Origin of the sequence: Streptomyces sp. NPDC056231, assembly GCF_048270745.1 — a bacterium.
Taxonomy (GTDB): domain Bacteria; phylum Actinomycetota; class Actinomycetes; order Streptomycetales; family Streptomycetaceae; genus Streptomyces.
In genome coordinates, this window is the sequence record NZ_JBLVKW010000009.1 from 1 (window position 1) to 114,116 (window position 114,116).

A 114,116-nucleotide genomic window follows, 5' to 3' on the forward strand; every position below is an offset into this window, starting at 1 on the left:
TTCCGCTTTCCAGTTCTTCGCTTTCGCGTTTCCCTTTCCGGCGAGTCCGACTCTATCAGATCCTTTCGGGCCTGATTCCCAGTCAGCGGGGTTTGCCTTCCCGGCTGTTGGGCCGTTCCGACGAGTGAGACTTTAGCGGAATCCTGGGCCCCGACGCTAATCGGGGTCGCGTTCCTTCGAACACGGATTCCTCATTTCGCAAATGCGCACAGAAAGCTGGGCGACAGATGTCGCTTGCTCGATGTGGTTCCTGCGGAATGGTTGTCCGGGGACCGACCGGGGTCGGCGCTCACGTCGGACAACTCGGAGAACATTACGGTTCCGGGCGGCTCGTGTCAACCTCCGGCTGACCCGGAGTGTGGCGGACGGCCGGGCGGTAGTCCCGGGGGCCGGTGGCCAGGTGGTCGCGGAGTGCCGGCCCATGGTGATCTCGCTGCCGAATCCCGTAGGGCGGGCCACCTCGGTGAGCTGGCGCGGGCCACCGCTGTGTCGCTGCACAGCGGTGGGTTCGCGAAGGTCGTGCCCGGTGCGGAGCTGGTGGCTGCCGCCGGGAAGTGAGGGTCAGCCGTTGCCCGAGGCCAGCTCGCGGCTGCGGTCGCGGGCTGCTTCGAGGGCGGCGATCAGGGCGGCGCGTACGCCGTGGTTCTCCAGCTCCCGGATGGCACTGATGGTGGTGCCGGCCGGGCTGGTGACGGCTTCGCGGAGCTTGACCGGGTGTTCGCCGCTGTCCCGGAGCATCACCGCCGCGCCGATGGCGGCCTGCACGATCAGGTCGTGGGCCTGGGCACGGGGCAGGCCGAGCAGGATGCCCGCATCGGTCATCGCCTCGACGAGGAAGTAGAAGTACGCGGGTCCCGATCCGGACAGCGCGGTCGCGGCGTCCTGCTGGGACTCGGGGACGCGGAGGGTCTTGCCCACGCCGCCGAAGATTGCCTCGGCGGTGGCGAGATGTTCGGCGGTGGCGTGGCTGCCCGCCGAGATGACGGACATGCCCTCGTCGACGAGGACGGGGGTGTTCGGCATGACCCGTACGACCGGAGTCTTCGCGGCGAGGCGGTCCTCGATGAAGGCGGTCGTGATACCGGCGGCGGCGCTGATGACCAGCCGGTCCGGCGTGAGATGGGAGGTGAGTTCGTCGAGGAGGCGGCCCATGTCCTGGGGCTTGACCGCGAGGATGAGAATGTCGGCGCGCTTGGCGGCTTCGGCGTTGGTCACGGACTCGACGCCGTAACGGGTGCGGAGTTCCTCGGCGCGCTCGGAGCGGCGGGCGGTGACGAGCAGGTCGGCAGGGCGCCAGCCCGCCCGGATCATGCCGCTGAGCAGGGCCTCGCCGATCTTGCCGGTGCCGAGGACTGCGACTGTCTGGGTCATGTGGTTCACCCTCCGGACGGTGCGGTGGTACACGGTTCTGGTGCGTCGTCGCCGCCATCCTCGCACCGGCACGTCAGGTGGTGCGGCGGCGGAGGGTGGCTGCGCCGAGGGCGAGGACGAGCAGGGCGCAGCCCGAGACGATCAGGACGTCGCGGACGAAGTCGCCGGTGACCTCGGTGTGGTGGACGACTTCGTTCATGCCGTCGACCGCGTACGACATGGGCAGGACGTTCGAGATCGCTTCGAGGGCGGGTGCCATCCGGTCGCGTGCGATGAACAGTCCGCAGAGCAGGAGCTGCGGGAAGATCACGGCCGGCATGAACTGGACGGCCTGGAATTCGGACGCGGCGAAGGCGGAGACGAAGAGGCCGAGGGCCGTGCCGAGCAGGGCGTCGAGCAGGGCGACGAGGAGCAGCAGCCAGGGGGAGCCGACCACGTCGAGCCCGAGCACCCAGACCGAGAGCGCGGTGGCCAGGAGGGACTGAAGGATCGCGACCGCGCCGAAGGCGAGGGCGTAGCCGGCGATCAGGTCACCCTTGCCGAGCGGCATGGCGAGGAGGCGTTCCAGAGTGCCTGACGTGCGTTCGCGGAGGGTGGCGATCGAGGTCACCAGGAACATCGTGATCAGCGGGAAGATGCCGAGGAGCGAGGCGCCGATGGCATCGAAGGTCTGCGGGCTGCCGTCGAAGACGTACCGGAGCAGCGTGATCATCACGACCGGGATGAGGAGCAGCAGCGCGACGGTGCGGGGGTCATGGGACAGCTGGCGCAGGACGCGGGCGGCGGTGGCGAGCGTGCGGGCGGGGCTGAGGGCCTGGGGTTCCGGCCGGGCGCGGGCGCCGCTGGGGGCCTGCGGGGTGGCGGGGGCCTGCTGCGGCGTGTTGGTCGTGCTCATCGGGCGGTCTCCTGGGATGTGGCGGCCTCGTCGACCATGTGGAGGAAGGCTTCTTCGACGGTGGCGGTCCGGGCGTGGGTGCGCAGTGCCTCGGGGGTGCCGTCGGCGAGGATCTCGCCCTCGCGCATGAGGAGCAGGCGGTGGCAGCGCTCGGCCTCGTCCATGACGTGGGAGGAGACGAGGAGCGTGGTGCCGTTTTCGGCGGCGAGGGTGTGGAAGAGGCTCCACAGGTCGCGGCGGAGCACCGGGTCGAGGCCGACGGTCGGTTCGTCGAGAACGAGGAGCTCGGGGGTGCCGAGCAGGGCGGCGGCGAGGGAGACACGGGTCAGCTGGCCGCCGGAGAGGGTGCCGGCGAGAGCGTCCGCGTGGCTGGTCAGGTCGACATCGGTGAGGGCGCGGGCGACGGCGGCGCGACGGGCGTCCCGGTGTCTGCGGCCCGGCTGAAGGATCGCCGCGAAGTAGTCGAGGTTCTGCCGGACGCTGAGGTCGGTGTAGACCGACGGCGCCTGGGTGACGTAACCGATGCGGGGGCGGAGAGCGGGGTGGCCCGCGGGGTTGCCGAGGACGTCGAGGGTGCCGGTGACCTTGGCCTGGGTGCCGACGACGGCTCGCATCAGGGTGGATTTGCCACAGCCCGAGGGGCCGAGGAGGCCGGTGATCCTGCCGGGTTCGACGGTGAAGTCGAGGCCGCGCAGGACGGTGCGATTGCCTCGTACGACCGTGAGGCCGCGGGCTTCGATGGCGGCACCCGAGTAATTCAGCATGCGGTGAATTTTGATCCTCGCCGCAGCCTCCGTCAAGGGACCGGGGCGGTGCGTGGCCTTCGGCGTGCGGGGGCGCAGGCGGCCGTCGATGCCGGCCGGGCCGGGGCTGATCACCGGGATCGTCGGCGGTCCGGTCCGAGTGCGGCTGGGAACGCTGCGGCTCGGGCCTTGGTTCCGGGCGGTGCCGGTCGCCGCGGTGCACGCGATGCCGGCCGGAGTCGGGCTGGTGCTGGGAGCGGGGCAGATCTTCGTGCTCGCCGGCCTGGCGGCCCCCGGTCCATCGCCGGGACTGGGTGTACGTGATCAGGTCGGCCGAGGCGGTGACGAAGGGAAGGCGGCTGCCGTCTCCGCGCACGATCGGTACGTGCGGGAGCGTGCGGTGCGGTTCCGCCGCCATCCCGGGGCCCGGTTCGACGGCGGTGAGGTGAGGCCCGCGCTCGGACAGGAACCGGGTGGAGATGCCGGTGCCCGCGCCGACGTCGAGGGTGCGGGCGCCGCGCAGGGAGTGGCCGGTGAGCTCTTCGACCGCGGCGAAAAGGGCGGGCGGGCAGCCGGGGCGGGCTGCGGCGTACCGGGTGGCGACACGGTCGAAGGAGAGGGCGTGGGAGCGAGGGGCGGAGGGGTGGTGGGGGCTCTGTGGCGCATGGGGGCCGTCCTGGCCCGGGTGGGGTTACCTGCGGCGGGGCTTCCTGCCCTTGGGCGTCTTGCGGCCTGCCGGGTTTCCGGTCCGGGCCGAGCGGCGCTTCGCGTACTGGGCGACGGCCGCCTCGTACTCCGTGCGCCGCAACTTCTCGCCGGGCGCCTCCAGGACCGAGCGGAGGAAGTACGCGAGCAGCGAGCCGACGAAACCGATCGTCTTCAGGCTGCGCAGGTTGTCCTCGCCGGCCGGCTCGGCGGGGCGGCGGCTGAACCCCTCCCAGGTCTTGCGGAAGGCGATGGCGCTGCAGATGCCGAACATCAGGATGACCAAAATGCCGACGAAGCTGCCGACGTCGGCGATCTCCAGGCCCTGGTAGGCGAAGCGGAGCACGAAGCAGGAGGCGACGGCAGCGGCGAGGGAGCCGAAGGCGACGCCGACGCGGCGGAGCCCGTACCGGCCGTCGTGCTCGACCCAGGTCGTGCCGAAGAAGCGGATGGGTTCGGGCTGCGGGCCGGGGGCGGTGCCGGTGCTCGCGGTGCTGGGCTCGGTGGCGTCGGAGGCTTCGCTTTTCTCGCTCACGAGGTCGATTATCCCCGGGCCGGCGGCGGTACCGGCGGCGCTGCCCCTACGGGGGACGGAGCAGCGCCGCCCGGCATCAGCCGCAGTGCTCCCACGGGCTCGTGTACGTGTACGTACCGACCCCCGCCTCGATCATTCCGCCCCACTTCACGCAGCGGCCGCCCGCGGCAAGGCGTACCGGACCGGCGTACGAGGAGTACGTGCCCTGGTCCTTCGCCTGCCCCTTGCCGTCGCCGTCCACATCGAGCCAGGCGCCGGTCGGCAGCGCAAAACCGCTGGTGGAGGGGGAGTGGAGGGTGACCACACAGTTGGACTTGGTGCTCGCGTTGTAGAGCAGGTAGACGCGGGCGAGCTCGGTGGTGGAGTTACGGAAGGCGTGCGAGTCGATCTGGGTGTAGCCGGATCCGCAGATACCGGCCGGGGTGGCGGCGGTCGCGGTGGTGGCCTCGGCGGACGCCGCGTGGGCAGGGACGGCGCCGAGGGCCGCCAGCGCGGCGATCGCCGAGACGATGACCGCCGAGCGGCGGATGCGGGCGTCGGTACGGACAGGGATGCGCATGCTCCCCCAATCGTGAGAATGCATGATGGGCGTGACTCTGGGCATCTGCCCAGATACGTGAGGTCACTACCCTTCCGTCCCGTCAGGCACACACAGTGGCCCCCGGCGTATGGAGAACGCCGGGGGCCACTGTGTGTGCGGGATCCGGTGGCGTATCAGCCGAGCTTCGAGACGTCGCGCACCGCGCCGCGGTCCGCGCTCGTCGCCATCGCCGCGTACGCCCGCAGCGCCGCCGAGACCTTGCGCTCGCGGTTCTTCGGCGCGTACACGCCGTTCAGCGCCTCACGACGGGTGGTCAGCTCGTCCTCGGGGACGAGGAGCTCGATCGAGCGGTTCGGGATGTCGATCCGGATCCGGTCGCCGTCCTCGACCAGTGCGATCGTGCCGCCCGACGCCGCCTCCGGCGATGCGTGGCCGATCGACAGGCCCGACGTGCCGCCGGAGAAACGGCCGTCGGTGACGAGCGCACAGCTCTTGCCGAGGCCACGGCCCTTCAGGAAGGAGGTGGGGTAGAGCATCTCCTGCATGCCGGGGCCGCCGCGCGGACCCTCGTAACGGATGACGACGACGTCGCCCTCCTTGATCTCCTTGCGGAGGATCTTGTCGACGGCCTCGTCCTGCGACTCGCAGACGACCGCCGGGCCCTCGAAGGTCCAGATCGACTCGTCGACGCCCGCCGTCTTCACGACGCAGCCGTCCTCGGCGAGGTTTCCCTTCAGGACCGCGAGGCCGCCGTCCTTGGAGTACGCGTGCTCCAGGTCGCGGATGCAGCCGCCCGCCGCGTCCAGGTCGAGGGTGTCCCAGCGCTCGGACTGCGAGAAGGCCGTCGCGGAACGCACGCATCCGGGGGCCGCGTGCCACAGCTCGACGGCCTCGGGGGACGGGGAGCCGCCGCGGACGTCCCAGTTCTTCAGCCACTCGCCGAGGGTGGCCGAGTGGACCGAGTGCACGTCCTCGTTGAGCAGGCCGCCGCGGTGCAGCTCACCGAGGATGGCGGGGATGCCGCCGGCCCGGTGGACGTCCTCCATGTAGTACGTGCCACCGGGGGCCACGTTGGGGGCGACCTTGGAGAGGCAGGGGACGCGGCGCGAGACCTCGTTGATGTCGTCGAGGTCGTAGTCCAGCTCGGCCTCCTGCGCGGCGGCGAGCAGGTGCAGGATCGTGTTGGTGGAGCCGCCCATGGCGATGTCCAGCGCCATCGCGTTGTCGAACGCGGCACGGGTGCCGATGGAGCGCGGCAGGACCGTCGCGTCGCCCTGCTCGTAGTAGCGCTTGGTGATCTCGACGACCGTGCGGCCGGCCTCCTCGTACAGCGCCTTGCGGGCGGTGTGCGTGGCGAGGACGGAGCCGTTGCCGGGGAGGGAGAGGCCGAGGACCTCGGTCAGACAGTTCATCGAGTTGGCGGTGAACATGCCGGAACAGCTGCCGCAGGTGGGGCAGGCGTTCTCCTCGATACGGAGGATGTCCTCGTCCGAGACGTTCTCGTTGACGGCGTCACTGATCGCGTTGATGAGGTCGAGCTTGCGGACCGTGCCGTCGACGAGGGTGGCCCGGCCGGCCTCCATCGGGCCGCCGGAGACGAAGACCGTCGGGATGTTGAGGCGCATCGCGGCCATCAGCATGCCGGGGGTGATCTTGTCGCAGTTGGAGATGCAGATCAGCGCGTCCGCGCAGTGCGCCTCGACCATGTACTCGACGGAGTCGGCGATCAGGTCGCGGGACGGGAGGCTGTAGAGCATCCCGGCGTGGCCCATCGCGATGCCGTCGTCGACGGCGATCGTGTTGAACTCGCGGGGGACGGCGCCTGCGGCCTTGACGGCGTCGGAGACGATCCTGCCCACGGGGGCGAGGTGGGTGTGGCCGGGGACGAACTCGGTGAACGAGTTGGCGACCGCGATGATCGGCTTGCCGATGTCCTCGCCGGCTACGCCCGAGGCCCGCATAAGGGCGCGAGCGCCCGCCATGTTGCGGCCGTGAGTGACAGTGCGGGACCTCAGCTGGGGCATCGTCTCTCGCTCCTTCGACAGAAAAGACTGTCTTCGAGCCTACGCCTCGACTCCAAGATCTGGACACCGTGTCCGGAATGCGGGACGGGGTGCTCAGTTGATGGGCGAGGGGTGCTCGATGCGTGGGGGCGCCGTGCGGGGTCCGTTCCTCCTGCCGGCCCCCGTCCTGGAACCGGGGCTCCACTCGGGCCCACGGTTCTCGAACGCCGGACGGACCGAAAGGTCACCCGGGGCGGTCAGGTCTCCGTCAAGTAACGCTGGAGCGTCGGTGCGACCATGGCGATGATCTTCTCGGGGTCCGCCGAAGCCAGCGGCTCCGCCCGGATCACGTACCGCAGCATCACGATCCCGAGCATGTGCGACGCGGCCAGTTCCGCACGGAACGTCGCGTCCGGTACGTCCAGCGCCTCCGCGATCCGCTCCAGCAGCCGTCGCAGGACGAAGCCGCGCAGGACCTTCGCCGCCCCTTCGTGCGTCAGGGCAGAGCGCATGATCGCCAGCAGGGGGGCTCTGGACGCCGGGTTCTCCCACACGCCGATGAAGTAGCGGGCCAGCCGCTCCCCCAGGCCGTCCGTAGCCCCGCCCAGGACGGACGGGATCACCAGGGCGGGTTCGAAGGAGACCTCGATCGCCGCCGCGAACACCTCGTCCTTCGTGCCGAAGTAGTGGTGGACCAGTGCGGCGTCGACGCCGGCCGCCCTGGCGATGCCCCGGATCGACGTCTTGTCGTAGCCGCGTTCGGCGAATTCGGTACGGGCCGCTTCCAGGATGCGTTCGCGGGCGCCGGGGCCGGTGTCTGCCGTCGTACGGGCGGGGCGGCCTCGGCGCTTCGGGCGCTCGGGAGGTGTGTGCGCCGTGCCCTCCCCGCCGGTGTTCCCGCCCTTCCTGCCGGGGCTCATGGGCGCGGGACCTGCGCCGACGAGGACGCCAGGTGGAGCCGGGTGAAGGCGAGTGCTTCCGCCAGGTCGGCTTCACGCTCGGCTGCGGACATGGCGCGGCGGGTGTTGACCTCGATGACGACATGGCCGTCGAAGCCCGTACGCGCCAGGCGCTCCAGCAGTTCCGCGCAGGGCTGGTCTCCGCGGCCGGGCACCAGGTGCTCGTCCTTGTTGGAGCCCTTGCCGTCGGCGAGGTGGATGTGGGCGAGCCGGTCGCCCATCCGGTCGACCATGGCCATGCCGTCGGTGCGGGCGGTCGCGGTGTGCGAGAGGTCCACGGTGAAGTGGCGGTAGTCGTTGTTGGTGACGTCCCAGTCGGGGGCGTACGCGAGCATCTCGCGGTCCCGGTACCGCCACGGGTACATGTTCTCGACGGCGAAGCGCACATCCGTCTCGTCAGCCATCCGCCAGATGCCGGTGATGAAGTCGCGCGCGTACTGACGCTGCCAGCGGAACGGCGGATGGACGACGACGGTCGTCGCTCCGAGCTTCTCCGCGGCCGCCCGGGCCCGCTGGAGCTTCACCCAGGGATCGGTGGACCAGACCCGCTGGGTGATCAGCAGACAGGGCGCGTGAACGGCGAGGATCGGCACCTGGTGGTAGTCCGAGAGACGTCGCAGCGCCTCGATGTCCTGGCTGACGGGATCGGTCCAGACCATGAGCTCGACACCGTCGTAGCCCAGACGTGCGGCAATCTCGAAGGCCGTCGCCGTCGACTCCGGATAGACGGAAGCCGTCGACAGGGCGACCTTCGCATCCGGGATGCGCACCGCTGGTTCTGCCACGCAGACAGCGTACGGGGCAGGTGCGCGCGCCACCGAGGCGTCGGGGCGGAAAGTGAGAAGGGCCATGACTCCGCTCCCGGCGTTCCGCGCTCCCCCGTCGCCCCGGCCCTCCGGCGGAACGCGCGGTCAGTTCAGGGCGGCGGACGCGGCCGTCGGGAGGTGGTCCAGGCGGCGCAGGATCACTCCCTCGCGCAGCGCCCACGGGCAGATCTCCAGCTCTTCCACACCGAAGAGATCCATCGCCCCCTCGGCGACCATCGCCCCGGCGAGCAGCTGCGCGGCCCGCCCCTCGGAGACACCGGACAGCCGGCCGCGCTGGTCGGCTGTCATGGCCGCCAGCTTGGGCACCCATTCCTCCAGGGCCTTCCGGGTGAGGGCGCGCTGCACGTAGAGGCCCTCGGCGGAGCGCGCGGCACCCGCGATCCTGGCGAGCTGCCTGAACGTCTTGGAGGTCGCCACGACGTGGTCGGGGCGGCCGAAGCGGCTGAACTCGCCGACCGTACGGGCGATGCTGGCCCGCACGTGGCGGCGCAGCACCTTCACCTCCGTCGGGTCCGGCGGGTCGTGCAGCAGCCAGCCGGCGGTGAGGCGCCCGGCCCCGAGCGGCAGCGACACGGCGGCGTCGGGCTCCTCGTCGATGCCGTACGCGATCTCCAGCGAGCCGCCACCGATGTCGAGGACCAGCAGTTTCCCCGCCGACCAGCCGAACCAGCGGCGGGCCGCGAGGAAGGTGAGCCGGGCCTCCTCCTCGCCACTGAGGACGGCGAGATCGACGCCCGTCTCCTCCCGTACCCGGGTCAGCACACGGTCGGCGTTGCTCGCTTCCCGCACCGCGGAGGTGGCGAACGGCAGCACGTCCTCGCAGCCCTTGTCCTCGGCGGCCTGCAGCGCATCGGCGATCGTCGACACGAGCCGGTCCACGCCCTGGGGGCCGATCGCTCCGTCCGCATCGAGAAGTTCGGCCAGGCGCAGCTCCGCCTTGTGCGAGTGCGCGGGCAGCGGGCGGGCGCCTGGATGTGCGTCCACCACCAGCAGATGAACCGTGTTCGACCCCACGTCGAGGACTCCGAGTCTCATACGCGGAACGCTACTGCTCCTGCGGACTTACCCTTGGCCCGTGGCAAAGACGAAAAAGGCGAAGCCGGGCAAAGTCACGAAGAATCAGAGAACGAAGCAGGAGATGCAGCAGCCGGAAAAGACCGGGCCTGACCGGTCCGAAGACGAGAAGGGGATCGATTTCGCACGCGCCTGGGTCGAGTTCCCCGATCCTGCGGACGACGAGCAGATCTTCCGCTGCGACCTGACCTGGCTGACTTCCAGGTGGACCTGCATCTTCGGCAGTGGCTGCCAGGGCATCCAGGCGGGCCGCGCGGACGACGGATGCTGCACGCTGGGTGCGCACTTCTCCGACGAGGACGACGAGAAACGGGTGGCGGACCACGTCTCCCGGCTGACGCCGGAACTGTGGCAGTTCCACGACGTCGGTACAGAGACGGGCTGGGTCGAGGTCGACGACGACGGCGAACGCCAGACGCGCCGCTGGAAGGGGTCCTGCATCTTCCAGAACCGGCCCGGATTCGCGGCCGGAGCCGGGTGCTCGCTGCACATCCTGGCGCTGCGCGAGGGCAGGGAGCCCCTGGAGACCAAGCCGGACGTGTGCTGGCAGCTGCCGATCCGGCGGACGTACGAATGGATCGACCGCCCCGACGACACGCGCGTGCTCCAGGTCTCGATCGGCGAGTACGACCGCCGGGGCTGGGGTCCGGGCGGTCACGATCTGCACTGGTGGTGCACGTCGGCGACCTCGGCGCACGGGGCCGGGGAGCCGGTCTACGTCTCGTACCGGCCCGAGCTCACCGAGCTGATGGGCAAGGAGGCGTACGAGCGGCTGGTCGAGCTGTGCGAGGAGCGGTTGTCCTCGCTGCTGCCGATGGCGCCGCATCCGGCGGATCCGGTATAGCCCGCCAAGGCCCCGGGGCCCGGTGGCCCGCTGGGCTGAGGGCCGACGGGCCGAGGCCGGCTTTCAGCCCGTCGGCGCCGGGTCGGACGGGCTCGTCCCTGGGTCGGACGGGCTGGGCGAGTTCGACGGGTCCGGCGACGGTGACTGAGTCGGGCCCGTCGGCGAGGGCGTGGGCTCCGTCGGGTCCGGCGACGGGGCAGTCGGTGACGGGTCCGTCGGCGACGGTGTGGGCTCCGTCGGGTCCGGCGACGGGGCAGTGGGACCGGGTGAGGACGGCGGCGGGACGGACGGGCCGCCGGACGACGTCGCTCCGTACCCGCTGATCGCCACCGCCGAGCCCGATGGGGCAAAGCCGATACGGGCACCCCAGACACCCGCCGGTTCTCTCCTATGGTCGACCAGGACGCGGATCGTGACGCTCTCACCTGCGGCAAGGGTGCCGGAGGACCTGCTGAGGCGCAGCCAGGGCGCATCCGCCCGCGCCGACCAGGCCACGGGCGCGCCGCCCGAGGCGGTCAGCGTGATCAGCGTCGCGCCGCCGGAGGAACGGGCCGTGACCCGGATCCTGCCAGGGCCGTGCCGTCCCGCCGCCAAGCTGATGACCTCGGCGGAGACATCCGGTGTACGGCTGCCGTCCTTGAAGCGGGCGTCGGGCTCGGGGCTGGCGTTGCCCGCATTCTCGTAGCGTTCGTGCGGGTCGTCGTCGAGACCGCGCCGGTCGTCCGTCCCGGCTGCGGTGACCGGCGCTCCGTCGTGCCCCTCGCCGGTCAGCGACGCCCCCCGATAGGCGGACCACAGGGCAATCACGGGGGCGGCGACAACCGTCGCCACCACCGTCGTCGTCACGACCCTCGCTCGGAGCCGGTCCCGGCGCGCGGCGTGGTCCTTGGGGTCCATCGGGAAGCCCGCCCGGTCGAAGCGCGGGCTGCCGGACCGATTCCTCTGGGCATGCATCATCGCAACGTATGCGGACGGCCGCGGCGCCTCCACGATCGGCAGCGCGGCCGCAGGGGTCAAGGCACCGCCCGGCCAGGGGCCCTCGGCGCCCGCCCGTTCGGCGGCGCGACGGCAGCGGGGGCAGTCGTCGACGTGACGGACGAGTTCGCGGCGCAGGGCAGCGGAGAGCAGCACCCGGTGGTCGCCGGTGAGGCGGGCGACGGTGGGGCAGTTGCCGGTCTCGACGACGGCGAGGGCGGCGCGGGTGCGTTCCACCTCGCAGGCCGCGGCGGCGAGGATCTCGTGGGCGGTCGCGGGTTCGAGGCCGAGGACGGCGGCCACGGCGCTCGGGGCGAGGCGGTGGCGTACGGCCAGTTCGAGCGCTTCGCGTTGTTCGGGGGTGGTACCGGCCGCTTCGGGCCAGGCGAGCTGCGCGAGTTCGCGGCGGTGCGCTTCGGCGGCCGGGGCGGAATCGGGGGCCGGAGCGGTGGCGGTCGTGACGCCCGCCCCGCCGGCGGCCGGGGGTGGGGTGACCGCCGGGAGCGCACGGTTCTCCGGACGCGCCCCCCTGGGGGACTTCCCGCCCGACTGCTTCCCCGGCTGCTGGCGATGCGCCTGACGACCCCGTTTCTGCTCGGCGAGCTTGCGCAGGCACGTCCACCTGGCCAGCGCGTACAGCCAGGTTTTACGTTCCTCCTCACCCGCGGGGCACCGCCCGTCCTGCCGTTCCGCGATGGCGAGCACAGTCCCGAGCGCCTCGACGGCGCCGTCGTGGTCGCAGAGCACGGAGAGGCAGTAGGTGAACAGGCCGTCGAGATGCGGCTCGTAATGGGCGGGCGGTCTCCGCGGCGACGAGTGGGGCGCACGGTGCTGCGTCCGGTGTGCGCCGGTGGTGGATGTGGAGGTCTCCGGCCTGCTGCTCGTCACCTGGCGACCGTAGGCAGGGCACGGCACGTTCTTGGCGTCTCTTGCCCACTATTAACCCTTACGGGTGAACGTATCGCTCAAAATGGGACAGGAGCCCCGGATTCCGCCGGAGCCCCCTCTCCGTTCCCTGTCACCGCGACCGCCCGGGCACCCGCGCCGGGCTGTGCTGTCAGTCCTCACCTATACGGTGGCGCCATGGCTGCCCGTACTAAATCCGCGAAGGACCGGCCGTCCTATCGCTGCACCGAATGCGGCTGGACCACCGCCAAGTGGCTCGGCCGCTGCCCCGAATGCCAGGCATGGGGGACGGTCGAGGAATTCGGCGGCGCCCCTGCCGTACGGACGACGGCGGCCGGCCGCGTGAGCACGGCCGCTCTCCCCATCGGCCAGGTCGACAGCCGGCAGGCCACCGCCCGGTCGACCGGTGTCGACGAGCTGGACCGGGTGCTCGGCGGCGGGCTGGTCCCCGGCGCTGTGGTGCTGGTCGCGGGCGAGCCGGGCGTGGGCAAGTCGACTCTCCTGCTGGACGTGGCAGCCAAGGCAGCCAGTGACGAGCACCGCACCCTCTATGTCACCGCGGAGGAGTCCGCGAGCCAGGTGCGGCTGCGTGCCGACCGGATCCGCGCGATCAACGACCACCTGTACCTCGCGGCCGAGACCGACCTCTCCGCGGTCCTCGGCCATCTGGACGCGGTCAAGCCGTCCCTGCTCATCCTCGACTCCGTACAGACCGTGGCCTCGCCCGAGATCGACGGTGCGCCCGGCGGCATGGCGCAGGTCCGGGAGGTTGCCGGAGCGCTCATCCGCGCCTCCAAGGATCGCGGCATGTCCACGCTGCTGGTCGGCCACGTCACCAAGGACGGCGCGATCGCCGGACCGCGGCTGCTGGAGCATCTCGTCGACGTGGTGCTGTCCTTCGAGGGCGACCGCCATGCGCGCCTTCGGCTGGTCCGCGGCGTGAAGAACCGGTACGGCGCGACGGACGAGGTCGGCTGTTTCGAACTGCACGACGAGGGCATCACCGGCCTCGCCGACCCGTCCGGGCTCTTCCTCACCCGGCGCGACGAACCCGTACCCGGCACCTGTCTCACAGTCACTCTGGAGGGACGTCGTCCGCTCGTCGCCGAAGTGCAGGCGCTGACGGTCGATTCGCAGATCCCGTCGCCCCGGCGCACCACCTCCGGGCTCGAGACGTCCCGGGTCTCGATGATGCTGGCCGTTCTGGAGCAGCGCGGCCGGATCAGCGCGCTCGGAAAGCGGGACATCTACAGCGCGACGGTCGGCGGTGTGAAGCTCTCCGAGCCCGCCGCCGACCTCGCGGTCGCACTGGCGCTGGCGAGTGCGGCAAGCGACACACCACTGCCCAAGAACCTGGTGGCGATCGGCGAAGTGGGCCTCGCGGGCGAGGTCAGACGCGTGACCGGGGTGCAGCGCAGACTGGCCGAGGCACACCGGCTGGGCTTCACCCACGCACTGGTTCCGACCGACCCGGGCAAAGTCCCGGCCGGTATGAAGGTCACGGAAGTCGCCAACATGGGCGACGCGCTGAGAGTACTCCCGCGCCGGTCTCGTACGGAGGCCCCACGGGAGGACAACGCGCGCCGGTAGACTTTGCCCTGGTCTCGCCCGTCCGTACGAACGGTATGAGGGACGTAAGGGCACCGCAAACCTGTAACCGGAGGAGTGCAGTGGCAGCCAACGACCGGGCAGCATCGCCCGGAAAGTCCGGCCAAGGCACCGGTAACGAGGCGCTGATGCGCGCCTCGCTGAGCGCCGTCGCACCCGGAACGGCCTTGCGGGACGGCCTGGAGCGCATTCTCCGCGGCAACACCGGCGGGCTGATCGTGCTGGGCATGGACAAGACCGTCGAGTCCATGTGCACCGGCGGCTTCGTGCTGGATGTCGAGTTCACCGCGACGCGACTGCGCGAGCTGGCCAAGCTCGACGGGGCGCTGATCCTCGACAAGGACATGAGCAAGATCCTCCGGGCCGGCGTGCAGCTGGTCCCGGACGCCTCCATCCCCACCGAGGAGACCGGCACCCGCCACCGCACGGCGGACCGGGTCTCCAAGCAGTGCAACTTCCCTGTCGTCTCGGTCTCGCAGTCGATGCGTCTGATCGCGCTGTACGTGGACGGGGAGCGCCGGGTCCTGGAGGAGTCCGCCGCGATCCTCTCGCGCGCCAATCAGGCCCTCGCCACGCTGGAGCGGTACAAGCTCCGGCTCGACGAGGTGGCGGGCACGCTCTCCGCGCTGGAGATCGAGGACCTGGTGACGGTCCGCGATGTGACGGCCGTCGCACAGCGGCTGGAGATGGTGCGCCGAATCGCGACCGAGATCGCCGAGTACGTGGTGGAGCTGGGCACCGACGGCAGGCTTCTCTCGCTCCAGCTCGACGAGTTGATCGCGGGCGTCGAGCCGGAGCGCGAGCTGGTCGTGCGCGACTATGTGCCGGAGCCGACCGCGAAGCGGTCCCGTACAGTCGCGGAGGCGCTGACCGAGCTGGACGCGCTCACTCACACCGAATTGCTCGAACTCCCCGTCGTGGCACGGGCTCTGGGGTACAGCGGCTCACCCGAGACCCTGGACTCGGCGGTCTCGCCGCGCGGCTTCCGGCTGCTGGCGAAGGTGCCGCGGCTGCCCGGGGCGATCATCGACCGGCTCGTGGAGCACTTCGGAGGACTGCAGAAGCTGCTCGCTGCGAGCGTGGACGATCTCCAGACGGTGGACGGGGTCGGCGAGGCGCGGGCGCGAAGCGTGCGCGAAGGGCTCTCGCGGCTGGCCGAGTCGTCGATTCTTGAGCGGTACGTGTAGGGGGCGGGTCTCACGTCGGCTCGGGGCCCGGTCGGTCGACCGGGCCCCGACGTGTGCGTGGGACCGTGTTCACGTCCTGCTCAGCACGTCGGCGCCTGGCGGGCCGGTCGTCGGCGGGCCGATCCTGCGCGAGCCAGTCTTTCCTGTCGGCCGTTCACGTCGGCGCCTCGCGGACTCGCCCTTCTCGTACCGGCCCGTCGTGCACCGGTACTTCACACATGGGCCTTGCGTGTCAGTCCTTCGCGAGCACGAACGACGCGCGCTGCACGGGCTCGCCGGATGCCTTCGCCTCGACGAGGTACGTACCCGGACCCACGGATCCCGCGGTCGGCGTCGCGCACTGCGGAGTGCTCTTCTGCCTGTCCCACTCCACGGTGTGAACGATGGTCGCGCCCGCCGGGACCTCCAGCAGCACACTGCCCGCGTTGCGCGGGCAGTCCTTGGAGGACCACACCTCGGCGTCGTCACCACCGGCCTCGGTGATGGTGAGCACGGCGCTCTTCGGTCCGAAGTCGGCCTTGCAGGCGTTGGACGAAGTGTTCTTGGCGATCAACTGGAACTTCGGCTTCTCGCCGGGGCCGTACCTGAGCCCGGTGCGCAGGGTCAACTGCAGTGCGGAAGCGGTGCAGTCGGGGATCGAGGAGCCGGCCGGGACCTGCCGGCCCTCGGTTCCTCCGCCGGACACGCTGCCGGATCCCGATCCGGTGCCGGGGTCGCCGTTGCTGCCGTCGCCCGTGCCGCCCGTGGTGTCCTCGGAGCCCGCGTCGGTACCGCCGCTGCCGTCGCCGCCGTCGTCGGTGGTACCCGACTCGTCGCGCCCGCGCGGCTGTTGGCTGTAGGCCGGTCCGGAACTGGCAGGTCCAGGACCGATGGAGTGCGCGGGACCGGACCCGTTGGGCCGGGAATCGTCCTTGTTCCCCTTGCTCCCACCGGAGGTGACGGCCCATACGATCAGCAGCGCGAGCAGCGCAACCAGCGTCGCCGCTACAGCCCTCCGTCGCCAGTAGATGGTGGAGGGAAGCGGCCCGATCGGATTGCGCAGAGATCCCACGGCGCAAACTGTACGAGAGATCCGCGCCAACTCCCGCCCCTACCCGCCGCTCCCACCCTCAAGTTTTGCGGATCATCATCATGGGGTGGCTGGATTTCGACCCCAACTCTCGTCAAGTACAGCCGTTGACGACCGCGCAGCGTGACGACCAGGCGCCTTTACCTACGGTCAGTCACATAAAGAGTTCGACCGCTGAGGCCGCGTACAGGGACATCACCGACTTCGCGCACGGCGCGCCACCCTGGGCGCGGGCATCTCGCCGAAATACGGACGGACCGCGGGCTGCTGGTCTTCGGCGTCCGGTTCGTCGCGAGCTGGTGGCAGGCACGCGGAGGGCATGCGGCAGTCCTGGCCCGCTCGGTGCTTGCGCCCCTCTCACGACGGCGGTCCGCCGTGTGGTCAGTGAGGTGATCAAGACGGTCGTGGACGAGAAGCGCCCCTGTCGTGCGGTCGTCGGCGCGGCAGCCTCGTCGGCGCTCTCTGCCCGCCGACGGGCGACTGGTCGTTCCCGGGGCCTCACGCGGCCGGAGCCGGCGCCGCCGCTGTCGCACTGGCGTGCGCCCGGCCTGGTTCATCGTGCCGATGACGCTGCTGATGGCGCTCTCCCGTGTCTTTGCCGGGGTGCACTGTCCGCACGAGGTCGCGGCGGAGCTGCTGACGGGCGGATCCGTGGCGCCGCCGGTGACCGTCCTGCTGTCCCGTCCGACGCGCTCACTCGCCCGGACGGTGCGGGACAGCCGGGCATCCCTCGCGGTCAGGCATATCCGGCCCGGGGACGGGCGGCCAGGCCCGGTGCCGCACAGCACAGGCCGCTGATCGGACCGGAGCCTGAGCGGAAGCCCGGGCGGCAGTCCGGGCGAAGGCGCTGACCGGATCTCATCGTGGGGGCAGACGGGTGGCGCTATCACCCCAAGGGCCCTCAAGCGGGGCGACACCACCGTGCCCATGACCATCGTCTGCCCTTCCGTGTCAGGATCGACATGCGATGACTGCCATGACTGCGACACAGACGCCCCCCACATCCCTCCACGCTCCCGTGATCGGGTGGTTCGACCAGCACGCCCGCGATCTGCCCTGGCGCCGCCCCGAGGCGGGCGCCTGGGGTGTGATGGTGAGCGAGTTCATGCTGCAGCAGACCCCCGTCAACCGGGTCATCCCGGTGTACGAACAGTGGCTGGCCCGCTGGCCGCGCCCCGCCGACCTGGCCGCCGAGCCGCCCGGTGAAGCGGTCCGCGCGTGGGGCCGGCTCGGCTACCCGCGGCGTGCGCTGCGGTTGCACGGCGCCGCGCAGGCAATAACGGAACGGCACGGCGGCGACGTACCGAGCGAGCACAGCCAGTTGCTCGCACTGCCCGGGATTGGTGAGTACACAGCGGCGGCCGTGGCCTCGTTCGCGTACGGGCAGCGGCATCCCGTGCTCGACACGAACGTCCGCCGGGTGTTCGCCCGGGCCGCGACCGGCATTCAGTACCCGCCGAACGCGACCACCGCCGCCGAGCGGAAGCTCGCCCGCGCGCTCCTCCCCGACGAGGACGAACGCGCGGCCCGCTGGGCGGCAGCCACGATGGAACTCGGCGCGCTCGTCTGCACCGCCAAGAACGAGGACTGCACGCAATGCCCGATCGCGACGCAGTGCGCCTGGCGGCTGGCCGGGAAACCCGCGCACGAGGGTCCTCCGCGCCGCGGTCAGACCTACGCAGGTACGGACCGGCAGGTACGCGGACGGTTGCTCGCCGTTCTGCGTGAGGCGGTGACCCCGGTGTCGCAGGCGGCACTGGACACCGTGTGGGACGAGCCGGTGCAACGGGCACGGGCGCTGGACGGCCTGGTCGCCGACGGCCTGGTCGAGCCGCTCCCGGGCGGCCAGTACCGACTTCCGCAGAGCTAGGGCGTGTTTCGAAAGTAGCGTCGTCCGCCCGTAGGGCGGGCCGTGACGACCGGAACAAGGCCTCCCGGGAGGGGCCACCAGTGCCGTGACCGGCGGATCAGGGCCGCGACGCCCGGCACGGCCCTGATCCGCCGGACACCCTCTGGGAGCAGAGCAGGAAGGTCTTCCCCTCCGCTGTTACACAACCGATGGGCAGCCGTGCGTCGGCGTATGGCTGCTCCGCACAACGCCGTGACAACCGCTCCGTAACGTCTCCGACGGTCAGCCACGCACCAGTGGCCGGCAGAGGACAAACGGGGATCGACGGGGACGGAGGCGGTTGGAATGGCGCAGGGCGAGGTGCTCGAATTCGAAGAGTACGTACGCACCCGGCAGGACGCACTGCTGCGCAGTGCGCGCCGCCTGGTCCCCGACCCGGTGGACGCTCAGGACCTGCTGCAGACCGCCCTGGCCCGTACCTTCGGCCGCTGGGACGGCATCGCCGACAAGTCCCTGGCCGATGCCTACCTGCGCCGCGTCATGATCAACACCCGTACGGAGTGGTGGCGGGCCCGCAAGCTGGAAGAGGTGCCCACCGAGCAGCTGCCCGACGCCAGCATCGAGGACGGAGCCGAGCAGCGCGCCGACCGTGCTCTCCTGATGGACGTCCTGGGTGTGCTGGCTCCCAAGCAGCGCAGCGTCGTCGTGCTGCGACACTGGGAGCAGATGAGCACGGAGGAGACGGCCGCGGCGCTCGGTATGTCGGCCGGTACGGTGAAGAGCACGCTGCACCGTGCGCTGGCTCGGCTGCGCCAGGAACTGGAGAGCCGCGAGGCCATGAGCAGGGAAGCCAGGATCCGTGAGGCCCAGGGCCACACGGCGGGCGACCGGGCTCCTGGCACCGGCGCCGCGCAGCGTGCGCGGGCAGGGGCGCAGCTCCGTGGACAGGCGGACCGGCGTCATGACGAACGGGGGCGGGAGCGGTGCGCGGCCTGACAGGCAGCGGTGTACACGGGGACGGCAGAAGCGGTACCACCGGCGGGGACACGGCGACAGGCGGAAGCGGGGCGGCCCGCAGCGGTGGTCGCCGGCGGACCCGGTGGGCTGCGAGCAGCGCGGCACTGGTCGGGCTCGCCGTTCTGGCGCTGCTCACCGTCAGCTGTTCCACCGGTGGTACGGGAACCCGTGACGAGGGCCCGGCAGGCTCCCAGTCGGCCGCCCAGGTCACGGCTTCGGCCACCGCGCCGTCCGCGGCAAAGACCACCCCGCGGGTCGATCCCGTCCAGCTGGTCAAGCGGGACTCCCGGGTGAGCGAGCGGGTCAAGGCGGACCTGAAGCCCTGCACAGGCCACGAGTACCCGGTCGACTCCTCGTACGGCAGGCTGACGGGCGGCTCCGCGCCGGACGTCGTGGTGAATGTGATGACCTGCGGCGACGCGGTGGGTGTCGGCACCTACGTGTACCACCGGCAGAGCAACGGCACGTACAAGAACATCTTCACCACCGAGCAGCCCGCGGTCTACGGCACCATCGACCGGGGCGAGCTGGTCGTGACGACGCAGGTGTACGAGAAGAAGGACGCGGTCGCGTACCCGTCGGGCGAGGAAGTGGTCACGTACCGCTGGGCCGGCAACCGGTTCGCCGAGCACGACCGGGTGCACAACGACTTCAACAGAGCCGTCGGCAACGGAGAAGGGGATTTTCCGGAGCCCACGGAACCGACGAAGAACTGAGAGCAGTCGATGGCCGAGACCCACGTCCTGTTCGTCGAGGACGACGATGTCATCCGCGAGGCCACCCAGCTGGCGCTGGAGCGTGATGGTTTCGCGGTCACCGCGATGCCCGACGGCATCTCCGGTCTGGCGGCGTTCCGGGCCGACCGGCCCGACATCGCCCTGCTCGACGTGATGGTGCCGGGCCTGGACGGGGTCAGTCTGTGCCGTCGTATTCGCGACGAGTCGACCGTGCCCGTGATCATGCTGTCCGCGCGCGCCGATTCGATCGACGTGGTGCTCGGCCTGGAGGCCGGCGCCGACGACTACGTCACCAAGCCGTTCGACGGCGCTGTTCTGGTCGCCAGGATCCGAGCCGTGCTGCGCCGCTTCGGCCACGCGTCGGGCGGACAGCAGGGCGGCGCGGAGGCGGAGTCGAAGCCCGTCGGCGGGGTGCTGGTCTTCGGCGACCTGGAGATCGACACCGAGGGCATGGAGGTACGCAGGGGCGGCGTGCCCGTGGCGCTGACTCCGACCGAGATGCGGCTGCTGCTGGAGTTCTCCTCCGCGCCCGGCACAGTGCTCTCGCGCGACAAGCTGCTCGAACGGGTCTGGGACTACGGCTGGGGAGGAGACACCCGGGTCGTGGATGTCCATGTGCAGCGGCTGCGTACCAAGATCGGGCAGGACCGGATCGACACGGTCCGCGGCTTCGGCTACAAACTCAAGCCATGAAGCGGCTGGCACTGCGGACGGGGGTCCGCTGGAAGATCAGTGTCGCGATCGCCGCAGTGGGCGCGCTCATCGCCGTGGCGCTGAGCCTCGTCGTCCACAACGCCGCCCGCGTCTCGATGCTGGAGAACGCCCGTGAGGTCCAGCTGGAGCGGCTGACATACGCGCAGCTGCTGTATGAGGCGACGAAGACGAAGAAGGCCGATCCCAAGTTCGGCGCCAAGCTCAACGACCCGACGATGCCGCAAAGCCTGCGGGCGGAGACCCGTAAGAACCGGCGCGCCACGCATGTCGACGAGTACGGGAACGGGGTGCCCGATGTGTGGGCCGCCGTGCCGCTGGCCAATGGCGACGTGCTGTCCCTGCACACCCGCTTCGCGAGCCGTTCCGCCACGATCATGAGCGATCTCGACCGGGCTTTGATCATCGGCTCCGTCTCGGTGGTGTTCGGTGGCTGTGCGTTGGGCGTGCTGATCGGCGGGCAGCTGTCACGCAGACTGCGCAAGGCGGCGGCCGCAGCCGGCAAGGTCGCGCAGGGCCAGACGGAGGTACGGGTCCGGGAGGCCATCGGCGGGGTCATCCGGGACGAGACCGACGAGCTGGCCCGCGCGGTGGATGCCCTGACGGACGCGCTGAACGAACGGATCGAGGCGGAGCGCCGGGTCACCGCGGACATCGCGCACGAACTGCGCACCCCCGTGACCGGGCTGCTGACCGCCGCCGAGCTGCTGCCGCCGGGCCGCCCCACCGAGCTCGTACGGGACAGGGCGCAGGCGATGCGCACGCTCGTCGAGGACGTACTGGAGGTGGCCAGGCTGGACAGTGCCTCGGAGCGCGCCGAGCTGCAGGAGATCGCACTCGGCGAGTTCGTCAGCCGCCGGATCGCGCTGCTGGGCCCCGATGTGCGGGTCCACGTGGTGCACGAGTCGTGGGTCAACACCGATCCGCGCCGGCTGGAACGCATCCTCGGCAATCTGCTGGGGAACGCCGCGAAGCACGGCTCCACTCCGGTGGAGGTCACGGTCGAGGGACGGGTGGTGCGCATCCGCGATCACGGGCCCGGATTCCCGGAGGCGCTGCTGCGCGAGGGCCCGAGCCGGTTCCGTACCGGAAGCAGCGACCGCTCCGGGCACGGGCACGGCCTGGGGCTGACGATCGCGGCCGGTCAGGCCCGGGTGCTCGGCGCCCGGCTGACGTTCCGCAACGCGGCGCCACAGGGCGCGGCGGAGGGGACCGGCGGGGCGATCGCCGTGCTGTGGCTGCCGGAGCACGCGCCGACGAACACCGGCAGCTTCCCGATCGTGCACCTCGCCGAACAGCGCAAGCCCGAGAGCTCGCAGGCGGTCGCGCCGTCGGACGGCAGCTGATCCGGCCGGGCAGCGGCGAAGGGGCCCTGGGGCGCGCGGTCCGCGCGCCCCAGGGCCCCTGGTCACTGTCGGGTCAGACGCTCTCGCTCTGCTTGGCGTCGGCCACCGGCTCCGGTGCCTCCACGCCGCTCTCGGCGGTGGGCTCGGGCTTTGCCTCTGGGCCCGCCCCCCGCAGCGGTACCTCCTTGACGAACACCGCCGCCACCAGCGCGATCAGACCGACCGATGCGCCGACCAGGAAGGCAATGTGGGTTCCGGACGACACCGCGAACTGGTACGCCTCACGCACCGCGTCCGGCAGCTTCGCCAGGCTCGCCGCATCCAGCTGCGCGGACTTCGAGGTGGCTGCTCCGCCGCCGCGGGCCACCATCTCGTCCTGCACTCGTCCGGTGAACAGCGCACCCATGATCGCGACGCCGAAGGAGCTTCCGAGCGTACGGAAGAGGGTGGTCGCGGAGGAGGCGACGCCCATGTCCTTCAGCTCGACGCTGTTCTGCGCGACGAGCATCGTGATCTGCATCAGGAAGCCCATGCCCGCGCCGAGGACCGCCATGTAGACGCCGGAGGTGAAGCGGGTAGTGCCGGTGTTCATCTGCGAGAGCAGGAACAGGCCGGCCACCATCAGGATGGAGCCGACGATGGGGAAGATCTTGTACTTGCCGCTGCTGGTGGTGACCCGTCCGGCGATCAGCGAGACGACCATCATCGACAGCAGCATCGGCAGGAGCAGCAGACCGGAGTTGGTCGCGGACGCACCCTGGACGGACTGCTGGAACAGCGGCAGGAAGAGGACCGCTCCGAACATCACGAAGCCGGACATGAAACCGACGACCGACATCAGTGTGAAGTTGCGGTTCTGGAAGATGTGCAGCGGAATGATCGGTTCTGCGGCCTTGGTCTCGACGAAGAGGAAGCCGACGAGCGAGACGACACCGATCGCGATGAGCTCCATGATCACGGCGGAGCCCCAGGCGTATTCCGAACCGCCCCAGGTGGTGACCAGCACGATCGCGGTGATGCCGAGGGTCAGCAGCCCGGCGCCGAGGTAGTCGACCTTCGCCCGGGTGCGCTTCCTGTTCGGCAGGTGCAGTACGGCGGTGACCATGGCGAGAGCGACGGCGCCCAACGGCAGGTTGATGTAGAAGCTCCAGCGCCAGCCGAGGTGGTCGGTGATGGTGCCGCCGACGAGCGGCCCGCCGATCATGGCAATCGCCATCACACCGGCCATCATTCCCTGGTACTTGCCGCGCTCGCGAGGCGGCACCAAGTCGCCGATGATGGCCATGACACCGACCATCAGGCCGCCCGCACCGAGCCCCTGGACCGCGCGGAAGCCGATCAGCTGGCCCATGTCCTGGGCCATGCCGCTCAGTACGGAGCCGATCAGGAAGAGCACGATGGACGTGAGGAAGATGCCCTTGCGTCCGTACATGTCGCCGAGCTTGCCCCAGATCGGGGTCGAGGCCGCGGTGGCCAGGGTGTACGCGGTGACGACCCAGGACAGATGCTCCAGGCCGCCGAGGTCACCGACGATGGTCGGCATGGCGGTGCCGACGATCAGGTTGTCGAGCATGGCCAGCAGCATGGTGATCATCAGGGCGAGCATCACCACCCGGACGCTGCGCTGCTGCGGTTCGGGTGCGGCGGGCGGTTCGTCGGCAGTCTTCTCGGCTGCTCGGCCGCCCGGCTTCCCGCCCGCCGCCTTCTTCAGGTCCGACATCTTCCCAACTCCCCTGATCCCCTGTTAGCCGGACCCTTACTTGCCGCCCGGCTAGTTGACTACACTAGGGAAAGTAGACCCGCAACTAGCCGGGCGTCAAGCAAGTTTTTTTGGGGAGCGCACCATGGGCAGCACGCCGCAGCCACGCCGGGGCAATACGCGCCAGCGTATCCAGGACGTCGCCCTGGAGCTCTTCGCCGAGCAGGGCTACGAGAAGACCTCACTGCGCGAGATCTCCGAGAAGCTGGACGTCACCAAGGCGGCGCTGTACTACCACTTCAAGACCAAGGAAGACATCCTCATCAGCATCTTCGAGGACCTCAACCGGCCCGTCGAGGAGCTGATCGCCTGGGGCAAGGAACAGCCGCGCACCCTGGAGACGAAGAAGGAGATCCTGGTCCGCTACAGCGACGCACTGGCCGCGGCGGCACCACTCTTCCGGTTCATGCAGGAGAACCAGGCGACCATACGGGATCTCAGCATCGGAGAGACCATCAAGGGGCGCGTCGTGACCCTCGTCGACCTGATCAAGGAACCCGACGCGCCGCTGACCGACCAGGTGCGCTGCTTCACCGCACTCTTCGCACTGCATGCGGGCATGTTCGCCCTCAAGGACTTCGACGGCGACCCCGAGGACAAGCGCAAAGCCGTCCTCGAAGTCGCCTTCGATCTCATCACCCAAGCCCACAGCCGCCCGGGCCACGCGGGCTAGGTCGTGTTTCGAACGTCCCGCCCGCCGGGCGCGAACGGGATCCGGGCCGTGGTGCGGTCGTCAGGTCGGGTCAGACCGTGACGCCCTGCTGGTGCAGGAACGAGACCGGATTGATCGCCGAACCGTAGTTGGCGGTTTGACGGATCTCGAAGTGCAGGTGCGGGCCGCTGGAGTTACCGGTGTTGCCCGAGAGGGCGATCTTCTCGCCCGTGCCCACGGTCTGGCCTATGCGCACGTCGATCCGCGACAGGTGCGCGTACTGCGAGTACGTGCCATTGCCGTGCTTGATCACGATGGCGTTGCCGTATGCGGGACCGTCACCGCCGCCGTTCGGGCCGGCCTTCACGACCGTGCCGGAGTGCGCGGCCTCGACCGTGGTCCCGACCGGGACGGCGAAGTCCTGGCCGGAGTGCTTGTGAGCCCAGCGGCTGCCGTCGGTGCCGAAGGAGGCGCTCAGCGTGTAGTGGCGGACCGGCTTCGTCCAGGAGGCCGCCTTGCCGGCGGCCTCCTTGGCGGAGCTGCGTGCGGCCTGCTCCGCCGCAGCGGCCTTCTTGACCGCCGCCTTGGCCTGCGCGGCCGCCTGCACGGCGACCGAGTCGGCCGCCGTGTTGCCGATCAGGCTCGCGGTGCCGGGGGCGCTCGCCGGGGCGGCCGCGAACGCAGCGCCCGCACCGAGAACCATCGACGTCCCCAGGCCGGCTGCCACTACGGCGCCACGGACACGGGACACGGACGGGCGGCGGGAGTGCTGGAACGTAACGCGCTTCGACATAAGCGGGGATCCTCCGGATGCGAGTGAGCCCGGCTCGTCCGCCGGGCTGGCCATCCCTTGGTAACCCGCCACCCCACTTGCACCCAAACACCCTATCTACGAAGAAAAGCCGTATTCGCACCCCAAGGAACTCGTTGCCACGGGCCCCGGATCCTCAACACACAACTCGGCCGAATCTCCTCGGCCGAACAGGTTTAACCCCAGCTCCAAACCGCCCGAAACGGACATGCTGCAGCGTTTCGGGCCTCCCCCTCCGCCGCACCGAAGGTCCCGTTCCACCGCGGGGCGAAGGCCCCTTCCGTGATCACGACCCCGTCTCCTATGCCTCATAGGAGGGGGCCGAGGGGGTGTGCGCCTTGTCACTGCCGACGGGGCCGAAGACCGCCCGATTCGGGACATTCGACATGCGACCTGACTGCGCTGTCACGGTAGGCGCTCAGCTCCCGGGGCGGGGAGAGCGATGACCAGCGACCGCACTGACCCGGCCCGGGTGGTGGAGGCGGGCGCCGACGCGTCCCGTGCGACGGGCCGCAGCCACTCCGGCGGCCGGCCACCGTGGCCGCCGTGAACACCCCGCCCTGGTCAACGGACTGCTGGATGGGGACCCGGGCTCATCGCGCGCACCTGGCGGCACGGCGAAGGGGCTGCCCCGGAACCGTACGAAACGGTCCTGGGGCAGCCCCTTCGGATGCTCAGACGCTCAGCGCGCCCTTACGCGTCCTTCGTCAGGTTCGGGCCGGCGCCGCCTGCCGCCTGCTCGATCGGCGGGACGTCGGGCAGTGCCGACTTCTCCTCGCCGCGGAAGGTGAACTTCTTCTCCTCGCCCTCGCCCTCGGTGCCGACGACCACGATGTGACCGGGGCGCAGCTCACCGAAGAGGATCTTCTCGGAGAGGACGTCCTCGATCTCGCGCTGGATCGTCCGGCGTAGCGGCCGGGCGCCCATCACGGGGTCGTAGCCCTTCTTCGCCAGGAGCGACTTGGCTTCCGAGCTGAGCTCGATGCCCATGTCGCGGTCCTTCAGGCGCTCGTCCACCTTGGCGATCATGAGGTCGACGATCTGGATGATGTCTTCCTCGGTGAGCTGGTGGAAGACGACCGTGTCGTCGACACGGTTGAGGAACTCCGGACGGAAGTGCTGCTTGAGCTCTTCGTTGACCTTGTTCTTCATCCGCTCGTAGCCGGTCTTGACGTCGCCCTGGGCGGCGAAGCCCAGGTTGAAGCCCTTGGAGATGTCCCGGGTCCCGAGGTTGGTCGTCATGATGATGACCGTGTTCTTGAAGTCCACGACCCGGCCCTGGGAGTCGGTCAGGCGACCGTCTTCCAGAATCTGGAGCAGGGAATTGAAGATATCGGGGTGGGCCTTCTCGACCTCGTCGAAGAGGACGACGGAGAACGGCTTGCGGCGCACCTTCTCGGTGAGCTGGCCGCCCTCTTCGTAACCCACGTAACCGGGGGGAGAACCGAAGAGGCGGGAAACCGTGTGCTTCTCGCTGAACTCCGACATGTCGAGGGAGATCAGCGCGTCCTCGTCGCCGAAGAGGAATTCGGCGAGCGTCTTGGAGAGCTCGGTCTTACCGACACCGGACGGGCCGGCGAAGATGAACGAGCCACCGGGGCGCTTCGGGTCCTTCAGACCGGCTCGCGTACGGCGGATCGCCTGCGAGAGGGCCTTGATGGCGTCCTTCTGGCCGATGACGCGCTTGTGGAGCTCGTCCTCCATGCGCAGCAGTCGGGAGGACTCCTCCTCCGTCAGCTTGAAGACCGGGATGCCGGTGGCGGTGGCCAGGACTTCGGCGATGAGCTCGCCGTCGACCTCGGCGACGACGTCCATGTCGCCGGCCTTCCACTCCTTCTCCCGCTTGGCCTTCGCCGCCAGCAGCTGCTTCTCCTTGTCGCGGAGGGACGCTGCCTTCTCGAAGTCCTGGGAGTCGATGGCCGACTCCTTGTCGCGGCGGACACCCGCGATCTTCTCGTCGAACTCGCGGAGGTCCGGCGGCGCGGTCATCCGGCGGATACGCATCCGGGAACCGGCCTCGTCGATCAGGTCGATCGCCTTGTCCGGCAGGAAGCGGTCCGAGATGTAGCGGTCGGCCAGCGTCGCGGCCTGGACCAGCGCCTCGTCCGTGATGGAGACGCGGTGGTGGGCCTCGTAGCGGTCGCGCAGACCCTTGAGGATCTCGATGGTGTGCGGCAGCGACGGCTCCGCGACCTGGATGGGCTGGAAGCGGCGCTCGAGAGCGGCGTCCTTCTCCAGGTGCTTGCGGTACTCGTCGAGCGTCGTCGCACCGATCGTCTGGAGCTCACCTCGCGCCAGCATGGGCTTGAGGATGCTGGCGGCGTCGATCGCGCCCTCGGCGGCGCCCGCACCCACAAGGGTGTGGAGCTCGTCGATGAACAGGATGATGTCGCCGCGGGTGCGGATCTCCTTGAGGACCTTCTTCAGGCGCTCCTCGAAGTCACCGCGGTAGCGGGAACCGGCGACCAGCGCGCCGAGGTCGAGGGTGTAGAGGTGCTTGTCCTTGAGGGTCTCGGGCACCTCGCCCTTGACGATGGCCTGCGCCAGGCCCTCGACGACCGCCGTCTTGCCGACGCCGGGCTCGCCGATGAGGACCGGGTTGTTCTTGGTACGGCGGGAGAGCACCTGCATGACCCGCTCGATCTCCTTCTCGCGCCCGATGACCGGGTCGAGCTTGGATTCGCGAGCAGCCTGGGTGAGGTTCCGGCCGAACTGGTCGAGCACCAGGGACGTGGAGGGCGTGCCCTCCGCGGGGCCGCCTGCGGTGGCCGCCTCCTTGCCTCCCGAGTACCCGGAGAGCAGCTGGATGACCTGCTGCCGCACCCGGTTCAGGTCGGCGCCCAGCTTCACGAGGACCTGGGCGGCGACGCCCTCGCCCTCGCGGATCAGGCCGAGCAGGATGTGCTCCGTGCCGATGTAATTGTGGCCAAGCTGAAGAGCCTCGCGGAGCGACAGCTCCAGGACCTTCTTGGCTCGGGGAGTGAAGGGGATGTGCCCGGACGGGGCCTGCTGGCCCTGACCGATGATCTCCTCCACCTGCTGGCGGACCGCCTCGAGCGAAATCCCGAGGCTCTCCAGGGCCTTAGCGGCGACACCCTCACCCTCGTGGATAAGGCCCAGGAGGATGTGCTCGGTGCCGATGTAGTTGTGGTTGAGCATCCGGGCTTCTTCCTGAGCCAGGACGACAACCCGCCGCGCGCGGTCGGTGAACCTCTCGAACATCGTTAATCGCTCCTCAGAGCGGTCAGGCAGTAAAGGGGTCGGTCCCCTCCCTGTCCTTCCGCAGCTTAGTCCCGCAAGCGGGGACCGCTCATTCCAACTGCCGACACCCGTCCTTGGCCTCCTGCCCCGAACGCCGACAACTGCTCCAACCCGATGGTGCGAGACGATGTTCCCGCAGGCCAAGCAGATACCCCTATCGCCAGTACGCCGATGGCGAACGTGAGACGTGCCGAGCCGCGTGTCGCCCCTCCCCACTAGGGATGTTCTTACCCGCAATTACAGACAGTCCATGCGGCGCGCGCCGGTTCCCTCCGCTACGGGCGAACATTCTTGCGCCCGGAAATGCGCTCGTACGCTCCCATCCACCCCCATCATGGACACGCTGTGCACACGTTTGCCGACCCTGCGTAACCCTTGGGGCCGCTCGGCAGTTCTTCGGGCATGGCCCTCACCGTCCCATCCCCACGCGCAGCACTCACCGACGAGCGCAATGGTGACTGTGCGTGGTGGTACGAGCACGAACTCGGCTGGCCGACGGAAGGGACCGCTCCGGTGCAGTTGCCGACCGGGCTGCGGTTCGACGTCCTGGAACTGCCTGCGGCCGCGGGGTACGCGGCGCTGCGGCGATTGAGGCACACCGGGCCCGTGGCACTGACAGGGCGGACCATGGGGGTGCTGGTGGCCGCAGGGAGCGCCGACGAGCTGCCGGGGCTGCTCGACTGGCTGGAGTGGGGCGGAGTCTCCCTCGCACTGACCGCCATCGGTACGGGCGGGCGAATCATTGCACCGACGCCGCCGGGCTGGGCTCCTCGCTCGCCGGGGGCCGCCGCATGGCTGCGGCCCCCCGAGCTGCGGCACGAGGGGAAGCCGGAGCTCCCGGCCCTCGCCGGCCTCGGGAGCAGGGGTGGGGGTGCTCCCGATCTCGTACGGCTCGTGGACGCGGTGGCAACGGAATGCCACCGGGCCCGGTTGGCGCATGCCCGGAAGGGGCGGACGACAACGGTGCAACCGGCAGCGGAGCTGTCGGCAAAGGAACTGTCGACGGATCGGTCAGCAGTTCAGCCGTTGGCCTTCTCGTAAGCCTCGCGGATCTCTGCCGGAACACGACCACGGTCATTCACATTGTGACCGTTCTCGCGCGCCCACTTACGGATCTCGGCGGTGTCCTTGTTGCCACCGGTAACGGCGCGACCCTTGCCACGACCCGCCGCTGCACGGCCGCCGGTACGCCGGCCACCCTTGGTGTACGGCTCAAGAAGACCACGGAGCTTGTCCGCGTTGGTCGTGGTGAGGTCGATCTCGTACGTCTTGCCATCCAGAGCGAACGTCACTGTCTCGTCCGCCTCGCCGCCGTCGAGGTCATCGACAAGAAGGACCTGAACCTTCTGTGCCACCGGATTTCCTTTCATCGAAAATGCAGTACGCGGAAAGGAAACCGCTTTTCCCCGGAAAACACAAACCCCTGGGAGAGGTTCAGGAGCGCAAGAACACGGGAAACATGCGCGATTCGGACATAGGGTTCCGGCGCCTTCCGACGGTCACAGGTGCAGAAGCATCCGACTGTTACCCAAGGTGTTCGGCTTCACCCGTTCGAGACCGAGGAACTCTGCTACGCCCTCGTCATAGGAACGCAGCAGCTCGCTGTAGACATCTGTGTCGACCGGCGTCTCTCCGATCTCCACGAAGCCGTGCTTGGCGAAGAAGTCGACTTCGAAGGTGAGACAGAAAACCCGGCGCACCCCCAGCCAGCGGGCGGTCTGCAACAGCTTGTCGAGTACTTGATGTCCCACTCCGGCGCCCTTGATGCTGTGATCAACCGCGAGAGTACGTACTTCCGCAAGGTCTTCCCACATCACATGGAGTGCGCCGCAGCCGATGACGCGGGCGTCCCCGTCGCGTTCCGCGATCCAGAACTCCTGGATGTCCTCGTAAAGCGTCACCGTCGCTTTGTCGAGCAGGATGCCTTCGCGCACGTACCCGTCAAGGAGACGGCGGACCGAGGGAACATCGCCCGTCCGGGCACGCCGGACGGTGATGGCCGCGTTCATAACCGACGGTTCGGTACGGAAATCGGTATGCGGAAGCTCTGAGGACATGCCCCGACGCTATCGCCCGGACTCCGTGTCCGCGCCATCGGCCGGGCGATCGTCGGCCTCCGTCAGCTCCGGCGATACGATCCGCATCGCGTCACTGAGTGCTTCCCGCTGCTCGGCGGACATCATGCCGAAGAAGGCGACAAGAGCGGCGGCGGGGTTGTCGCTGTGGGACCAGGCTTCGTTCATCAGTGCGGCCGAGTAGGCGGCGCGGGTGGAGACCGCCGTATATCGATATGCGCGGCCTTCGACTTCCCTGCGCACCCAGCCCTTCTGATGGAGATTGTCCATTACCGTCATGACGGTCGTGTACGCGATGGACCGTTCCTTCTGAAGGTCCTCAAGGACTTCCCGGACGGTGACCGGACGGTTCCATTGCCAGACCCGTGTCATCACGGCGTCTTCCAGCTCTCCCAATTGGCGAGGCACAGCGTCACCTTAGTGCTAGATGTCTGGAATGGCCGGTTATTCGGGCAACAAAAGGGCGTGCGGCTCCCGATGAGCCGCACGCCCTTCATGCGGTGCGCGAGGTGCGGTACGCGCCGTACCGGTCAGACGCCTTCGGCCCGCGGCGCCTGCTGCGCCGCCTCGGCGCCACTGACCGCCGAGTCCACGACCGCGTCCTCCTTGGCCTTGTTCGGGCCGCCCTGGCTCTTGACGATCGTCACGACGAGGCCGATGAAGAAGGCGGCCATCACCACGGGGGGCACGAGCGCGGATACGTAGTCCATGGGATCCAGAGTAGCGATCCCGGTACGGACCTCCGCGCGACCCCTCCGCCGTCCGGCGTGGCTACCCCGCGGCGCGCTGCTGCGGGGGCGGGGCAGGCCGGCGGCGGGGCGGGAAGACTTCCGAGGGCTTCGGGGCGGGGCGTTCGGACGGCGGCACGGGGCGGGCCGGGGGCGCCGGGGCCTTCGGCTTTTCGGGTTCCGTGGTCGCGGCCCGGCCGCCGGGGAGGGCGAGCAGGCGGCTGCGTGGGGCGGGTGCTGTCGCGGGTGCGGCGCGTCCGGCGAGACGGGCCCGCACCGACCGCTCGGCGAGCACGTGGCAGCGCTCCAGGAGCGCTGCGGCAACCGGTCTGCCCCGTTGGGTGCGCAGGGCGGCCAGATCCTCCGGGCGGGGGTCGTATCCGGCGGCCAGGGCATCCTGGAGCAGCTCCAGGTAGTTGGTGACCGAGCCTGGGAGGGCGTCGCGGTAGCGGACGAGGTCGGCGAGGAGGAACGCGCGCAGCCGTCCCGCCTCCCCGGCTGCCTCGTCCAGGGAACTCGCGAGCCGCAGGCAGTCCTGGACGTCCTCGTCGGGCAGGGGCGTGGGGCGGAGGGCGTTGGCGAGGGCGCGTCGGAGCACACGCAGCTCGTCCGCGCTGAACGCCATACCGCCGCGTGATCCGTAAGGCGTGGGCATAACGCGACAATACGTGCTAAATGGACAAAATCCGTTTAGCTGGGCGACGGCGGCGCGGCGGCGGCCTCCGCGCCGCCGCGCCGTTCCCGCAGGTACCCGGCGCGTGCCCTACATCCGGGCGATGTTGCGCTCGTACACCAGTCGCAGCCCGATGAGCGTGAGCCAGGGCTCGTGCTCGTCGATGACGGAGGACTCCCCCAACACCATCGGAGCAAGGCCGCCGGTCGCGATGACGGTGACGTCGTCCGGGTCGGCCGCCAGCTCCTTCTTCATGCGCTCGACGACGCCGTCGACCTGGCCCGCGAAGCCGTACACGATCCCCGCCTGCATGGCCTCGACCGTGTTCTTGCCGATCACGCTGCGCGGCCGGGCCAGCTCGATCTTGCGGAGCTGGGCGCCCTTCACGCCGAGCGCCTCGACCGAGATCTCGATGCCGGGGGCGATGACCCCGCCCGCGTACTCGCCCCGGGCGGAGACCGCGTCGAAGGTGGTCGCCGTGCCGAAGTCGACGACGATCGCCGGGCCGCCGTAGAGGTCGACGGCCGCGACCGCGTTGATGATGCGGTCCGCGCCGACCTCCTTCGGGTTGTCCATCAGGATCGGGACGCCCGTCTTGATGCCCGGCTCGACGAGCACGGCGGGCACGTCGCCGTAGTAGCGGCGGGTGACCTCGCGCAGCTCGTGCAGGACGGCCGGGACCGTGGAGCAGATCGCGATGCCCTCGATGCCGTCGCCCAGCTCCTCACCGAGCAGCGGGTGCATGCCCATCAGGCCGTTGAGCAGCACCGCGAGCTCGTCCGCGGTGCGGCGGGCGTCGGTGGAGATCCGCCAGTGCTCGACGATCTCCTCACCGTCGAACAGGCCCAGGACGGTGTGGGTGTTACCGACGTCGATGGTGAGCAGCATCAGACGCCGGCCCCGTCGGTGTCGCGGAAGTCCAGGCCGATGTCGAGGATCGGCGAGGAGTGGGTGAGCGCGCCCACAGCCAGGTAGTCGACGCCTGTGGCGGCGTAGGCACTGGCGGTGTCGAGGGTGAGCCGGCCGGAGGACTCCAGGACCGCGCGGCCGCCGACGAGCGCGACGGCCTCCTCGGTCCGGGACGGGGTGAAGTTGTCCAGCAGGATCAGGTCGGCTCCCGCCTCCAGGACCTCGCGGACCTGGTCCAGGGTGTCGACCTCGACCTCGATCGGCACGTCCGGGAACTCGTCCCGCACCCGCTTGAACGCCTCGGCGACGCCACCCGCCGCGATGACGTGGTTGTCCTTGACCAGCGCGGCATCGGAGAGCGACATCCGGTGGTTGACGCCGCCGCCGCAGCGCACCGCGTACTTCTCCAGGGCACGCAGACCCGGGGTGGTCTTGCGGGTGTCGCGGACCTTCGTCTTCGTGCCTTCGAGCACATCGGCCCAGGCGCGGGTCGCGGTCGCGATGCCCGAGAGCCTGCAGAGCAGGTTGAGCGCGCTGCGCTCGCCGGTGAGCAGGTCACGGGTGCGGGTGGTGACGGTCAGCAGCTTCTGGCCGGGGGCGACGCGGTCGCCGTCCTCGACATGGCGCTCGACCTCGAACTCAGCCGTGCAGACGATGGAGAGGACGGCCTCGGCGACGCGCAGACCTGCGATGACACCGGCCTCGCGGGCGGTGAAGTCACCGACGGCCATGGCCTCCTCGGAGACCGTGGCGACGGTTGTGACGTCCACACCGCCGTCGAGGTCCTCCTCGATGGCGACGTGCGCGATGTCCTCGACCTGGACCGGGTCGAGGCCCGCGTCGGCGAGCAGCTGGGCGAGGTCGGGGTCGAGACCGCACTCCAGGGGGTCCAGCTCATAGCCTTCCTCCCCGCCGCAGCCGCAGGCGTCCCCGCAGCCGCCCGCGGCCGGTGCGGGCGCGCCGATCTGGATCAGCGGTACGTCCACGGGTGTGGGGCGCGGATTCTCTTCGGGCGTGCTCACGGTTACGGCTCCTTGGGGGTGGGGTGGTTCGTGGGTGCTGTTGCGCAGTCTGGTGCCCCCGTCGCGCGTACGGGCGGGAATGCCTCGGACTCCGTACGGGCCAGGACCGGCTGCCGGTCGGGGGTGAGCCGGACGACGAGGTGGCGGCGCCAGGTCTCGTCGTCGCGCTCGGGCCGGTCCTCGCGCCAGTGGCAGCCGCGGGTCTCCTCGCGCTCCCGGGCGGCAGCGACCAGGACGCGCGAGACGAGGAGGAGGTTGGTGGCCTCCCATGCCTCGACGCCGGGCACGGCGACCTTGGGCTCGGCCGCCTCGGCGTCGACGGCGGCGCTGCGGTGCAGGGCCTCCAGCTCGTCGGCGGCCGTGGCGAGGCTGGCTGCGGAACGGAGGACTCCGGCGCCCTGGGTCATGATTCGCTGGATCTGCGGCCGCACCTCGGGGGCAAGGAGCGGGGAGGGGGCGGGAAGTCCGGCAGCCGGCGTTTCGGAGGCCGGTGCCTGCGCGGTGCGCGGACCGTTCGCGACGATGTCCGCAGCGATGCGCTCGGCGAAGACCAGCCCTTCCAGGAGCGAGTTGGACGCCAGCCGGTTCGCGCCGTGCACGCCCGTGCAGGCGACCTCTCCGCACGCGTACAGGCCCGGGACCGTCGTCCGGCCGCGCAGGTCGGTGCGGATGCCGCCGGAGGCGTAGTGTGCGGCGGGCGCCACCGGGACGGGTTCGGTGATCGGGTCGATGCCGTTGGCGCGGCAGGCCGCCAGGATCGTGGGGAACCGCTGCTCCCACATCTCGGCGCCGAAGTGGCGGGCGTCGAGATACATGTGGTCCGCGCCGTGCAGCTGCATCTGGCGGGTGATGGCCTTGGCGACGATGTCGCGGGGTGCCAGCTCCGCCAGTTCGTGCTGTCCGACCATGAACCGCGTACCGGACGCGTCGACGAGATGGGCGCCCTCGCCCCGTACCGCTTCCGATACGAGGGGCTGCTGGCCCTCGGAGTCCGCGCCGAGGAAGAGGACCGTCGGGTGGAACTGGACGAACTCGAGGTCGGAGACCTCCGCACCGGCCCGCAGGGCGAGCGCGACACCGTCGCCGGTGGAGACCGGCGGGTTGGTGGTGGCGGAGAAGACCTGGCCCATGCCGCCGGTGGCAAGGACCACCGCGGGGGCGTGGACCGCGCCGACGCCGTCGTGCTGGCCCTCGCCCATGACGTGCAGGGTGACGCCCGCGGTACGCCCTTCGGCGTCCGTCAGCAGGTCCAGCACCAGGGCGTTCTCCACGGTGTGGAGGGCGGCGGAGCGGACCGCCTCGACCAGGGTGCGGGAGATCTCTGCGCCCGTCGCGTCCCCGCCCGCGTGGGCGATACGGCGGCGGTGGTGGCCGCCCTCGCGGGTGAGCGCGATGTCGCCGGTGTCGGTGGTGTCGAAGTGCGCGCCGGTCTCGATCAGGCGGCGTACGGCGTTGGGGCCCTCGGTGACCAGGGTCCGCACCGCGGACTCGTCGCACAGGCCCGCGCCCGCGACCAGAGTGTCGGCCAGGTGCTGTTCGGGGGTGTCGCCCTCGCCGAGCGCCGCAGCGATGCCGCCCTGCGCCCAGCGGGTGGAGCCGTCGTCGAGGCGGGCCTTGGTGACGACGACGGTGGCGAGGCCCGCGGCCGCGCAGCGCAGCGCGGTGGTGAGGCCGGCGACGCCGGAGCCGACCACCACGACATCCGCGTCGATGGCCCAGCCGGGGGCGGGGGCGGTCAGCCGTATTCCGGTCACGTGTCGGCTCCGAAGGTCAGCGGGATGTTGTCGATGAGCCGGGTGGCACCCACCCGTGCGGCAACGGCGAGGATCGCGTCACCGGTTGTCCGGTCATCGGGGATCTCGGTGAAGTCGGCCGGGTCCACGAGCGCCAGATAGTCCAGTGCGAGCGGGGGCTGCGCGGCGGCCGCGTCGTCGAGGATCGTGCGTGCGGCTGCGCGTACCGCCGCGGGTCCGTCGTCCGGCCGGGCCCAGGCCACCGCCTGGGTGTCGGCGGCCGCGCGGACCTCGCCGAGGCGGGTGAGCGCGGCGGCCCGGCCCGTCGTCGCCGTAGTGGTCTGGGCGCGGGCGTGCAGCGCCTGCTGGGCGGCCAGCCGGTCCCGGGCGGCGAACAGGGCCCGGGAAAGAGCGAGGGCGGTGCGGCGCTCCTCGGCGTCGAGGAAACGGTTGCGGCTGGAGAGCGCGAGGCCGTCGGGCTCGCGGACCGTCTCCACCCCGACGATCTCCACCGGAAAGTTCAGATCGCGCACCATGCGGCGGATCAGCGCCAGCTGCTGGGCGTCCTTCTGTCCGAAGTACGCCGCATCGGGGCGGGTGAGGTGCAGCATCTTGGCGACGACGGTCAGCATCCCGTCGAAGTGCCCGGGGCGGGACGCACCTTCCAGACGCTCGCCCATCGGGCCCGCGGCGATCCTGACCTGCGGTTCGCCACCGGGGTAGACCTCGTCGACGGACGGGGCGAAGACGGCGTCGGCACCGGCCGCGCCCGCGACGGCGAGATCGGCGTCGAGGGTACGGGGGTAGCGGTCGAGGTCCGCCGCCTCACCGAACTGCAGCGGGTTGACGAACACGGTGACGACGACCTGGCCGTCCGGGCCCGCGGCGGTGCGTGCGGCACGGATCAGGGTGGCGTGGCCCTCGTGCAGGGCGCCCATCGTCATGACGAGGGCCCGCGGCCCCGTGCGTGCGCCGAACGCGTCGAGTTCGGCCGCCGTACGCAGCAGCATGGTCGCTCCGGTCGTGTTCATCGGGTCCTTCCCGGTCCTGTGCTGCCCGCGCCGCCCGCACCGGTCCCGCCGTCGGACAGGACGCCGAGCAGGTCCTCTGCCAGTTCCGGCTTGAGCAGGCCGTGCGCGAGCGCCCGGTCGGCGGTGGCACGGGCCATGGCAAGGTAACCGGCCACGGTCTGCGGGGCGTGCCTGCGCAGCTCGCCGATGTGTGCGGCGACCGTGCCTGCGTCACCGCGGGCCACCGGGCCGGTCAGCGCGTTGTCACCGGAGCGCAGCGCGTTGTCGAGTGCGGCGCCGAGGAGCGGGCCGAGCATCCGGTCGGGGGCCGCGACCCCTGCCGTGCGCAGCAGCTCCATCGACTGGGCGACCAGGGTGACCAGGTGGTTCGCGCCGAGGGCGAGCGCCGCGTGGTAGAGCGGACGGGACTCCTCCGCGATCCATTCCGGTTCGCCGCCCATCTCGATGACCAAAGCCTCGGCAGCGAGCCGCAGCTCCTCGGGGGCGGTGACTCCGAAGGAGCAGCCGGCCAGCCGCTGTACGTCGACAGCGGTGCCGGTGAACGTCATCGCCGGGTGCAGGGCGAGCGGCAGGGCGCCGGCCCGCAGTGCGGGGTCCAGGACCCCGGTCCCGTAGCGCCCCGACGTGTGGACGATCAGCTGTCCCGGGCGGACCGCGCCCGTCTCGGCGAGGCCCTCGACCAAGCCGGGCAGGGCGTCGTCGGGGACGGTCAGCAGCACCAGCTCGGCGCGGGCGAGCACCTCTGCGGGCTGCACAAGGGGGACGTCGGGCAGAAGCGAGGCGGCGCGGCGCACGGACGCGTCGGAGACACCCGAGACGGCGACCGGGCGGTGCCCGGCGAGCTGCAGGGATGCAGCGAGGGCGGGGCCGACGCGGCCCGCGCCCACGACGCCGACGGTGAGTCGGGCGGGGCGGTCCCTCGCGTCGAGGGGCTCCCTGGGTGTTGTTGCGTTCACGCGGCGATGGCCTTCCGTTCCAGTCCGCGGGGGGTACCGGACGATTTCTTTGCATGCTACGCCAGCGTTTCGTCCGGGCTCCCGGCCGTCCACAGGCTGTGGACGAACACATGGACCGACGACGGGGCAGGGACCGCGAAAAGGTGTGGCGGGGGCGGCGCTCTGCGTGATGATCGTCCCATGGCAGACACGGATGAGCAGGTGCAGGTACACGACGAGGCACGGGGCGGCTCCCCGGGCGACGAACAGGCGGAGCGCCTTCGCCGGATCGGCGCCTGGCGCCGGGCAGAGCGGGTCCTGGCGCGGCCGCAGGTCGACCGCACCCTCGGAGAACAGCTGGCCGACCTCGCCGCACACGCCGCGTCCGTCTCCGACCCGGACCAGCCCGTGGACATCTACGGCGACGGCGTCGTCGCCCAGCTGGAGACGCGGATCGCCGGGCTACTGGGCATGGAGTCGGCGGCGTTCTTCCCGACCGGGACGATGGCACAGCAGGTAGCCCTGCGCTGCTGGGCGGGGCGCACCGGCAATCCGACCGTGGCGCTGCACCCGCTCGCCCACCCCGAGGTGCACGAGGGCGGCGCGCTGGGGATGGTGAGCGGGCTGCGTACCGTCCACCCGACGTCCGCGCCGCGGCTGCCGACCGCGGAGGAGATCCGCGACTTCGCCGAACCGTTCGGCACGCTCATGCTGGAGCTGCCGCTGCGCGACGCCGGTTTCGTCCTGCCGGAGTGGGAGGAGCTGGAGGCCGTCGTGGCGGCCGCGCGCGAACGTGATGCGGTGGTGCACATAGACGGCGCGAGGCTGTGGGAGTGCGCCCCCCGGTTCGGGCGCGGGCTGCCGGAGATCGCGGCGCTGGCGGACAGCGTGTACGTGTCGTTCTACAAGAGCCTCGGCGGGCTGTCGGGGGCGGCGCTCGCCGGTCCCGAGTCCCTGATCGAGGAAGCGCGCACCTGGCGCCACCGGTACGGCGGGCAGCTCTTCCAGCAGTTCCCGGCGGCGCTGGCCGCGCTGATCGGCCTGGAACGGGAGCTGCCGAAGCTGGCTTCGTACGTGGCACAGGCGAAGGTGGTGGCCGGGGCGCTGACCGAGGGGTTCGCGGAGTCCGCGGTTCCGTGGTTCCGGGTGCATCCGGAGCCGCCTCACACGCAGCAGTTCCAGGTGTGGCTGCCGTACCCGGCGGATGTCCTGACGGAGGCGGCAGTGCGGCAGGCGGAGGAGACGGGCGTGGCGCTCTTCCGCCGGTGGCACCCGGCCGCCGCGGGGCCGCCCGGGATCTCGTACACGGAGGTCACGGTGGCGGAGGCGGGGCTGGAGTGGACGAAACAGGACGTACGGGAAGCGGTGGGGGAGTTCGTGCGGCGACTGGCTTAGACCGACCGGCACATGGGAGGCGGGTGTCCGGGGGGCCTTTCCGTCGTCGGCCGCCGGACGGGCCGGCCGGTGGCGCCGAGGTCACCGCCCCGGTCAGCGGGCGCCCCGGTCTTCCGGGCACCCGTTCCGTCCTCACACGCCGGACGGGCCGGAAGTGCCGGGGCCGACGCGCCGGGCGGGGCTGCCGGACCGGCCGACGGTGCCCGGCAGGCGGCGGGTGAGGCGTTCTCGGAGGGCCGCTCTCCAGCGGCGGTACGCCGGGCGGCCTTCGACCACCGCTTCGAAGCGGCGGGCGTCGCGGGCCTGCCGCACGACCTCCCAGTCGTGCCGGCCAGGCAGTGGGGGCGGCGCTTCCCCGCGCTGAGCTGCGCGGTAGCTGTCGATCATGTGTTGCTGCATCGCGTCCATGACCTCAGCCTGGGGCCGCCCCGGCGGGTCCGGCCCGCCGATTGACGACCACCGTCAAATGGCGCGTGACGCTCTCGCCGCACCCCGCACTATGGAGGGGTGAGCGTGAACATCGACATCGCTGGACTGCCGCCGGAACGCATCGTCTTCGAGACCTCGCCCCTCGCCGAACTGGGGCTCGCGCTGCATGCGCTCTCCGAGCCGGGGCACCACCCCGGCCTGCACGGCTGGGCGACGGCGACCGGCAGTGCGCTGGAGCCGGACCTGGCCGACCGGCTGCACGAGGCCGAGTTCCTGTGGCGGAACACGTTCTCGGACGTCTTCATGCCGTTCGCCGGGGTCCGCGGCGGTGACGGCAGGACCGGGGCGACGCTCGCCGAGGACCTCGACATCCTCGACCGGCTGGACGACGAGCGGTTCGTCGCCTCCGCCCTGGAGTTCACCTGCGCCAGCCTGTACGGGATCGGCGCCCCCTCCCCGCTCAGCGACCCGGGCATGCGCGCCCGCGCCCTGGACATGGCGGCGGCGCGCGGTCCGCGGCAGGTGGAGTTCACCCAGCAGTTGCTGGCGGACCCGGCCCCCGTGCGCCGCTGGGTCCGGCGCCTCTTCGAGGACTGCGACGAGGCGTTCTTCGCGGACACCTGGCGCCGGGTCCAGGTCCAGCTGGTCGCCGACGCCCGGCACAAGACGGATCTGCTGCGCCGCAAGGGCGCCGGCGAGGCGCTGGGCGCGGTGTCCGCAGCACTCTCGCTCGATGAGAGCGGCAGCCGGATCAGCGTCGACAAGATGACCGAGGGCTCGACCACCGCGACCGACCCGTCCATCGGCGCCGGGCTGACCCTCATACCGTCCAGCTTCGGCTGGCCGCATCTGATGGTGCTGCACGCACCCGGCTGGCGCCCGGTGATCCACTACCCGGTGCACCGCCCGGAGCTGCCGTCCCCCGCCTCGGTCGAGCTCCTGCAGCTGCGGATGGAGGCGCTGGCCCACCCCATGCGGATGCGCCTGTGCCGCAACCTCGCCCGTTCCCCGTACACCACCGGTGAACTCGCCGACTCGCACAGCATCACGGCGCCCGAGGTCTCCCGGCATCTTTCGGTACTGAAGAAGGCCGGCCTGGTCACCACGCGACGCCGCGGCCGCTACGTGCTGCATCAGCTGGACCTGACTGTGGTGGCCCGGCTCGGCAGCGACTTCCTGGAGGGTGTGCTGCGGTGAGCGGCACCCGGGCACCGTGGGCCCGGTCCAGTCGCCGGTGCCTGAGCCCGGACGGTCCCGCGGAGGGACCGCGATGCCGGTCAGCCCGCCCCGCCCCCGCCGGCCCGCACCAGCCCCGTCTCGTACGCGAGGACGACGACCTGCACCCGGTCGCGCAGGTTCAGCTTGGTGAGGATGCGGCCGACGTGCGTCTTCACCGTCGCCTCGGACAGCACCAGGCGTGCCGCGATCTCGCCGTTCGACAGCCCCTGCGCCACCAGCAGCATCACCTCGCGCTCGCGGTCGGTGAGTTTGCCGATGTCCTTGTGCTGCGGTTCGCTGCCGCTGCTCGGCAGCAGGGGCGAGAAGCGGTCGAGCAGTCGCCGCGTGGTGGACGGGGCGACGACCGCGTCTCCGCTGTGCACCGAACGGATCGCGGCGAGCAGCTCGCCCGGCGGCACGTCCTTGAGCATGAAGCCGCTGGCCCCCGCCTTCAGTCCGGAGAAGGCGTACTCGTCGAGGTCGAAGGTGGTCAGGATGAGCACCTTGGGCGCATCCGGCCTGCCGCAGATGCGTCGGGTCGCCTCGACGCCGTCCAGCTTCGGCATGCGGACGTCCATCAGCACCACGTCCACGGCGGTGGAACGAAGGTTCTCGATCGCCTCCGCGCCGTCGCCGGCCTCGGCGACGACCTCCATGTCCGGCTGGGCTGCGAGCACCATCCGGAAGCCGGTGCGCAGCAGCACCTGGTCGTCGACGAGCATCACGCGGATCGCCATGAGGGTTCTTGTCTCCTGTTCCTGTCCGGCAAGAGTCAGCCGGCTAGTGGGCGGGCTTGAGCGGCAGCAGCGCGCTGATCCGGAAACCGCCGCCGGGGCGCGGCCCGGCGTCGAGCGTGCCGCCGACCATGCCGACCCGCTCGCGCATGCCGATCATCCCGTGGCCCGCGCCGTCGGCGCCGCCGTCCTCGTACAGTTCGTGCGCGGCGCCCCGGCCGTCGTCCTCGACCAGCAGCCCGAGCCCGTCGTCGAAGTAGACCAGCCGCACACTCGCACCGGCATCCGGGCCCCCGTGCTTGCGGGTGTTGGTCAGGGCCTCCTGCACGATGCGGTACGCGGTCAGCTCGACCCCGCTGGGGAGCGGGCGCGGAGTGCCCTCGATCTTGAAGTCCACTGCCAGGCCGGTCTGCCTGACCTGCTCGATCAGTTCCTCGATCTGCTCGACGTCGGGCTGCGGGACGTACTCCCCGCTCTCCCGGGCGTCGCCGGTCCGCAACACACCGAGCAGCCGGCGCATCTCGGCGAGGGCCTGCCTGCCGGTGCTGGAGATCGTCTCCAGGGCCTGCCGGGCCTGGTCGGGCGCCGCGTCCATCACGTACGCCGCACCGTCGGCCTGCACCACCATGACGGAGACGTTGTGTGCGACGACATCGTGCAGTTCGCGGGCGATACGGGCCCGCTCGGCGGCCACCGCGACCTTCGACTGCGCCTCGCGCTCCCGCTCCAGCCGGGCAGCGCGCTCCTCCAGCTGGTCGAAGTACGCCCGCCGGGTCCGCATCGAGTCGCCGAGCACCCAGGCGAGCACGAACGGCACCGTCATGACGACGACGACGAAGACCTCCTGCGCCCAGCTGCCCCGCATCTCGTTCGGCCAGCGCAGCTCTGAGATACCGGCCGCGCAGAGACTGCAGACCAGCGCGAGCCGGGACGCCCAGCGCTCACCGACCGTGGCCACGGTGAAGGTGATCACCAGCATGGCGAAGTTCGCGACGCTCGGTCTGACACCGAACGCCAGCTGCGCGACGCCCATCGTGACGGCGAGCAGCAGCATCTTCTCCGGTGCCCTGCGGCGCAGCGCGACGACCAGGCAGAGGCCGATGATGACCGGCACGGCGGGGAGCCGCTGCGATCCGCGGCTCGAGTCGGCCACCACGGACAGGCCGGAGAGACCGAGGAGGACGACAGCCCAGAAGATGTCGACGCCCGTCGGGTGTCTGCGGATGAAGTCGTAGAGGCGCTGCACGTGACCCAGCGTAGGGAAGGCCGACAGGTGACTGGGTCAGCCGAAGGGCCGATCCAGTTCCCGGGACCATACTCCCCAGGGTGGAGACTTGGCTCCGTGACGGATGAGTGGCGTGGGTGGCAGGAGGCGGCACAGGCCGCTTTGTACGGGGACGGGGGGTTCTACCGCAGCCCCGAGGGGCCTGCCGGGCATTTCCGTACCTCCGTACATGCCTCCCCGCTGTTCGCCGCCGCCGTGGCCAGGCTGCTGGCCGGGACGGCGCGGGAGCTGGGAACGGACCGGGTCGATCTGGTCGATCTCGGGGCCGGGCGGGGCGAGCTGCTGACGGGGGTGCTGGCGGCGCTGCCGGGCATCGCCCCGGCGGGGCTCGCGGTACGGGCGTACGCGGTGGAGATCGCCGCCCGGCCGCCGGGTCTCGACCCCCGGATCGAGTGGTGCGCCGAGCCGCCGCAGGGGGTGCGGGGGCTGCTGTTCGCCAACGAGTGGCTGGACAACGTGCCGACGCCGGTCGCGGAGACCGACGCGTTCGGCGTCGACCGGTATGTGCTTGTCCGGACGGTGGACGGCACGGAACGGCTGGGCGCACCGGTGACCGGAGCGGACGCCGAGTGGCTGCGCCGCTGGTGGCCGTCGGCCGGTCCCGGCAGCCGCGCGGAGATCGGGCGGCCGCGCGACGAGGCGTGGGCACGGGCGGTCGCCACCTTGTCCGAAGGGCTCGCGGTGGCGGTCGACTACGCCCACGTGCGGGAGGCGCGGCCGCCGTTCGGCACGCTGACCGGTTTCCGGGCCGGGCGCGAGGTGCGGCCGGTACCGGACGGCAGCTGCGACCTGACCTCGCATGTGGCGCTGGACGCGTGCGCGGCGGCGGGTGCGAGAGGCGGGACCCAGCCGCAGGTGGTGGATCAGCGGGAGGCGCTGCGTGGGCTGGGGGTCAGCGGGGAGCGGCCTTCGCTCGCACTCGCCTCGGCCGACCCGGCGGCGTATGTGCGGGCGCTGGCGTCGGCGGGCGAGGCTGCCGAGCTGACAGCACAGGGCGGGCTGGGCGATTTCGGGTGGCTGATGCAACGGGTCGGGGCGAGCCTGTCGGCCCCCTCCGGCGTCTGACGAGCAGGCTCCGCGGCAGCGGCCCGGAGGCAACGCGGCCGGGGCGCCGGGCGGACGGGCCGGAAAGCCCGGGGCCCGGAGCGCGCTGTGCGGCACGCAGGGAATACTGGCGGTATGACGGAGACGACGGTCGGCATCGGTGGCGCGGCGGAGAGCACCGACATGGTGCTCAACATCGGGCCGCAGCACCCCTCGACACATGGCGTGCTCCGTCTGCGGATCGTTCTCGACGGCGAGCGGATCCAGCACGCCGAGCCGGTCATCGGCTATATGCACCGCGGTGCGGAGAAGCTCTTCGAGGCGCGCGACTACCGGCAGATCGTGATGCTCGCCAACCGTCACGACTGGCTGTCGGCCTTCTCCAACGAACTGGGTGTGGTGATGGCTGTCGAGCGGATGCTCGGCATGGAGGTCCCGGAGCGCGCGGTCTGGACGCGGACGCTGCTCGCCGAGCTGAACCGGGTGCTGAACCACCTGATGTTCCTCGGCTCGTACCCGCTCGAGCTGGGCGGCATCACCCCGGTGTTCTACGCCTTCCGGGAACGCGAGGAGCTCCAGGCCGTGATGGAGGAGGTCTCCGGCGGCCGGATGCACTACATGTTCAACCGGGTCGGCGGTCTCAAGGAGGACCTTCCGGCGGGCTGGCTCGGCCGCGCCCGGGACGCCGTCGCTTCGGTCCGCTCACGGATGGACGTGTACGACCGGCTGGTGCTCGGCAACGAGATCTTCCGGGGCCGTACCCGCGGTGTCGGTGTGCTGTCCGCCGAGACCGTGCACGCGTACGGGGTGTCCGGGCCGATCGCCCGCGCCTCCGGGGTCGACTTCGATCTGCGGCGCGACGAACCGTATCTGGCGTACGGGGAGCTGCAGGACACCCTCGAGGTCGTCACCCGCACCGAGGGCGACTGCCTGGCCCGGTTCGAGTGCCTGCTGGAGCAGACCCACAACTCGCTGGACCTGGCAGACGCATGCCTGGACCGGATGGCCGGGCTGGCGCCCGGTCCGATCAACCAGCGGCTGCCCAAGGTGCTGAAGGCCCCCGAGGGCCACACCTACGCCTGGACCGAGAACCCGCTCGGGATCAACGGGTACTACCTGGTGTCCAAGGGCGAGAAGACCCCGTACCGGCTGAAGCTCCGCTCCGCCTCGTACAACAACATCCAGGCACTCACCGAGCTGCTGCCGGGCACGCTGGTCGCCGACATGGTCGCGATCCTGGGCTCGCTGTTCTTCGTCGTCGGCGACATCGACAAGTAGCTCCGCCGACGACCGGCGGCAGGACAGGGCCTACGAGATCGCGCTGCGCAGCTCCACGACGTCCAGTTGCTCCGTCTCGTCGTGCGCGGTCAGGTCGATGACCTTGCCGACGGCGCGGTTCTGCGCCGTCCCCGTGCGGTGCGCTGCCAGCGCCTCCTCCCCGACCACGTCCGCGAGGTCCTCGTTCTGCACGGACTCGATCGCGGCGCGCGCCTTCTGCGTACCGAAGAAGTCGAAGCTGCCCTGCGGCACCGGTTGACGGCGGGACGCAGCGTGCGGAATGACCGCACTGGCTGCCGGGACGGCGCGCTGCGCGGGGAGCGCGGCGGACGGGCGGGCCGGAGACAGGGCGGCCGACGGGCGGCGGTGCTGCTCGGCAACGGCCGCCGCGTGCTTCCCCTTGCGCTCCTCCGCCTCCGGGGCGCGCGCCGCGAGATCGCGCTTCCTGGCCTGCTCGGCGGTGCGGCGGGCCTCCTGGAGCGCGGCGTTGCGCGTGAGGTCCTGCAGGGCCTGGGCGGCGCACGCATACGCGGCAGGTGTCGGCGTGGAGCGGGCGGTGGGCAGTTCCCTGGGCGAAGCGGCCGCTTCGAGCGCGAGCTGCCTGCGTCCCTCCAGCGCGCTGGCCCGCTCGGTCTCGGCGTTGGCGTAACGGCGCAGCAGTGCGGCGTGCTCGCCGCGCAGACCGGCGAGCTCCACACGCTTGCGCCGCAGCTTCGTCTCCAGCCGGACGCGCAGGGCCCGCGACTCCTCCAGGTCGGCCTCGAGCTCCGCGATGCGCTCCTCGGTCTTCCATTCGTCGTTTGCGCGGGCACGCATCAGTTCCGCGACGCGACGGCCGGCCTCCCGGTCCCAGGAGCGCATCAGGTACGCACCGGTGACGGCGGCGGCCGCAGCGACGGCGACCAGCCCGCGCAGGACCAGGGGCTCGGCGAGGAGCCAGGCGCCCGCAGCACAGACAACCGACGCTCCGGCGACGACCGAAGGCGGAAGGATTCTGTGCAGAGGTGGCGAATGGCGATGACGTCCACGTGGCATGGCCTGAAATTTACCGTGTGTACGGGGCGCTTGGGAGGCCGCCCGGCAATCTGTTCCACGGCGGTTACCTGACGGGTTACCAGGCGGCCCCCGAAGCAGTCCCTTCCTACTTCTTGATCAGCCCTTTCGACTGCAGATAGTCCTTGGCCACATCGGCCGGCTTGGCACGCTCGGCGTCGACCTTGCGGTTCAGTTCCGCGAGGTCCTCGGTGGTGAGGGTCTTGGTGAGCTTGCCGAGCGCATCGGCAATGTCCTGCGCTCCGGCGTCCTTGGCATTGAGAACCGGAATGACGTTGTCCGCATTCTGGAGCTTCTTGTCGTCCTCCAGGAACACCAGGTCGAAGCTGTCCAGCACCGCGTCCGTGGTGGTCGTGAGGACCAGCTGGTCCTTGCCGTCCTTGACGGCCTGCTTGGACTGCGGGGTGCCGACTCCCTTGGGGTCGATACCGGTGACATCAATGCCGTACGTCTTCTTCAGACCCGGTGCGCAGAAGGGCCGCACCTCGCACTCGTCACCCGCCGCGATCTTCACCTTCAGCTTGGACGCACCCAGATCCGAAAGGGACTTGAGCTTGTTCTTGTCGGCGAATTCCTTGGTCACCGCGAACGCGTTCTGGTCGACTGCCTCACCGTACGGGAGCACCTTCAGTCCGCGCGGGACCGCGAGCTTCTCCAGCGCGGCGGTGGTGGCCGCCGCGTCACCGGAGGCGACCGGATTCTTCTCGGCCGTCTTCGCGCCGTTCGCCTTGGCGTTGAGGAATTCGGCGATCGTCGCGGCGTATTCGGGTACGACGTCGATCTCGCCCTTCTCCAGGGACGGCTCGTACAGTTCCCGGTTCTGCACCGTGGTGACCGAGGTGCTGTATCCGGTGTCGGCGAGGATCTGTGCGTACAGTTCGGCAAGCACCTTGGACTCGGTGAAGGCCGCGGCGCCGACGACGAGCGAGCCCTTCTTCCCCGAGTCACCGGACGCGGCGGAACCACCCTTGTCCTTCTCCAGGCTGTCGCCGCCGCAGGCGGCGAGCGAGCCGGCCAGCGCGACCATGCCGATGACCGCGCCCGCTATGCGCGAGGTCTTGCTCATGATGTTCTCCGTCCACAGCAACAGGGCTGATTACGAGTCGTGTCGGGCAAATCGGATGGGTCAGGCGGTCCGGCGGCGGAGCGGCGACAGGGCTCGGTCCAGCCCCACCAGCACGGCCTCCACCGCCAGGGCGAGCACAGCGACGAGCAGCGCTCCGGCAACCACCTGCGGTGTGTTGTACGTGTTGAAGCCGGCGGTGATGATGCGGCCGAGCCCGCCCTGACCGACCATGGCGGCGATCGTCGCCGTGGCGATCACCTGGACCGCAGCCGAGCGCAGACCGGTCATGATCATCGGGTAGGCGAGCGGGAGCTCGACCCGTACGAAGAGCTGGCCGCCCGACATCCCCATGCCGCGCGCCGCCTCGGCCACCGACCGGTCCACCTCCGTCATCCCGACATAGGCGTTGGTCAGCAGCGGCGGCACGGCGAACAGGACCAGCGCACTGATCGTCGGCACATAACCGGCGTTGCGCAGTGGCGACACCATGAAGAGGGCCAGCACCGCGAAGACCGGTATCGCCCGCCCCGCATTGGAGAGGTTCACGGCCAGTGCGCCGCCCTTCCCGATGTGCCCCAGGTACAGAGCGACCGGCAGAGCGATCGCGCAGGCCAGCGCGAGCGACACCCCGCTGACGTACAGATGCTCGCCGAGCCGGTGCCCCGCCCCGCTCTCCCCCGACCAGTTGGCGCCGGTGGTGAGCCAGGTCCAGGCCTCGCCGAGTACTCCCATGGGTCAGACCGCCTTCACCTTGGCGACCGCACCCACGGCGTCGCGCGTCGTGCGTATGCGGGTCCAGGGCGTCAGCAGCCGTTGCACCCCGAGCAGCAGCAGGTCCGCGACCACCGCGAGCAGCACGCAGAGCACCGAAGCGGTGAGCACCTGTGCCTTGAAGAAGCTCGGCAGGGCGTCCTCGATGAGGTTGCCGAGGCCGCCTCTGCCGACGATCGAGCCGACCGTGGTCAGCGCGATGGTGGAGACGGTTGCGATCCGGACCCCGGCCATCACCGCGGGCAGGGCGAGCGGGAGTTCGACCTCCCACAGGAGTCGGCCCGGCCCGTATCCCATGCCCTTCGCGGCGTCCTTCGCCTCCTGCGGCACGGCTTCCAGCCCGGCCAGGATGTTCCGTACGAGAATGGTCAGCGAGTACAGCACCAGACCGGTGACGACCAGCGCGGCCGAGAGCCCGAACAGCGGCAGCAGCAGCGAGAACATCGCCAGCGACGGCACGGTGTAGAGCACCGTCGTCAGTCCGAGCACCGGTCCCGCGATACGCCGGCTGCGGCGCGCGAGCAGCGCCAGCGGAAATGCCACCAGGAGTCCGATCACCACCGAGACAGCGGTGAGCCAGATGTGCTGAACGGTCGCATCGGTCAACTCCTGGCCACGGGAACGGAGATACTCACCGCAGATCCAGTCGTTCGTCACCAGGCAGTTCTGTCCGGCCACCCGTCCCCCACCTCCCGTTCGCCGGTCCGTACCGATGTCTGGCGACCCTATCCCCGACCACTGACAATCGCCGAGGCCGTTGTATTCCAGCAACATGTCCTTCACGGAACACGCGCCACAATGGGGAACCATGATCCGTTTCGAGCACGTCACCAAGCGGTACGCCGACGGCACGACCGCAGTCGACGACCTTTCCTTCGAAGTGGCCGAGGGTGAACTGGTCACGCTCGTAGGGCCGTCCGGCTGCGGCAAGACCACCACGATGAAGATGGTGAACCGGCTGGTCGAACCGACCGAGGGCCGGATATTCCTCGGCGGGGACGACATATCCGCCATCGACCCCGTGCAGCTCCGCCGCCGTATCGGCTATGTGATCCAGCAGGTCGGGCTGTTTCCGCACAAGACGGTGCTGGAGAACACCGCGACCGTTCCTCATCTCCTGGGCTGGAAGCGGGGAAAGGGCCGCGAGCGCGCCGCCGAACTCCTCGACCTCGTCGGACTCGACCCTTCCGTTTATGGTGACCGATATCCGGACCAGCTCTCCGGTGGTCAGCGCCAACGCGTGGGAGTGGCCAGGGCGCTGGCCGCGGATCCGCCGGTACTGCTGATGGACGAGCCTTTCGGCGCGGTCGACCCGGTGGTCCGTGAACGGCTGCAGAACGAATTCCTCAAACTCCAGGCCCAGGTCCGGAAAACCGTGTTGTTCGTCACGCACGACATCGAGGAAGCCGTCCGGCTCGGCGACCGCATCGCCGTCTACGGGCAGGGTTCCATCGAGCAGTTCGACTCCCCCGCGACCGTGCTCGGTGCCCCCGCCACCCCGTACGTCGCGGACTTCGTCGGCGCCGACCGCGGCCTCAAGCGGCTCTCCGTGACCCCCATCGAGGAGGGCGATCTCGACCAGCCGCCCGTCGTCCATCTGGACGACCCGCTCTCCCGGGCGACCGAGCGGCTGCGTGCCGAGGGTGCGCGCTGGGCCGTCGTCCTGGACGCCGACGACCATCTGCACGGCTGGATCCCGGCCGGCACCGCCCTCACCGAGGCCAAGGGCACAGTCCGCGAACACGCCCGCCGCATGGAGGCGTGGCTCCCCGTCGGCGCCCCGCTCAAGCAGGCGTTCGCCACGATGCTGCAGCACGACGCGGGCTGGATCGCGGTCATCGACAAGGAGAGCACCGGCCGGTTCCTCGGGGTGCTCACCCCCGCCCGCCTCCATGAGGCGCTGCGCCGCTCGATCGACGCGGACGCCCAGGACCTGCCGCGCGCCGACGTGAATGTGGAGACGGTGGCCCGGGCAGGCTCGCTCTGAACCAGTGCCCCTCCCGGCAAGCGATGCCCGTCGCGCCGGGCATCGCCACGCCCCCGCCGCACCCGGTCAGTTCTCGCTCAGCCGGCTGCTCATCCACGCGAGCGCCGAAGGGACCTCCCGCCGCCAGGTGTTGAAGTTGTGCCCGCCGCTGTCCAGCACGATCGAGGAGACCTGCGCGGGCGCCTTCACCTTCGCCATGAACCTCCGCGTACTGCGGTAGTTCCCCTCGCCCTGCCGTGACGTCGTCACCAGGAACGACGAGTCGGGCTGGGGCAGGTGGTCCAGGCTCCACAGCAGGTTCGCGCGCTTGCGCTCCGCCCGGTTCCCATGGAAGAGATCACCGGTCGTCGGGTCCTCGGCCGCCTTGTAGTACGCGGACAGACCGGCGCTCGCCGCGAACCTGTCCGGGTGGTGCAGGCCGATCTTCAGTGCGCAGTACCCACCGGTCGAGTTGCCGATGATGCCCCAGTTCCGTGCCTGCTTCCCTACCCGGTACGAGTCCGAGACCGCCTGGGGCAGATCATTCGCGAAGAACGTCTCGGTCTGCGGCCCGCCCGCTATGTCCACGCACTCGGTGTCCCGCGGCGGTGCGACCGTGGGCCGCAGCATCACCAGGATCATCGGCTGTGCCCGTCCGGCCTTCACCTGATCGAGTGCGGTGCGCGGATACTCAAGACGCTTCAGCAGGTTCTCCGCGGTGCCCGGATAGCCGGTGAGGACGACGACCGCCGGGAACTTCCGTTTGGCGTACTCCGGCTGGAAGTACTCCGGCGGCAGATACACGTAAGCCGAACTCTTGATCTTCGACCGCCGCCCCGCGATGACGACCTTGTCGATGCGGCCGGCCGTCGTCAGGCGCGAACCACCGGGGACGTCCGGCTGCTGCATCCCGACCCGGACGATGTTCTTCGTTGCCAGGGTCCCGGCCGCCTCGTCCGTGACCACACCCAGCTCCTGCGGCCTGCCGAAGAGATCGGCCCAGGAGCCGTAGAACAGGAAGGAGTTGTTGGCCACGAGGCCGACCGAGGTGAAAACCATCACCTGGGTCGCCAGCAGCAGGCCGATCCGGCCGAGCACCGCGGGCACACTGCGGCGGGCCAGTCTCGGCCAGATCAGGACCGTGGCAGCGAACAGAACGACGGTCAGCACAGTGGACAGGGTCAGAACTGTTTTGCTGGTGAGCCCCATGGTCGGGTGAGCCTTCTTGTCAGGAATTTTCCAGGATGTGGGTGAACCCACCGCCCGGAAGCCTCGTCCTAGAGGTCGCACATCGTCCGGACCGCTTCGGCAGACGGACTCAAGAACCTCTCGCAGAGCCACGGGAAGCGATGTCTGTCACTGTAGATGGGGATAAATCGGGATCGGTTCCGAAGGCTGTACGCAAGTTCGTACAGGGACCGCGCCCCGAATCCGTACCGGCGCTCGTCGGCGCCTCCTGCACCGTCGTCGGTCTCATCGACGTCGCCGCAGGGGTGTTCCCGCGCTTCCGGCACAGCCGGATGCACACGCTCGCCGAGGTCCTTCCAGGAGCCCTCGGCCCCTTCGCCGCCGCGCTGTCACTGAGCGCAGGCGTCCTGCTGCTGCTCCTCGCCCACGGCCTCAAGCGGCACAAACGGCGGGCCTGGCGCGCTGCCGTGGTTCTGCTGCCGGCAGGCGCGGCAGCGCAGTTCGTCTACCGGCACTCGATCCTCGGCACCGTCGTCTCCCTCGCGCTCTGCTGTCTGCTGGTCCGCCACCGGAGTGAGTTCGCCGCGCTCCCCGACCCGCGCAGCCGCTGGAGGGCGCTGGCCAACTTTGTTCTTCTCGGAGCGGGTTCGCTCGCCCTGGGGGTGATCATCGTCTCCGTTCACCCCGGCCGCACCGTCGGCAACCCCTCCATCGCCGACCGTCTCCAGCACGTCCTGTACGGGCTGTTCGGCTTCGAGGGCCCCGTCGAGTACGCCGGAGTGACCTCCTGGACCGTGGCCTACTCGCTCGGCGCACTCGGTCTGCTGACCGCCGTCACCACCATCTACCTCGCGTTCCGCCCCGAACATCCGGCCGCCCGGCTCACCGAGGAGGACGAGGGCCGACTGCGGGCACTTCTCGACAAGCACGGCGGCCGCGACTCGCTCGGCCACTTCGCGCTCCGCCGGGACAAGGGCGTCGTCTTCTCCCCCAGTGGCAAGGCCGCCGTCTGCTACCGCGTGGTGTCCGGGGTGATGCTGGCCAGCGGCGACCCGATCGGTGACGTGGAGGCCTGGCCGGGCGCCATCGAACGCTTCATGGACGAGGCCAAGGCGCACTCGTGGACCCCTGCGGTGATGGGCTGCAGTGAGACGGGCGGCGAGGTCTGGACCCGCGAGACCGGGCTCGACGCGCTGGAGCTCGGCGACGAGGCGGTGGTGGATGTCGCGGATTTCTCGCTCGCCGGGCGCGCGATGCGCAACGTGCGCCAGATGGTGAAGCGCATTGAGCGGAACGGTTACGAGACCCGCGTCCGACGCGTCCGCGATATAGGCGAGACCGAGCTCACCCGCATCCGGCGGGCCGCCGCCGACTGGCGCGGCACCGATACCGAGCGCGGCTTCTCCATGGCGCTCGGCCGGATCGGCGACCCGGCCGACGGCGACTGCGTCATCGCCACCGCTCACAAGGCCGACGAGCACACCGCCGACTCCCCGTACGGCGATCTGAAGGCCGTGCTCCACTTCGTCCCGTGGGGCACGGACGGCATGTCCCTGGAGCTCATGCGCCGCGACCGCGCCGCCGACCCCGGGATGAACGAGCTGCTGATCGTCGCCTCCCTGCACGACGCGCCCCGGCTCGGCATCGAGCGTGTCTCGCTGAACTTCGCGATGTTCCGCTCGGCGCTCGCCCGCGGCGAGAAACTGGGCGCGGGCCCGGTGCTGCGGGGCTGGCGCGGGCTCCTGATCTTCCTGTCGCGCTGGTTCCAGATCGAGTCGCTCTACAAGTTCAACGCCAAGTTCCAGCCCCGCTGGGAGCCCCGGTTCGTCGTCTACCGCACCAGCCGCGACCTGCCCCGGATCTCGTTCGCCGCGATGCAGGCCGAGGGCTTCGTCAACGTCGGGCTGCCCCGTCCGTTCGCCCGCCGATTCCCGGGCCCGCGGCCCCGGCCCTGCGCACACACACCGGGTCCCGGACCGGAGCGCGGTACCAACGCGGCGTAACACCGCTCCGTACGGGCCTACGCTGGTCGCATGAGTACGTTGCGTGGACGAGGCACGGTCCAGGGCCTGCCGGAGTGGGACCGCTGTGCGGTCATGGGTGTCGTCAATGTGACCCCCGACTCCTTCTCCGACGGAGGCCGCTGGTTCGACACCACGGCTGCGATCAAGCACGGCCTCGACCTGGTCGCCGCAGGCGCCGATCTGGTCGATGTCGGCGGCGAGTCGACCCGCCCCGGTGCCAGCCGGGTGGACGAGGCCGAGGAGCTGCGGCGCGTGATCCCGGTCGTCCGGGGGCTGGCCCAGGAAGGCGTCACGGTTTCCGTGGACACCATGCGGGCCCGGGTCGCCGAACAGTCCGTCGCCGCAGGCGCGGCGCTGGTCAACGATGTGAGCGGCGGGCTCGCCGACCCGGACATGATCCCGGTCGTCGCCGCCGCCGGAGCGCCGTTCGTGGTCATGCACTGGCGTGGCTTCAGCGAGTCGATGAACAGCCGTGCGGTGTACGAGGATGTCGTCGCCGAGGTCGTCGCGGAACTGCGGACGCGGATGGACGCGGTGGTCGCGGGCGGTGTCGCCCCCGAACGGATCGTGATCGACCCCGGCCTGGGCTTCGCCAAGGAAGCCGCCCACGATCTCTCCCTCGTCGCCCACCTCGACGAGCTGCGCGCGCTGGACCGCCCCCTGCTGGTCGCTGCCTCCCGCAAGCGGTTCCTCGGCCATGTGCTGGCCGGTGAGGGCGCCGCACCCCCACCCGCGCGGGAACGCGACGCGGCCACCGCCGCGATCTCCGCCCTCTCCGCCCAGGCGGGCGCCTGGGCGGTCCGGGTTCACGAGGTCCGGGCGACCGCCGACGCCGTCCGGGTCGCCCGCGCCGTCGAGGGAGCCACGTGAGCGACGACCAGGAACAGGTGGCCGCCGACATCGCAGCGGTCGAACAGGCCAACACGGCCTTCTACGAGGCGATGGAGCGCGGCGACCTGGACGAGCTCTCCGGGCTCTGGCTGCCCGGAGAGCACCTCACGATCTCCTGCGTCCACCCCGGCTGGCCCGTGCTCAGCGGACGCGGTGAGGTACTGCGCAGTTACGCCCTGATCATGGCGAACACCGAGTACATCCAGTTCTTCCTGACCGATGTCGGGATCTCGATGACCGGGGACACCGCCCTGGTCACCTGCACCGAGAACATCCTCAGCGGCGGACCCGCGGAGGACGGCGGCGAGCTCGGACCGCTGGTCGGCCAACTCGTCGTCGCCACCAATGTGTTCCGCCGCACCGAGGACGGCTGGAAGCTCTGGTCCCACCACGGGTCCCCGGTGCTGACCGAGTCCGAGGACGAGGACGAGGACGAGTCGCCCTCCTGACCCCCTGCGGGGGCGCGGCCCCGTGCGGATTCGCTGCCAAAGGGATTGGACTCCGGGCTGCGGGGTAGGGGATGTGCCCCCCAGCCCCGCACGGTCCCGTCCACAGCCCCCGCGGGCAAGCACTGTCCGCGCTCGCAGGTAGATTCGAAACAGGGCACCTTGCCGTCCGCACGCGGCCCCGTGTCTCTACGACCAACAAGAGCAGGAGTGATTCGCGTGGATCGTGTCGCGCTGCGCGGCCTCAAGGCCCGTGGGAACCATGGCGTCTTTCCCCGGGAACGGGAAGAGGGGCAGACCTTCATCGTGGACTTGGTTCTCGGCCTCGACACCCGCCCCGCGGCAGCCGAGGACGACCTGACCAAGACCGTGCACTACGGCGTGGTCGCCGAGGAGGTCGTCGAGATCGTGCAGGGAGAGCCGGTCGATCTGATCGAGACACTCGCTGAGCGCATCGCCCAGAAGTGCCTGGGACACGAAGGCGTCGAGGAGGTCGAGGTCGTCGTGCACAAACCGGATGCGCCGATCACCGTCCCGTTCGACGACGTGACCATCACCATCACCCGGAGCCGAGCATGACAGCATTTTCTACCGAGGGGCAGAGCGACCCGACCGTACAGCCGGTGCCCGCCTCTGTGGTCGAGCAGGTCGACGCGGCGGACATCACCCTCTCCAACCCCAAACCGGCCGTGATCTCGCTCGGCTCCAACCTGGGCAACCGCCTGGAGACCCTGCAGGGCGCCATCGACGCCCTGGAAGACACCCCCGGCCTGCGGGTCAAGGCGGTGTCCCCGGTGTACGAGACGGAGCCGTGGGGTGTCGCCCCCGGCTCCCAGCCGTCGTACTTCAACGCGGTGATCGTCGTGAAGACGACGCTGCCCCCGTCCTCCCTCCTGGAGCGCGGCCAGGCCATCGAGGAGGCCTTCGACCGCGTCCGTGAGGAGCGCTGGGGCCCGCGCACCATCGACGTGGACATCGTGTCGTACGCGGATGTGGTCTCCGACGACCCGGTGCTGACCCTTCCCCATCCCCGGGCCCACGAGCGGGCCTTCGTGCTCGCCCCGTGGTACGACATCGCCCCCGAGGCGCAGCTGCCCGGCCACGGCCCGGTGGCGGAGCTGCTCGGCACGATCGGCCGCGACGGCATACGCCCCCGGACCGATCTGGAACTCCGCCTGCCCGAGTAGTCGTTAGGCTCAGGGCAGGTCAGCACAGGACACAGAACAGACAGCCGGACAGACGGGCGGACGGCCCGGTCGGCCGGCGGCGAAGGGCGGCTTTCTCGGTGAAGCAACTACGGCTCGGGGTACTGGCCGGACTCTTCGCCGCGGCCGGCGTGCTGTCCTGGGGCGGTGCCCGCCTCTGGGACTCCCTCGCGACCCTGCCGAGCGTGCCGATCGCCGCGCCCATTGTGCTCGCGGTGATCGCCGTCATCCTGCTCGCGACGGCGCTCTCCATCCGCTCCCGGCTGCGCGCGCAGCGGGAGCGCCGCCCGGGGGCGAAGGGTGTCGAGCCGCTGATGGCCGCCCGCGCCGTGGTCTTCGGCCAGGCCAGCGCCCTCGTCGTGTCGCTGGTCGCCGGCCTGTACGGCGGCATCGGGGTCTTCCTGCTCGGCTCGCTCGACATTCCGGCCCGCCGCGACCAGGCGATCTACGCCGCCTTCGCGGTGCTGGCCGGGATCGGGGTGGTCGCTGCCGCCCTGTTCCTGGAGCGCGTCTGCAAGCTCCCGGAGGACAAGGACGACGACAAGAGCGCCGCCTCGGCCTGACGCTCCGCCCCCGCCCGGCCACCGGCACTGGCTCCAGGCCTCAGCCGGCCATGATCAGGCTCATCGCCTCGGCGCGCGTCGCGGGGTCACGGAGCTGGCCGCGTACCGCCGAGGTCAGCGTCTTGGCCCCGGGCTTGCGGATGCCGCGCATCGACATGCACATGTGCTCGCACTCGACGACGACGATGGCTCCGCGCGGCTCCAGGATCCTCATCAGCGAGTCGGCGATCTGCGTGGTCATCCGCTCCTGGACCTGCGGGCGCCGGGCGTAGACGTCGACCAGCCGGGCCAGCTTCGACAGGCCGGTGATCTTGCCGGTGGTCGCCGGGATGTACCCGACATGCGCGACCCCACGGAACGGCACCAGGTGGTGCTCGCAGGTCGAGAACACCTCGATGTCCTTGACCAGCACCATCTCGTCGTGGCCGAGGTCGAACGTGGTCGTCAGGACGTCTTCGGGCTGCTGGTGCAGACCCGCGAATATCTCCTTGTACGCCCGCGCCACCCGTCCCGGTGTCTCACGCAGCCCCTCCCGGTCCGGGTCTTCCCCGACGGCGAGGAGAAGCTCACGCACGGCTGCCTCAGCCCGCTTCTCGTCGAACTCACCGATCGAACCCTGGCCGTCCAGCGTCACCGGGTCGGTCATCTGTGCCTCGTTCCTTCAGCTGTCACCTGCGCGGACATCGCGCAGACATACAAAAAAGCCGCGCCCCCCAGGCTAAAACCTGGGGGGCGCGGCATCCATTCCGGGTCGGTGTGGCCCCCGTGACAGGGGCCACACCGGGGTCCGCACTAGCTCTCGGGACGGTCCTCAGGGATCGCCTCGGTGGCCGCGGCGGTGTCCGCCGGGGTCGACCCGTTGGCCGTGGTGACCCCGTTGGTGAGGGCGAGCTCCTTCGGCGAGAGCACCGGCGGCCGCGTCGACGGCGTACGCCGTGCGGAGCCGGTCCATGCCGGGCGGGCCGGACGCTTCACGATTCCGGCGAAGATCTCGGCAATCTGCTCCTTGCCGAGGGTCTCCTTCTCCAGCAGCTGGAGAACCAGGTTGTCGAGAACGTCGCGGTTCTCGACGAGGATCTCCCACGCCTCGTTGTGCGCGGTCTCGATGAGCTTCTTGACCTCTTCGTCGACGAGCGCCGCGACCTCTTCCGAGTAGTCGCGCTGGTGGCCCATCTCCCGGCCCAGGAAGGGCTCGGTGTTGTCGCCGCCAAACTTGATCGCGCCGAGCCGCTCCGTCATGCCGTACTGCGTGACCATCGCGCGGGCCGTGGCACTGGCCTTCTCGATGTCGTTCGCAGCGCCGGTGGTCGGGTCGTGGAAGACCAGCTCCTCGGCCGCGCGTCCGCCCAGCATGTAGGCCAGCTGGTCGAGCATCTCGTTGCGCGTCGTGGAGTACTTGTCCTCCTCCGGCAGCACCATCGTGTAACCGAGGGCACGGCCGCGGGAGAGGATCGTGATCTTGTGCACCGGGTCCGAGTTGGGGGAAGCCGCCGCGACCAGGGCGTGTCCGCCCTCGTGGTACGCGGTGATCTTCTTCTCCTTGTCGGACATGATCCGGGTCCGCTTCTGCGGGCCCGCCACGACGCGGTCGATCGCCTCGTCCAGCATCTCGTTGTCGATCAGCTTCTGGTTGCTGCGCGCCGTGAGGAGCGCCGCTTCGTTCAGCACATTCGACAGGTCGGCACCGGTGAAACCGGGCGTACGACGGGCCACGGCGCCGAGATCGACGTCCGGGGCGACCGGCTTGCCCTTCTGGTGCACCTTGAGGATCTCGAGACGGCCCTGCATGTCCGGCCGGTCGACCGCGATCTGCCGGTCGAAGCGGCCCGGGCGCAGCAGCGCAGGGTCGAGGATGTCCGGCCGGTTCGTGGCGGCGATCAGGATGACGCCGCCCTTCACGTCGAAGCCGTCCATCTCGACGAGCAGCTGGTTCAGGGTCTGCTCACGCTCGTCGTGACCACCGCCGAGACCCGCACCGCGGTGCCGGCCGACGGCGTCGATCTCGTCGACGAAGACGATCGCCGGGGCGTTCGCCTTGGCCTGCTCGAACAGGTCACGGACCCGGGAGGCACCGACACCGACGAACATCTCGACGAAGTCGGAACCGGAGATCGAGTAGAACGGGACGCCGGCCTCGCCCGCGACGGCGCGCGCGAGCAGCGTCTTGCCCGTACCGGGAGGCCCGTACAGCAGGACGCCCTTGGGGATCTTCGCGCCGACGGCCTGGAACTTCGCCGGCTCCTGGAGGAACTCCTTGATCTCGTGGAGTTCCTCGACAGCCTCGTCGGACCCCGCCACATCGGCGAAAGTCGTCTTCGGGGTGTCCTTGGTGATCAGCTTGGCCTTGGACTTGCCGAACTGCATGACCTTGGAGCCGCCGCCCTGCATCTGATTCATCAGGAACAGGAAGACGACCACGATCAGGACGAAGGGCAGCAGCGAGAGAAGGATCGAGATGAACGGGGACTGCTTCGACGGCGAGACGGTGTAACCCTTCTCGATGTCACCGCTCTCGAACTTCTTCTGCAGCGTGTCGGCGAGCTGGACACCCTGGTCACCGATGTAGCTCGCCTGGAACTTGCTGCCGGACTCGCCCGCGAGTTTCTGGCCGTCCTTCAGCTCGATCTTGAGGATTTGTTCGTCGCCGGTGGTCAGCTTGGCCTGGTCCACCTGGTTCTTGCTGATCGCCTGGATCACCTTGCCGGTGTCCACCGTCTTGTAGCCGCCCGACGAGCCGACGACCTGCATCAACACGACCACGGCGAGGACGGCCAGCACGATCCACATGACCGGCCCACGGAAGTATCGCTTCACGTCCATCCATACGGAGCGAAGTCGCCCCGTCCCTCCTGCCCGTAGGTAAATGCTGCTGTGAGAATAAGACTGTTTCTTCGGACGGTACCCCAGCATTGTCGCCTGTGACCGCCTGGGCCGTCTGTCAAACCCGCCTTCAAAGGCTCCAACGGCGGGAACCCGTCAAGGGTTCCCGGGGGTGCGCCCAGGTCGGGTGCGGGCCGGAGGAGGGCTGCGGGGCCTTCAGCCGCCGTAGACGTGCGGGGCGAGCGTGCCGACGAAGGGCAGGTTGCGGTACTTCTCCGCGTAGTCCAGCCCGTAGCCGACGACGAACTCGTTGGGGATGTCGAAGCCGACCCACTTGCAGTCGAGCGCGACCTTCGCCGCGTCCGGCTTGCGCAGCAGGGTGCAGATCTCCAGGCTGGCGGGTTCACGCGACCCCAGGTTCGACATCAGCCAGGACAGGGTCAGGCCCGAGTCGATGATGTCCTCGACGATCAGGACGTGCTTGCCCTTGATGTCGGTGTCCAGGTCCTTGAGGATCCGGACGACACCGGAGGACTGGGTGCCCGCGCCGTACGAGGAGACAGCCATCCAGTCCATCGTGACGGGGGTGGACAGCGCGCGCGCCAGGTCCGCCATCACCATCACGGCGCCCTTGAGGACACCGACGATGAGCAGGTCCTTGCCCGCGTACTCCGCGTCGATCTTCGCGGCCAGCTCGACGAGCTTCGCGTCGATCTCTTCCTTGGTGAGGAGCACCGACTGAAGATCGGTGCTCATGTCCTTCTCGTTCACCCACGTCTCTTTCTTTGCCTGCCCGGCCCGGGGTGGTGCCCCGGCCGTGCGCAGCCGCTCGCCTGCATGTCAGCCGCTTGTGCTTCAGCTCTGCCGAATCACCAGTCTGCCACCCTGGCGCCGGGCTTCGACGCGGCCGGGCAGGTTGATGGCCTGCTGGCCGCGCCAGCCGGTGATCAGACGGTCGACTTCCTCGATGTGGCGGGCGAAGAGGGAACCGGCCGGAGCGCCTGCCTCTACAGCCGCCCGGCGCAGCACCCGACGGCGTACGGCAGGGGGCAGCGCGAACAGCTTGGCGCAGTCCAGCTGCCCGGCGTCGTCCCGTACGGCGGTGTCGGCCTCGGCGGCCCAGGTGTCCAGGGCGTCGGCGTCGTCACGGGACAGCTGCGCGGTCCGGGCCAGGGCCTCGACGACGCCTTTGCCGAGCGCCTTCTCCAGGGCGGGCAGGCCCTCGTGGCGCAGCCGGGAGCGGGTGTAGGCGGGGTCGGTGTTGTGCGGGTCGTCCCAGACGGGCAGGGACTGGACCAGGCAGGCCTTGCGGGCGGTCTGCCGGTCGAGCTGCAGGAAGGGGCGACGGTAGCGGCCGGCCGGGCCGGAGGCGGCGGCCATGCCGGAGAGCGAGCGGATGCCGGAGCCGCGGGCGAGGCCGAGCAGGACGGTCTCCGCCTGGTCGTCACGGGTGTGGCCGAGCAGGACGGCGGCGGCGCCGTGGCGCTCGGCCGCGGCGTCCAGGGCCGCGTAGCGGGCGTCGCGGGCGGCGGCCTCGGGTCCGCCGTCGCGGCCGACCTGCACGGCGACGGCCTCCACCGGATCGAGGTCCATGGCGGCGAGGCGGGCGACGACCTCGGCGGCGCGGGCGTCGGACCCGTCCTGGAGGTTGTGGTCGACGGTGATGCCGCCGGCCCGGACGGCGAGTTTGCGGGCCTCGAAGGCGAGGGCGGAGGCGAGCGCCATGGAGTCGGCGCCGCCGGAGCAGGCCACCAGCACCAGTGGGGCGTCGGGGCGTTCGGGGAGTGCGGGGCGCCGCCTGCCCGAACCGGCCTCGGCGAGCTCGGGGCGCGGGGCGCGTTCGGTGCGTTCGGCGAATTCGTTCAGTACGTCGTGGAGTACGCGGCGGACCGCCAGGCGTATCGCCGCGACCGCAGGATGGGGACCCATGTCCGGTGCCCTTCGTGAAGTTTCGGGGGTGCCTCGGAGCGTCGGGACGGGAAGAGTGCCGTCACCCAGAGTGCGTCGATCGTGACAGAGCCAAGTCGTTCATCGAGCATTGCACGCCTTCCCATGCCCCTACGGTCCCTCGGATGGGTGATTACCGGGGCGTACTTCTTCCGGCTTTCCCCATCGGCCGCCTCATGATCACGACTCTGCCTTACGGTGCACCCTCGCGATCCAGTCCACCGGTTTGGCGATCTCGGCCTTGGTGGGGAGCGTGTTCGGAGAGGTCCAGACCCGGTTGAAGCCGTCCATGCCGACCTCGTCGACGACGGCGCGCACGAACCGCTCGCCGTCCCTGTACTGGCGCAGCTTGGCATCGAGGCCGAGGAGCTTGCGCAACGCCTGGTCGAGGCGGCTGGCGCCGCGCGCCCGGCGCTGCTGGAACTTCTCCCGGATCTCTCCGACGGAGGAGACGACCTCGGGACCGACGCCGTCCATCACGTAGTCGGCGTGTCCTTCGAGCAGCGACATCACGGCGGTGAGCCGGCCGAGGATCTCGCGCTGGGCGGGCGTCTGGACGAGCTCGACGAAGCTGCGGCCGCCGTCCTCGCCCTCCTCGCCCTCGGGCGTGCTGCCGGCGAGCGACTGGGCGGCCTCGCGGAGCCGTTCCAGCACGGTCATCGGGTCGACGTCGGTCTCGTCGAGGAACGACTGGATTTCGCCCTGCAGATGGTCGCGGAGCCAGGGGACACCGGTGAACTGGGTGCGGTGGGTCTCCTCGTGGAGCGCGACCCAGAGCCGGAAGTCGTGCGGGTCGACGTCGAGTTCGCGCTCGACATGGACGACGTTCGGGGCGACGAGCAGCAGTCTGCCACCACCGCTGAGGGAGGCCGGGAGCTCACGGCTCGCGGGAGCGAACGTCTCGTACTGTCCGAGGACCCGGGAGGCCAGGAACGACAGCAGCATGCCCAGCTCGACGCCGGTCACCTTGGAGCCGACCGCGCCGAGCACGGCACCGCCGGGGCTGCTGGAGCGCCGGTTCTCCATTTTCGTCAGGAGCGGACGGAGCAGTTCGCGGAAGCCCGCGACGTTCGCCCTGATCCAGCCGGCCCGGTCGACGACCAGGACCGGGGTGTCCTCCGGTTCGGTCCCCTCCGGGATCATCCGGGTGAAGGAACGGACGTGCTCCTCCGACGCCTTGGCATGTCTGCGGAGCTCCGCGACGACCTCGCGGGCCTCCTCGCGGCTGATGTCGGGTCCCGGCCGTACGAGCCGGGTCGCGGTCGCGACCGCGAGATTCCAGTCGACCATCTCGGCACCACCGATGCTCGTCATGCGTCAACCGTACGTGCTCGGGTCCGCCCGCGGTGTGCTGTTGACCGGCTCATCGGGTACGGACGACGAGGCTCGTGGCGAGGGCGTCGAGGGCCGACTGGGCCTCGGACGGTGACGTCGTGCCGGACGCCAGGAAGGCGAAGGCGAGCAGTCGGCCCCGTGCGTCCACGACCGTTCCGGCGAGGGTGTTCACCCCGGTGAGGGTGCCGGTCTTGGCGCGGATCAGTCCGGTGCCGCGCGAGGTCGAGGTGTACCGGTTGCCGAGCGTGCCGGTGAAACCTGCCACCGGGAGGCCGGTCAGGACGGGGCGCAGCTCGGGGCGGCCGGGTTCGGCGGCGCGAGCGAGGAGGCCCGCCAGCAGCCCGGCGGTGACCTTGTCCTTGCGGTTCAGTCCGCTGCCGTCGGCGAAGTTCGCGCCGGCCAGCGGCAGGTGCAGCTTCTTCAGCCGGGCCGTGACGGCCCGTCGGGCGCCGTCGAAGTCGGCCGGTTCGCCGGCGGCCAGGGCGGTCTGCCGGGCCAACGCCTCGGCGATGTCGTTGTCGCTGTTGGTCAGGGCCCGTTCGACCAGGGCGGACAGCGGGGCGGAGAGATGTGTGGCGACCGGCCGGGACGCGGCGGCGGCGCGGCCCCGCGCGGGGGCGGACCGGGTGCCGATACCGGCGTCGTTCAGGAGTCCGGCGAAGGTGCGGGCGGCGTCACCGGCCGGGTCGCCGCTGCGCGGGGCGGGTCCGCTGTCCGTCCGGTCGAGCCGCCCCTCGTCCAGCATCAGGGCGCTGACCGGGGCGATGTTCTCGTTGGGGCCGATCGGGTGCCGGGCGGGGCCGGAGTACCGGGAGGTGTCGTACCGGAGCCGGACTGAGTCGACCCCGCGGTCGCGCAGGGCTCGTACGGCCCCGGCGGCCAGTTCGCGCAGCGCCGCCTTGTCGAGGGTGGGGTCGCCGCCGCCCACGAGGGTGAGGGTGCGGGAGTCCGGCGACGCCCGGACGGTCGTGGCGATGCGATGGTCGGGGCCGAGTGCGGAGAGTGCGGCGACGCCGGTGGCGATCTTGACGGTGGAGGCGGGTGTCATCGCGGTGTCGGCCCCCTTCCCGTACAGCCGCTTGCCGGTGGCCGTGTCGATGACGACGCCGGTGCGGGCGGTGCCGAGCGCGGAGGAGTCCAGCAGCTTGTCGAGGGTGGTGCGGAGAGCGGCCGCCGCTCCGTCCGGGGCGGCCTTGTCGACCCGGGTGCCGAGGGCCGCGAGGACGGCCGGGGCACTGGGGGCGGGGGCCGGCGTGGCGGGCGCGGCGGACACGGCGGGTTCGTGATGTGCGCCACCTGTGCGGTCCCGGGCGGCTGTCCACTGCCGCTCGGCCTTACGCTGACCCGAGTCCCAGGGGCCGGCGGCGAGGACGGCGCCGGCCGCGAGCGCCAGGCCGAGGACGGCGGAGCCTGCCGTGAACTGCCAGTTGCTCCATCCGTTCACCGTGTCCAGGCAGCCCGCCACGGTCGGCCTGCGCAACGCGTTCAACGGGTTGATCGACGGTCTTTTCACCGGCTCGGTCACCGTTGACCAGCCCCTTTCGCGAGCACACATCTCCGTGGGGGACACTTAATCACCAGTCGTATGTGTTGATCATGGAGGAGCCACCCGTGGAGTTCGACGTCACCATCGAGATCCCGAAGGGTTCGCGGAACAAGTACGAGGTGGACCACGAGACCGGTCGGATCCGCCTGGACCGTCGACTCTTCACCTCGACCAGCTACCCGGCGGACTACGGCTTCGTCGAGAACACCCTCGGCGAGGACGGCGACCCGCTGGACGCGCTGGTCATCCTGGACGAGCCGACCTTCCCCGGCTGCCTCATCAAGTGCCGCGCCATCGGCATGTTCCGCATGACGGACGAGGCCGGCGGCGACGACAAGCTGCTGTGCGTCCCGGCCTCCGACCCGCGGGTGGAGCACCTGCGCGACATCCACCACGTGTCGGAGTTCGACCGCCTCGAGATCCAGCACTTCTTCGAGGTCTACAAGGACCTGGAGCCCGGCAAGTCCGTCGAGGGTGCCGACTGGGTCGGCCGCGCCGAGGCCGAGGCCGAGATCGAGGCCTCCTACAAGCGCCTCGAGGCGCAGGGCGGCAAGCACTGACACTGCGGTGTCCGTGACTGCCGCACGGGCGTGAGCCCGGTTCCGCTTACGGCCTCCCCCGCGGTCGGGAGCCCACTCCCTGCCGTGGGGCAGGCCGTTACGGTTCCCGCTGCGGTTCCGTGAAGAGTTCGGCGCAAGGAACGGGCGGTACACCCCTCACCGGTGTGCCGCCCCTTTCGCATATGCGCACATGACCGTGCCCATACTGGGGCAGGAGCGCAACCCAAGACGCGCAGCCAAGAAGGAGCGAGGTCCAGTGGTGGCGGAACCGGGCGGTCCCGAGGATCAGAAGCCCCAGTCCGACGAGGCGCGCAGCGCCTTTGTCCCGCCGGCCGGGGTGGAGCGCCCCGCAGCGCCGTCCGAGGACGACCACCCCACCTCGGAATTCGCTCTCCCGGCCGGTCTGACGACCGAACCGCAGGGGTCCGGATCCGGCCCGGGACCGGGTTCCGCTTCCGGCTCCGGACCGGGTTCGGACACGATCGGTTCGGCCTTCGCCCCGCCGAGCACGTACAGCGCCAGCCAATCGCCGCCCGCCTTCACTCCCGCGCACGGCATGCCGATGATCCGGCTGACCAAGGAAGCTCCCTGGCAGGACCGGATGCGCACGATGCTGCGGATGCCGGTTGCCGAGCGGCCGGCGGCCGAGCCGGCCCAGAGGCCCGATGACACGGGACCCGCGGTGCCGCGTGTGCTCGACCTGACGCTGCGTATCGGGGAGTTGCTGCTCGCGGGTGGTGAGGGCGCGGAGGACGTCGAGGCCGCGATGTTCGCGGTGACCCGCTCGTACGGTCTCGACCGGTGCGAGCCGACAGTCACCTTCACCCTGCTGTCGATCTCGCACCAGCCGTCGCTGGTCGACGACCCGGTGACGGCGAGCCGTACCGTACGCCGCCGCGGCACCGACTACACCCGGCTGGCCGCCGTCTTCCGGCTCATCGACGACATCACCCACGAGGACGTCGAGGTCTCCCTGGAGGAGGCGTACCGGCGGCTCGCCGAGATCCGCCGCAACCGGCATCCGTACCCCGGCTGGGTGCTGACACTGGCCGCCGGCGGGCTGGCGGGTGCGGCATCGGTGCTGGTCGGCGGCAACGCACTGGTCTTCGTGGTGGCGGCGATCGGCGCGATGCTCGGCGACCGGTTCGCCTGGCTCTGCGCCGGGCGCGGGCTGCCGGAGTTCTACCAGTTCGTGGTGGCGGCGATGCCCCCGGCCGCCATGGGGGTCGCGCTGACCCTCACCCACTCGACGGACATCCAGCCGTCCGCAGTCATCACCGGTGGGCTGTTCGCGCTGCTGCCGGGGCGGGCCTTGGTGGCGGGCGTCCAGGACGGCCTGACCGGCTTCTACATCACCGCGGCGGCCCGGCTCCTCGAAGTCATGTACCTCTTCATCGGCATCGTCACCGGGGTGCTGCTGGTCCTGTATCTGGGAGTGCAGCTGGGGGCCCAGCTCAATCCGGAGACGCGGTTCGTGGTCCACGACCGGCCGGTGGTGCAGATCCTGGCGTCGATGGCCCTCTGTTTCGCCTTCGCGATCCTGTTGCAGCAGGAGTGGTCCACGGTGCTCGCGGTGACCCTGAACGGCGGTGTGGCCTGGGTGATCTACGGGGCGATGGCCCGGACCGGCGGTATCTCACCGGTGGCGGCCACGGCGGTGGCCGCCGGGCTGGTGGGGCTGTTCGGGCAGCTGCTCTCGCGGTACCGGTACACCTCGTCGCTGCCCTTCATCACGGCCGCGATCGGTCCGCTGCTGCCAGGTTCGGCGACGTACTTCGGTCTGCTGGGTGTCGCGCAGAACGATCTGGTCCGGGGGCTCGCCTCGCTGTCGACCGCGGTGGCGACGGCGCTGGCCATCGCGATCGGGGTGAATCTGGGAAGCGAGATCTCCCGGCTGTTCATGCGGGTGCCCGGAGCAGTCGGCGGGGCGAACCGCCGCGCGGCCAAGCGGACGCGCGGCTTCTGACCCGGGTACGGGACAGCCCTCAGCAGCGGTCAGCGCTTGGCGTGGCGGCCGCGCTGGCCCGTGGACGGGGCGCCGTCGCCGACGATCGGGCCCCGGCCTGCGCCGCCCCCGGCGGTCACTTCCTTCTTCGACTTGCTGCGGGCGCGCAGGAACTCGACAGCGATCGGCACCACCGAGATCAGCACGATCAGGATGAGCATCGCCTCGATGTTCTTGCGGACGAACTCGATCTGCCCGAGCCCGGCACCGAGCAGGGTGACCCCGACGCCCCAGAGCACACCGCCGATGATGTTGAACGTGATGAACGAGCGGTAGCTCATCCGGCTCACACCGGCGATGATCGGCGTGAACGTACGCACGACAGGCACGAAGCGGGCCAGGATCAGCGACTTCGGCCCGTACTTCTCGAAGAAGTCGTGGGCCTTCTCGACGTTCTCCTGCTTGAAGAGGCGGGAGTCGGGGCGCTTGAAGAGCGAAGGCCCGACCTTGCGGCCGAAGAGATAGCCCACCTGGTCCCCGATGACCGCCGCCAGCGCCACCAGGACGCAGACCAGCCACAGCGGGGTGTGCAGCTTGTCCGTCGTCACCAGCAGACCCGTGGTGAACAGCAGGGAGTCGCCGGGCAGGAAGAAGCCGATCAACAGCCCGGACTCGGCGAAGACGATGACCAGCACACCGAGCAGTCCGAACTGCCCGATGAGATAGTCCGGGTCCAGCCAGCTCGGTCCGAGCGCAAGCGTATTCAAGGGTCCGGGCTCCAGGATCGGTCGATGGCGGCTGCGTGGCTGCCCAAAGCTATCAACGCCTGATGACGGCTCCGGGTTCCAGTGGACCTCACGGGGATGCACACCGGGTGAACCGGGACAAAGCTGTCCTCAGGAGGTGCCACACGATGGGCATTGAGGATTACGGCGGCGGGCAGACGACACAGTCCGATGTCCTGGTCGTCACCACCAACGACGCCCCCGGGTACCGGGTGACCCGGGTGATCGGTGAGGTGTTCGGTCTGACCGTGCGCTCGCGTCACCTCGGCAGCCAGATCGGCGCCGGGCTGAAGTCGATGATCGGCGGCGAACTGAAGGGGCTGACCAAGACCCTCGTCCAGACCCGCAATCAGGCCATGGACCGGCTTGTCGAGCAGGCGAAGGCGCGCGGCGCCAACGCGGTGCTGATGATGCGGTTCGATGTGACGGAGTCGGCCGATGCGGGCACGGAGGTCTGCGCGTACGGCACGGCAGCCGTCGTCGAGAAGGCCTGACCGTCCCGACGGGGGCCGACGGGGGCCGAGGTGCTCTCGACCCCCGTGCCCGGAGTTACGCCCGGCGCTCGGCATTGGCATTGATCGCATCCCGCAGGTGTTCGGCCAGCCCGGGCCCGATCGACTCGTAGTAGGCGCGGAACTGCGGATCGCTGACGTACATCTCGCCGAGCCCACGATGGATGTCGTAGGTGCACTCGTAGAACCATGTGGAGATGTGGAGCCGGTGTGCCTCGGCGAGCTCCATCGCCCGCTCCCCGGTGGCGGGTTCGCCCGCCTCCATCACCGCGGTGTACGCCTCGCTCCACTCGGCGACCTCGGCCCGCATCCGCTTCCAGTCGTCCTTGGTGTACCGGGCCACCCGGCGCTGCGACTCCGCGTACGTGGCGGTGGAGCCCCAACGGCGCTCCGCCTCCTCCGCATGCTCCTCCGGGTCCTTGGCCCCGAAGACCTCGAACTTCTCCTCGGGCGTGAGATTGATACCCATCTTCCTTGCCTCCATGGCTGTTTCGACGGCGGCGGCCATCTTCTGGAGTTCGGCGATCCGGTCGGACAGCAACGCGTGCTGGCGGCGCAGGTGGTCCTGCGGATCCGCTGCCGGGTCGTCGAGCAGCACCGCGATCTCTTCGAGCGGGAAGCCGAGTTCCCGGTAGAACAGGATCTGCTGCAGCCGGTCGAGGTCGGCGTCGCTGTAACGCCGGTGCCCCGCGTGGCTGCGCCCGCTGGCCGACAGCAGCCCGATCCCGTCGTAGTGGTGCAGGGTCCGCACCGTGACTCCGGCGAACCCGGCGACCTGTCCCACGGCAAAGTCCACGGCTCTCCGCTCCCTTCTGCTTTCGCTCTGTACGTCGGTGCGTCGGTGCAGACCCGAGCCTGAGCCCTGACGTGACGTGAGGTGCAAGCCCGAATTGCCCTCACACCTTGACGCAATGGAGGGTTATGCGGCTTTTGCATCGTCATGGTGACCCGATGGCCTCCGACTCCGGCGCTCTCGCCCGGACCACCCCGGCGCGCCGGCTGCTGTTCCTCATCGTGCCCGCCCTGGTCGTCGGGACGGCCGCGGCCCTGGCCCTGCTCGCGCGTTCCAAGCGCTGCGGCATCCGGTCCTGATGCTGACCGCCGGCGGTCTGCTGCTCGGGCTGCTCGGCGCGCTCGGCGGGCATCTCACCCTCTTCAAGGGGCTGGCCGAGGTGAAGGAGCTCAGCGCCGATCCGAGCGGCTGGTCGCCCGGGCAGTTCGCCGCCATGGCCGTGGTGAAGACAGCCGCCCTGGTGATCGCCACAACCTGTGGTTTCCGGGGCGGGCGGATCTTCCCGTCCGTCTTCGTGGGCGTCGCGCTCGGCATGTGCGCCCATGCGCTGGTCGGCACGGTCCCGTTGGCCCTCGCGGTGCCGAGCGCGGTGCTGGGGGTCCTGCTGGCCGTCACCCGGCAGGGCTGGCTGAGCCTGTTCACGCCGGCGGTGCTGGTCAGTGACTCGGGAGTGCTGCCGCTGCTCTGCGTCGCCTCCCTGCCGGCCTGGCTGTTGGTGACCGGAAGGCCGCAGATGCAGCTGCGCGCGGACGGCACACCGCTGCGGTGAGCCGGGTCCCCTCCCGGTGCCGTCCGACGCGCCGGTCACGACAGTTGTCCGTATCGTCGCATTCGTATGGTCATGCGTCGCCCTGCCCCACGGAGGATTGTGCAATGCCCACGTCCGTCAACGTCGCCGTCATCTACTACTCCTCCACCGGCACCGTGGCCACCATCGCCAACGCGATCGCGGAGGACGCCGAGAAGGCGGGTGCCCAGGTCCGGCTGCGCAGGGCCGCCGAGCTCGCCCCGCAGGCCGCCATCGACTCCAACCCCGCCTGGGCGGCCAACGCGAAGGCGACCGCCGACATCCCCGTGGCCGCGCCGGACGACATGGTCTGGGCGGACGCCGTGATCTTCGGTACGCCGACCAGGTTCGGCAACGTCACCTCCCAGCTCAAGCAGTTCCTGGACACCCTGGGCGGCCTCTGGCAGGCGGGCCGTCTCGCGGACAAGGTGTACAGCGGCTTCACCTCCACCAGCACCACGCACGGGGGGCAGGAGTCCACGCTGCTCGCCCTGTACCACACGATCCACCACTTCGGCGGCATCCTCGTCGCTCCCGGATACACGGACCCGTCGAAGTTCGTCGACGGAAATCCGTACGGCACCTCGCACGTGGCGGGGCAGGGCGACATCCCGGTCGGTGAGCAGACGCTGACCGCCGCCCGGGTGCAGGCCGATCGCGTCGTGAAGTTCACCCGTGCCATCAAGGACGGCCTCGCGGCCGCGAGCTGACCCCGAGCGCCGACCAGTGCCGTGACCGCCGATGTCTGCCGGAAGGGGCACTGGACCGCCGTAAGAGCCACCACCAGCTGAGAAGGGCTGTCCGCCGATGCCTCTCCATCAGGGTTCGAACCACGGCAGAGGGCCGTCCGAGAAGCACCGCAAGCTCGCCCTCAACCCGTTTTTCGGGGAGGCGGACCCGACCGCGGGTATGACGTCCGCGCCCCCCAGACATCAACTGCCCGACGGTCCGATGCCGCCCTCCACCGCGTACGGACTCGTCCATGACGAGCTGATGCTCGACGGCAACTCCCGGCTCAATCTCGCCACTTTCGTCACCACCTGGATGGAGCCCGAGGCCGGCTCACTGATGGGCGAGTGCCAGGACAAGAACATGATCGACAAGGACGAGTACCCGCGCACCGCCGAGCTGGAACGGCGCTGCGTGGCGATGCTCGCCAACCTGTGGAACGCCCCCGACCCGGCGGCGGCCGTGGGCTGTTCGACCACCGGCTCCAGCGAGGCCTGCATGCTCGCCGGCCTGGCGCTCAAACGACGCTGGGCCGCCAGGAACGCCGACCGCTACCCGGCGACCGCCCGGCCCAATCTGGTCATGGGCATCAATGTGCAGGTCTGCTGGGACAAGTTCTGCAATTTCTGGGAGGTCGAGGCCCGGCAGGTCCCCATGGAGGGCGGCCGCTTCCATCTCGACCCGCAGGCCGCCGCCGAGCTCTGCGACGAGAACACCATCGGTGTCGTCGGAATCCTGGGCTCCACCTTCGACGGTTCGTACGAGCCCATCGCCGAACTCTGCGCCGCCCTGGACGCACTGCAGGAGCGCACCGGGCTCGACATCCCCGTCCATGTCGACGGTGCGTCCGGGGCGATGGTGGCACCGTTCCTGGACGAGGACCTGGTATGGGACTTCCGGCTTCCCCGGGTGTCGTCCATCAACACCTCCGGGCACAAGTACGGCCTGGTCTACCCGGGCGTCGGCTGGGCGCTCTGGCGCTCGCCCGCCGAACTCCCCGAGGAACTCGTCTTCCAGGTCAACTACCTGGGCGGCGACATGCCGACCTTCGCGCTGAACTTCTCCCGGCCCGGCGCCCAGGTGGTGGCTCAGTACTACACGTTCCTGCGGCTGGGGCGGGAGGGCTACCGGGCCGTTCAGCAGGCGTCCCGCGATGTGGCGAGCACACTCGCCGCCCAGATCGAGAAGCTGGGCGACTTCCACCTCCTCACCCGGGGCGACGAGTTGCCCGTCTTCGCGCTGACCACCGCGCCCGATGTGCGGGCGTACGACGTCTTCGACGTGTCACGGCGGCTGCGCGAACACGGCTGGCTGGTGCCCGCGTACACCTTCCCCGCCAACCGGCAGGACCTGTCGGTGCTCCGGGTGGTGTGCCGCAACGGTTTCTCCTCGGACCTCGCGGAACTGCTCATGGAGGACCTGCGCCTGCTCCTGCCCGACCTGCGCTCCCAGCGGCATCCGTTGAGCCACGACCGGGAGGTCCCGACGGCGTTCCATCACTGAGTCAGGGGCTAGCGGCCGAGCCGGGCGAACCTCCGCACCGCCAGCGGCAAGAACACCGCGATCAGCACCAACGGCCAGACCACCGCGAGACGTTCGGCATGGACGGACGCCCAGGAGTCCTCGGAACCGCCGGGGTTGCCGAACAGCCCGCGGACCGCCGTGGCCGTCGCCGACATCGGGTTCCATTCGACGACCGCGCCCAGCCAGCCCGGCATCGACGCCGGCGTCGCGAAGACGTTGGAGAGGAAGCCGACCGGCCAGACCAGGATCTGCACCGCCTGCACCATCTCCGGCTTCCCCGCGACCATCGCCAGCTGGATGCCCGCCCACAGCATCGCGAACCGCAACAGCAGGAGCAGACCGACCGCGCCCAGCGCCGCGGTGACCCCGTTGTGCCAGCGCCAGCCGACCGCATAGCCGACGCCGATCATCACCGCGAGCGACGCCACCGACTGGAGCATGTCCGCGACGCTCCGGCCGACCAGCACCGAACCGGAAACCATCGGCATGGCGCGGAACCGGTCGATGACGCCCTTGGTGAGGTCCTGGGTGACCGCGAGCATGGTCGCTTCCAGGCCGAACGCCATGGTCAGCGCGAGCATGCCGGGCACCAGGAATTCGGCGTGGTCGCCGTCGACGCCTCGGCCGCCGCCGACCAGATACGTGAACATCAGCAGCAGCATCACGGGAAAGACCAGGCCGACGACGAGCTGCACCGGTTGCCGCGCCCAGTGGGCGAGTTCGCGCCGGGTCATCGTCCAGGAGTCGGCCAGCACCCAGCCGACCGCGCTCGTGCTGGTGCGCGTACCGATGGCACTCATGCGGCAACCTCCGTGTCTGCGCCCGTGAGCGCCAGGAAGACCTCGTCCAGGGTGGGGCGGCGCACCGCGATGTCCTCCGCCTCGATCCCTGCCTCCTGCAGCGCCCGCAGCGTCCGGGTGAGCGTCGCCATCCGGTCCCCGACGGGCGCCCCGATCAGCCGCCGGTCGGCGTCAAGGACCGTGCCGCCCGTCAGAAGCGCTGCCGCGGAGCCCAGTTGGGATGCGTCACGGACGACGACGTCGATACGGTCCCCGCCGATCCGCTCCTTCAATGTGTCGGCGGTGCCGTCCGCAACCACCCGGCCGCCGTCGATCAGCGAGATCCGGTCCGCGAGCTGGTCGGCCTCCTCCAGATACTGCGTGGTCAGCAGGACGGTCGTGCCCCCTCCGACCAGGGAGCGCACCGACGACCACACCTCGGCGCGTCCGCGCGGGTCGAGTCCGGTCGTCGGCTCGTCCAGGAAGAGCACCTCGGGATCGGTGATGAGGGAGGCGGCCAGATCGAGCCGCCGGCGCATACCACCGCTGTACTCCTTGACCGGCTTGCGGCCGGTGTCCGCGAGCCCGAATCGGGCCAGCAGTCCGTCGGCCCGCACACCCGCCCGGCGTGCGCCCAGGTGGTACAGCCGGCCGAACATCTCCAGGTTCTGCCGTCCGCCGAGCTCCTCGTCGAGGGCGGCGTGCTGCCCGAGCAGCCCGATCCGCCGCCGGACCTCACCGGCCTCGCTCCGCACATCGAACCCCGCCACCTCGGCCCGGCCCCCGTCGGGGCGGAGCAGCGTGGACAGGATGCGTACGGCCGTGGTCTTGCCCGCGCCGTTGGGGCCGAGCACGGCGTGCACCGTGCCCCGGCCGACCGTGAGATCGAGGCCGTCCAGGGCGCGCTTGCCCCCGTACCTCTTGTGCACATCGTCGAGAACGATCGCGTCCGCCACCCTCGCCACACCCTCTCGTCGCCACAACAAGACGTCTAGTCAAACTTGACTAGATGGGGAAGGTAACCGGAGCCGACCCATTCGTCAAACTTGATTAGTCGAGATCCCCGGGATCCGGGACACCGGTCGCGTACGGGTTCTCCTCACCCTCGGCGAGTACTCCGACGAACGGATCACCCTCTCCCGCGAAGGTGTACGCGCCGCCCTCGATCCGCTCGATCAGCCCCAGGGTCCACTCGGCTCCCGCGTCCGCCGAGTGAACCCACATGTTCATGATCTCGCCGATGTGACCGAGCGATCCGGGCCCGGCCTCCGGCGTGTAGTACTCGGTGACCGACGCCCGCCAGGCCGCCAGCCCCGCCACCCGCTCCTTGAGCAGCGCGACCGCCTCGGACCGCTCCAGATCGACGATGAAGCCGATGCCCGCCGACAGCACGTCCATCTTCTGGTCGTACGAGGTCAGCGCCGCGCGCAGCAGCGAGAAGTACTCCTCGGTACCCTTCTCGGTGATCTCGTACTCGGTACGGGGCGGGCCGCCCGCGGTGCTCGGGGCGATCTCATGGGCGATCAGCAGCCCGTGTTTCGCCATCTGCTTCAGGGCGTGGTAGACCGAGCCCGGCTTGGCGTTGGACCACTCGTGGGCGCCCCAGTACTCCAGGTCGTTGCGGACCTGATAGCCGTGCGCCCGGCCGTGCTGACGTACGGCACCGAGGACCAGCAGCCGGATCGCGGACATCCCACTCACCCTTCCTATTCAACTTTGACTAGGGTAGCCCGCCTCCTCGGCGACCAGCTCGAAAGCGGTCCGGCCGTCCAGGGACTCCCGGATGATGTCCGCGTGGCCGGCATGCCGGGCGATCTCCTCGACGAGATGGACGACCAGCCAGCGCATCGAGCAGCGCTCACCCTTCGGGAACCAGGGCGCCTCGGGAAGCGGGAACGTGTCGTCCATGCTCTCCACCGAGCGGATGAACTCCTCGGTCTCCGCCGCGGCCTTCGCCCAGAACTCCAGCATCTGCGGGACTGTCTCGTCCCCGACCAGCCGGAAGCTGTCCCCCCAGGTCTCCTCGGTGCGGGCATTCTCGTTGGGGCGCTGCTGGGCGAGGCACAGCCAGTTCACCTCGGTCTCCGCTACATGCTTGAGCAGCCCGGAGAGGGAGAGTTCGCTGGCGCTCGGCCGGCTCGCCGCCTGCTCCTCGGTGAGCCCGAGCAGCGAGCGCCGGATCGCGCCGCGCTGGGCCTCGACGAAGGAGAGGAGCACGCCGCGCTCGTCGCCGTGAACGCCTGCGGGAACGTGAGTGACCATGATGTCCGCCCTTCGGGACCGTTCGAGCCTGGGCTCGGTGTCTTCCTGACACCGACCAAGCTACGGATCCTTGCGGACAGCTTCCGTCCTCAACTGGCGGGCATCAGAGCGAGAATTCGGTCCGGCCGTGCTGGATCGAGATCCACTTCTGGGTGGTGAACGCCTCCACAGTGGCGTCGCCGTTCAGCCGCCCGGTCCCGGAGAACTTCTCGCCGCCGAACGCCACCAACGGGTCATCCGCGATCGTGGAGTCGTTGACGTGGAACATTCCGGTCACGATGCGCTGCGCGAACCGCACCCCACGCTCGGCGTTCCCGGTGTGCACGGCGCCGCTCAGCCCGTACGGAGTGTCATTGGCGATCCGTACGGCCTCCTCCTCGCCGTCGAACGTCATCAGCAGCGCCACCGGACCGAAGATCTCCTGAGCGAGCAGCGGCGAGTCGTCCGTGAGCCCCGTGAGGACGGTCGGCTCGACGAGATTGCCGCGGGTGCTGCCCCGCACGAGCGCCGTGGCGCCTTCGGCGACCGCCTGGTCGACCAGCGCGGTCAGCGCGTCCGCCTGGAAGGTGTTGATGACCGGGCCGATCTGGGTTTCGGGGTCACGCGGGTCGCCGGTTCTGAGCGCCGCCACCTTGGCGACGAACTTCTCCGTGAACTCGGGTGCGAGGGAGCGGTCCACCAGGATGCGGTTGGCGGCCATGCAGACCTGCCCCTGGTAGACGAAGCGGCTGAAGACGGCCGCGTCGACCGCGTAGTCGATGTCCGCGTCGTCCAGCACCACCAGGGCGCTGTTGCCGCTGAGCTCGAGGATGGCCCGCTTCAGAAGACCGCCCGCGGTCGCACCGACATGGCGGCCGACCCGGTCCGAGCCGGCGAAGGAGATCACTTTGGGCACGGGGTGCGCTATCAGCGCGTCGCCGATCTCGGCGATGTCGGTGACCAGGACGTTGAGCAGTCCGGCGGGCAGCCCGGCGTCCTCGAAGATCTTGGCGATCAGTCCGCCGCCGACGACGGGAGCGTTCTGGTTGGGCTTGATGACGACCGCATTGCCGAGCGCCAGGGCCGGTGCGACCGACTTCATCGTCACCAGGAAAGGGAAGTTGAACGGGCTGATCACGCCTATGACGCCGACGGGCAGCCGGTAGACGCGGTTCTCCTTGCCGTTCAGCGGGGACGGCAGGATCCGCCCCTCGGGGCGCACCGCCTGCTGGATCGCCTCGCGCAGGAAGTCCTTGGCGCAGCGGATCTCGAACTCCGCCTTGAGCCGCGTGCCGCCCAGTTCGTCGCCGATCGCCCCGACGATGTCCTCGGTGCGCTCCTCGGTGATACGCAGGGCGCGTTCGAGGACGAGGCGCCGTTCGTACGGGTTGGTGTTGGCCCAGACCCGCTGGGCGCGCTCGGCGGCACGGTAGGCCTCGTCGACCTCCTGCGCGGTGGCGACGGTGATCGCGGCAAGCTTTTCCCCGTTGTACGGATTGAAATCGATGATGTCCCACGAGCCCGTGCCGGTCCGCCACTCACCGTCGATGTACTGGCTGGCCAGCTCGTTGAAGAAGGACATGCGATCCCTTACTGCAGGTGCAGACTCCTGGTGATACGTCATCGTACTGATGAATCAGGACAGTTGGAGAAGCCCGCGGAGCAGATCGCGGCTCTCTTCGGGACCCGGACTTTCGTCGTGGAGCCGCGTCATCGCCCTTTCGTACTGGGCGACTTCCTCGGCCTTGTCCAGATAGAGCGCACTTGTCAGCTGCTCCAAATAGACAATGTCCGACAGGTCGGATTCCGGGAATCGCAGCATCGTGAAGGAACCACTCTCTCCGGCATGCCCGCCAAAACTGAAGGGCATCACTTGAAGCGTGATGTTCGGGTGTTCCGACATTTCGATCAGATGACGCAATTGCGCGCGCATCACCTCGCGTTCGCCGTACGGGCGGCGCAGTGCCGCTTCGTCCAGCACGGCGTGGAAACTCGGAGCGCGTTCGGAGACGAGGACCTTCTGCCGCTCGAGCCGGAGCGCGACCCGGCGGTCGATCTCGGCAGCGGGGGCGCCGGACATACCGCGGGAGACGACGGCGTGCGCATAGGCCTCGGTCTGCAACAGGCCATGGATGAACTGGACTTCATAGATCCGGATGAGCGAGGCCGCCCCCTCCAGACCGATGTACGTCTGGAACCAGCCGGGCAGCACGTCTCCGTAACTGTGCCACCAGCCCGCCACGTTGGCCTCGCGGGCCAGACCGAGGAGCGAGTCGCGCTCCACCTCGTCCGTGACCCCGTAGAGCGTGAGCAGGTCCTCGACGTCCCTGGCCTTGAAGCTCACCCGTCCCAACTCCATGCGGCTGATCTTCGATTCGGAAGCACGGATGGAGTAGCCGGCCGCCTCGCGGGTGATGCCGCGTGAGTCGCGCAGCCGCCTGAGCTGAGAGCCCAGCAGGATGCGCCGCACCACAGATCCACTCGACTCGCCTGCCGCCACTGGTCCAACCCTCCCCATCGCTTCCTGGGCATCGGGGCACCCCCTGAACCCCAAGAGCCGGATTCTGCCATCAAAACGCTTCGGCCCGTACTCGTTCGATTACAGAAATGAGAAGACTTCCGGAAAGCCATGAAACTGTCTGCAGGGAGAAATGAGCAAGAACCAGCACGGGGTCGGACAGGTCCGGCGCGTGCACGTGCATCTGCCCTTGCATCTGCTCAGCGCATTCGGAACCATGGGCCCCGCGCACCTGCGTGCTCGTTCGTGTTGTCCGCTGTACCACCGCAGTACCGCTACAGCCGCGAATCCCGGGAGTGCCTCGCATGGGGACGAATGGATCGACGATGCTCGGGCCGTTAAGGCAGGGGCTTCCCCCCGCCGATCCCTCAGCCGCCTCCGGATCAGCCACCTGCACCCTGCCGGCCCGGTACGAAGCCGTCGGTGGGGCCCGCCAGTTCACCAAGGCGACGCTGGCCCGGTGGGAGCTGAGCAGCCGTTTCGACGACGTCGCCCTGGTCGTCTCCGAACTCGTCACCAACGCGCTGCGCCACGCACTGCCCGACGACGTCCTGGGGGACCCCCAGGAGGCTCCGGTAAAGCTGCACTTGATGCACTGGTCGTCACGTCTGGTGTGCGCGGTGCGCGACCCCAGTCAGGCGAGTCCGGTGGCTTCCGAGGCGGCGGACTCGGCGGAGTCGGGCCGCGGTCTGTTCCTGGTCGAGTCGTTCAGTGACGGCTGGGGCTGGCACCCGTCCCCCGCACTGGGTCCGGAGAATCCGGCCGCGGGCTCGCAGGCCCTGCGCGGCAAGGTGGTCTGGGCGCTGTTCCGGCTCTCCGACACCGTCTGACGCACGCGGCCCGGCGCGGCGTTCCCCGCACACGGCCTGCGCTTTCCGCCTGGACGGCGGTCAGCCGCCCGCTATCAGATGATCGAACTCCCCGTCCTTCACGCCGAGCAGCAGCGCTTCTATCTCGGCCGGTGTATAGACCAGGGCGGGCCCGTCGGGGTGGCGTGAATTCCGCATCGCCACATCACCGTCGGGCAACTTGGCGAACTCCACGCAGGATCCCTGGGAGTTGCTGTGCCTGCTCTTCTGCCAGACGACTCCGCGAAGCTCTGTGGCGGCCATGCCGTTGTACACGTGGTGCACAGGACGCTCCCCGAGTTGCAAGGTGCAAGTGTCAACTGGTTCGGATCATAGCCGTGTTCATATGCCGATGCATGAGCAGATGCACGTGCACGCGGGGTGTTCTCTTGATTACAGCTTTACCGTCGTCCGCCCGCCCGCTCTCACGGAGAGACAGACGAACAGAGCGTCTATTTGGCTCCCGGCAGCAGGAGTTGCCCCGTAAATGGATCGGAACTCCCTGGTAACTTTGGGCGGTCTTTCGTCAACAAGGGGGAATTTCAGGTGCACTCACTCGTACGAACCGGCGCCGTCGTCGTCGCGGGTCTGGCCGCCGCGGTCGCGTTGACGGGCTGCGGCAGTGACAGCGGGAAGAGCGACTCGGACAAGGGCGCAGCCGACGGTCCCGCCTCGGCACCGGCCGACGGCAGCGACAGCGGTTCCGCGCGAGACGCCGCGGCGCTCGACGGGACATGGGCCGGGGTGACCGACGGCAAGGCCGTCGCCCTGTCGGTCACCGCCGGCAAGGCCGCGCTCGTCGCCGACGCCCACGTCTGCTCGGGCGAGGTGAAGGACATGGGCAAGGTGATGCTGGCGCTGAAGTGCACCGACGGCGACACCGCCCGCACCATGGGAGCCATCGCGTCCAACGACGGCAAGACGCTCGTCGTTCAGTGGGACGCCGGTGGCAAGGACACGCTGGCCAAGACGGAGCCGGGTACGCTGCCGACGGGACTGCCGGGCCTGCCCACCCCGTGACGCGGGAGCGCTGCCGGACCGTTCAGCTCCGTCCGGCACCGCTCGTTTCGGGCCGGGGGCCCGCGCTGCCGTCCAGTGCCTGGGAGAACTCCTCCAGGGACTCCAGCAGCAGACCGGCCCCGTTCCGTACGACCGGGTCGGATGTCCGCCCGCGCTGCCGGTCCTCCTCGTCCCACCGCTCCAGCGCCTCACGGACCGCGTCCCAGTGCGGTGCACGGCGCTCCCGCACCTCCTTCGCGCCCCGCTCGGTGGCCCGGCGCAGCGCGGCGGCGAGTTGCGCGGCGGCGGGGACCGGAGCGGCATCGCCCTCCGGCAGGTGCGCCTCCATCAGCATCCCGGCCCGGCCCAGCTGGGCGAGGGCGTGCTGGGCGTCCTCGGCGGCCGTGCGGGAGAGGCCGCGGTGGCGCACGGGCTCGTGCTGGGCCCTCGCGACCGCCTCCTGCCAGGCCACGCGGGCTTCGCGGGAGGCAAGGAGCGCGGCACGGACGTCCTCGGGGCCGCGCTCCCCCGGATCCGCGTACTGGTCGACGACTGCTGCGGCGTACCGCCCGCCGGCCGCCAGCCAGTCGCCGAGTCGGTTGCGCAGCCGAGGGGTCTCCCAGGCCGGGTAGACGGCGTACGAGATCATCGCGAGGAGCCCGCCCACCAGGGTGAGGACGACACGTTCGGCCACGGTCTGCGACCAGACGTCGCCCGCCATGCCGAGCAGGAAGACGACGTACGCGGAGACGCACGCCTGGCCGACCACGTACCCGGTGCGCATCAGCAGGTACATCAGCAGGGCGCAGCCGACGGCGAGCGCGGCGGCGGGGCCGGCGCCGGGATGGACGGTCCGGACGATGACGGTGGCGACGAAGACCCCGACGATCGTGCCGCCGAACCGGCCCGCGGCTCGGGCGTACGTCTGGGCGAACTCCGGCCGCATCACCATGATGGCGGCCATCGGCGCCCAGTAGCCGTGCCCGAACGGCAGGGCGACGCCGATGAGATAGCCGACGGCGACGACGGCTGTGACCCGGACGGCGTGCCGCAGGATCGGCGAACCGGGGCGCAGTTCGGCGCGCATCGTCCGCAGGACGACGGGGACCAGCCGCAGCAGGGTGGGGCGGCGGCGGTGCGGCGCGATCGTGTCGGCCGCTTCATCGGCCTCCACCCGGTCCTCCTTCGTCCCGTCGCCCTCGGCGGTCTCGATGACATCGGCGAGCAGCGCGCTGAGGCGGCGCGCGGCACGGCGCGCGGATCCGGTGAGGATCGCCCCGGTGTCGGGGGTCTTCAGGGCGGCGATCGCGGGGGCGGGGAGACGCACCGGGGTGCCGTGCCGGATGGCGCCGGCCGCGGCGTCCAGTACGGAGGCTGCGGCGGCGAGGAGTTCGCGGGCCCGGTCGCGTTCCGGACCTTCGGCGGGGGCGCCCACTGCCGGGTCCGCGAGCGAGGCGAGCACCGGCCTGATCCGTTCGGCGACGCCGCGGAAGCCATGCAGTTCGGCGGGGCGGTGGCGGGCCTGGCGTGGGGTGACGGCGGCGGCGCTGCGGGCGGTCATCAGCGGGACCGGGTCGAACGTGGCGACCGGGTCGTGGCGCAGCCTGCGGGCGTAGTCGGCCTCCGCCGCCAGTGCGCCGGCGAGGGCGTCGCGCTGGGCGCCCCATCTGCGTACCGGAAACAGGACGATCAGCGCCGCCTGGACGACTCCGCCGAACGCGATCATCACAGCGTGCAGGGAAGCCTGGGCGACGGAGGTGGGGAGGGTGATCGTGACCAGCATGATGCCGACATTGGATGCGGCGATGATGCCGCCCGTCGGCCCGGCCGCCCAGGCCAGCCCGGCCAGGAACGTCCAGAGGACCAGCAGGACCATGAACAGCGGGAGATGGACGCCGGTGAGATAGCCGAGGAACGTCGATACCGCGAGACTCGCACCGGAGACCAGGGCCAGGACGGGCCGAGGGCGCCAGCTGCGCTGGAAGGTGGCGATGGCCGCCTGGAACGCACCGAACGCGGAACTGGCGGCGACCACCGGCCCGAAGAAGGCGAGGCCGACCCCGATGACCAGGGCGAGTCCGGCCGCGCCACGGATCGCGATCAGCGGTTCGAGGCGCCGCCGCTCGATCGTCAGCCCCGAGCGGGCGGTCTCCCTCAGCGCCCGGAGCCAGCCCATGGACCGAGCCTAGTCGGAATGCCCCTTATGGGGATTTCCGGTCATCCGGTCGACCGAGAGGCGCCGCCCGCTCGCGTACGCGCCGCTACCGGGAACCGTCGATGCCCGGCCGCTGCTCGCCCATCCGGGCCCGGTCGGCGGCGGCCGTGCCGTGCGCCCAGCCGTCGCCGTCCGTCACTCCGCGCACCCGGGTGCTGGTCGTCCGAGGGAACATCCGGTCCGCGGCGTCCGTGACCGCCACGTCCCTCGCCGCCAGGACCGGCAGCAGATCGTCGTCGGCGGCGGCCCCCTCCGAGGCCGAGGCCGCTGTCACCCGGGCGGTGTCGGACGCCAGGCGCGCGCCCAGCCGCTGGACGTACGCCATCAGGAAGGACTGACGGAACGTCTTGGTCCGCTTGCGCCCTCCGGCCCGCTGGCCCGCCTCGGCCTTCGCCATCGCCGCCGTGCCCTGGACCAGCAGGGAGGTGTACAGCAGTTCCACGGCCTCCAGGTCCGGCTCGAAGCCGACGACCGTCGAGAAGCCGAGCTCGCTGTTCCACACGGCACGGCAGCGGTTCGCGGAGGCGACGGCGTCGAGCAGGATCGCCTTCGCCGTCTCGTACGGGGCATCGACCCCGATCCGGCAGGCGCCCGGCGCCGCCTTGCTGTGCGTGCGGGCGGCGAGGAGGGCCTCGTCGATGGAGTGCCGGGCCATCAGCTCCTGCGCCTTGGTGGTGAGGGCCTCCGCCTCCTCCGGGAACCCGGTCGCCTCCGCCTTCGCGAGCAGCGCGCGGATCCGGGTCAGCATGCGGGGTTCGTCGTGCGCGGGCGGCAGATCGAGCAGGCGGCCGGAGGCGCCGGGCGGCGGGCCGACCGGCTCGATCGAGGGGAGCCGGAGCAGCAGCCGGTAGAGACCGAGGAGGGCGGAGGCGTACGAGAACCGGTCGGGCCGGTTCCGCGGCGGCGGCGCGGGCAGCTCGGCCAGCTGGGACCGCCAGCGTGGCGGCAGCTGCTCGTACCGGCCGGTCTCCGCGGTGATCAGGCCGGCGGCGAGCCCGGCACCCGTCTCGTCGAGTTCGCGGCGGACGATCCGTACGACATCGGCGGGCTGCCAGCCACGCTCCCAGGCACGGCGGACGAATTCCTCTCCGCGCCGGACCAGTTCCGCGTCGGCGGCCGGATCGGCGGCGAGGAGGGAGGCACCGGTGTCGAGACCGGCGTCGCCGTCCGAGTAGAGGGCTGCCGAGAATGCCTGGTCGATCACCGGTTCCATGAGGTCAGGGTAGGCAGGGCGGCGCGGCGGGGTAGGCCTGGCCCTACCCCGGAGACGGGTTCTGGTGGTCGTGTCCGAAGGTTCCGCACGCGGTTCGATCGAAGACATGACCTCCACTGCTGCCGCCGACGCGGTACGGCTCCGCTCCGTACGACGCTCGTACGGGAACCTCGACGCCCTCGGCGGCGTCGACCTCACCGTCCGCCCCGGCACCTTCACCGCCGTCATGGGCCCCTCCGGCTCCGGCAAGTCGACGCTCCTGCACTGCGCAGCCGGGCTCGACCGGCCGACGTCCGGCACGGTCGAGGTAGGCGGGACGGCGCTGACCGGTCTCAGCGAGCGCCGGCTGACACTGCTGCGCCGGGACCGGATCGGTTTCGTCTTCCAGGCGTTCAATCTGGTCCCCTCGCTGACCGCCGCCCAGAACGTGGCGCTGCCCCTGCGGCTCGCGGGCCGCCGCCCGTCCCGTACCGACGTGCGCGCCTCGCTCGCCCGGGTCGGACTCGCCGACCGGGCGGACCACCGGCCCACCGAGCTCTCCGGCGGCCAGCAGCAACGGGTGGCACTGGCGCGGGCCCTGATCACCCGGCCCGCGGTGCTCTTCGGGGACGAACCGACCGGCGCACTGGACACCGCGACGAGCCAGGAGGTGCTGGTGATGCTGCGGGAACTGGTGGACCGGGAGGGACAGACCATCGTGATGGTCACGCATGATCCGGTGGCGGCGGCGTACGCGGACCGGGTGGTCTTCCTGGTCGACGGGCGCATCGCGGACGACCTGACCGGACTCTCCGTGGAACGGATCGCGGCCTGGATGACCGCAGCGCGCGTGAGCGCGGCCCGCACGGACGCCGCGGTCAGGGATCGCGCGGAGGCGGCATCGTGCTGACCGTCGCCCTGGCCGCGCTGCGGACCCGCTGGACCACTCTCATCGGCACCTTCGTCGCGCTCGCGCTCGGCGTGGGGCTGATCGCGACCATGGGGCTGGGACTCGCCTCGACCTTCGACGCCCCGGACCGCAAGCCGCAGCGATTCGCCGCGTCGCCCGTGGTGGTGAAGGGCATCGACACGCTGACCGTGCGGGTGCGGCGCGGACCGTCCACCGCCCATGTCACGAGGAGACTCGCTCATCCACACCCTGTGGATATCAAACTTCTGCGCGACCTGTCAGCGCTCGGCCCGGTGACCCGCGACGGACAGGACGCCGGCGGCGGCCCGGACGCCGTGGGCGTGGACGCTCCCGTCGCCGAGGTCCGCCGCGTCGTGGGCGACCGCGCGGAGGTCCTCACCGGCGACGAGCGCCGCCGCGCCTACCCGGTGACCGAGCGGGACGCCGGGGCGCTGCCGGCCGTGAACGCTCTGCTCGGCACGGCGGGCTCCGTCACCGCGTTCGTCTCGGTCTTCGTCGTCGCGTCGACGTTCGCCTTCGCGGTGGCGCTGCGCCGACGGGAGTTCGGTCTGCTGCGCACGGCGGGCGCCACCCCCGGCCAGCTGCGGCGACTGCTGCTGGTGGAGGCGGCCGTGGTCGGCACCCTCGCCTCGGCGGCCGGATGCGCACTGGGCGACTGGGGCGCACCGCACCTCGCCCGGCTGCTGGTGGACGGCGGGACGGCGCCCTCCTGGTTCACCATCCGCCGGACGGCCTGGCCGCTCCACGCGGCGTTCTGGACCGGTCTGACCGTGGCACTGACCGGCGTCTGGGCGGCGTCGCGACGGGCGGGCAGGACCAGTCCGGCCGAGGCGCTGCGCGAGGCCGACATCGATGCGGGCGTGCTGCCGCCCGTGCGTCGGCTGCTGGGCTTCGCGCTGCTCGCGGGGGCCGTGTTCCTGATGACGAAGTCGCTGGTCACAGACCCGTCCGGGCTGTTGAAGCGGAAGACGTACATGACACAGCCGATGGTGCTGATCACCGGTGTCGCCCTGCTCGCGCCGCTGCTCGTACGCCCGTCGACCCGGCTGCTCCGGCTTCCCGGGGCGACCGGAATGCTCGTACGGGCCAATGCGGCGGCGGCCCTGCGCCGTACGGCCGCGGTGGCCGCTCCCGTACTGATCGCAGTGGCGCTGGCCGGCTCGGTGCCGGGTTCCGCCATGACAGTGGCGCGGGCGAAGGCCGCCGAGGCGCGCGAGCACACCCGGGCCGATCTGGTCGTGACGGGCGCGGACCTCGCGGTACGGCGGATCCCGGGGGCGACGCTGTCCGCGTCCGCGTCGACCGCGGTCTTCGTACGGGAGGGGGGCACCGCGCTCATCGAGACGGAGGCGCGGGCCGTCGACGACGCGAAGACGCTCGCGGCCGTCGAGCGGCTGCCGGTGGTGGCGGGCGACGTGCGTGACCTCGACGACCGTTCGATCGTCGTGAACGAGGAGTGGGAGCAGCACACGGTGGGCGCGACGGTACGGGTATGGCTCGGCGACGGCCGCCCGGTGTCGCTGCGGATCGCGGCGGTGCTGGCGATCGGTACGGGGAACAACGGCGCGTACGTGACGGCGGCGAACGCACCGACGGCTCCGGTGGACCGCATCGACGTACGCCTCGCTCCCGGCGCGGACAGGGCGGCGGTCGTCGCCGCACTGCACGGCACCGGTGGCACGGTGCGCTCGACGCAGCAGTGGCTGGCCGCGACGCATCCCCGCACGAGCCCGCAGACGCGGCTCGGTCTGCTGGTGGTGCTGGGCATCGCCCTTGTCTACACGGCGATCGCGCTCGCCAACACGCTGCTGATGGCGGGATCCGTACGGTCCGCGGAGCTGGGCGCACTGCGGCTGGCCGGGGCGACCCGCACCCAGGTCCTCGGGATCGTCGCCGGGGAGACGCTGCTCGCGGTGGCGCTGGGGACGGCGCTCGGCATGGCCGTGACCGCGGTGAACCTGGCAGGACTCGGCGCCGCACTCGCCGCGTTGTCCGCACCGGTGACGGTGTCGGTGGAGTGGCCGGTGGTAGGGGGTGCGGCCGGGGTGTGCGCGGTGGTGGCGGTGGCGGCGGCGATGCTCCCGCGGGCTGTACGGCACCGGAGCGCGGGGCAGCGCGGGCTGTGACTGCCCGCCTGGCCGGGGCTCCGGTGCGGCTCATCGACCTGCACGAGGCACAGAACCCCGGGCCCACCGAACTCCTCGAAGAGATCGCTTCCCCCGTGCACGGCTCCTGGGTACCCACCCGCGGCCCGGAGGTCCGGCGTCGATCCTCACGGCTGTGGACGAACCCGGCCACCGGACCCCCACGCCGGCCGCGCCCCACTGTCAGTCCCACCTGCCAGACTCACAGACATGACCGCACGCTGGGCTCTGGCCACCACGGAGACCGGCGGCGCCCGCCTCGCCCCCCTGACTGCCGACGGCCTTCCCGCCGCCCCGGTCCTGACCGAACCCGACCTCGTGGAGGCGGTCCGTTCCCGCCCGGACGTCATCCGCTGGGTCTGGCGGTCGACCGCCGAGATCTACCCCCGCCTGCTCGCCGCGGGCGTACGGATCGACCGCTGCTACGACATCGAGGCAGCCGAGTCCCTCCTCCTCGCACACGAGGGCCGGCTCGGCGAACCCCGCTCCGCCGCGGCCGCCCACGCCCGCCTCCGTAACGCCCCCGTACCCCCCGATCCCCCCTCCCGCGCCGCGGAGCCCGGCTCGCAGTCGTCACTCTTCGAGCCGCAGTCCGGCACGGACATCCCTTTCGAGGCGCTTCTCCAGGTGTACGCGGAGCAGCTCCGCCGCCACGACGCCACCACCCACCCCGGCCGCATGCGGCTGCTGACGGCCGCCGAGTCGGCCGGCATGCTGGTCGCCGCCGAGATGAACCGGGCCGGCCTGCCCTGGCGGGCCGACGTGCACCGGGAGCTCCTGCACGACCTGCTGGGCGAGCGGTACGCCGGCGGCGGCGAACCCCGCCGACTGGCCGAGCTGGCCGAAGAGGTGTCCACGGCGTTCGGCCGTCGGGTCCGCCCGGACCTTCCCGCAGATGTGGTCAGGGCGTTCGCGCAGGCCGGGATCAAGGTGAAGTCGACTCGCCGCTGGGAGCTTCAGGGACTGGACCATCCGGCCGTGGAGCCGCTGATCGAGTACAAGAAGCTGTACCGGATCTGGACGGCGCACGGCTGGAGCTGGCTCCAGGACTGGGTGCGGGACGGCAGGTTCCGCCCCGAGTACCAGCCGGGCGGCACCGTCAGCGGCCGCTGGACCACCAACGGTGGCGGGGCGCTGCAGATCCCCAAGGTGATACGGCAGGCGGTCGTCGCCGACGAGGGCTGGCGGCTGGTCGTCGCCGACGCCGACCAGATGGAGCCGAGGGTGCTGGCCGCGATCTCCCGCGACCCCGGCCTGATGGAGGTCGCGGGCCATGACGGCGACCTCTACACAGCGCTGTCGGACCGCGCCTTCCACGGCGACCGCGACCACGCCAAGCTGGCGCTGCTGGGAGCGATCTACGGCCAGACCTCGGGCGACGGCCTGAAGAACCTCGCGGCGCTGCGACGACGCTTCCCGCTTGCCGTGGCGTATGTCGACGACGCGGCGAAGGCGGGCGAGGAGGGCCGTCTCGTACGGACCTGGCTGGGCCGGACCAGTCCGCCGGCGGCCGGGAGCGGGGACGACGACGAGGCCGGTATCCCGCAGGAGAGCGACGAGCAGCCGTCCGGGGAGGGCGAGTTCACGCCGGGCTACGCCTCGTCGAACGCCCGGGCGCGCGGCCGCTTCACCCGTAACTTCGTGGTGCAGGGCAGCGCCGCCGACTGGGCGCTGCTGTTGCTGGCCGCACTGCGTCGGTCCCTGACTGTCGCCGGTCTCCGGGCCGAACTGGTCTTCTTCCAGCACGACGAGGTGGTGGTGCACTGCCCCGAAGAGGAGGCCGAGGCAGTCGTGAAGGCGATCCGGGCCGCCGGTGACCTGGCAGGGCGGACCGCCTTCGGCAGGACGCCGGTGCGCTTCCCTTTTACGACGGCGATCGTGGAACGCTACTCCGACGCCAAGTAACAGAGCTCACCCGTCGGGGCGTTCGGCCGCCTCCGTCCCGGGCTCGCCCTTCCGTACGGGCTGCGTGGGCTGTGTCCGCTGTGTGGGCTGCACCGTCTCCGCGGGCGGAACGACGCGCCCTGTACCCGCACCAGGCCCTCCGAACCCACCGAACCCGGCCAGCCCGTGGTCGTAGTGCACGGCCCGCAGATGCCGGTGCCGGTGCCGGGAATTGAGCAGATGGATGACGTATGCCGTCAGCGCGATCATCGCCAGGACGACCGCCGCAGTGATCAAGCTGTCCATGAGAGACGGCCCCCTTCGCGCGCGCAGGCCGAGACTTCTCCAGGCTACTCCGCGAGCCGTCCGCACAGGTCGCCGACCGGACGGGGAAAGGGGCCCGGACCAGGAACGTTTCCTTTCCGGCCCGAACCTGGGCGCGCCCACGCAGCAGTGCCGGCCCAGGGGTTCCGCAGCGCAGGGCACACACCAACGCAGCGACACCACCCGGCGCCCATGGGGCAGGGTGGTGTCGCGCACCGTGCTCGCGACGTTGCCGAAGCTCCTCTGAAGGCTGCAGCAGGCCCTTCTCGTCCTACAGCGGTCGCGCGAATGTCTCCTCGAAGACCGCGGTGATCAGACTGCGGACGTCCTCACCGCTCATCCCGTCCTCGTGCGCCTGGCGCATCCAGTCCGTGAGCCCGGCACGCAGCGGGGAATCGGGGCTGGTCCGGGGCTCGGCCAGGGAGTACGTGATGAACGTCCCCGCACCCTGTCGGACCTCGACGAGACCGGCCCGTTCCAGTTCCCGGTACGCCTTCAGCGTGGTGTTCGGGTTCACTTTGGTGGCCGCGGCCACCTGTGCCGCGGTGGGCAAGCGGTCACCCACGGCCAACACGCCCATGCGCAAGGCCTGTTCGACCTGCCGGACGATCTGCAGATAGGTGGGGATGCCGCAGCGGCGATCAATCCGGAACACCATCACTTCGTTCACTTCGTTCACTTCGCTCCCCCCTTCCTGCCGTCCCTGTCCTCCCGCACCGCGGCGGACGGTGTCCTCCGCGTGCGGCGCCCTTCCAGCCTATGCCGCCGCCCGGTACGGACGACGGTCCGCGAACCGGTGCCGGGAGCAGGCCCGGCATGCTCTCTGCCTCGCGGTTCACAGCGGACGTCGGCCCACCCGGACCACGATGAAGGCGATCAGCAGCACGCTGAGACCTGCCAGGATTCCGGCCCCGGTCCACTGCATGGCCGGCATCTGGTCATAGCCGAAGTACTCGACCGTGGCGTTGACGATGCCCTTGTCGGCGAGGCATGCCTCGTACTTCTCCTCCTGGACACAGGTGCCGTAGCCGAAGAGTTCCCCGGAGGCGGTGCTGACCCAGTTGTCCACCTGGACCGCGTCCGAGAGCTTCGCCGGGAAGTCGGCGCCGATCGGGTAGGAGATCCGGCGCGGGGTGGCCAGCTTGCCCCGGACGAACGACCAGGCGACCTGCGTCATGACGGCGAAGAGGAACGTGCCGACCATGGCGGCCAGCACCCGGCGTGCGATCAGTCCGATCGCGATGCCGCCGACGGCGGTGAACAGGGTGAGCGCGGCGAGCATCGGCCCGGTGTTGTCGAACACCGTGCCCTGCATCCAGTCCCCCTCGCCGAACACACGGACCGCCCGCCACCACCACGTGAACAGGGAGCCGAGGACGATCGTGGGCAGCAGAACCAGAACCAGAGCGGTGCCCAGCTTGTAGTTCAGCCACTGCTTGCGCGGCACGGACTGCGTGGTGGCCAGCTGCGCCGTGCCCTGCTCCTGGTCGGAGGCGATCAACGGGGCGCCGCAGAAGACCCCGAGGACGACGGGCAGCGCACTCAGAATGGGCACGGTCTTCTCAAGCTTCGAGTGGATCGCCAGGACCACGCCGCTGTCGACCTTGTCGGCAGACCTGCCCGGCCAGCCGGCGCCGCGCAGGGCGTCCAGCGAGGCCGCGCGCTGGTAGACGAGCCAGACGGCGCCCAGAACGGTGAACGCTGTCACCATCAGCAGCATGACGCGATGTTGACGCAACATCAGCCAGGCCAGTCCGCGCAGCCGCAGTGGACCCCTCCTGCTGTCGGTGGTACCGGCCGGGGTGCGGGTGAGAGTGCTCATGCCGCACGCTCCGCTCGCCGGTCCGGCTGGGCGGTGGGGGTGAGCAACGGCGGCGCTTCGGGCGAACGGAGATAGGCAAGCAAGATCTCTTCCAGACTGGGTTCAATCGACCGCCAGTCGCCGTGCACGGGACCCTCGGTCCGTATCAGGGCGTTGAACTGGCGGCCCGTCGTACGGGTCTCGACCACGGTGTGAAGTGCCAGCCCGGCGGGCAGCTCCCCGGATTTCCCCACCGCTCCGGTGACCAGCTTGTGGCGCGCCATCAGCTCATCGGTCTCACCGGCCATCCGGACCCGCCCGCCGGAGATGACCAGCAAGTAGTCGCACATGTCCTCCACTTCGGTGAGCATGTGGGACGACATCAGTACGCTCGTGCCGCGCTCGGCGGCCTCGGCCATCAGCAACGCGCTCATCTCGTCCCGGGCGAGCGGATCGAGATCGGCCATCGGCTCGTCCAGCAGCAGCAGGTCGGGCCGCTTGCCGAAGGCGAGCGCGAAAGCCACCCGGGTGCGCTGCCCCCCCGGACAGGGTGCCGATCCGGGCATGCAGCGGAACATCGCCGGCCCGCACGATCCGCTCGGCCGCCGCCTGGTCCCAGCGCGGGTTGAGCTCCTGCCCCATCCTGAGCGTCTCGGCGACGGTGAAGCGCTTGAACAACGCCTTCTCCTGGCCGAGGAAGGCGTATCGCGGCATGACGCCGGGAGAGGCCACCGGCACCCCGAACATGCACAGTTCGCCCGTCGCGCCCTCCACCAGCCGGGTCGCGATGCCCAACAGGGTGCTCTTTCCGGCCCCGTTGGGCCCCACCAGTCCGCAGATCCGCCCGGCGGGCAGCCTGAACGAACAGTCCTGAAGTGCCCATCCGCGCCGGTACTTCTTCCCCAGCCCATGCGCCTCGAGGGCCCACGGGCTCCCGGCGGTGTCCGGAGTGGTCATGTCGGGCACACCCTCCCTCAGATTCAATTAGTCACCTAGTGGAATCATGGTGTTGGTCGCTCGCGACTGTCAAACACCGCCGGGCCGGACCCCGCGCCCGGCTCCGCGCGCTCCCGCGGCCACGGACGCCTCGGACCCGGCCCCGAGGCGGGTACCGATCTCGAGGAACGTGTCTGGACCAGCGGCGCCAAGGGGGCGAAGGCGACATGGCCCGGCAGCCGAAACGCGCGACGCGGTCGAGCCCCGACGGGACGAAGAAGCGCCGCCCGTGGGCGCCTCCGGCCATGCGGGAGCCGTACGAACCATTCGGGATCCACCACAGGTCGCGGCACGAGAGGGTGGCGGGCGCCGCGCACAGATGACACCTCCTCGCCCGGACAAGGAAGAACCCCAGGTCACGGTGAGTGACCTGGGGTTTCCTGAGCCGTCTCCGGGATTCGAACATGGGGCCGCGGGCGCGCACAGGGCCACGGGCACGCCGCCGGAGATCAGCCGACCAGCTGGTTGCAGGACATCACGCAGCGTTTCGTCGCCTACAGACCGGGGCCGCACATACGGTGGCTCCCGGTGCTCCATATCGACCCGCAACCGTCAGTCGTCGCCGACGACTCCGTTGTCGATATGTTGCTCTTCCGGGAGCCTAGCCAGTTGCCGAGATGGGTGTCACTCGGGTCGATGGACGTCTCCACCGGCGGTGTGGCCTCTCACCGGTTGGCTGGTGTATTAGCTAGCTTCCTCCTTATTTGTCCGTAGTCAAGAGAAGAAGCGGAAAAAAACGCCTCGGATGGAGCGGCCCGGACGCTGCCGCGAGGTGAAGGCAGGCACGACCGGTCCACACCGGCACATCCCAGCGGCAACGGAGTACAGGAAACAGGACCCTCGGATCCGGCGGCACGCCCAGAGGCGGAACACCGACCGCAACCGTGCCCCAAGACACGCAAAAGCCCCAGGCCACGGCGAGTGAGTCCTGGGGCTTCTACAGAGCCGCCTTCGGGATTCGAACCCGAGACCTACGCATTACGAGTGCGTTGCTCTGGCCAACTGAGCTAAGGCGGCACGCCCTGTCGCACTATGGTGCGAGCAGCAGCGTCGCTAAGTTTACACAGTTTCGGAGGGTGCTCCGCACCACCCGCCTCCGGAGCCGAATGCGCAGGTCAGGGGGTAGAGGGAGCCGCGGGCGGTCAGGAGCACTTCGTGCCGTCGGCCGGCGGGGTGCCGTCCAGGAGGTACGTGTTGATCGCCGCGTCGATGCAGCGGCTGCCGCGGCCGTACGCGGTGTGACCGTCGCCCTCGTAGGTGAGGAGCCTGCCCGAGGAGAGCTGGGCAGCGAGGGACTGGGCCCACTTGTACGGGGTCGCCGGGTCACGGGTGGTACCGACCACGACGATCGGGGGCGCGCCCTTCGCCGTGATGCGGTGCGGGGTGCCGGTGGGTGCGGCGGGCCAGTGGGCGCAGTTCAGCGCAGCCCAGGCGAAGGGCTTGCCGAAGACCGGGGAGGCCTTCTCGAAGCTGGGGAGGGCCCGCTCGACGGCGTCCGGGCCGGTGAAGGCCGGGGGCGCGTCCAGGCAGTTCACCGCGGCGTTGGCGAACATCAGGTTGGCGTACGTGCCGTTCGGCTTGCGCTCGTAGTAGCTGTCGGACAGGGCGAGCAGGCCGGACCCGTCGCCCGCCCGGACGCCGGCCAGGGCGCTGCGGAGCTGGGGCCAGGTCCCCTCGTCGTACATGGCGGCGATGACACCGGTGGTGGCGAGGGACTCACCGAGCCGGCGGGAGTTGCCGGCCGGAACGGGCTTGGCGTCGAGGTCGGCGAAGAGCTGCTTCAGCCGGGCCGCGGCGTCCGCGGTCGAGGTGGTGCCGAGCGGACAGTCCGACCTCTTCACGCAGTCCGCTGCGAAGGCCTGGAACGCGACCTCGAAGCCCGCCGTCTGGTCGCGGTTCATCTCCAGCGACGAAAGCGACGGGTCCATCGCACCGTCGAGGACGAGGCGGCCGGTCCGGCCGGGGAAGAGTTCGGCGTACGTCGCACCGAGGAAGGTGCCGTACGACGCCCCCAGGTACGTCAGCTTCTCGTCGCCGAGCAGGGCCCGCAGGATGTCCATGTCGCGGGCTGTCTCGGCGGTGGAGACATGCGGAAGGATCGTGCCGGAGCGCTGCTCACAGCCGTCTGCGAACCTGTCGAAGGCGGTTCCCAGCTCCGTGACCTCGGCACGGTCGTCGGGGGTCTGGTCGACCTGGGTGTACGCGTCCATCTGCGGGCCGGTGAGGCATTCGACGGGCTCGCTGCGGGCGACGCCGCGCGGGTCGATGGCGACCATGTCGTAGCGGGCGCGGACCGCGGCGGGGTAGCCGAGAGCCGCGTAGTTCTGGAGGTAACCGATGGCCGAGCCGCCGGGGCCACCCGGGTTCACCAGCAAGGAGCCGATCCGCTTGCCCGGACCGGTGGCCTTCTTCCGGGAGACGGCCAGCTTGATGTCGCCTCCGTCCGGCTTCCGGTAGTCGCGCGGCGCCTTCATCGTGGCGCACTGGAAACCGGAGACGCCGCAGTCCCGCCAGTTCAGATGCTGCGCGTAGTACGGCTGGAGCGCCGCGGGTACAGCGGACGTCGGGCGCGACGGGCTCGTCGTCGAACTGCCCTTGCTGCAGCCGGAGACGAGTAGGCCGGTCGCGCCGAGCACGGTGGCGAAGGTACGGAGCAGACGCCTGGTATCCATGCCCGGAGCGTAGCCCTCACGGGGTGACTGGTCCGTTTCGTTACCCATTCGGATGAATCGGCGGTGCGCGGCGAGGCCTTCGGGCGGTTCAGCCGGCGCGCAGAGCCATCGTCATCGCCTCCACTGCGAGCAGTGGCGCCACATTGCGGTCCAGCGCCCGGCGGCAGGCGATCACCGCCTCTATCCGGCGCAGGGTGCGCTCGGGCGTCGAGGACCGGGCGATGCGGTCAAGTGCGTCCCGTACGTCGACATTGGCGAGGGCGATCTGCGAGCCCAGCTGCAGCGCCAGTACGTCGCGGTAGAAGCCGGTGAGGTCGGTGAGGGCGAGGTCGAGGCTGTCGCGCTGGGTACGGGTCTTGCGGCGCTTCTGCTTGTCCTCCAGCTCTTTCATCACCCCTGCCGTGCCGCGCGGCATCCGGCCTCCGGCAGCCGCGCCGAGTGCGGCCTTCATGTCTTCCGTCTCCTTGGCGTCCACCTCCTCGGAAACCTGCTTCGCGTCCTCCGTGGCGGTGTCGATCAGCTCCTGGGCAGCCTTGAGACAACCGCCGATGTCCTCCACCCGGAGCGGAAGCTTGAGCACGGCAGCGCGGCGCGCGCGGGCCTTCTCGTCGGTGGCCAGGCGGCGAGCCCGGCCGATGTGCCCCTGAGTGGCGCGAGCCGCTGCCGCGGCCCGCTCCGGTTCGATTCCGTCACGCCGGATCAGCACATCGGCAACGGCGTCGACGGGGGGCGTGCGCAGGGTGAGGTGACGGCAGCGGGACCGGATGGTGGGCAGCACATCTTCGAGCGAGGGCGCGCAGAGCAGCCACACCGTGCGGGGCGCGGGCTCCTCGACCGCCTTCAGCAGCACGTTTCCCGCGCCCTCGGTGAGGCGGTCGGCGTCCTCCAGGATGATCACCTGCCAGCGGCCCACGGCCGGGGACAGCTGGGCGCGGCGGACCAGTTCACGGGTCTCCTTCACACCGATGGAGAGCAGGTCCGTACGGACCACCTCCACGTCGGCATGCGTCCCGATGAGGCTGGTGTGGCAGCCGTCGCAGAAACCGCACCCCGGTGCGCCGCCCAGCGCGCGGTCCGGGCTGGTGCACTGGAGAGCGGCGGCGAAGGCGCGGGCAGCGGTGGACCGCCCGGAACCCGGTGGTCCGGTGAACAGCCAGGCGTGGGTCATCTTCGACCCCGGCGGCACCTGCCCCCCCGCGGAGACGGCGGTGACCAGCTCATCGGCGTCCCGGGCGGCGGCGCCGAGCTGTTCCTGCACCCGGTCCTGGCCGACCAGGTCGTCCCATACGGTCATCGGTCACCGCCCTTCCGGTGGTGGTCTACGGCTCCGGCTTCCCATTGTGGCGGAAGGGTCTGACATTCCCGGCGATCCGGTCCGCCGCTCACCCCCGGGCCACCCGCCGCGGCCGCCCTCAGCGGCGCGGGCGGCGGCCCCGTCCGGAAGTGCCATGACCCTCGTCGTCCCGGTCGTGGTCGCCGAGCAGCTCGTCGGCCAGGGTCGGCAGATCGTCCAGCGGGGTGTCCTCGGCCCACTCCGGGCGACGGCGGCGGCCCCGGCCCGGACGCCGCTCCTCGGCTGCCTCCGGGACGGCATGCGGATCACTGATCTGCGGCAGCTCCCGGGTGCGCTCGTTCTCACCCTCCGATACGGCGTCCGCCGGGCGCTCGTCGCGGAAGATGCCCCGCGGAACGCGGTCCGCCGGGTGCTCGTCACGTACCGGCGGGAGTACCGCCGTCTCGTCCGCGGAGCCCGTGGCGTCCCGTGCCGCAGGCGGCTCGGACGTATCGCTGATCCTCGGGATCATCGTGGTCTCGGCCTGGTCCGAAGGCGTGTCGACCGGTGACGGCACCGGCTGCGTCACCTCGTTCGGGTTGACGAGCGGCGTCGGCACCGTCAGCTCGTTGTCCGGGACGGAAGCGGACGCGGCCGCCTCCGCGCGGGCGGCCGCCTCAGCCGCGGCCGCCTCAGCCTCGGCCTGCCGCCGGGCAGCCTCGGCCCGCAGCAGTGCCTCCTCCGCCTTGCGCTGCTTCTCCAGCCGCCGCGCCTCGGCCTCCTTGCGCAGCCGGGCCTCCTCCTGGGCCTGCCGGCGCAGCCGCTCCTGCTCGGCCTCGTACGCCTGCTCCTCGGCCTCGCGCCGGGCCCGCTCCTCCTCGGCGACCCGACGGGCTTCCTCGGCCTGCCGGCGGGCCTCCTCCGCCTGCCGCTCGGCCTCGCGCTGCCGCGCCTCCTCCAGCTCGCGGCGCTTGCGCTCCTCCTCCTCGGCGCGGAGCTTGGCGAGCTGCTCCTGGCGCTCGCGCTCCAGCCGCTCCTCCTCCGCCTTGCGCGCCGCTTCTTCCTCGGCCTTCCGCCTGGCCTCTTCCTCGGCCGCCTTGCGTGCCTCCTCCTGGGCCTTGATCTCGGCCTCGGAGAGCGGCAGGAGCTGGTCGAGCCGGTGGCGTACGACGGTGGTGATCGATTCCGGTTCCTGGCCGGCGTCCACCACCAGGTAGCGGGCCGGGTCCGCGGCGGCCAGCGTGAGGAAGCCGGACCGTACCCGGGCGTGGAACTCGGGCGGCTCGGACTCCAGCCGGTCGGGCGCCTCGGTGAACCGTTCCCGTGCGGTCTCCGGATCGACGTCGAGCAGCACCGTCAGATGCGGTACGAGTCCGCTCGTCGCCCACCGCGAAATCCGGGCGATCTCGGTCGGGGAGAGATCGCGGCCCGCGCCCTGGTAGGCGACGGAGGAGTCGATGTAGCGGTCGGAGATGACGATCGCGCCGCGCTCCAGGGCCGGACGGACGACCGAGTCGATGTGCTCGGCGCGGTCGGCGGCGTAGAGCAGTGCCTCGGCCCGGTTCGAGAGCCCGGCCGACGACACGTCGAGCAGGATCGAGCGCAGCCGCTTGCCGACCGGCGTGGCGCCGGGCTCGCGGGTGACGACGACCTCGTGGCCCTTGGCCCGGATCCACTCGGCGAGCGCCGCGACCTGGGTGGACTTGCCGGCCCCGTCGCCGCCCTCCAGGACGAGGAAGAAGCCGGTGGCGGCGGGGGCGACAGCCGGCTCACCACCGCGCAGGGCGTCGCGCAGGTCACGGCGGAGCGGCACTCCGGAACGGTCGTCCGTCTTCGCGAGGACGATCGCGGCGACCGGCAGCAGCAGGGCGCCGATGAGCATGAGGGCGAACGCTGCGCCGCCGTGCGCGAAGACGAAGTCTCCGGCCTGCAGCCGATGGGTGCCGATCGCGGCGGCCAGCAGCGGTCCCGCGACCGCGCCGAGCGCGATCAGGACCCGGACGACTGCCTGGAGGTGCCCGGTCGTCCTGGTCCGGCGGGACTCCTCGGTCTCCTGGTCGACGAGCGTGTGGCCGGTGTTGGCCGCGACACCTGCCGCGTAACCGGCGAGGACCGCGAGGAGCACCACGGTCGTCGTGTCCGGCACCAGACCCATCGCAAGGAGCGCGACCCCGGTGACAGCGGTGGCGAGGGCGAGCATCCGGCGTCGCGACAGGGTGGGCAGCACCTTCTCCGCGGTACGGATACCGGCGCCAGTGGCGCCCGTCAGAGCCAGGATCAGCAGCGCGAACGTGGCCGGTCCGCCACCGAGGTCGTAGGCGTGCAGTGCGGCGACGGCGGCTGCGGCGGCGATCGCTCCGGCGACGGCCGCGCACGCGCCGACGAGCAACGGGACGGCGCCGGTGCGGCCCTTGTCCGGGCCGCTGCCGGTGGACGGCCGTCGCAGGCCCTCCAGGGGCGAGCGCGGGCGGGGCGTCGGAAGACCGGGGAGTTCGAGGAAGTAGAGGACCGAGATCGAGGCGGAGAACAGCCCGGCCGCGACGTACGAGCCGAGCGCCGCCTGGTGGAAGGAGAACCACTCAAGACCCGAGGACAGCAGACTGCCGATCAGCGCGGCGATCAGCAGAACGGCTGCGGCGGCGGGGACGGCGGCGAAGTCCGTACGGAGGGAGAGCCTGCGCAGGGTGTCGAGGTGGTCGGGCAGCGGGCGTACGACGGCGCCCTCGGGGGGCGGGGAGGACAGCAGCGCGGGGGCGGCGCTCTCCTTCGCGACCGTCCACAGCCGTTCGCCGGCGCCGGTGACGAAGACGGTGATGAGGATCATCATGAGCGCCCTGTCGGGCATCCAGTCGATCCACAGCGGTGCGACGACAAGCAGCCCGAGCCGCAGGCCGTCCGCCCCGATCATCAGCCACCGTCGGTCCAGCGGTCCACCGGCCCCGGTGAGCGTCGTCAGCGGCCCCAGGAGGACGGCTCCGAAGAGGAGCGTGGCAAGGATTCGGGCACCGAACACGGCGGCGACGGCAAAGGCCGCCCCGCAGTATCCGAATCCGAATGAGCCCTCAAGGACCGCCGCTTGCAGCGACAGCAACACCAGCACGAGAAGGGCGAGCGCATCGCCGATACTCCCGACGAGCTGGGCGCTCCACAACCGCTTCAGCGGGGGAACACGCAACAGGGCTCGTACGGCGCGCTCGCGTGAGTCTGCGGCAAGTGTGTCGGAGGTGGGGCTCACGACCGTTGGCTGCTCGGCTCGCGTCATCCGCCCAGCCTATCCGGAGAGGCACGGTCGGCGACGGCCCCGTCCGAACATATGGGCGCCCGAGCGGGATACGGAGGTGCTCCCCCGCACGCCGGAGGGGCTGGAACGTCCAGCCCCTCCGGCGTGCGGGAACGCGCTGACCGCCGGTGCGGTCAGTCCTCGACGGGCGACGCGGACGCCTTCTTCGCGGCCGCGGCCGTCTTCTTGGCCGCCGTCGTCTTCTTCGCGGCCGTCGTCTTCTTCGCGGCCGTCGCCTTCTTCGCGGCCGTCTTCTTGGCTGTCGTCGCCTTCTTCGCGGGCGCCTTCTTCGCCGGGGCCTTCTTCGCCGTCTTCTTCTTGGCGGGGCCCTTGGCGCGCTTCTCCGCGAGGAGCTCGTAGCCGCGCTCCGGCGTGATGTCCTCGACACTGTCGCCGGTCCGCAGCGTCGCGTTGGTCTCGCCGTCGGTGACGTACGCGCCGAAGCGCCCGTCCTTGACGACGACCGGAGCACCGCTCACCGGGTCCGTGCCCAGTTCCTTCAGCGGCGGCTTGGCGGCGGCGCGCCCGCGCTGCTTGGGCTGGGCGTAGATCGCGAGAGCCTCTTCGAGGGTGATGTCGAAGAGCTGGTCCTCGGACGTCAGCGAACGCGAGTCCGTGCCCTTCTTCAGGTACGGGCCGTAACGCCCGTTCTGCGCGGTGATCTCGACGCCCTCGGCATCCTCGCCGACGACCCTCGGCAGCGACATCAGCCTGAGCGCGTCCGCCAGCGTCACCGTGTCCAGCGACATCGACTTGAAGAGCGACGCGGTCCGCGGCTTCACCGCGCTCTTGCCGGTCTTCGGGGTGCCCTCGGGCAGCACCTCGGTGACGTACGGACCGTACCGGCCGTCCTTCGCGATGATCTGGTTGCCGGTGACCGGGTCCGCGCCGAGCTCGTAGTCGCCGCTCGGCTTGGCCAACAGCTCCTCCGCGTACTCGACCGACAGCTCGTCGGGCGCCAGGTCCTCCGGCACGTCCGCGCGCTGGTGGCCCTCGGCCTCCTTCTCACCGCGCTCGATGTACGGGCCGTACCGCCCGACGCGGAGCTTGATGTCGTTGCCGACGGGGAAGGAGGAAATCTCCCGGGCGTCGATCGCGCCGAGGTCGGTGACGAGCTCCTTGAGACCGCCGAGGTGGTCGCCGTCGCCGTTGCCTGCGGCGGAGGCCGCGCCACTGACGGCGTCGTCGCCCTCGCCGAAGTAGAAACGCCTCAGCCACGGCACGGACTGGGCCTCGCCCCGCGCGATGCGGTCGAGGTCGTCCTCCATCCGCGCGGTGAAGTCGTAGTCGACGAGCCGGCCGAAGTGCTTCTCCAGCAGGTTGACCACGGCGAAGGAGAGGAAGGACGGGACGAGCGCCGTGCCCTTCTTGAAGACGTAGCCGCGGTCGAGGATGGTGCCGATGATCGAGGCGTACGTCGACGGGCGGCCGATCTCGCGCTCTTCCAGCTCCTTGACCAGCGAGGCCTCGGTGTAACGGGCCGGCGGCTTGGTCGCGTGGCCGTCGACCGAGATCTCGTCGGCGGACAGCGCGTCGCCCTCGGCGACCTGCGGCAGCCGGCGCTCACGGTCGTCGAGCTCGGCGTTCGGGTCGTCGGCGCCTTCGACGTACGCCTTCATGAAGCCGTGGAAGGTGATCGTCTTGCCGGACGCGGAGAACTCGGTGTCGCGTCCGTCGCTCGCCCGGCCGCCGATCTTCACGGTGACCGAGTTACCGACCGCGTCCTTCATCTGGGAGGCGACGGTCCGCTTCCAGATCAGCTCGTAGAGCCGGAACTGGTCGCCGGTCAGACCGGTCTCGGCGGGTGTGCGGAAGCGGTCGCCGGAGGGGCGGATCGCCTCGTGCGCCTCCTGCGCGTTCTTGACCTTCCCGGCATACGTACGCGGCTTGTCCGGCAGGTAGTCGGCGCCGTACAACTGCGTGACCTGCGCCCTCGCCGCGGAGACCGCGGTGTCGGAGAGCGTCGTGGAGTCGGTACGCATGTAGGTGATGAAGCCGTTCTCGTACAGCTTCTGTGCGACCTGCATGGTGGCCTTCGCCCCGAAGCCCAGCTTCCGGCTCGCCTCCTGCTGGAGGGTCGTCGTACGGAACGGGGCGTACGGGGAACGGCGGTACGGCTTCGACTCGACGGACCGCACGGCGAACGCGGAGTCGGCGAGCGCGGCGGCCAGGGCCCGGGCGTTCGTCTCGTCCAGGTGCAGCACCTGGCCGGACCCGGACTTCAGCTGTCCGTCCGGACCGAAGTCGCGGCCCTGGGCGATCCGGCGGCCGTCGACCGCGCTGAGGCGGGCGGTCAGCGTCGACGGGTCGGAGGCGTCACCGGTACGGCCGGTGGCAAAGGTGCCGGTCAGGTCCCAGTACTCGGCGGAGCGGAAGGCGATGCGCTCGCGCTCCCGCTCGACGACGAGTCGGGTGGCGACGGACTGGACCCGGCCTGCCGAGAGCCGCGGCATGACCTTCTTCCACAGGACCGGCGAGACCTCGTAGCCGTAGAGGCGGTCGAGGATACGGCGGGTCTCCTGGGCGTCGACCATGCGCTGGTTCAGCTCGCGCGGGTTGGCGACGGCGGCCTGGATCGCGTCCTTGGTGATCTCGTGGAAGACCATCCGGTGGACCGGGACCTTGGGCTTCAGCACTTCCTGCAGGTGCCACGCGATGGCTTCGCCCTCGCGGTCCTCATCGGTGGCGAGGAAGAGTTCGTCGGACTCGGCCAGCAGCTGCTTGAGCTTCCTGACCTGCGCCTTCTTGTCCGCGTTGACGACATAGATGGGCTGGAAGTCATGCTCGACGTCGACGCCGAGCCGACGGACCTCGCCGGTGTACTCATCGGGAACCTCTGCGGCACCGTTCGGCAGGTCGCGGATGTGCCCGACGCTCGCCTCGACGACGTATCCGGGGCCGAGGTAGCCCTTGATCGTCTTCGCCTTGGCAGGCGACTCGACGATGACGAGTCGGCGGCCGCCCTGTGCGGTCTCGCTGGTCGGGGACAACTTCGCTCTTCTCTCCGGTCGGCACTCAGTGGGCATCCGGGCAACGCGATGACGCTGCCGGCGGTGCTGTCGCTGCGGAGTGTGACGGTACAACCCGCCCCCGTGTCAAACGGCAAAAGCCCGCAACGGCCACTCGAACGGTAACCCGACTTCCGCCATTCCTGCCGCCCGGAGTGCCCGATACGCGGCGCGCGCGGTCGCTGCCTGCGGGTTTCGCGGCACCGTGGCGGTGCCGCGGCCGCCGGAGGTCGGTGGCGGGACAGCCGGGCGTGTTCACGTCCCGGGCCGGGTGATCACACGGCCCGGGACGTGGGTGGCGAGGCGGCAGCCGTGGATCAGATACGCGTGAAGCACCCCACGCCGAGGACGAGGAAAAGTACGCCGAACAGAGTGGCGAGTGTGGCGGAGGCAACGGGGCGCACCCCGTACGCCACCGGCGCGTGGTGTGCGACGCGCGCCCCCGTCCAAACCAGCAGCCCGGTCCCGAACAGCGCGAACGCCGTCCCGGCGAATACCGCAGGTCCGCTCTCCATGCCCGTACGCCTCTCCGTGACACGCCCGGCCCGGGGCCGATGCCCGGGTCGAGTCAGGGGGAGGCTGTCACCCGGGGACGACACCGGTGCGAACCCCGGGTGAACTCCAGGGCCGCGGTCCACGGGGGCGCTCCGCCCGGACCGCGCTCGTGGGCCGGATCACATCAGGTCGAAGGTCGCGCGACGCCGGCTGCCACGTCCGGACACCGCCGGCAGGACCACGACGGGCACCGCGTATCCGGCCCCCGTCGCCGGCTCGGCGCAGGCAAGGCCGGGCAGCGCCCCAACCGGAATCCGCAGACCCAGCAGAAGATTGGCGGCGGTGAGCGTGAAGACACTGATGAGGAGGCCGTTCAGTGCGTACAGCAGGGCCCGCCCGAACCAGAGCGGAGCCCAGCGCCGAGGGCTCAGCAGCACCGCGCCGAGCGTGCCCCAGCGACGCTCGCCGGCCCCGGCCGCCGCGCCGCCGTGGACACAGGCAATGAAGGCGGCGACAACGGCGTTGCCCAGCAGGTAGTCCTCGACGGGGCGTCGCACGGTCGGTCGGCGCCGTTCCGTCAGGCAGCCCCCACCGGCTCCAGGAACCCTTCCTCCACCAGCAGCCGGATCGCCTGCGGGGTACGGTCGCGCAGCAGTACCGGGTCCTCGTTCATCAACTGGGCGATCGCGTCCAGGATCCGGCCCGCGGACAGCGTCCCGTCGCAGACGCCCGCGAAACCGGCGCCGACCGCGTCGACCTTCGTCGCGCGCCGCATGGCACGGTTCTGACGCAGCACCACATGCTCGGGGTCCTCCGCGCCCGGCAGTCCGACCTGCTCCTGCATCACTTCCGGAGCCAGCGTGAAGTGGTCGGCGAGCAGCGCCGCGTCATCGTGCGTCCGTAGATAGTCCTGGCGCGCGAAGTGGGCCTCCACGGCCGCGCCGAGCGGCTGTTCCACCGGGTGCGGCCACTCCTCGATCACGACCGACGGATTCCCGTCGGCCGCGGCCGCGGACTTCCGGAGCGTGATCCAGCCGAAGCCGACGCCCTTCGTCTTGCGGGCCTCGAACTCGTCCAGCCAGGCGTCGTACCGTGCGGCGTACTCCGCGGGATCCGTACGGTGGTCGCCGCTGTCGCGCAGCCACAGCTCCGCGTACTGCGTGATGTCCTGCACTTCGCGCTGGACGACCCAGGCATCGCAGTCGCGCGGCACCCAGGAGCGCAGCCGGTCCTGCCACTCCTCGCCCTCGACGTGCTGCCAGTTGGCGAGGAAGTGCGCGTATCCCCCCTCGTTCAGCCGGTCGCCGGCCTGCTGCACCAGCGTCCGGCACAGGTCGTCGCCGCCCATGCCGCCGTCGCGGTACGTGAGACGGGCGCCCGGCGAGATGACGAACGGAGGATTCGACACGATGAGGTCGTACGTCTCGGTGTCGACCGGCTCGAAGAGCGAACCCTCGCGCAGATCGGCCGGAGCGGCGCCGGACAGGGCGAGGGTCAGCCGAGTGAAGGCGAGGGCGCGGGGGTTGAGGTCCGTGGCCGTGACCCGGGTGGCGTGCTGCGCGGCGTGCAGCGCCTGGATGCCGGAGCCCGTACCGAGATCGAGCGCGGAGGCGACCGGTGTACGGACGGTGATCCCGGCGAGTGTGGACGACGCCCCGCCGACGCCGAGGACCACCCCCTCCTCGCGCGAACCGATGCCACCCGCGCCGCCGACCGCGCAGCCCAGGTCGGAGACGATGAACCAGTCCTGCGCCTCGGGCCCGCTGTACGGCCGCACGTCGACGGCGGCCCGCACCACGTCGCCCGCGCGGATCACCCAGCCGTCCTCGACGCACTCGTCCAGCGGGAGCGCGGCGCGGGCCCGCTCGTACGGGACGGGTCGCTGAAGCAGGAAGAGCCGCACCAGCGTGTCGAGCGGAGAGTCGCCACGGGTGGCCCGCAGTGCCGGAACCGTCTCGCTGCGGGCGAGCGCGGCATAGGCGGGCGCGCCGAGCAGGTCGAGGAGACCGTCGGCGGTGAAGGCGGCGGCAAGCAGGGCTTCGCGGAGCCGGGGCGAACGGTCGGGCGCGGGGAGGCTGGTCGTACTCACCCGCCCATTGTGGCCGCTCCCACCGACAACGGCAGCGGCCCGGCAGCATCGGAGCTGCCGGGCCGATCCGTGCCGGCGTTGTCAGGGCTTCTTGCTGGGCGACGCGGAAGCCGACTTCTCGGGGGCCTTCGACGGCGCGGCGGCCGGCGGGACCGAAGCCGTCGGCTTCTGGCAGCCCGGCTGCTTGGCCATCGCGATGCCGACCTTGCCGGACTGGAGCTGCTTCAACGCCTGGTCACCATTGGTGCTGATCTTGTTCAGCTCGTCAGCGATGCCCTTCAGACCGTCGGCGAACTTCGCCTGATCCTTGATGTCGAGCGCGTCGACCTTCTTCTGCAGCTCCGCGTAAGCGGCCGAGGAGGCGTTGAGCTCCTTCACGGCCTCCTTGTGCGTGGTCTCGCCGCCGTCGACCGGCGGTGCGCCCGCCGAGCCCACAGCTGCGCCCAGCGCCTTGTACGCCTGCGAGATCTGCTGGAAGGCGGCCGAGTCGGTCTTCTGGACATCGGCGGGCTTGCTGTTGTCGGCGGTCTGCTGCTGGATCGCGGCGTTGGCGTTCGCGATCTTCTGCAGCTGGGGCTTGACCTGGTCACAGACCTTCTTGGCCCAGTCGTTGACCTTGTTGTCATTGCCACTGCTGTCGCTGCACCCCGACAACGTCAGTACCAGTACGGCACCGCCGGACAGTGCGGCTGCAAGCTTCTTGTTCACCGGATCGGTCCCTTCCAAGGCTCTCGGCCCCGGAACTTACACGCCACATGACCTCCATCCGGGCGCCAAGTGTCCGATAAATGTCCTTTTGCAGCCATTTGCACCAAGGGAAGTGAGGGAGATACAACTCACGCGCGAACGGGTGAACGCACGCGGCAGCCGAATGGCAAACGGGTGGGCAGCGCATCGGAATGCGCCGCCCACCCGTTCTTTGACCAGATCATGCCCTTGCTTGATCAGATGCTGCGCCGGGTTGATCGGTTCCCCGCGAGCTGTCGCTCTCTTCCCTCTGCCCGCCTCATGAAACGGCAGCCGGATCGGTCGACTTGGCAGTCGCGCCGCCGTCGTCATCGGAGTCGTCCTCGTCGCCCACGGCGATCCCGCGACGCTTGGAGACATAGACCGCGCCGACGATGATGGCGAGGGCAAGCACCGCCACCACCGCCCGCACGCCCGCACTCGCGTCCGCCCCGTAGCTGAACTGCACCACTGCCGGCGCGATGAGCAGCGCCACCAGGTTCATCACCTTGAGCAGCGGGTTGATCGCCGGTCCCGCCGTGTCCTTGAACGGATCGCCGACCGTGTCGCCGATCACGGTCGCGGCGTGGGCCTCGCTGCCCTTGCCGCCGTGATGGCCGTCCTCGACGAGCTTCTTGGCGTTGTCCCACGCGCCTCCTGAGTTGGCGAGGAAGACCGCCATCAGCGTCCCGGTGCCGATCGCGCCCGCGAGGTACGAACCGAGCGCCCCGACACCGAGGGTGAAGCCCACCGCGATCGGCGCCATCACCGCGAGCAGCCCGGGCGTGGCGAGCTCACGCAGCGCGTCCTTGGTGCAGATGTCGACGACGCGCCCGTACTCCGGCTTCTCGGTGTAGTCCATGATCCCGGGGCGCTCGCGGAACTGCCGCCGCACCTCATAGACCACGGACCCGGCGGACCGGGACACCGCGTTGATGGCCAGGCCGGAGAAGAGGAAGACGACCGCGGCCCCAAGGACCAGCCCCACCAGGTTGTTGGGCTGCGAGATGTCGAGGCTGAGGGTCATTTCCCCGGCCTTGGCACCCACGCCGTCGACCGCCGTGGCGATCGCGTCGCGGTACGAGCCGAAGAGCGCCGACGCCGCCAGCACGGCGGTGGCGATGGCGATGCCCTTGGTGATGGCCTTGGTGGTGTTGCCGACGGCGTCCAGGTCGGTGAGGACCTGGGCACCGGCGCCGGTGACGTCGCCGGACATCTCGGCGATGCCCTGCGCGTTGTCGGAGACCGGTCCGAAGGTGTCCATGGCAACGATGACCCCGACGGTGGTGAGCAGCCCGGTTCCGGCGAGGGCCACCGCGAAGAGCGCCAGCATGATCGACGTACCGCCGAGCAGAAACGCTCCGTAGACGCCGAGGCCGATCAGCAGCGCAGTGTAGACCGCGGACTCCAGACCGATGGAGATCCCGGCGAGTACGACAGTGGCCGGGCCGGTGAGGGAGGACTTGCCGATGTCCTGGACGGGGCGCCGGCCGGTCTCGGTGAAGTAGCCGGTGAGCTGCTGGATCAGCGCGGCCAGCACGATCCCGATGGCGACGGCGACCAGGGCGAAGACCCGAGGGTCACCGCTGTGCGCCGTGATAGCGCTGTCGGTGACGCCGCCCAGGTCGGCGTACGAGGACGGGAGGTAGACGAAGACGGCCACCCCCACCAGGACGAGCGAAATCACCGCGGAGATGAAGAAGCCGCGGTTGATGGCGGTCATCCCGCTGCGGTCGGCGCGCCGCGGGGCGACCGCGAAGATGCCGATCATCGCGGTGACCACGCCGATCGCCGGAACGATCAGGGGAAAGGCCAGTCCGGCGTCGCCGAAAGCGGCCTTGCCGAGGATGAGCGCGGCAACGAGCGTCACGGCGTACGACTCGAACAGGTCGGCCGCCATGCCCGCGCAGTCACCGACGTTGTCGCCCACGTTGTCGGCGATGGTGGCGGCGTTGCGCGGGTCGTCCTCCGGGATGCCCTGCTCGACCTTGCCCACGAGGTCGGCGCCCACATCAGCAGCCTTGGTGAAGATGCCGCCACCGACCCTCATGAACATGGCGATGAGCGCGGCACCGAGCCCGAAGCCCTCGAGCACCTTGGGCGCGTCGGCGGCATAGACGAGAACCACGCACGAGGCGCCGAGCAGCCCGAGCCCTACCGTGATCATGCCGACCACGCCGCCCGTGCGAAAAGCAATCTTCATAGCCCGATGCGACACGTCGGTGAGATCTTTTTCCGGTTCGCCTTCCGCCGGAGTCGCCTCACGCGCGGCAGCCGCCACCCGCACATTGCTGCGGACGGCCAGACGCATGCCGATGTATCCGGTGGTCGCCGAGAAAAGCGCACCCACCAGGAAGAACAGCGACCGGCCGGCGCGCTGCGACCAGGTGTCGGCCGGAAGCAGCAGCAGCAGGAAGAAGACCACGACGGCAAAGACGCCGACAGTGCGCAGCTGCCGGGCCAGATAGGCGTTCGCGCCTTCCTGGACGGCTGCCGCGATCTCCTTCATGCGGTCCGTGCCCTCACCGGCCGCCAGCACCTGGCGGACCAGCAGCCGGGCGACGATCAGTGCGGCGACGGCGACGATCGCGATGACGATCACGATGACGCGGTTGTCATCGGTGAGTACCGCGGCCGCGAGAGAGGTGGGTCGGTCGGAAATCGCGGAAACTTCGGGCAGTTCTGCCAGTGGTGTGTTGATGAAGCCCGCCATACGTCCTCCTTGACGCTCAGCGCTCAAGACGTGGACGGATTGTAGGGAGCAGAACCTGATCAAAACAGTCCGCAGTAAATGTAAATCGACTTTACCCGCCGATCGATAAATGATCGCACCCTCGGATTGATCCGAATGCAGTAATGGGGCAGAAGCATTGTCCGTAGATCGCTGATCAAGCAGAAATGAAAAAAAGGCCCTGCTCGGCAGGGCCCGGGAGAGCGGATCAGGAGTTACGGCCGGAGCGGCGCCACGACAGGCCGGCCCGCTGTGACGCCTCCGGCGCTCAGGGATGCGCCGTTGCGGGCGTCTTGGGCCAGCTCATGCGGATCACTTCGCCGTCGGCTCCCGTTCTGACTTCCACGTCGTCGACGAGGCCGCTGATGACCGCGAGACCCATCTCGTCCTCGCTGTCGGCGTCGGTCTCGGTACCCGGCTGGCCGGGCCCCTCCCCGGACGCCTCGGCGGCTCCGGTCTCCCCGCCGGGGCCAGGCACCTCGTCGCCGACCTCGACGGAGAAGGACTTCTCCTCCTCGGTCAGGACGACCTTGACCGGAGCGGTGATGCCGTGGTTGCGGTGCAGCCCTACGGCGCGGCTGCAGGCCTCACCGACGGCGAGTCGGACCTCGTCGAGCACTGCCTCGTCGACCCCGGCGCGGCGCGCCACGGCGGCCGCCACGAGGCGGGCCGTCCTGACGTGTTCGGGCTGGGCGCTGAAGCGGAGTTCAACAGTGGCCATGCGATCCCCTTCAGACGTACCGGCGTGCATCTCAGGGGCCCGGGCGCACTGCCCGGTACCCCCGCTCTCTCTTCCTCCGGAAGCCGGCAGAGCCACCGGCCCCCGACGTGCGACCGTCGGCAGCGTGCCCACCGATCGGCCGATGGGTATCCCGTCGACGCCCGGAAGCCGTCCGTGCCGATGGCCGACAGCCCGCTGCCGGGCGTGTCACCGCCGAAGGCCCGGCCCGGCTGCCGGAATGCCGAGGCCCCGGCACCACGGCGTCCACCGAACCAGCCGCCCGCCGAACGGGCCGCGGTCCGACCCGGCTGTGCACCGGACCGACCGGCTGACTGCCGGACCGGCTGCCGGACGGGCCTTCGGCCGATCCGGAAGCAGCCGGTCAGCCGTCAGTCGGTGGCCGCAACAGCCTCGTCGACCGTGGTGTGGATCGGGAACACCTTGGTCAGACCAGTAATCCGGAAGATCTTGAGAATGCGCTCCTGGTTGCAGACCAGGCGCAGTGAGCCCTCATGGGCCCGGACACGCTTCAGGCCGCCCACGAGCACGCCGAGGCCGGTGGAGTCGAGGAAGTCGACACCTTCCATGTCGACAACCAGGTGGTAGCTGCCGTCATTCACCAACTCGACCAACTGCTCGCGCAGCTTGGGCGCGGTATACACATCAATCTCGCCACCGACCTCGACGACCGTACGGTCGCCACCAGGGCCGGACACATTGCGAGTCGACAAGGACAGGTCCACGGATCCTCCAGCACCTTGCTATCGAGCGGTCGCCCCTCGGTCTCCCCGACGGAGCCAGGGGACGGATCGCCAGCCGCGATGGCATTCAATCACTTACCAGCAGCCATGCACGACGCCTTGGGACCATTGTCCGTCACGGCGGTGACACACTCGGTGCCGATGGCCAAGAATCACCGCCCCAGTCGACCACCCGAGAACAGGGACTCCCGCCCCTCTCCCGCCATGGTCCTCGACCGGCTCGCCGCAGCGGCGGGCCGGTCCGCGCGCATCACTCATACGGAGCACTTGCCCCCGCGAACAGGTACCCATGCCATCTGGCCCGCTCGCATCCGGCCGGAAGTGATCGCCGCTGTCCAGCAGGCCGGTATCGACCACCCGTGGGCACACCAGGCAGCCGCCGCGGAGCATGCCCTGGACGGCGAATCCGTCGTGATCGCCACCGGAACCGCCTCCGGCAAGTCGCTCGCCTATCTGGCCCCGGTCCTCAGCGCCCTGCTCGACGGCTCGGAGGCCCCCAACGGCCGTGGAACGACCGCCCTGTACCTGGCCCCCACCAAGGCGCTCGCCGCCGATCAGCGGCGTTCGGTCAGGGACCTCGCGGCCCCGCTCGGAAACGCGGTCAGGCCCGCGGTCTACGACGGCGACACCCCGGTCGAGGAACGCGAATGGGTACGTCAGTACGCCAACTACGTCCTGACCAACCCCGACATGCTGCACCGCGGGATCCTCCCGTCCCATCCGCGCTGGTCCTCCTTCCTGCGCGCCCTGCGCTATGTCGTCATCGACGAGTGCCACACCTATCGCGGCGTCTTCGGCTCCCATGTCGCCCAGGTGGTGCGCCGGCTCCGCCGCCTGTGCGTCCGATACGGAGCCGATCCGGTCTTCCTGCTCGCCTCGGCGACCGCCGCGCAGCCCTCGGTCGCCGCGGGCCGCCTCACCGGCCTTCCGGTCACAGAGGTCGCCGACGACGCCTCGCCCCGCGGCGAGATGGTCTTCGCCCTGTGGGAACCACCGCTGACCGAGTTGCACGGCGAGAAGGGCGCCCCCGTACGCCGTACGGCCACCGCCGAGACCGCCGACCTCCTCACCGACCTGACCGTCCAAGGCGTCCGCTCGGTCGCCTTCGTGCGCTCCCGGCGCGGCGCCGAGCTCATCTCCGTCATCGCCAAGGAACGCCTCGCCGAGGTGGACCGCTCGCTGCCCTCCCGGGTCGCCGCCTACCGCGGGGGCTACCTCCCCGAGGAACGCCGCGCCCTCGAGCGCGCCCTTCACTCCGGCCGGCTGCTCGGTCTGGCCGCCACCACCGCCCTCGAACTCGGTATCGATGTCTCGGGTCTGGATGCCGTCGTCATCGCCGGTTACCCCGGCACCAGGGCGTCGCTGTGGCAGCAGGCGGGCCGCGCCGGGCGCTCCGGCCAGGGCGCCCTGGCCATCCTGGTGGCCCGCGACGACCCGCTGGACACCTTCCTCGTCCACCACCCCGAGGCTCTGTTCCAGCAGCCCGTGGAGTCGACCGTTCTGGACCCGGACAACCCGTACGTCCTCGCCCCCCATCTGTGCGCGGCCGCCGCGGAGCTTCCGCTCACCGAGAGCGACCTGAAGCTGTTCGGGCCGTCCGTGGCCGAGCTGCTGCCGCAGCTGGAGGCCGCGAAGCTGCTGCGCAAGCGGGCGTCGGGCTGGCACTGGACCCGGCGTGAGCGGGCCGCCGATCTCACCGACATCCGCGGTGAAGGCGGCCGCCCGGTCCAGATCGTCGAGGAGGGCACCGGCCGGCTGCTGGGCACCGTCGACGAGTCGGCCGCACACACCGCCGTCCACGAAGGTGCCGTCCATCTCCACCAGGGCCTCACCTACCTGGTCCGGAAACTGGATCTGGAGGACTCGGTGGCGCTGGTCGAGGAAGCCAGTCCGCCGTACTCGACGACCGCCCGCGACACCACCTCCATCACCGTCCTGGAGACCGACACAGAGATCCCCTGGGGTGACGGAAGGCTCTGCTACGGCTCCGTGGAGGTCACCAACCAGGTCGTCTCCTTCCTGCGCCGCAAACTGATCACCGGCGAGGTCCTCGGTGAGACCAAGCTCGATCTGCCGCCCCGCACGCTGCGCACCCGCGCGGTGTGGTGGACGGTCACCCAGGACCAGCTGGACGCCGCCCGCATCAACCCCGAGATCCTCGGTGGCGCCCTGCATGCCGCCGAACACGCGTCGATCGGGATGCTGCCCCTCTTCGCCACCTGCGACCGCTGGGACATCGGCGGCGTCTCCGTCCCCCTCCATCCGGACACCCTGCTGCCGACGGTGTTCGTGTATGACGGTCATCCGGGCGGCGCCGGATTCGCCGAGCGGGCCTTCCACACCGCCCGCAGCTGGCTCACTGCCACCCGCCAGGCCATCGCGTCCTGCGAGTGCGAAGCGGGCTGCCCGTCATGCATCCAGTCCCCCAAGTGCGGCAACGGAAACGACCCGCTGCACAAGCGGGGGGCCGTACGCCTCCTCACCGAACTTCTCCGCTCCGCCCCGGCGGACCCGGAGCAGGCGGGGGAGCCGCCGAGCCCGGAACCGGACCGGGATCGCCCGTCGGAGGGCCCGCCCGGGACCTGACCTCGGGTGCGTACGGCCCGAACCGCACCCGGGCCGTCACATCGGCGATCTCCCCCTGCACCGCGCACCGGACCACCGCCGCACCCTGGGCGTCGGCCACCTCTGCGGCCGCCCTGCATGCCGCCTCGGCCCCGCGCAGGGCCCGGTCGGCCGCTGCCAGGGCCGCCAGGTCCGCCGCCCCGCCGGCCCGGTGCCGAGCGACCACCACCTGGCCGAGCGCAAGCACGGCCGCGAACACCGCACACAGCGCTGCCGTGGTCACTGCCACCCACACTGTCGCCACCCCGCGATCACGCCCCTCCCCACACCCGTGCGAACCCACCACCCGCAACGCCCGTCGAACCCGCAATGCCCACCGCATCCGTCGCACCCGTAGCTTCTGTCGCAGGGGCACCGCACTGATCGCCCCCGTCACGGCTCCGCCCCCAGCGTGTCCTCGGCCATCACCACCGCGTCCGCTCTCAGCGTCAGGGCCAGCGCACCCGGTCCGGGCGTCGGCGCAACCACCCGTACCCGCCACAGCTCCCCAGCCCGTTCCACCTCCACACGCGCCCGGTCGGGTGCCACCGAACGGGTGACAGCCAGCACCTGCGCCTCGGGTTCGGACCGAGCTGCCGCCCTCGCGCCGACCCTTGCGGCATCCACGCACCGGATCTGCGCGGCGGCGGCCATCAGCGCCCAGAGGAGAGCCAGAGCGAACAACATCAGCACCGGGATCACCATGGCGGCCTCCGCCGTCACCGCACCCCGGTCGCCTCCGCCCCCTTCGCAGTCCCCGACTCCCCTCCCCGAACGCCTCTCAGACCTTGGCATCGAGGGCGTCCGTGAGAATCGACTGCAACGCCGCCATGACCGGCGGACTCGTGACCACCTTGTAGAGCACCGCCGCCAGCGCACAGGCGGCAATCGTCCCCACCGCGTACTCGGACGTCGTCATCCCGCGGTCCGTTCGGACCCGGCGCACCACACGCCGTGCCCAGCCCCTGATGCGCTTGATTTGCCATGCCATGTCAACCTCCGAAAGTGTTCTTTTGTGCAGATTCATCACTGATTGGATGTTTTTGTTCATCGGGCTTGCAGAAGCCCGTTCGCCAGGCCGATGACCACCGGCGCCACACCGACCGCCAGAAAGGCGGGCAGAAAGCAGAACCCCACCGGAGCTGTGATCAGCACGCCGGCCCGCTGGGCGCGCGCCACGGCCTCGCTCGACCGTTCCGCCCGCATCGCCTCGGCCAGCCGGGCGACCGGCTCCGCCGCCGGAGCCCCGGTCGAACCCGCCCGGTCCAGACAGCGGGCCAGCGCGCCGGCTCCCGATATCTCGCCGAACCTCCCCCAGGACACGGCAGGTTCGCCGCCCAGCCGGATCTCCGCCGCTGTCCGTGCCAGCCGTTCGCCGACCGGACCGCCCAGCGACTCCCCGACCGCCTCGGCCGCTTCCCTCGGGCCGGCTCCTGCGGAGATGCACGCCGCCAACAGGTCTGCCGCCAAAGGGAGCTGGCGTTCGGCCTCAGCAGCTTCCGCAGCGGACGCGGCGGGTCTGCGCCGATGCCGCATCCGCTGCCATCGCCACGTGCCGTACGCCGCCACCAGTCCGACCGCGCACCCCCATGAACTGCCGACGAGGAACCAGCCCGTCACCACGGCACCCAGCAGCACGGCCCCGTCCTTCAGCCGGGCCCCGGACACCGACCGCTCGCGCCACCGCCTCCCGGCGTCGACCGCCAGCAGCACCGCGCCCCGGCGGCGAGCCACACGATGCCGCCTCCGCCCGGCCAGGCAGACGGCCAGGTATCCGACCGCGCCCAGGACGACCGCCACCGGAACCGGCCCGCGGACGATGTGCGCCACCACGCCGGCCCCTTCGCTCATGACCGCTCCCCCGCCCGTACGATCCGGCAGGCCCAGCAGAGGCCGGCCGTCTCCAGCAGCCCGCCCACCAACAGGCAGCACAGCCCGGCCGGACTGTGCAGGAGCACCCTCAACGGGGCGGCCCCCAGCGCCGCCCCCAGTCCCAGACCGAGCACCGGCAGCAGCGCCAGCACGGCCACCGTCGACCAGGCCCCCGCCAGCTGCGCCCGCAGCTCCTCCCGCCGACGCCGCTCGGCCCGCAGCGCGCCCTCCAGGCGGTCCAGACCGGCTGCCAGCCCCGCGCCGCCGTCGACCGCCACCCGCCAGCAGGCCGCCAGCCCGGCGAGCCCCTCCAGCCCGGGTTCGCGCGCCGCCTGCCCGAGGGCCCCCGGCACATCGCCGCCGAACCGCGCCGCGGCCGACACCGCGGCCTCCACCGCACCCATTGCCCCCGTGCCACGCACCGCCACCAGCAGTGCCTGCCCCGGCTCGTGCCCGGCCCGCAGCTCGCCCACCACCGCACCGCACAGCCCCACCACGGCATCCGCTCTGCGCTCACGCTCCCGCCGCCCGGCCCGCTTACGAAGCCATCGCCGCACCAGTGGTACCGCCAGCGCCCCCGCGATCACCGGTAGCAGGGACTCGCCCAGCACAGCAAGAAGCAACGCCACCGGAAGACACAGCCACTCCCGCCGCTCCCGGAACATCCCCGCGCACCACAGCCGGACCCGGTCCCGGCCGATCGGCGGCTCCAGCACGGAACCGACGAACAACATCCGCGCCCGCCGAGTTCCTTGGCCCCGCCCCACCATCAGCCAAGCCGCGGCCCCCACGCACACGGCCGACGCATACGTCGCGTACTCCGGGGCCCCCACCGCCGTGCCACCGGTCACAACGCACCCCCGATCAGCGACCGCAGCCGCTCCCGGCCTCGCTCGTGGACGAAGCCGTCAGCGCCCCACCGCAGCGCGGGCACGGTCACCACCAGCCCGGCCGCATCCCGCTCCAGCACATGCACCTCGGCGATCCGGCGCACCCCGGCCCGGTCCCGTGCGAGATGGACCACCACCGACAGCGCCGCCGCCAGCTGACTGTGCAGCGCCACCCGGTCAAGACCGGCTGCCGTCCCCAACGCCTCCAGCCGCGCCGGTACATGCTCGGCAGCGTTGGCATGAACCGTCCCGCAGCCGCCCTCATGTCCGGTGTTCAGCGCAGCGAGAAGTTCGGTGACCTCGGCGCCCCGCACCTCCCCGACCACCAGGCGGTCGGGCCGCATCCGAAGCGCCTGCCGCACCAGGTCCCGCAGAGTCACCCGTAGCGCGTTATGAACAGTTCGACTGTCTCAACCCGCCCGGTGTCTCATCAGGGCGCGGGCGCAAATCCAACGCCGACCCCACTCTTCTGCATTGAGATGTCTCACGAAGCGTTACCCATCCGTGACTTTCTCGGCTTTTCCGGCCATGGGGTGAGCGCTAGGGCTGTGCGACGGTTGCGTCCAGGGAAGCGGTGTAGCGGGTAGCTCCCCGTGAGGGTGTAGTTGCCCCGTGTGCGCGTGTGTCGCGTACTGGTTTCAGCGCGGACAAGGACCTCAGCAATCCTTATTCTCGCTGGTCAGGGGCACTTTCTGCTTACGTGACCACCTGTGGGACAGGACGGCCCACTTCACGAAAGCGCGAGGCTAAGCTTGGGGTCCAGCCACGCCTGAAGACGGGACGCGCGGTGTC

At 70.5% G+C, this 114,116-nt stretch carries 103 protein-coding genes, 1 tRNA gene and 4 pseudogenes; 36 read left to right on the forward strand and 72 right to left on the reverse strand.

Translation table 11 applies throughout. The features are described 5' to 3' along the window. Positions 1–411 precede the first annotated feature (411 nt). On the forward strand, positions 412–558 hold the full coding sequence (locus tag ACNPQM_RS10095) for a hypothetical protein (protein ID WP_418083753.1): 147 nt from the start codon (positions 412–414) through the stop codon (positions 556–558). 3 nt (positions 559–561) lie between these two features. Here the strand turns inward: ACNPQM_RS10095 and proC are convergent, their stop codons facing one another. The 10 genes and pseudogenes from proC to ACNPQM_RS10145 all read right to left on the reverse strand — a co-directional run bounded on the left by proC (position 562) and on the right by ACNPQM_RS10145 (position 9,614). Continuing rightward, the gene (gene proC, locus ACNPQM_RS10100; RefSeq protein WP_358858735.1) at positions 562–1,371 is read right to left on the reverse strand and encodes a pyrroline-5-carboxylate reductase; all 810 of its coding nucleotides are present in this window, start codon (positions 1,369–1,371) and stop codon (positions 562–564) included. Positions 1,372–1,444: 73 nt separating this feature from the next. Beyond that, complete coding sequence (locus ACNPQM_RS10105; protein WP_418083754.1) at positions 1,445–2,266, reverse strand: ABC transporter permease; 822 nt, start codon at positions 2,264–2,266, stop codon at positions 1,445–1,447. After that, positions 2,263–3,030, reverse strand: coding sequence for an ABC transporter ATP-binding protein (locus ACNPQM_RS10110; RefSeq protein ID WP_358858737.1), 768 nt, complete (start codon positions 3,028–3,030; stop codon positions 2,263–2,265). Before ACNPQM_RS10110 ends, ACNPQM_RS10105 begins: the two co-directional genes overlap by 4 nt. 346 nt (positions 3,031–3,376) lie before the next feature. Further along, positions 3,377–3,532, reverse strand: a pseudogene (locus tag ACNPQM_RS10115) (methyltransferase domain-containing protein); the annotation flags it as partial. 168 nt (positions 3,533–3,700) lie between these two features. Then, entirely contained in the window at positions 3,701–4,249 is a 549-nt protein-coding gene (locus ACNPQM_RS10120) for a hypothetical protein (RefSeq protein WP_418083755.1), read from the reverse strand. Between the two features lie 76 nt (positions 4,250–4,325). Beyond that, positions 4,326–4,808 carry an acetyltransferase gene (locus ACNPQM_RS10125; RefSeq protein ID WP_418083756.1) on the reverse strand — a complete coding sequence of 161 codons (483 nt, stop codon included), beginning with the start codon at positions 4,806–4,808 and terminating at the stop codon, positions 4,326–4,328. 155 nt (positions 4,809–4,963) lie between these two features. Then, the gene (gene ilvD, locus ACNPQM_RS10130; protein WP_358858740.1) at positions 4,964–6,814 is read right to left on the reverse strand and encodes a dihydroxy-acid dehydratase; all 1,851 of its coding nucleotides are present in this window, start codon (positions 6,812–6,814) and stop codon (positions 4,964–4,966) included. 236 nt (positions 6,815–7,050) lie between these two features. After that, positions 7,051–7,713 carry a TetR family transcriptional regulator gene (locus tag ACNPQM_RS10135; RefSeq protein WP_418083757.1) on the reverse strand — a complete coding sequence of 221 codons (663 nt, stop codon included), beginning with the start codon at positions 7,711–7,713 and terminating at the stop codon, positions 7,051–7,053. Further along, positions 7,710–8,522, reverse strand: a complete 813-nt coding sequence (locus ACNPQM_RS10140) for a sugar phosphate isomerase/epimerase family protein (RefSeq protein WP_418083853.1) — start codon at positions 8,520–8,522, stop codon at positions 7,710–7,712. The genes ACNPQM_RS10135 and ACNPQM_RS10140 overlap by 4 nt, the downstream gene beginning before the upstream one ends. 141 nt (positions 8,523–8,663) lie before the next feature. Further along, the gene (locus ACNPQM_RS10145; RefSeq protein ID WP_358858741.1) at positions 8,664–9,614 is read right to left on the reverse strand and encodes a Ppx/GppA phosphatase family protein; all 951 of its coding nucleotides are present in this window, start codon (positions 9,612–9,614) and stop codon (positions 8,664–8,666) included. Between the two features lie 40 nt (positions 9,615–9,654). On the opposite strand from ACNPQM_RS10145, the gene ACNPQM_RS10150 reads away from it, so the two are divergent. After that, on the forward strand, positions 9,655–10,497 hold the full coding sequence (locus tag ACNPQM_RS10150) for a hypothetical protein (RefSeq protein WP_418083758.1): 843 nt from the start codon (positions 9,655–9,657) through the stop codon (positions 10,495–10,497). A gap of 63 nt (positions 10,498–10,560) precedes the next feature. Here the strand turns inward: ACNPQM_RS10150 and ACNPQM_RS10155 are convergent, their stop codons facing one another. Continuing rightward, a complete protein-coding gene (locus tag ACNPQM_RS10155) occupies positions 10,561–12,360 on the reverse strand; it encodes a BACON domain-containing protein (RefSeq protein ID WP_418083759.1) in 1,800 nt (599 codons plus the stop codon). A gap of 195 nt (positions 12,361–12,555) precedes the next feature. Between ACNPQM_RS10155 and radA the strand changes: the two genes are divergently transcribed. Beyond that, positions 12,556–13,968: a DNA repair protein RadA gene (gene radA, locus ACNPQM_RS10160; protein ID WP_418083760.1), complete on the forward strand. Its 1,413-nt coding sequence runs from the start codon at positions 12,556–12,558 to the stop codon at positions 13,966–13,968. A gap of 80 nt (positions 13,969–14,048) precedes the next feature. Then, positions 14,049–15,173 carry a DNA integrity scanning diadenylate cyclase DisA gene (gene disA / locus ACNPQM_RS10165; RefSeq protein ID WP_358858745.1) on the forward strand — a complete coding sequence of 375 codons (1,125 nt, stop codon included), beginning with the start codon at positions 14,049–14,051 and terminating at the stop codon, positions 15,171–15,173. A 232-nt stretch (positions 15,174–15,405) separates the two neighbouring features. On the opposite strand, the gene ACNPQM_RS10170 is transcribed toward disA, so the two are convergent. Continuing rightward, positions 15,406–16,224, reverse strand: coding sequence for a hypothetical protein (locus ACNPQM_RS10170; RefSeq protein WP_418083761.1), 819 nt, complete (start codon positions 16,222–16,224; stop codon positions 15,406–15,408). A 582-nt stretch (positions 16,225–16,806) separates the two neighbouring features. Between ACNPQM_RS10170 and ACNPQM_RS10175 the strand changes: the two genes are divergently transcribed. The 6 genes from ACNPQM_RS10175 (at position 16,807) to cseC (ending at position 21,902) form a co-directional block, all read left to right on the forward strand. Next, positions 16,807–17,040, forward strand: coding sequence for a hypothetical protein (locus ACNPQM_RS10175; RefSeq protein WP_418083762.1), 234 nt, complete (start codon positions 16,807–16,809; stop codon positions 17,038–17,040). A gap of 169 nt (positions 17,041–17,209) precedes the next feature. Next, the gene (locus ACNPQM_RS10180) at positions 17,210–18,112 is read left to right on the forward strand and encodes an A/G-specific adenine glycosylase (protein ID WP_358858747.1); all 903 of its coding nucleotides are present in this window, start codon (positions 17,210–17,212) and stop codon (positions 18,110–18,112) included. Between the two features lie 324 nt (positions 18,113–18,436). Then, positions 18,437–19,087: a SigE family RNA polymerase sigma factor gene (locus ACNPQM_RS10185; protein WP_418083763.1), complete on the forward strand. Its 651-nt coding sequence runs from the start codon at positions 18,437–18,439 to the stop codon at positions 19,085–19,087. Then, positions 19,075–19,824 carry a hypothetical protein gene (locus ACNPQM_RS10190; protein WP_418083764.1) on the forward strand — a complete coding sequence of 250 codons (750 nt, stop codon included), beginning with the start codon at positions 19,075–19,077 and terminating at the stop codon, positions 19,822–19,824. The genes ACNPQM_RS10185 and ACNPQM_RS10190 overlap by 13 nt, the downstream gene beginning before the upstream one ends. A 9-nt stretch (positions 19,825–19,833) precedes the next feature. Continuing rightward, complete coding sequence (gene cseB / locus ACNPQM_RS10195; protein ID WP_418083765.1) at positions 19,834–20,538, forward strand: two-component system response regulator CseB; 705 nt, start codon at positions 19,834–19,836, stop codon at positions 20,536–20,538. After that, complete coding sequence (gene cseC / locus ACNPQM_RS10200; RefSeq protein WP_418083766.1) at positions 20,535–21,902, forward strand: two-component system sensor histidine kinase CseC; 1,368 nt, start codon at positions 20,535–20,537, stop codon at positions 21,900–21,902. The genes cseB and cseC overlap by 4 nt, the downstream gene beginning before the upstream one ends. 73 nt (positions 21,903–21,975) lie before the next feature. On the opposite strand, the gene ACNPQM_RS10205 is transcribed toward cseC, so the two are convergent. Then, positions 21,976–23,622, reverse strand: coding sequence for an MDR family MFS transporter (locus tag ACNPQM_RS10205; RefSeq protein ID WP_418083767.1), 1,647 nt, complete (start codon positions 23,620–23,622; stop codon positions 21,976–21,978). A gap of 124 nt (positions 23,623–23,746) precedes the next feature. Here ACNPQM_RS10205 and ACNPQM_RS10210 point away from each other — a divergent pair, with 124 nt between their 5' ends. Continuing rightward, on the forward strand, positions 23,747–24,334 hold the full coding sequence (locus tag ACNPQM_RS10210; RefSeq protein WP_418083768.1) for a TetR/AcrR family transcriptional regulator: 588 nt from the start codon (positions 23,747–23,749) through the stop codon (positions 24,332–24,334). A 70-nt stretch (positions 24,335–24,404) separates the two neighbouring features. Here ACNPQM_RS10210 and ACNPQM_RS10215 read toward each other — a convergent pair whose 3' ends face one another. Continuing rightward, positions 24,405–25,106: a M23 family metallopeptidase gene (locus ACNPQM_RS10215; RefSeq protein ID WP_418083769.1), complete on the reverse strand. Its 702-nt coding sequence runs from the start codon at positions 25,104–25,106 to the stop codon at positions 24,405–24,407. Between the two features lie 711 nt (positions 25,107–25,817). Continuing rightward, a complete protein-coding gene (locus tag ACNPQM_RS10220; RefSeq protein ID WP_418083770.1) occupies positions 25,818–28,346 on the reverse strand; it encodes an ATP-dependent Clp protease ATP-binding subunit in 2,529 nt (842 codons plus the stop codon). Positions 28,347–28,787: 441 nt separating this feature from the next. Between ACNPQM_RS10220 and ACNPQM_RS10225 the strand changes: the two genes are divergently transcribed. Then, a complete protein-coding gene (locus ACNPQM_RS10225) occupies positions 28,788–29,426 on the forward strand; it encodes an SCO3374 family protein (RefSeq protein ID WP_418083771.1) in 639 nt (212 codons plus the stop codon). Here the strand turns inward: ACNPQM_RS10225 and ACNPQM_RS10230 are convergent. The 10 genes from ACNPQM_RS10230 to ACNPQM_RS10275 form a co-directional block, all read right to left on the reverse strand. After that, positions 29,405–29,740 (reverse strand): histone-like nucleoid-structuring protein Lsr2, encoded by a 336-nt coding sequence (locus tag ACNPQM_RS10230; protein ID WP_327368168.1) that lies wholly within the window; start codon positions 29,738–29,740, stop codon positions 29,405–29,407. The genes ACNPQM_RS10225 and ACNPQM_RS10230 overlap by 22 nt on opposite strands. 144 nt (positions 29,741–29,884) lie before the next feature. Further along, complete coding sequence (locus ACNPQM_RS10235) at positions 29,885–30,394, reverse strand: amino-acid N-acetyltransferase (protein ID WP_358858827.1); 510 nt, start codon at positions 30,392–30,394, stop codon at positions 29,885–29,887. Between the two features lie 57 nt (positions 30,395–30,451). Continuing rightward, a complete protein-coding gene (locus tag ACNPQM_RS10240) occupies positions 30,452–30,868 on the reverse strand; it encodes a BlaI/MecI/CopY family transcriptional regulator (RefSeq protein WP_418083772.1) in 417 nt (138 codons plus the stop codon). A 122-nt stretch (positions 30,869–30,990) separates the two neighbouring features. Further along, the gene (locus tag ACNPQM_RS10245; RefSeq protein ID WP_418083773.1) at positions 30,991–31,170 is read right to left on the reverse strand and encodes a hypothetical protein; all 180 of its coding nucleotides are present in this window, start codon (positions 31,168–31,170) and stop codon (positions 30,991–30,993) included. A 61-nt stretch (positions 31,171–31,231) separates the two neighbouring features. Beyond that, entirely contained in the window at positions 31,232–31,813 is a 582-nt protein-coding gene (locus tag ACNPQM_RS10250; RefSeq protein ID WP_418083854.1) for a hypothetical protein, read from the reverse strand. A 138-nt stretch (positions 31,814–31,951) separates the two neighbouring features. Then, positions 31,952–32,749: a type III pantothenate kinase gene (locus tag ACNPQM_RS10255; RefSeq protein ID WP_266984380.1), complete on the reverse strand. Its 798-nt coding sequence runs from the start codon at positions 32,747–32,749 to the stop codon at positions 31,952–31,954. After that, positions 32,749–33,792 carry a carboxylating nicotinate-nucleotide diphosphorylase gene (gene nadC / locus ACNPQM_RS10260; protein WP_418083774.1) on the reverse strand — a complete coding sequence of 348 codons (1,044 nt, stop codon included), beginning with the start codon at positions 33,790–33,792 and terminating at the stop codon, positions 32,749–32,751. The genes ACNPQM_RS10255 and nadC overlap by 1 nt, the downstream gene beginning before the upstream one ends. Before the next feature lie 2 nt (positions 33,793–33,794). Next, a complete protein-coding gene (locus ACNPQM_RS10265; RefSeq protein WP_418083775.1) occupies positions 33,795–35,546 on the reverse strand; it encodes an L-aspartate oxidase in 1,752 nt (583 codons plus the stop codon). Then, positions 35,543–36,556: a pantoate--beta-alanine ligase gene (panC, locus tag ACNPQM_RS10270; RefSeq protein ID WP_418083776.1), complete on the reverse strand. Its 1,014-nt coding sequence runs from the start codon at positions 36,554–36,556 to the stop codon at positions 35,543–35,545. The genes ACNPQM_RS10265 and panC overlap by 4 nt, the downstream gene beginning before the upstream one ends. Further along, positions 36,553–37,512 carry a Rossmann-like and DUF2520 domain-containing protein gene (locus tag ACNPQM_RS10275; protein ID WP_358858761.1) on the reverse strand — a complete coding sequence of 320 codons (960 nt, stop codon included), beginning with the start codon at positions 37,510–37,512 and terminating at the stop codon, positions 36,553–36,555. The genes panC and ACNPQM_RS10275 overlap by 4 nt, the downstream gene beginning before the upstream one ends. A 180-nt stretch (positions 37,513–37,692) precedes the next feature. On the opposite strand from ACNPQM_RS10275, the gene ACNPQM_RS10280 reads away from it, so the two are divergent. After that, a complete protein-coding gene (locus tag ACNPQM_RS10280) occupies positions 37,693–38,886 on the forward strand; it encodes a threonine aldolase family protein (RefSeq protein ID WP_418083777.1) in 1,194 nt (397 codons plus the stop codon). A 132-nt stretch (positions 38,887–39,018) separates the two neighbouring features. Here the strand turns inward: ACNPQM_RS10280 and ACNPQM_RS10285 are convergent, their stop codons facing one another. Further along, on the reverse strand, positions 39,019–39,294 hold the full coding sequence (locus ACNPQM_RS10285; protein ID WP_358858763.1) for a hypothetical protein: 276 nt from the start codon (positions 39,292–39,294) through the stop codon (positions 39,019–39,021). A 105-nt stretch (positions 39,295–39,399) separates the two neighbouring features. Here ACNPQM_RS10285 and ACNPQM_RS10290 point away from each other — a divergent pair, with 105 nt between their 5' ends. Further along, positions 39,400–40,512, forward strand: coding sequence for a DUF5937 family protein (locus ACNPQM_RS10290; RefSeq protein WP_358858764.1), 1,113 nt, complete (start codon positions 39,400–39,402; stop codon positions 40,510–40,512). Positions 40,513–40,592: 80 nt separating this feature from the next. Here the strand turns inward: ACNPQM_RS10290 and ACNPQM_RS10295 are convergent, their stop codons facing one another. Both ACNPQM_RS10295 and ACNPQM_RS10300 read right to left on the reverse strand, forming a co-directional pair. After that, positions 40,593–41,270, reverse strand: coding sequence for a response regulator (locus ACNPQM_RS10295; protein WP_418083778.1), 678 nt, complete (start codon positions 41,268–41,270; stop codon positions 40,593–40,595). A 43-nt stretch (positions 41,271–41,313) separates the two neighbouring features. Next, a complete protein-coding gene (locus tag ACNPQM_RS10300; protein ID WP_358858766.1) occupies positions 41,314–42,513 on the reverse strand; it encodes a sensor histidine kinase in 1,200 nt (399 codons plus the stop codon). A 96-nt stretch (positions 42,514–42,609) separates the two neighbouring features. Here ACNPQM_RS10300 and ACNPQM_RS10305 point away from each other — a divergent pair, with 96 nt between their 5' ends. Both ACNPQM_RS10305 and ACNPQM_RS10310 read left to right on the forward strand, forming a co-directional pair. Continuing rightward, entirely contained in the window at positions 42,610–43,617 is a 1,008-nt protein-coding gene (locus tag ACNPQM_RS10305) for an SAM-dependent methyltransferase (RefSeq protein WP_418083779.1), read from the forward strand. A 114-nt stretch (positions 43,618–43,731) separates the two neighbouring features. Further along, positions 43,732–44,874 carry an NADH-quinone oxidoreductase subunit D gene (locus ACNPQM_RS10310; protein ID WP_418083780.1) on the forward strand — a complete coding sequence of 381 codons (1,143 nt, stop codon included), beginning with the start codon at positions 43,732–43,734 and terminating at the stop codon, positions 44,872–44,874. A gap of 30 nt (positions 44,875–44,904) precedes the next feature. Here ACNPQM_RS10310 and ACNPQM_RS10315 read toward each other — a convergent pair whose 3' ends face one another. The 4 genes from ACNPQM_RS10315 to ACNPQM_RS10330 form a co-directional block, all read right to left on the reverse strand. Further along, positions 44,905–45,909 (reverse strand): hypothetical protein, encoded by a 1,005-nt coding sequence (locus tag ACNPQM_RS10315; RefSeq protein ID WP_358858769.1) that lies wholly within the window; start codon positions 45,907–45,909, stop codon positions 44,905–44,907. Between the two features lie 106 nt (positions 45,910–46,015). Next, positions 46,016–46,993: an ABC transporter substrate-binding protein gene (locus ACNPQM_RS10320; protein ID WP_418083781.1), complete on the reverse strand. Its 978-nt coding sequence runs from the start codon at positions 46,991–46,993 to the stop codon at positions 46,016–46,018. Positions 46,994–47,053: 60 nt separating this feature from the next. Further along, on the reverse strand, positions 47,054–47,725 hold the full coding sequence (locus ACNPQM_RS10325) for an ABC transporter permease (protein ID WP_418083782.1): 672 nt from the start codon (positions 47,723–47,725) through the stop codon (positions 47,054–47,056). A 3-nt stretch (positions 47,726–47,728) separates the two neighbouring features. Further along, the gene (locus tag ACNPQM_RS10330; RefSeq protein WP_358858772.1) at positions 47,729–48,442 is read right to left on the reverse strand and encodes an ABC transporter permease; all 714 of its coding nucleotides are present in this window, start codon (positions 48,440–48,442) and stop codon (positions 47,729–47,731) included. A 130-nt stretch (positions 48,443–48,572) separates the two neighbouring features. On the opposite strand from ACNPQM_RS10330, the gene ACNPQM_RS10335 reads away from it, so the two are divergent. Further along, positions 48,573–49,751, forward strand: a complete 1,179-nt coding sequence (locus tag ACNPQM_RS10335) for a betaine/proline/choline family ABC transporter ATP-binding protein (RefSeq protein ID WP_358858773.1) — start codon at positions 48,573–48,575, stop codon at positions 49,749–49,751. Between the two features lie 66 nt (positions 49,752–49,817). Here ACNPQM_RS10335 and ACNPQM_RS10340 read toward each other — a convergent pair whose 3' ends face one another. Continuing rightward, positions 49,818–50,939 (reverse strand): alpha/beta hydrolase, encoded by a 1,122-nt coding sequence (locus ACNPQM_RS10340; RefSeq protein WP_418083783.1) that lies wholly within the window; start codon positions 50,937–50,939, stop codon positions 49,818–49,820. A gap of 140 nt (positions 50,940–51,079) precedes the next feature. On the opposite strand from ACNPQM_RS10340, the gene ACNPQM_RS10345 reads away from it, so the two are divergent. The 6 genes from ACNPQM_RS10345 (at position 51,080) to ACNPQM_RS10370 (ending at position 56,047) form a co-directional block, all read left to right on the forward strand. After that, positions 51,080–52,921: a phosphatidylglycerol lysyltransferase domain-containing protein gene (locus ACNPQM_RS10345; RefSeq protein WP_358858775.1), complete on the forward strand. Its 1,842-nt coding sequence runs from the start codon at positions 51,080–51,082 to the stop codon at positions 52,919–52,921. A gap of 93 nt (positions 52,922–53,014) precedes the next feature. After that, positions 53,015–53,812 carry a dihydropteroate synthase gene (gene folP, locus ACNPQM_RS10350; RefSeq protein ID WP_358858829.1) on the forward strand — a complete coding sequence of 266 codons (798 nt, stop codon included), beginning with the start codon at positions 53,015–53,017 and terminating at the stop codon, positions 53,810–53,812. Then, positions 53,809–54,282 (forward strand): nuclear transport factor 2 family protein, encoded by a 474-nt coding sequence (locus ACNPQM_RS10355; RefSeq protein WP_358858776.1) that lies wholly within the window; start codon positions 53,809–53,811, stop codon positions 54,280–54,282. The genes folP and ACNPQM_RS10355 overlap by 4 nt, the downstream gene beginning before the upstream one ends. Positions 54,283–54,498: 216 nt before the next feature. Beyond that, positions 54,499–54,858, forward strand: coding sequence for a dihydroneopterin aldolase (gene folB / locus ACNPQM_RS10360; RefSeq protein WP_358858777.1), 360 nt, complete (start codon positions 54,499–54,501; stop codon positions 54,856–54,858). Further along, complete coding sequence (gene folK / locus ACNPQM_RS10365; RefSeq protein WP_418083784.1) at positions 54,855–55,466, forward strand: 2-amino-4-hydroxy-6-hydroxymethyldihydropteridine diphosphokinase; 612 nt, start codon at positions 54,855–54,857, stop codon at positions 55,464–55,466. The genes folB and folK overlap by 4 nt, the downstream gene beginning before the upstream one ends. Before the next feature lie 98 nt (positions 55,467–55,564). Then, positions 55,565–56,047, forward strand: a complete 483-nt coding sequence (locus ACNPQM_RS10370) for a DUF3180 domain-containing protein (RefSeq protein WP_358858779.1) — start codon at positions 55,565–55,567, stop codon at positions 56,045–56,047. A gap of 40 nt (positions 56,048–56,087) precedes the next feature. On the opposite strand, the gene folE is transcribed toward ACNPQM_RS10370, so the two are convergent. The 6 genes from folE to dacB form a co-directional block, all read right to left on the reverse strand. Beyond that, positions 56,088–56,693, reverse strand: coding sequence for a GTP cyclohydrolase I FolE (gene folE, locus ACNPQM_RS10375; protein WP_358858780.1), 606 nt, complete (start codon positions 56,691–56,693; stop codon positions 56,088–56,090). 146 nt (positions 56,694–56,839) lie between these two features. After that, positions 56,840–58,867 (reverse strand): ATP-dependent zinc metalloprotease FtsH, encoded by a 2,028-nt coding sequence (gene ftsH, locus ACNPQM_RS10380; RefSeq protein ID WP_358858781.1) that lies wholly within the window; start codon positions 58,865–58,867, stop codon positions 56,840–56,842. Positions 58,868–59,083: 216 nt separating this feature from the next. Then, positions 59,084–59,623 (reverse strand): hypoxanthine phosphoribosyltransferase, encoded by a 540-nt coding sequence (gene hpt, locus ACNPQM_RS10385; protein WP_358858782.1) that lies wholly within the window; start codon positions 59,621–59,623, stop codon positions 59,084–59,086. Between the two features lie 99 nt (positions 59,624–59,722). Next, complete coding sequence (tilS, locus tag ACNPQM_RS10390) at positions 59,723–60,796, reverse strand: tRNA lysidine(34) synthetase TilS (protein ID WP_418083785.1); 1,074 nt, start codon at positions 60,794–60,796, stop codon at positions 59,723–59,725. 198 nt (positions 60,797–60,994) lie between these two features. Beyond that, positions 60,995–62,128, reverse strand: coding sequence for a zinc-dependent metalloprotease (locus ACNPQM_RS10395; RefSeq protein WP_358858784.1), 1,134 nt, complete (start codon positions 62,126–62,128; stop codon positions 60,995–60,997). Between the two features lie 49 nt (positions 62,129–62,177). Continuing rightward, a complete protein-coding gene (gene dacB / locus ACNPQM_RS10400) occupies positions 62,178–63,674 on the reverse strand; it encodes a D-alanyl-D-alanine carboxypeptidase/D-alanyl-D-alanine-endopeptidase (RefSeq protein WP_418083786.1) in 1,497 nt (498 codons plus the stop codon). 86 nt (positions 63,675–63,760) lie between these two features. On the opposite strand from dacB, the gene ACNPQM_RS10405 reads away from it, so the two are divergent. Together ACNPQM_RS10405 and ACNPQM_RS10410 are read left to right on the forward strand one after the other, a co-directional pair. After that, entirely contained in the window at positions 63,761–64,255 is a 495-nt protein-coding gene (locus tag ACNPQM_RS10405) for an inorganic diphosphatase (RefSeq protein WP_037691000.1), read from the forward strand. Between the two features lie 256 nt (positions 64,256–64,511). Then, positions 64,512–66,221, forward strand: coding sequence for a threonine/serine ThrE exporter family protein (locus tag ACNPQM_RS10410; RefSeq protein ID WP_358858830.1), 1,710 nt, complete (start codon positions 64,512–64,514; stop codon positions 66,219–66,221). 29 nt (positions 66,222–66,250) lie between these two features. On the opposite strand, the gene ACNPQM_RS10415 is transcribed toward ACNPQM_RS10410, so the two are convergent. Continuing rightward, complete coding sequence (locus ACNPQM_RS10415) at positions 66,251–66,967, reverse strand: DedA family protein (protein ID WP_418083787.1); 717 nt, start codon at positions 66,965–66,967, stop codon at positions 66,251–66,253. A gap of 146 nt (positions 66,968–67,113) precedes the next feature. Between ACNPQM_RS10415 and ACNPQM_RS10420 the strand changes: the two genes are divergently transcribed. Continuing rightward, positions 67,114–67,479, forward strand: a complete 366-nt coding sequence (locus ACNPQM_RS10420) for a YbjQ family protein (RefSeq protein WP_358858787.1) — start codon at positions 67,114–67,116, stop codon at positions 67,477–67,479. Between the two features lie 55 nt (positions 67,480–67,534). Here ACNPQM_RS10420 and ACNPQM_RS10425 read toward each other — a convergent pair whose 3' ends face one another. Then, positions 67,535–68,293 carry a MerR family transcriptional regulator gene (locus ACNPQM_RS10425; protein ID WP_418083788.1) on the reverse strand — a complete coding sequence of 253 codons (759 nt, stop codon included), beginning with the start codon at positions 68,291–68,293 and terminating at the stop codon, positions 67,535–67,537. 155 nt (positions 68,294–68,448) lie between these two features. Here ACNPQM_RS10425 and ACNPQM_RS10430 point away from each other — a divergent pair, with 155 nt between their 5' ends. The 4 genes and pseudogenes from ACNPQM_RS10430 (at position 68,449) to ACNPQM_RS10445 (ending at position 71,309) form a co-directional block, all read left to right on the forward strand. Beyond that, positions 68,449–68,589 carry a hypothetical protein gene (locus ACNPQM_RS10430; RefSeq protein ID WP_418083789.1) on the forward strand — a complete coding sequence of 47 codons (141 nt, stop codon included), beginning with the start codon at positions 68,449–68,451 and terminating at the stop codon, positions 68,587–68,589. Beyond that, positions 68,556–69,059, forward strand: a pseudogene (locus tag ACNPQM_RS10435) (chloride channel protein); the annotation flags it as partial. The gene ACNPQM_RS10430 and the pseudogene ACNPQM_RS10435, both read left to right, overlap by 34 nt. A 104-nt stretch (positions 69,060–69,163) precedes the next feature. Continuing rightward, on the forward strand, positions 69,164–69,787 hold the full coding sequence (gene wrbA / locus ACNPQM_RS10440) for an NAD(P)H:quinone oxidoreductase (protein ID WP_358858789.1): 624 nt from the start codon (positions 69,164–69,166) through the stop codon (positions 69,785–69,787). A gap of 97 nt (positions 69,788–69,884) precedes the next feature. Further along, the gene (locus ACNPQM_RS10445; RefSeq protein WP_418083790.1) at positions 69,885–71,309 is read left to right on the forward strand and encodes a glutamate decarboxylase; all 1,425 of its coding nucleotides are present in this window, start codon (positions 69,885–69,887) and stop codon (positions 71,307–71,309) included. An 8-nt stretch (positions 71,310–71,317) separates the two neighbouring features. Here ACNPQM_RS10445 and ACNPQM_RS10450 read toward each other — a convergent pair whose 3' ends face one another. The 6 genes from ACNPQM_RS10450 to ACNPQM_RS10475 all read right to left on the reverse strand — a co-directional run bounded on the left by ACNPQM_RS10450 (position 71,318) and on the right by ACNPQM_RS10475 (position 76,868). Next, positions 71,318–72,130, reverse strand: coding sequence for an ABC transporter permease (locus ACNPQM_RS10450; RefSeq protein WP_418083791.1), 813 nt, complete (start codon positions 72,128–72,130; stop codon positions 71,318–71,320). Then, positions 72,127–73,065 (reverse strand): ATP-binding cassette domain-containing protein, encoded by a 939-nt coding sequence (locus ACNPQM_RS10455; RefSeq protein ID WP_418083792.1) that lies wholly within the window; start codon positions 73,063–73,065, stop codon positions 72,127–72,129. Before ACNPQM_RS10455 ends, ACNPQM_RS10450 begins: the two co-directional genes overlap by 4 nt. 94 nt (positions 73,066–73,159) lie before the next feature. Further along, a complete protein-coding gene (locus ACNPQM_RS10460) occupies positions 73,160–73,801 on the reverse strand; it encodes a PadR family transcriptional regulator (protein ID WP_358858793.1) in 642 nt (213 codons plus the stop codon). Positions 73,802–73,819: 18 nt separating this feature from the next. Continuing rightward, complete coding sequence (locus ACNPQM_RS10465; RefSeq protein WP_358858794.1) at positions 73,820–74,371, reverse strand: DinB family protein; 552 nt, start codon at positions 74,369–74,371, stop codon at positions 73,820–73,822. A gap of 103 nt (positions 74,372–74,474) precedes the next feature. After that, positions 74,475–75,932 (reverse strand): aldehyde dehydrogenase family protein, encoded by a 1,458-nt coding sequence (locus ACNPQM_RS10470; RefSeq protein ID WP_418083793.1) that lies wholly within the window; start codon positions 75,930–75,932, stop codon positions 74,475–74,477. 54 nt (positions 75,933–75,986) lie between these two features. Then, positions 75,987–76,868, reverse strand: coding sequence for a helix-turn-helix domain-containing protein (locus tag ACNPQM_RS10475; protein ID WP_358858796.1), 882 nt, complete (start codon positions 76,866–76,868; stop codon positions 75,987–75,989). Positions 76,869–77,173: 305 nt separating this feature from the next. On the opposite strand from ACNPQM_RS10475, the gene ACNPQM_RS10480 reads away from it, so the two are divergent. Continuing rightward, the gene (locus tag ACNPQM_RS10480; protein WP_418083794.1) at positions 77,174–77,698 is read left to right on the forward strand and encodes an ATP-binding protein; all 525 of its coding nucleotides are present in this window, start codon (positions 77,174–77,176) and stop codon (positions 77,696–77,698) included. Between the two features lie 60 nt (positions 77,699–77,758). Here ACNPQM_RS10480 and ACNPQM_RS10485 read toward each other — a convergent pair whose 3' ends face one another. Then, positions 77,759–78,001, reverse strand: a complete 243-nt coding sequence (locus ACNPQM_RS10485) for a DUF397 domain-containing protein (protein WP_037690973.1) — start codon at positions 77,999–78,001, stop codon at positions 77,759–77,761. Positions 78,002–78,262: 261 nt separating this feature from the next. On the opposite strand from ACNPQM_RS10485, the gene ACNPQM_RS10490 reads away from it, so the two are divergent. Continuing rightward, positions 78,263–78,736 (forward strand): hypothetical protein, encoded by a 474-nt coding sequence (locus ACNPQM_RS10490; RefSeq protein ID WP_418083795.1) that lies wholly within the window; start codon positions 78,263–78,265, stop codon positions 78,734–78,736. A gap of 22 nt (positions 78,737–78,758) precedes the next feature. On the opposite strand, the gene ACNPQM_RS10495 is transcribed toward ACNPQM_RS10490, so the two are convergent. Next, entirely contained in the window at positions 78,759–80,891 is a 2,133-nt protein-coding gene (locus ACNPQM_RS10495; protein WP_418083796.1) for an FUSC family protein, read from the reverse strand. Positions 80,892–80,976: 85 nt separating this feature from the next. Next, entirely contained in the window at positions 80,977–82,143 is a 1,167-nt protein-coding gene (locus ACNPQM_RS10500; RefSeq protein WP_418083797.1) for a DUF2786 domain-containing protein, read from the reverse strand. 106 nt (positions 82,144–82,249) lie between these two features. Here ACNPQM_RS10500 and ACNPQM_RS10505 point away from each other — a divergent pair, with 106 nt between their 5' ends. From ACNPQM_RS10505 to ACNPQM_RS10515, 3 genes are all read left to right on the forward strand, one after another. Further along, complete coding sequence (locus ACNPQM_RS10505) at positions 82,250–83,032, forward strand: ABC transporter ATP-binding protein (protein ID WP_418083798.1); 783 nt, start codon at positions 82,250–82,252, stop codon at positions 83,030–83,032. Next, positions 83,026–85,179 (forward strand): FtsX-like permease family protein, encoded by a 2,154-nt coding sequence (locus ACNPQM_RS10510; RefSeq protein ID WP_418083799.1) that lies wholly within the window; start codon positions 83,026–83,028, stop codon positions 85,177–85,179. Before ACNPQM_RS10505 ends, ACNPQM_RS10510 begins: the two co-directional genes overlap by 7 nt. 228 nt (positions 85,180–85,407) lie before the next feature. Continuing rightward, entirely contained in the window at positions 85,408–87,102 is a 1,695-nt protein-coding gene (locus ACNPQM_RS10515; RefSeq protein ID WP_418083800.1) for a bifunctional 3'-5' exonuclease/DNA polymerase, read from the forward strand. Between the two features lie 6 nt (positions 87,103–87,108). On the opposite strand, the gene ACNPQM_RS10520 is transcribed toward ACNPQM_RS10515, so the two are convergent. From ACNPQM_RS10520 to ACNPQM_RS10595, 16 genes and pseudogenes are all read right to left on the reverse strand, one after another. Beyond that, positions 87,109–87,387, reverse strand: a complete 279-nt coding sequence (locus ACNPQM_RS10520) for a hypothetical protein (RefSeq protein ID WP_358858803.1) — start codon at positions 87,385–87,387, stop codon at positions 87,109–87,111. A 289-nt stretch (positions 87,388–87,676) separates the two neighbouring features. Further along, positions 87,677–88,075 (reverse strand): GntR family transcriptional regulator, encoded by a 399-nt coding sequence (locus ACNPQM_RS10525; RefSeq protein ID WP_418083855.1) that lies wholly within the window; start codon positions 88,073–88,075, stop codon positions 87,677–87,679. Positions 88,076–88,240: 165 nt separating this feature from the next. Then, a complete protein-coding gene (locus ACNPQM_RS10530; protein ID WP_418083801.1) occupies positions 88,241–89,227 on the reverse strand; it encodes an ABC transporter permease in 987 nt (328 codons plus the stop codon). After that, positions 89,224–90,163, reverse strand: a pseudogene (locus ACNPQM_RS10535) (ABC transporter ATP-binding protein). Before ACNPQM_RS10535 ends, ACNPQM_RS10530 begins: the two are co-directional and overlap by 4 nt. 982 nt (positions 90,164–91,145) lie before the next feature. Further along, positions 91,146–91,219 (reverse strand) — tRNA-Thr (locus ACNPQM_RS10540). A gap of 125 nt (positions 91,220–91,344) precedes the next feature. Beyond that, positions 91,345–92,874, reverse strand: coding sequence for an alpha/beta hydrolase (locus tag ACNPQM_RS10545; RefSeq protein ID WP_418083802.1), 1,530 nt, complete (start codon positions 92,872–92,874; stop codon positions 91,345–91,347). 88 nt (positions 92,875–92,962) lie between these two features. Further along, entirely contained in the window at positions 92,963–94,168 is a 1,206-nt protein-coding gene (locus ACNPQM_RS10550; protein ID WP_358857123.1) for a DNA polymerase III subunit delta', read from the reverse strand. A 118-nt stretch (positions 94,169–94,286) separates the two neighbouring features. After that, on the reverse strand, positions 94,287–97,409 hold the full coding sequence (gene tmk / locus ACNPQM_RS10555; RefSeq protein WP_418083803.1) for a dTMP kinase: 3,123 nt from the start codon (positions 97,407–97,409) through the stop codon (positions 94,287–94,289). 152 nt (positions 97,410–97,561) lie between these two features. After that, positions 97,562–100,417 (reverse strand): type I DNA topoisomerase, encoded by a 2,856-nt coding sequence (gene topA, locus ACNPQM_RS10560; RefSeq protein WP_418083804.1) that lies wholly within the window; start codon positions 100,415–100,417, stop codon positions 97,562–97,564. A 335-nt stretch (positions 100,418–100,752) separates the two neighbouring features. Further along, complete coding sequence (locus tag ACNPQM_RS10565; RefSeq protein WP_418083805.1) at positions 100,753–100,950, reverse strand: hypothetical protein; 198 nt, start codon at positions 100,948–100,950, stop codon at positions 100,753–100,755. A gap of 159 nt (positions 100,951–101,109) precedes the next feature. Further along, positions 101,110–101,487 carry a hypothetical protein gene (locus tag ACNPQM_RS10570; RefSeq protein ID WP_418083806.1) on the reverse strand — a complete coding sequence of 126 codons (378 nt, stop codon included), beginning with the start codon at positions 101,485–101,487 and terminating at the stop codon, positions 101,110–101,112. Between the two features lie 20 nt (positions 101,488–101,507). Continuing rightward, complete coding sequence (locus tag ACNPQM_RS10575) at positions 101,508–103,019, reverse strand: methyltransferase (protein ID WP_418083807.1); 1,512 nt, start codon at positions 103,017–103,019, stop codon at positions 101,508–101,510. An 81-nt stretch (positions 103,020–103,100) separates the two neighbouring features. Beyond that, a complete protein-coding gene (locus ACNPQM_RS10580) occupies positions 103,101–103,727 on the reverse strand; it encodes a small secreted protein (RefSeq protein WP_418083808.1) in 627 nt (208 codons plus the stop codon). A gap of 298 nt (positions 103,728–104,025) precedes the next feature. Further along, positions 104,026–106,458: a sodium-translocating pyrophosphatase gene (locus ACNPQM_RS10585; protein WP_418083809.1), complete on the reverse strand. Its 2,433-nt coding sequence runs from the start codon at positions 106,456–106,458 to the stop codon at positions 104,026–104,028. Positions 106,459–106,744: 286 nt separating this feature from the next. Next, a complete protein-coding gene (locus tag ACNPQM_RS10590) occupies positions 106,745–107,197 on the reverse strand; it encodes an ATP-binding protein (RefSeq protein WP_358857115.1) in 453 nt (150 codons plus the stop codon). A gap of 389 nt (positions 107,198–107,586) precedes the next feature. Continuing rightward, entirely contained in the window at positions 107,587–107,940 is a 354-nt protein-coding gene (locus tag ACNPQM_RS10595) for an STAS domain-containing protein (protein ID WP_003967428.1), read from the reverse strand. Positions 107,941–108,018: 78 nt separating this feature from the next. Between ACNPQM_RS10595 and ACNPQM_RS10600 the strand changes: the two genes are divergently transcribed. Beyond that, positions 108,019–110,544, forward strand: a complete 2,526-nt coding sequence (locus ACNPQM_RS10600) for a DEAD/DEAH box helicase (RefSeq protein WP_418083810.1) — start codon at positions 108,019–108,021, stop codon at positions 110,542–110,544. Here the strand turns inward: ACNPQM_RS10600 and ACNPQM_RS10605 are convergent. The 6 genes and pseudogenes from ACNPQM_RS10605 to ACNPQM_RS10630 form a co-directional block, all read right to left on the reverse strand. Further along, the gene (locus ACNPQM_RS10605) at positions 110,438–110,905 is read right to left on the reverse strand and encodes an Rv3654c family TadE-like protein (RefSeq protein WP_358857113.1); all 468 of its coding nucleotides are present in this window, start codon (positions 110,903–110,905) and stop codon (positions 110,438–110,440) included. The genes ACNPQM_RS10600 and ACNPQM_RS10605 overlap by 107 nt on opposite strands. A 50-nt stretch (positions 110,906–110,955) precedes the next feature. After that, positions 110,956–111,357, reverse strand: a complete 402-nt coding sequence (locus ACNPQM_RS10610; protein WP_418083811.1) for a TadE family type IV pilus minor pilin — start codon at positions 111,355–111,357, stop codon at positions 110,956–110,958. After that, complete coding sequence (locus tag ACNPQM_RS10615) at positions 111,344–111,553, reverse strand: DUF4244 domain-containing protein (RefSeq protein WP_418083856.1); 210 nt, start codon at positions 111,551–111,553, stop codon at positions 111,344–111,346. Before ACNPQM_RS10615 ends, ACNPQM_RS10610 begins: the two co-directional genes overlap by 14 nt. Before the next feature lie 56 nt (positions 111,554–111,609). Then, positions 111,610–112,413 carry a type II secretion system F family protein gene (locus tag ACNPQM_RS10620; RefSeq protein WP_418083812.1) on the reverse strand — a complete coding sequence of 268 codons (804 nt, stop codon included), beginning with the start codon at positions 112,411–112,413 and terminating at the stop codon, positions 111,610–111,612. Next, positions 112,410–113,285 (reverse strand): type II secretion system F family protein, encoded by an 876-nt coding sequence (locus ACNPQM_RS10625; RefSeq protein ID WP_418083813.1) that lies wholly within the window; start codon positions 113,283–113,285, stop codon positions 112,410–112,412. Before ACNPQM_RS10625 ends, ACNPQM_RS10620 begins: the two co-directional genes overlap by 4 nt. Continuing rightward, positions 113,282–113,713: pseudogene (locus ACNPQM_RS10630) on the reverse strand (ATPase, T2SS/T4P/T4SS family); the annotation flags it as partial. The gene ACNPQM_RS10625 and the pseudogene ACNPQM_RS10630, both read right to left, overlap by 4 nt. Between the last annotated feature and the right edge of the window lie 403 nt (positions 113,714–114,116).

Bases quoted from the DNA above. Each gene is read 5' to 3' on its own strand.
- ACNPQM_RS10605 (WP_358857113.1), bottom strand. From the start codon at position 110,905: ATGCGGTGGGCATTGCGGGTTCGACGGGCGTTGCGGGTGGTGGGTTCG.
- ACNPQM_RS10210 (WP_418083768.1), top strand. From the start codon at position 23,747: ATGGGCAGCACGCCGCAGCCACGCCGGGGCAATACGCGCCAGCGTATC.
- ACNPQM_RS10505 (WP_418083798.1), top strand. From the start codon at position 82,250: ATGACCTCCACTGCTGCCGCCGACGCGGTACGGCTCCGCTCCGTACGA.
- proC (WP_358858735.1), bottom strand. From the start codon at position 1,371: ATGACCCAGACAGTCGCAGTCCTCGGCACCGGCAAGATCGGCGAGGCC.
- ACNPQM_RS10215 (WP_418083769.1), bottom strand. From the start codon at position 25,106: ATGTCGAAGCGCGTTACGTTCCAGCACTCCCGCCGCCCGTCCGTGTCC.
- ACNPQM_RS10515 (WP_418083800.1), top strand. From the start codon at position 85,408: ATGACCGCACGCTGGGCTCTGGCCACCACGGAGACCGGCGGCGCCCGC.
- ACNPQM_RS10450 (WP_418083791.1), bottom strand. From the start codon at position 72,130: ATGAGTGCCATCGGTACGCGCACCAGCACGAGCGCGGTCGGCTGGGTG.
- ACNPQM_RS10590 (WP_358857115.1), bottom strand. From the start codon at position 107,197: ATGGCCACTGTTGAACTCCGCTTCAGCGCCCAGCCCGAACACGTCAGG.
- ACNPQM_RS10565 (WP_418083805.1), bottom strand. From the start codon at position 100,950: ATGGAGAGCGGACCTGCGGTATTCGCCGGGACGGCGTTCGCGCTGTTC.
- folP (WP_358858829.1), top strand. From the start codon at position 53,015: ATGGGTGTCGTCAATGTGACCCCCGACTCCTTCTCCGACGGAGGCCGC.
- ACNPQM_RS10460 (WP_358858793.1), bottom strand. From the start codon at position 73,801: ATGTCCGCGATCCGGCTGCTGGTCCTCGGTGCCGTACGTCAGCACGGC.
- ACNPQM_RS10225 (WP_418083771.1), top strand. From the start codon at position 28,788: ATGGCCCTCACCGTCCCATCCCCACGCGCAGCACTCACCGACGAGCGC.
- ACNPQM_RS10610 (WP_418083811.1), bottom strand. From the start codon at position 111,357: ATGCCAAGGTCTGAGAGGCGTTCGGGGAGGGGAGTCGGGGACTGCGAA.
- ACNPQM_RS10345 (WP_358858775.1), top strand. From the start codon at position 51,080: ATGTCTGTCACTGTAGATGGGGATAAATCGGGATCGGTTCCGAAGGCT.
- ACNPQM_RS10145 (WP_358858741.1), bottom strand. From the start codon at position 9,614: ATGAGACTCGGAGTCCTCGACGTGGGGTCGAACACGGTTCATCTGCTG.
- ACNPQM_RS10495 (WP_418083796.1), bottom strand. From the start codon at position 80,891: ATGGGCTGGCTCCGGGCGCTGAGGGAGACCGCCCGCTCGGGGCTGACG.
- ACNPQM_RS10550 (WP_358857123.1), bottom strand. From the start codon at position 94,168: ATGACCGTATGGGACGACCTGGTCGGCCAGGACCGGGTGCAGGAACAG.
- ACNPQM_RS10340 (WP_418083783.1), bottom strand. From the start codon at position 50,939: ATGGGGCTCACCAGCAAAACAGTTCTGACCCTGTCCACTGTGCTGACC.
- ACNPQM_RS10325 (WP_418083782.1), bottom strand. From the start codon at position 47,725: ATGGGAGTACTCGGCGAGGCCTGGACCTGGCTCACCACCGGCGCCAAC.
- ACNPQM_RS10530 (WP_418083801.1), bottom strand. From the start codon at position 89,227: ATGAGCACTCTCACCCGCACCCCGGCCGGTACCACCGACAGCAGGAGG.
- ACNPQM_RS10465 (WP_358858794.1), bottom strand. From the start codon at position 74,371: ATGGTCACTCACGTTCCCGCAGGCGTTCACGGCGACGAGCGCGGCGTG.
- ACNPQM_RS10520 (WP_358858803.1), bottom strand. From the start codon at position 87,387: ATGGACAGCTTGATCACTGCGGCGGTCGTCCTGGCGATGATCGCGCTG.
- ACNPQM_RS10430 (WP_418083789.1), top strand. From the start codon at position 68,449: ATGGCCTCCGACTCCGGCGCTCTCGCCCGGACCACCCCGGCGCGCCGG.
- radA (WP_418083760.1), top strand. From the start codon at position 12,556: ATGGCTGCCCGTACTAAATCCGCGAAGGACCGGCCGTCCTATCGCTGC.
- panC (WP_418083776.1), bottom strand. From the start codon at position 36,556: ATGAACACGACCGGAGCGACCATGCTGCTGCGTACGGCGGCCGAACTC.
- ACNPQM_RS10315 (WP_358858769.1), bottom strand. From the start codon at position 45,909: ATGCCACGTGGACGTCATCGCCATTCGCCACCTCTGCACAGAATCCTT.
- wrbA (WP_358858789.1), top strand. From the start codon at position 69,164: ATGCCCACGTCCGTCAACGTCGCCGTCATCTACTACTCCTCCACCGGC.
- folE (WP_358858780.1), bottom strand. From the start codon at position 56,693: ATGACCGACCCGGTGACGCTGGACGGCCAGGGTTCGATCGGTGAGTTC.
- ACNPQM_RS10235 (WP_358858827.1), bottom strand. From the start codon at position 30,394: ATGAACGCGGCCATCACCGTCCGGCGTGCCCGGACGGGCGATGTTCCC.
- ACNPQM_RS10110 (WP_358858737.1), bottom strand. From the start codon at position 3,030: ATGCTGAATTACTCGGGTGCCGCCATCGAAGCCCGCGGCCTCACGGTC.
- ACNPQM_RS10135 (WP_418083757.1), bottom strand. From the start codon at position 7,713: ATGAGCCCCGGCAGGAAGGGCGGGAACACCGGCGGGGAGGGCACGGCG.
- ACNPQM_RS10500 (WP_418083797.1), bottom strand. From the start codon at position 82,143: ATGGAACCGGTGATCGACCAGGCATTCTCGGCAGCCCTCTACTCGGAC.
- ilvD (WP_358858740.1), bottom strand. From the start codon at position 6,814: ATGCCCCAGCTGAGGTCCCGCACTGTCACTCACGGCCGCAACATGGCG.
- ACNPQM_RS10420 (WP_358858787.1), top strand. From the start codon at position 67,114: ATGGGCATTGAGGATTACGGCGGCGGGCAGACGACACAGTCCGATGTC.
- ACNPQM_RS10185 (WP_418083763.1), top strand. From the start codon at position 18,437: ATGGCGCAGGGCGAGGTGCTCGAATTCGAAGAGTACGTACGCACCCGG.
- ACNPQM_RS10255 (WP_266984380.1), bottom strand. From the start codon at position 32,749: ATGCTGCTCACCATCGACGTCGGTAACACCCACACCGTCCTGGGCCTG.
- ACNPQM_RS10545 (WP_418083802.1), bottom strand. From the start codon at position 92,874: ATGGATACCAGGCGTCTGCTCCGTACCTTCGCCACCGTGCTCGGCGCG.
- ACNPQM_RS10615 (WP_418083856.1), bottom strand. From the start codon at position 111,553: ATGGCATGGCAAATCAAGCGCATCAGGGGCTGGGCACGGCGTGTGGTG.
- ACNPQM_RS10180 (WP_358858747.1), top strand. From the start codon at position 17,210: ATGACTGCCATGACTGCGACACAGACGCCCCCCACATCCCTCCACGCT.
- ACNPQM_RS10245 (WP_418083773.1), bottom strand. From the start codon at position 31,170: ATGGACTACGTATCCGCGCTCGTGCCCCCCGTGGTGATGGCCGCCTTC.
- ACNPQM_RS10585 (WP_418083809.1), bottom strand. From the start codon at position 106,458: ATGGCGGGCTTCATCAACACACCACTGGCAGAACTGCCCGAAGTTTCC.
- ACNPQM_RS10250 (WP_418083854.1), bottom strand. From the start codon at position 31,813: ATGGCGTTCAGCGCGGACGAGCTGCGTGTGCTCCGACGCGCCCTCGCC.
- ACNPQM_RS10285 (WP_358858763.1), bottom strand. From the start codon at position 39,294: ATGGACGCGATGCAGCAACACATGATCGACAGCTACCGCGCAGCTCAG.
- ACNPQM_RS10335 (WP_358858773.1), top strand. From the start codon at position 48,573: ATGATCCGTTTCGAGCACGTCACCAAGCGGTACGCCGACGGCACGACC.
- ACNPQM_RS10480 (WP_418083794.1), top strand. From the start codon at position 77,174: ATGGGGACGAATGGATCGACGATGCTCGGGCCGTTAAGGCAGGGGCTT.
- ACNPQM_RS10105 (WP_418083754.1), bottom strand. From the start codon at position 2,266: ATGAGCACGACCAACACGCCGCAGCAGGCCCCCGCCACCCCGCAGGCC.
- cseC (WP_418083766.1), top strand. From the start codon at position 20,535: ATGAAGCGGCTGGCACTGCGGACGGGGGTCCGCTGGAAGATCAGTGTC.
- cseB (WP_418083765.1), top strand. From the start codon at position 19,834: ATGGCCGAGACCCACGTCCTGTTCGTCGAGGACGACGATGTCATCCGC.
- ACNPQM_RS10310 (WP_418083780.1), top strand. From the start codon at position 43,732: ATGACGGAGACGACGGTCGGCATCGGTGGCGCGGCGGAGAGCACCGAC.
- ACNPQM_RS10470 (WP_418083793.1), bottom strand. From the start codon at position 75,932: ATGTCCTTCTTCAACGAGCTGGCCAGCCAGTACATCGACGGTGAGTGG.
- ACNPQM_RS10280 (WP_418083777.1), top strand. From the start codon at position 37,693: ATGGCAGACACGGATGAGCAGGTGCAGGTACACGACGAGGCACGGGGC.
- ACNPQM_RS10600 (WP_418083810.1), top strand. From the start codon at position 108,019: ATGGCATTCAATCACTTACCAGCAGCCATGCACGACGCCTTGGGACCA.
- hpt (WP_358858782.1), bottom strand. From the start codon at position 59,623: ATGAGCACCGATCTTCAGTCGGTGCTCCTCACCAAGGAAGAGATCGAC.
- ftsH (WP_358858781.1), bottom strand. From the start codon at position 58,867: ATGGACGTGAAGCGATACTTCCGTGGGCCGGTCATGTGGATCGTGCTG.
- folK (WP_418083784.1), top strand. From the start codon at position 54,855: ATGACAGCATTTTCTACCGAGGGGCAGAGCGACCCGACCGTACAGCCG.
- ACNPQM_RS10395 (WP_358858784.1), bottom strand. From the start codon at position 62,128: ATGACGAGCATCGGTGGTGCCGAGATGGTCGACTGGAATCTCGCGGTC.
- ACNPQM_RS10620 (WP_418083812.1), bottom strand. From the start codon at position 112,413: ATGAGCGAAGGGGCCGGCGTGGTGGCGCACATCGTCCGCGGGCCGGTT.
- ACNPQM_RS10445 (WP_418083790.1), top strand. From the start codon at position 69,885: ATGCCTCTCCATCAGGGTTCGAACCACGGCAGAGGGCCGTCCGAGAAG.
- ACNPQM_RS10125 (WP_418083756.1), bottom strand. From the start codon at position 4,808: ATGCGCATCCCTGTCCGTACCGACGCCCGCATCCGCCGCTCGGCGGTC.
- ACNPQM_RS10205 (WP_418083767.1), bottom strand. From the start codon at position 23,622: ATGTCGGACCTGAAGAAGGCGGCGGGCGGGAAGCCGGGCGGCCGAGCA.
- ACNPQM_RS10295 (WP_418083778.1), bottom strand. From the start codon at position 41,270: ATGGCGATCCGCGTGATGCTCGTCGACGACCAGGTGCTGCTGCGCACC.
- tilS (WP_418083785.1), bottom strand. From the start codon at position 60,796: ATGGGTCCCCATCCTGCGGTCGCGGCGATACGCCTGGCGGTCCGCCGC.
- ACNPQM_RS10320 (WP_418083781.1), bottom strand. From the start codon at position 46,993: ATGAGCAAGACCTCGCGCATAGCGGGCGCGGTCATCGGCATGGTCGCG.
- ACNPQM_RS10220 (WP_418083770.1), bottom strand. From the start codon at position 28,346: ATGTTCGAGAGGTTCACCGACCGCGCGCGGCGGGTTGTCGTCCTGGCT.
- ACNPQM_RS10475 (WP_358858796.1), bottom strand. From the start codon at position 76,868: ATGGGGAGGGTTGGACCAGTGGCGGCAGGCGAGTCGAGTGGATCTGTG.
- ACNPQM_RS10175 (WP_418083762.1), top strand. From the start codon at position 16,807: ATGACGCTGCTGATGGCGCTCTCCCGTGTCTTTGCCGGGGTGCACTGT.
- tmk (WP_418083803.1), bottom strand. From the start codon at position 97,409: ATGACGCGAGCCGAGCAGCCAACGGTCGTGAGCCCCACCTCCGACACA.